Source organism: Demequina phytophila, assembly GCF_000971135.1.
Taxonomy (GTDB): domain Bacteria; phylum Actinomycetota; class Actinomycetes; order Actinomycetales; family Demequinaceae; genus Demequina; species Demequina phytophila.
This window is the reverse complement of the sequence record NZ_BBLW01000003.1, coordinates 282,277-394,740: the sequence shown is the minus strand read 5'-3', so window position 1 is coordinate 394,740 and position 112,464 is coordinate 282,277. Positions and strand designations below refer to the sequence as shown.

The following is a 112,464-nucleotide window of genomic DNA, read 5'->3' as shown; positions in this document are numbered from 1 at the left end:
AGCGTGGAAGCGAGCCCTCATCGTCTAGCGGCCTAGGACGCCGCCCTTTCACGGCGGTAGCACGGGTTCGAATCCCGTTGGGGGTACGGAGTCGGGTTCCAGATGGTCTAAACTTCATACGTCTTGCTCGCGGCAACGCGAGAATCAAGGCCCTGTAGCGCAGTTGGTTAGCGCGCCGCCCTGTCACGGCGGAGGTCGCGGGTTCAAGTCCCGTCAGGGTCGCGGTACGCGAGCCCCTTCTCACGGAGGGGCTTTCGTCTCAAGTAGGGGGACGCCCCTGCGCCAAGGCTCTGTAGCTCAGTTGGTAGAGCGCACGACTGAAAATCGTGAGGTCACGGGATCGACGCCCGTCGGAGCCACCATCAAGCCCCCGGAGGATCGCCTCCGGGGGCTTCCTCGTGCCCGGGGACGGGCTCACCCGTTTGCGCTCGCCTGCCGATACAGGATTGACTAGGGATCATCCTGCCTGGAGGTGACGCATGTCCGACAACTTTGGCCGCTACTTCGTCAACGCGATCGTCGCCGGCCTGCTCGGCCGCATCACCGCCGTCATCAAGACGGAGATCGAGCGCGCCAAGAAGGAGATCGCCGCCAAGCTCAAGGGCATCGGCGTCGGCATCGGGCTGATCGTCGCCGCGGGCGTGTTCGCGTTCTTCCTCGCCGGCGTGCTGGTCGCCGCCGCGATCCTGGGCCTCGCCACCGTGTGGCCCGCATGGCTGGCGGCGCTGACCGTCGCGGGCGGCCTGCTGCTGATCGTGCTCATCCTGGTGCTCATCGGGTCGAGCCTGATCAAGAAGAACAAGGACCTCACTCCGCAGGAGTCGATCGACAACGTGAAGTCCGTGGTGGGCCTCAGCTGACGGGTTCGCCCGTCCCCACGCGCGGCGCATCCGTGCGCACCCGTGGCTTGCGCTGTGCGAGCCACACGCCCGCCAGCACCACCACGGCGCCCACGGGCTCGTACCAGTGCATCGCCTCGCGCAGCACGGTGATGCCCAGCACCGTGGCCACCACGGGCACCACGTAGGTCACGGAGGCCGCGGTGGTCGCCCCCGCGAGCTTCACGACCCTCCAGAACAGGACGTACGTGAAGCTGGTGCCCAGCACCCCCAGCGCCAGCAGGCCCCACAGCACGTCGGAGGAGGGCGCGAACGTCCCCGCCCCGGGTGCGGGTGCCGCGACCGCGAACGGCAGCAGCAGCACGGCCGAGATCGCGATCTGGACGGCGGAGAGCTGGGTGGGTCCCTGGTCGACGCGCGTCAGGAGCATGCGCGACATGGTGGAGCCGATGCCGTAGCAGGCGGTGGCGGCGAGCATGAGCGCGGCGCCGAGCAGCGGGATGCCGTCGATGTTCCACGCGCCCAGGAGCACGGCGATGCCGGCGGTGCCCAGCACCAGCCCGGCCACCTGGGTGCGGGTCGCGCGCTCGTGCGGGATGAGCAGCGCGACGAACAGGGCGGTCCAGAGCGGCGTGGTCGCGTTGAGCAGGCTCGCCAGGATGGAGGTGATGTGCTGCTGCGCGAGCGGGATCAGCACGAACGGGACGGTCGACAGCCCGAGCGCCACCACGCCGATCCGGGCGACGTCGCCGCGGCTCATGCGAGGACGGCTGCGGGTGACCAGCAGCATCCCCCACAGCACCGCCGCGCCGATGAGCACGCGCCCGAACCCCACCTGGACGGGCGTGAGCCCGCGCAGCGCGATCGAGATGAAGAGGAAGCTGGAGCCCCAGGACACCGCGGCGATCACGAAGGCCGGCACCCACGCCCGGGCCGGCGCCTGCGTCATGACGCGACCCCGGCATCGTCCCCCGGCCGCTCCCCCTCGAGCACCAGCATGGCGGCCTTCATCGCCACCCCGCCGTAGCCGTAGCTGCCGAGCTCGCCTCCCGACCTCACCACCCGGTGGCAGGGGATGAACGGGGCGATGTTGTTGCGCGCGCACGCGGTGCCCGCCGCACGCATCGCGCGCGGGCGGCCGGCCATCGCGGCGAGCTCCTGGTAGCTGACCGAGGATCCCGAGGGGACGGTGCGCAGCTGCGCCCACAGCTCCTGGAAGAACGGCCCACCCTCCTGGTGGACCGGCACGCGTGTGATCGCGTCGCCGTCGCCGTCGAGCCACGCCTCCACGGCGGCCTCCACCCGGGGCAGGTCCCCCTCGACCCAGCCGCGCGCCTGCAGGCGGGAGGGCAGCGCGGCGACGGTGTCGCGCATGGGGCGGAAGCCAGACGAGCGCACCACGCCGTCCTCGGGCGTGACCAGCACGGTGAGCACGCCGAAGGGCGTGTCGTACGACGATGCGACGAGCGGGGTCTCGGTCATAGCGGCAGGCTACGGCCTCGGACCGACACCGGGCTCGCGGCGAGCGGACATCGCTCGGTCGCGACGGGTCGCGGTACGCAGACGGCGCCCTCGGGCGAGAGCGCTCTCCTCAGCGGCGAGGAGAAGGGACCTCAGCGGCCTTCCTGGGCGGCTGCGAGCAGCGCCTGGACCTCGGCCTCACGGAAGCGGCGGTGACCGCCCAGCGTGCGGATCGAGCTCAGCTTGCCGACCTTCGCCCAGCGGGTGACGGTCTTCGGGTCCACGCGGAAGATCGCCGCCACCTCGGAAGGCGTGAGCAGCTTCTCGGGCTCCTGGATGGTTTCAGTCATCAGTTTTCATCCCTCAGTCATCTGTCGATGCGCCTCGGGGGAGGCTGTGTGCGGTATGAGACGCCCGACGTAAGCGATTATGACGGCCGAACGTCAAGTTTTCCGGTATATGCGATATGTGTCACATCTGGGCGTGTCGCGCCGCCGGCGTGTCGCGGCCGGTCCTGGGGCTTCGCGACGGGCCTCCTGAACGGGACCGTCGACCCCGACCCGGGACCCCGGAGGGGAGGTCGCAACGTACTGGACACGCGTTGTAAAGTAGGGCAGGAATGATGAGGCAGCGCCCGCTGAGAGGCGCGCGAGACCGGGAGGGACGGCGGACATGGGGCGAGGCCGTCAGAAGGCTAAGGACGCGAAGATCGCTCGTCAGCTCAAGTACACCAACCACGGTGGGGACCTCCGTGAACTGGAGCGCGAGCTGATGAACCGCGACGGGAGCGCGTCCGTTCCTGCTGCAGCACCCTCCGACGACTCCGACGAGTACTACGACCGCTGGGCGGACGACGAGGACTGATCCTCGGGTCCCCACCCGGGACCGTCGTCCGCGGCCCCCACACGTCGCCCTCAGGCGACGCGGTACTCCCCGCTGAGCAGCACCGATCCGCCGTCGACGCCCTTGGCACCGCGCACCACGTCCGGCCCCACCGGCAGGGACGGGTCGGTCACCACGGCGCCCAGCTCCCACGCGGGCACTCCTGCGGCGGCGGACGCGGCGATGAGCGCGGGTGCGTCGGCGGCCGAGACCACGGCCACCATGCCCACACCCATGTTGAGCGTCGACTCCAGGTCGTTCCACGGCACGTTGCCCGCGGCCTGCACCACCGAGAAGACGGCGGGCAGGTCCCATGCGCCGCGGGCGACCGTCGCGGCCAGGCCGCGGGGCAGCACTCGCGCGAGGTTCGCCGCGAGCCCGCCGCCCGTCACGTGCGAGAAGGCGCGCAGCCCGGGCGTCGACTCCGCGAGCGCCACGCACAGCTTCGCGTAGATGCGGGTGGGCTCGAGGAGCTCCTCGCCCACGGTGCGACCCAGCTCGGGGATCGACGTGGACAGCTGCCATCCGGCGTGCGCCACCACGGAGCGCACCAGCGAGTAGCCGTTCGAGTGCAGGCCCGAGGACGCCATCGCGACCACCACGTCGCCGGCCTCGACCCGGTCGGGTCCGAGCAGCGCGGATGCCTCGACCACGCCGATCGCGGCGCCCGCGACGTCGTAGTCGTCGGGCTCCATCACGCCCGGGTGCTCGGCGGTCTCGCCGCCCACCAGCGCGACGCCGGCCATCTCGCAGCCCTCGGCGATGCCGCGCACGATGTCCGCGATGCGCTCCGGCACCACGCGACCGCACGCGATGTAGTCCGTCATGACGAGGGGCTTCGCGCCGCACACCACGATGTCGTCGACCACCATGGCGACCAGGTCCTGGCCGATGGTGTCGTGCACGTCGAGCGCGCGCGCGATGACGATCTTGGTGCCCACGCCGTCGGTCGAGGATGCGAGCAGGGGCCGCTCGTAGGACAGCAGCGCGGATGCGTCGAAGAGCCCCGCGAAGGCCCCCACTCCCCCGAGCACCTCGGGGCCGTGGGTCTTCGCGACGGCGGCCTTCATCAGCTCGACGGCCTTGTCGCCCGCCTCCGTGTCGACGCCGGCGGCGGCGTAGGTGATGCCATCGGTCATGGTCAGGCCTCCACGGGCTGCGACACCAGCAGGTGCCTGGCGTTCACGGGCGGGTCCACCGGGTATGTGCCGGTGAAGCACGCGGTGCACAGGCGGGACTCCGCCTGCTCCGTCGCGGCGAGCATGCCCTCGAGCGAGATGTAGCCGAGCGAGTCCGCGCCGATCTCGTCGCGGATCTCCTCGACCGCGTGACCCACCGCGGCGAGCTCGTCGCGGGTGGGGAAGTCGATGCCGTAGAAGCACGGCCACTGCACCGGAGGCGAGGAGATGCGCACGTGCACCGCGGCGGCGCCCGCCTCGCGCAGCATCGCGACCAGCGCGCGCTGGGTGTTGCCGCGCACGATCGAGTCGTCGACCACCACGAGACGCTGGCCGGCGATGACCTCGCGCAGCGGGTTGAGCTTGAGTCGGATGCCCAGCTGGCGCAGCGTCTGTGACGGCTGGATGAACGTGCGGCCCACGTAGGAGTTCTTCACCAGGCCCTGCGCGAAGGGGATGCCGGACGCCTGCGCGTAGCCGACGGCGGCGGGGGTGCCGGACTCGGGCACCGGGATCACCAGGTCCGCCTCGACGGGGTGCTCGCCCGCCAGCGTGCGCCCCATCGCCAGGCGCGCGGCCTGCACGGAACGCCCCGCGATGGTCGTGTCAGGTCGCGCGAGGTACACGTACTCGAAGATGCAGCCCTTGGGGTCGGCGTCGGCGAAGCGCCGCGAGCGCACGCCCGACTCGTCGATCACCAGGAGCTCGCCGGGCTCCACCTCGCGCACCAGCTGCGCGCCCACGATGTCGAGCGCGGCGGTCTCCGACGCGAGCACCCAGCCGCCGCTCTTGAGCTGGCCCAGCACCAGGGGCCGGAAGCCCTGAGGGTCGCGCGCTGCGTACATGCGGTGCTCGTCCATCCAGACGAAGCAGAAGGCGCCCTCGACCTGCGGCAGCAGGTCCATCGCGACGTCCTCGAGCGAGTCGAAGCCCTCGGCGCCCAGCAGCGCGGTCACGATCGCCGTATCCGTGCACTTGCCGCCCTTGAGGTCGAGGCGCTTCGCCATGCCCTCGCGCGCGATGAGCAGGTCGAGCAGCTCCTGCACGTTGGTGAGGTTGCCGTTGTGACCGAGCGCGATGGTGCCGTGCGCGGTGGGGCCCAGCGTGGGCTGCGCGTTCGCCCACACGGACGCGCCGGTGGTCGAGTAGCGGGTGTGACCCACGGCCATGTGGCCCTGGAGCGCCTCGAGGGCGCCCTCGTCGAACACCTGCGACACCAGGCCCATGTCCTTGAACACCAGGATGTTGTCGCCGTTGGAGGTCGCGATGCCCGCGGACTCCTGGCCGCGGTGCTGGAGCGCGTAGAGCCCGAAGTAGGCGAGCTTGGCGACCTCCTCGCCGGGGCCGAACACTCCGAACACGCCGCATTCGTCCTGCGCGGGACGCTCCCCCGGGAGGAGATCGTGGCCCAGGCGGCCGTCGCCGCGCCGGGCGGTCTGCGGGGTGCCGTCGAGGCGTCGCTCTCTCATCGGCCGGTCTCCGTTCGGGGGGACGATGCGCGGTCGAGGCTCGTGGCCACCGCGCCTCCGACCACGGCGCCGAGCAGGCACAGCCCGAGCGCCAGGACGAGGAACACCAGGAAGCGTCCCACGCCGGTCGAGTTGGGAAGGAAGGTCGCGAGGATCGCCGCGAGCAGGATGCCGCCGCCCACGCCGGTGCCGATGAAGCTGCCGAACCGCGGCGACCGCCTCACGGTCGCGGGTACGGCAATGCCGGCGAGGTCCGCCGGAAGCGGCTCGGGGACATCGGATGCGCTCTCGTGCGGGGGGAGGTCGCTCACGCGTCGATTCTAGGCGCTGGGCGTCCGGGCCAGGAACGGGAGGCGTGCACGCGGACCCGGCCGCCGCATCGTCCCTCGCCACGAGACGAGGCCGGGGGCCTCGCGACCCCCGACCTCTCCCCGGTCCCCCCTCCTGCCCGCCGACCCAGGGTCACCCCTTGGTCGAGCCGGCAAGCAGACCGCGGACGAAGTACCTCTGCAGCGAGAAGAACACGATGAGAGGCACGATGATCGACACGAACGCCGCGGCCGTGAGCAGCTGCCAGTCGGAGCCGCGGTCGCCCGCGAACTCGGCCAGGCGTTGCGTGAGCGGCGCCGTCTTGACGGTGCCGCCCGAGAACACGAGCGCGACCAGCAGGTCGTTCCATACCCACAGGAACTGGAAGATCGCGAGCGACGCGATCGCCGGCACGGACAGCGGCAGCACGATGCGGGTGAACGTCTGCGTGTGGCTCGAGCCGTCGACCTTGGCCGCCTCCATGACGTCCCGCGGGATCTCCGAGATGAAGTTGTGCAGCAAGAAGATCGCGAGCGGCAGTCCGAAGATCGTGTGCGCGACCCACACCGCGGCGAACGTGCCCGAGATGTCGATCCAGTCGTAGTTGAAGATCTTCAGCAGCGGGATGAGCGCCATCTGGAGCGGCACGATCTGCAGCGCGAACACCATCACGAACAGCCACGACGCGCCCTTGAACGGGATCCACGCGAACGCGTAGGCCGCCATGAGCGCGAGCGCGAGCACGAAGATCGTGGTCGGGATGGTGATGACGAACGAGTTGACGAAGTACGACCCGAGGCTCGCGGACGAGGCTCCGGACTCGAACAGGATGGTGTTGTAGTTGTCGAGCGTCCATCCCCAGTTCTCGAAGATGGTCCACCAGCCGGTGGTCTTGACCTCGCGCTCCGGGCGGAAGGACGAGATCGCGAGGCCGAATGTCGGGATGGTCCACAGGATCGCGATGACGATCGCGGCGGCGGTGGCGCCTCGCGAGGTGAGGCGCTGCTTGACGCGCTTGGCCTTGGGCTCCTCGGCGGCCGCGATGCCGCCGAGGTCCGCGTCGACCTCGGTGCGGGGCGGGGTGGGCGTGGACATCAGCGGACCTCCCTGTGCTGGCGCAGCGTCCGGACGTTGTAGACGATGATCGGGATCACCATGATGAAGAGCACCACCGCGAGCGCGGCACCGATCGCCGGCTGACCCAGCCGGAACGCTCTCGAGTACATCTCGTTGGCGATCACCGACGTCTCGAACTGGCCGCCGGTCATGGTGCGCACGATGTCGAAGACCTTGAGCGTCGCGATGGTGATGGTGGTCAGCACGACGACGAGCGCGCCACGGATCCACGGCACCGTGACCGACCAGAAGCGCTGCCAGCCGCTCGCGCCGTCGAGCGACGCGGCCTCGTGCAGCTCGGTCGGCACGCCCTTGATCGCGGCTGACAGGACCACCATCGCGAAGCCCGTCTGGATCCAGACGAACACGAGGATGAGGAAGAACGTGTTCCACGGCGGCACGTTGAGGAACTGATGCGGTGTCCCGCCCAGCCACACGAGCACCTGGTTGAGGAATCCGATCTGGTCGAAGCCCTCGGCGCGGTAGGTGTACATGAAGCCCCAGATGATGGACGCGCCCACCATCGAGATGGCCATCGGCATGAACACCAGCGACTTCAGGACCTTCTCGCCCTTCGAGCGGTCGATGAACACCGCGTACGCGAGGCCGATCGCGGTCGACGCGACCGGCACGATCAGCACCCAGATGACGGTGTTGCGCAGGACCGTGAGCATGGTCGGGTCGGTGAAGACCACCTGGAAGTTGTCGAGGCCCACGAACGTGCCCTCGCGGTCCGTGACCGACTGCCACATGGTCTGGATCGCGGGCCAGATGAGGCCCGTCGCCAGCAGCACCAGCGCGGGCGCCACGAACAGCGCGAGCTGGATGAAGTCGCGCCCCTTCTTCGGGGCGCGGTCGGCGAAGAACATGAGCAGGCCGACCACGGCGAGGAAGACGACGATCGCGATCAACGCGCCGCCCAGCTTGCTCCCCGCGTCGGCCCAGAAGTTGTCGCTGCTTCCGGCGAGCGACAGAGCCGGGACCGCCAGCGTCGACATCATCGTCGACTCCTCTCTCAGCAGGATGAGAGGGTGCCGGCCGGCAGCGCCGACCGGCACCCTCCCTTCACCTTACGGCCACGTGCTGTCGATGAACGAGGTCACATCGTCAGTGTCACGGGTGCCGTTGACCCAGTCGGTGATGCCGGTCCAGAAGGACGCGGCGCCCACGGCGGCCGGCATGAGGTCGGAGGCGTCGAACTTGAAGACGGTCTCCGGGTTCTGCAGGATCTCGATGGCCGCCTGGCCGATCGGCGAGCTGGCGTTCGCCGGGTCGAGACCGGTGTTGGCGGAGATGACGCCGCCGAGAGAGACGCGCTCGTTGGCCCACGTGTCCGAGGACATGAAGGTCTGCAGCGCGACGGTCGCGGGGTCGGAGTCGAACGCGGCGACGAACTCGCCACCACCGGTGACGCCCGCCGGGTCACCCTCGGCCATCGGCGGGGTGAGGAACGCCCACACGTCGCCGTCCTCGGCCACCACGGTGCCCTCGGGCCACTGAGCCTCGTAGAAGGAGGCCTGGTGGTGCATCGAGCAGTTGCCGTCGAGGATCGGCAGGCCGCCGTCGTTGAACGACGTCGAGATGATCGACTCGGGACCGCCGAAGCCGCCGTTGACGTAGTCGGGGTTGAGCGCGATCTCGCCGAACGTGTCGAACGCCTGCTTGATCTCGTCGGAGGAGAACTTCACCTCACCCGCGACCCACTGGTCGTAGACCTCGGCGCCCGACTGGCGCAGGACGATGTCCTCGATCCAGTCCGTGCCCGGCCAGCCCGTCGCGTCGCCCGACTCGAAGCCGATGCACCACGGACGGTACTGCGGGTTGTCGGCGGAGCGTGCCGACATCTCGTCGGTGAGCGCCATCATCTCGTCCCACGTGGTGGGGACCTCGTAGCCGTTGTCGGCGAAGTCGGTGGGCGAGTACCAGACCCAGCCCTTGACGGAGGCCATGAGCGGGGCGGCGTAGAACGTCCCGTCGAACGTGCCGTACTCCTTCCAGCTCTCCGACCAGAACTCGTCGACGTTGGCCTCGACGGCCTCGGGAGCCGCCATGACGGCGCCGCCCTCGACCAGTCGCTGGAGCAGACCGGGCTGCGGGATGATCGCGAGGTTCGGCGGGTCGCCGGCCTCGACGCGGACGTTGATCTGGGTCTCGAACTCCTGGGTGCCCACGTAGTCGACGGAGATGCCGGTGCACTCCTCGAACTTCGCGAACGAGGTGACCAGATCGTCAGCCTCCTGCTCCTGGATGGTCGAGTAGACCTGGACGGTCTCGCCGTCGTGCGTGCCGTAGGCCGCGTAGTCCTCGCAGCCCTCCGCCATGGCGCCGCCCGAGCCGCCGTCCGAGGGCTCGTCGTCGGATCCGCCGGAACAGCCGGCGAGAACGAGGCCGCTCACCGCGAGCGCGGTGATCGGCAGTGCGAATCGTCGATTCATGGGTACTGCGCCTCCTCTTCGTTGAGTTGCGCCCGTGCGCACCGCTGACGACGGCACCCACGGAGCCGCGCCCGAGTCGAAGAAGAGACCGCATCCGCATCGACGCAAGCGCTTGCATCGAACGTAGCCCGCGGGCGGGTCACCCGCAACCGGTGTCGCCGGAGCGCCTCACAATCGTTACCGGGGCGTGACCTGGGACGATGCGCGGGGCACCCCGTGCCGCCTGTCGCGGGAGAGCGCTCTCCCTGGCATCGTGCCGGAGGGCCGTACAGTGAGCGCCATGACGTGGGTGGCGTGGGGGCTCGCGGCCGTCGCGACGGCGGTCGCCATCGCGCTTGCCGTGCGCCTCGCGATGCAGCGGCGCCGCTTCGCGGCGCTCGCGGAGTCGAGCGCGTCGGAGGGCGCCGCGGCCCTCGCGCTCGCCGCCTCGAACGAGCGCGCCCGCATCGCGCGCGAGATGCACGACGTGGTCGCCCACACGCTCTCCGTGGTGGTCGCGCAGGCGGACGGCGGACGCTTCGCCGGCCGCACGGATCCCGCCGCCGCGTTGTCCAGCCTCGACACCATCGCGGACGTCAGCCGCTCCGCGCTCGCGGAGATGCGGGCGCTGCTCGGCGTGCTGCGCGACGGCGACGGCGACGCCGCGCTGGGCCCGCAGCCCTCCCTCACCGACATCCCCGCCCTGGTCGCACAGATGCGCGAGGGCGGCCTCGAGGTCTCGTACGTCACCACCGGGACCCCACGCCCGCTGCCGATCGGAGCGGGCCTGGCGGCCTACCGCATCGTCCAGGAGGCCCTCACGAACGTGCTCAAGCACGCCGGCCCGCGCGTCACCGCGTTCGTGCAGCTGCGGTGGGAGGACGATGCGCTGACCGCGGCCGTCTCCGACGACGGCCGGGGCGCGGCCGCCCGCGGCGACGGCGCCGGGCTGGGCATCGCGGGGATGGCCGAGCGGGCGACCGTGTTCGGCGGGACGCTGACGGCGGGGCCGCGCGCCGGCGGCGGCTTCCTGGTGCGCGCGCGGCTGCCGCTCACCCCCCGCGCGCTTCCCGTGAAGGAGGACGCATGATCAGGGTCGCGCTGGTCGACGACCAGCAGCTCATCCGCGCCGGCTTCCGCATGGTGGTCGACTCGCAGGAGGACATGACCGTCGTGACGGAGGCGGGCGACGGTGCCGCGGCCGTGTCCGCGCTCGCCGCGCTCGACCCGCCCGCGGACGTCGCGCTCGTCGACGTGCGGATGCCCGGCATGGACGGGATCGCCGCGTGCGAGGCCATCACCGGGTCCTCCGCGACCCGGGTCATCATCCTCACCACGTTCGACCTCGACGAGTACGTCATGGCCGCCATCCGGGCGGGCGCCTCCGGGTTCCTGCTCAAGGACGCGCCGCCCGAGGACCTGCTCGCGGCCGTGCGGACCGTGCACGCGGGCGACGCGGTGATCGCGCCGTCCTCGACGCGGCGGCTGCTCGAGCGCGTCGCGGCGCTGCCCGAGCCGGTCGACGACGCGCGGCTCGCGTCGCTGACGGAACGGGAGCGCGAGGTGCTCGCCCTGATGGCGCGCGGGCTGTCGAACCAGGAGATCTGCGCGGCGCTGTTCCTCGCGGAGCCGACCGTGAAGACGCACGTGGGTCGGGTGCTCGCGAAGCTGGGCGCGCGCGACCGGGTGCAGGCGGTGGTGATCGCCCACCAGGCCGGCCTCGCCGGACGCCCCTCCACACAGTCGTGACACTGATCCACCCGATGCCCTCGATGTGTGCGTCAACATGTTCGGATCAGCCAGGTTCTGGTGAGTCGTGTGTGGATGAGTGCACGCGGGGAACCCAACGTTCGGAGGCTCGGATGCGTCCTTCCCGTATGAGAGCCGCGCTGGGGGTCGCTGTCGGAGGCCTGCTGTTGGCTGGGTGCATGATCGCGCCCTCCACCGTGCCCGTGCCCGACCCGGCGCCCACGTTCGACCGCCCGGAGCCCACGCCCGCCGCCGCCGTACCGCTCGCGGAGTCGCTCAACGACGCCGGCCTCAGCATCTTCCGCGCCGCCGCGGGTGACGAGAACCTCGCGATCTCGCCCGTGTCGATCGGTGTGGCGTTCGCGATGGTCGACGCCGGCGCGTCGGGACCCGTGGACGCCGCCCTCGATCAGCTGTTCGCCTACCCCGCCGAGGGCGAGGAGTTGCTGAGCGCGTTCAACTCGCTCGACCAGGAGGTGTCGAGCGAGGCGGGCGAGGGCGGACCCACGGTCGATGGCGAGACGGTCGACCTGCCCATCGTGCGGATCGGCAACTCGGCCTGGTTCGAGGAGACGTTCACGCCCGACCCCGGGTACGTCGACACGGTCCAGACCTGGTTCGGGGCCGAGACCCAGGGCCTCCCGCTGCTCGAGGACCCCGCAGGCTCGCGCGAGGCCATCGACGGGTGGGTGAAGGAGCGCACCGCGGGCCTCATCCCGCGAGTGATGCCGGAGAGCCTCCCGGACCAGTACACGCGATTCATCCTGGTCACCACCGTCTATCTCAAGGCGCAGTGGTGGGCGCCGTTCTTCGAGGCCGGCACCCACCCGGAGCGCTTCACGACCCTCGATGGCCGCAGCGGCGGCACCGTGGACCTCATGACGGTGGGCGCGGACGTCGACTACGTCCTCGCCGAGGACTACGACGCCGCCGTGCTCCCCTATGTGGGCGACCTCGAGATGGCGCTCATCGTCCCGCACGAGGGCGAGTTCGAGGCCGTCCGCGACGGCCTCGACGCCGCGGCGCTGGCCGCGCTCGACGCCGCACGCGCCCCCGGCCACGTCTACGTGCGCATGCCGCGCTTCGAGTCCGAGTCGAGCGTCGACCTGCGCGACGTCATCGGCGACCGGATGGGGGTCGACGGGCTGTTCGGCACCATCGGGCTCGACGGCATCGGCCGCGATCTCGAGGTGGGTGCCGCCGTCCACGCCACCAAGGTGATCGTCGACGAGGACGGCACCGAGGCCGCCGCCGCGACCGTGGTCGAGGGCGCCGCGGGCGCGGCACCGCCGGAGTTCGACGCGGAGATCATCGCCGACCGCCCGTTCCTCTACGTCATCCGCGACACCGCCACCGGCGCGATCCTGTTCGTGGGCCAGTACCTAGATCCCGCCGGTGAGTGACGCGTCATACCTGGGTATCACCCCAGAACGGTGCGGGAGGACGATGCGCGGGCCGGCCCTGCGCCGATAGTTTCGCTGGCATGGACATCCGGGGGGACGTCCCGCTCGCCCTGAGGGCGCGCGGGCTGACCAAGACCTACGGCCGCGGCGATGCGGCCGTCACCGCCGTCGATCACGTGGATCTCGACGTCCCTGCGGGGGTGCTCACCGCCGTCATGGGGCCGTCCGGCTCGGGCAAGACCACGCTGGTGCACCTGCTCGCAGGGCTCGACCGTCCCGACGGCGGCCAGGTGTGGGTGGGCGAGGACGAGATCACCGCGATGCGCGACAAGCAGCTCGCGAAGGTGCGCGGGCGCATCGTCGGCTTCGTGTTCCAGGGCTTCAACCTCCTGCAGACCATGACGGCGCGCGAGAACATCGTGCTGCCGCTGCGGCTCAACGCGCTCCCGGCCGACGACGCGTGGCTCGACTCGCTCATCGAGATGCTCGGCATCGGGCGCGAGCTCGACCGCCGGCCCTACGAGATGTCGGGCGGACAGCAGCAGCGCGTGGCCATCGCCCGTGCGCTCATCACCCGCCCGAGGATCGTGCTCGCCGACGAGCCCACCGGCAACCTCGACACCCACGCGAGCGCGGAGATCCTCGCGCACCTGCGGCAGTCGTGCCGCGAGCTCGGGCAATCGGTGGTGATGGTCACCCACGACCCCACCGCGGCGTCCTATGCAGGCCGCGTGCTGCTGTTCGCGGACGGCAAGGTCGCCGGCCACGTCACCGATCCGACGCCGGAGGCCGTGCTGGCCGGGCTCGACGCGCTGGCGGGGGTGGAGCGATGAGGGGCGTCGCCGCGTTCGTCACGGGCGTGGCGATGGCCGCCGTGATGGCGCTGTCGCTGCCGTGGCAGCTCGAGGAGTGCGCGGACGTCTGCGGGATGGCGCAGGAGCGGCTCAACTGGATCTCCGTGGGCGCGATCCTCATCTACGCGGCTATCCCCCTCGCACTGCTCACCGCGATCCTCACGTGGACGCTCGGGGTCCGGTCCGCGTCCCCGCACGAGGCGGCCGTGCGTGCAGCCCTGGGCGAGGCGGCGCACGCGGGGACGATGCGCGCGGGCCTCACCGGCCTGCGCGACGGCCTCGCGGTGGGCGCGGCCGCCTACGCGATCGCCGGTGCCATCCACGTCGCGCTCGAGACCACCCGCGGCTGGGAGCCGTTCTCGACCGACCATCTGTTCTGGGCGCTGCGCGCCATCGAGGCGCTGCTGATCGCGCTGTCGCTCGCGCTCGCCCACGTGCTCTCCGCGTGGCGGCCCGCGAAGACGCCGGTCGAGCGTCTCCGCGAGGACGTCGCGGCGATGCGCCCGGTGCGCGTCGGGCGCCGTGCCGCGTGGATCGGCGGTGCGGGCGCGATCGCCGCGGGCGTGGTCGTGGGCCTCGCGTGGGGCGGTGGCACCGAGCCGGCCTTCATCGCCACCAACGCCGCGGGCATCGCGTGGGCCGTCGCCTGGGTCGCCTGCATCGCGTTCGGGCTCGCGGTGATCCTGCCGTGGGCGCGCGGCACCGCTCCGCGGTTCGTGGCGCTCGCCGCCGCCCTTGCGGAAGGTGCGGGGGCACCCAGGTTGGCGGCGGTGCTGGCCGCCCGCGCATCGTCCCCCACCCAGGCGACCGGACGCACGGTCCTAGCGGTCGGCGGCATCGCGTTCGCGCTCGCCGCGCTGCTGACCGCACCGACCGGTGTGGTGCAGTCCGACCGGATCGTGCTCACCATGAGCGTGGCGCCCGACGCGGGCGACCTGCGCGACCGCATCGCGGCCGTCGACGGGGTGGAGCGTGTGGTCGTGGGCGACGCGCTCACCACAGTCGACGACGCGCGCACGATCGTCGCGGTCGACCCGACGGACCTGCGCGGCATCGACGACGCGCTCGCCGACGCGCTCGAAGCCCACCCCGACGCGGTGGTCGCGAACACGACCAACGTGCTCGACGTCACCACCGCAAGCTTCCGGCCCGACGGCGTGGTGCCGCTCGCGGACGGCTGGTACGCGTACGCCGCGGCCGGGGCGAGCGAGTCGCCGCCGCTCGGCACGGCCTACGTGGTCTACGCGGAGGAGGGTGCGGACAAGGTCGCGATCGACCGCGCCGTGGGCGGGATCCCCTCGGACGCGTCATGGAGCTCGTCGACCTCGACCGCGGGGGCGCAGGAGGTGCCCGCCGGCTACGTGTGGGCCGGCATCGTGCTCGCCCTCATCCTGACCCCGGTCGCCGCGGGCGCGGTCAAGGCCGGGTCGCGCGAGGCGGCGACGCTCGCCGCGCTCGGTGTCGAGCCCCGCATCCTGCGGTGGGCGCTGGTGGTCGAGGGCGCCGTGGTCGGGTCGGTCGCGGTCGCGGCCGGGATGTCCGCCGGCGTGCTCACCCGCATGACCATGAGCATGGTCGGCGCGGCGCGCCACTCGCTCACCGGGGTCATCACGGACTCCTACCCGGGTCTCGCGCTGAGCTCCGTGCCCTGGGGCTACGCGGTGTGGTGGGGCGCGCTGATCCTGGGCGTCTTCACCGCGGTGACCGCGATCGCGGCCGCCGCGGCACACCTCGATACCCCGGCCGAGGCCCTCAGGGAAGGGGCGGCACGATGAGGAACGCGGCATCCTGGGCGATCGCGGTGGCGGGCGTCACGCTCGGGCTCCTCGCGCCCCCGGTGTGGCAGCCGCTCCTCGGCGATGGCGCCTTCATCCCGATGGCGACCGCGGTCACGGTGCCGCTGCTGATCGCACTCATCGCGACGGTCACCGGCACCCTGCGCGCCGGCTTCCTGGCGACCCGGCGCGCGGAGCTCGCGTCCCGCCGCGCGCTCGGGCAGGCACGCGGTGCGCTGATCGCCGCCGCGGCGGGTCGCGGCGCGCTCGCCGGGGCCGTGTGGGGCCTGGGCTCGCTGCTCGCCGGCTCGGTGACGCGGCAGCTCATCACCGGGTTCGGCGCGGGCGGCCCCGACTGGTACGCGCTGCAGGTGCTGGCCTGGTTCTGGGTGGCGCTCGCGGCGGGCGCCTCGCTCGGCTGGGCCGTCGCGGCCCGCTGGGCCACGCGACCGTCGCGTGGGGACGATGCGCCCGTCGCCTCCCGCCGCCGCCTCCGGTGGTCGTGGGTCGCAGTCGCGCTGGCGGTGCTCCCGCTCGCGAGCCTCGCGCTCGGCTGGCCCGCGTACCCGTACACGCCCGTCGAGACCGCCGTCGGGATCGTGCTCGCGATCGGCACGTACCTGGCCATCCCCGCGCTCCTGGTGACGTGGGGCGCGGCGCTGGGCGTGCGCATCGTCGCTCGTGTCGCCGGGTGGCTCGGACGTGGCGCGTCGCCCGCTCACGCCCGGGCCCTCGCCGCGGACGCGCTGACCCGGCCGGCGCCGCTGCGTGCCGCCGCCGTCGGCGCCATCGGGCTCGTGGTCGCGGTCGCGACCGGGGCAAGCGTGATGGTCAACGGGCTCGCGGAGCGCAACGCGATCGCCGAGGCCCTGGTCCCCGACGCCGTGGTGGCGACGGTACCCACGCTGGTGATCGACCCGGAGGTCGCGCCCGGCGCGGCCGAGGCGGGGTGGGCGCCTGCCCTGGACCCGCGCATCGTCGCGTCTCTCGAGGCCGACCCACGGCTCACGGTGGTGCGGGCGGCGGCTCTGTCCACCGACGGCACGACCGTGCCGGGCGCGGAGATCGACGAGTTCATCCCCGCGGACACGCTGCTGGCGGTCGAGCTCGCGGCGCTGGACGGCGTCGACCCGGTCGGGCTGCGTCCGACGTTCCTCGACGCCGGCGTCGCCATCGGGTACGGGCCCGCGGTGATGCGGGTCGGGGACGTCACCGCCGCGGTTGCGTCCCCGTCGCAGCCCGCGCCGTTCGCGGGGGTCGAGCTCGGGTGGGCCGAGGAGACGTTCGGGCCCGCGGAGACCTCGGCCGTGCTGGTCTACGGGCACGACGTCGAGGCGGTGCTCGCGGAGCACGACCTCGGGGATGCGATGGTCTCCGAGCGCAACGGCGACAACTGGGGCGGCACCACGCGCATCGACGCGCGCGGGCTCCTGACCGTCGCGGGCCCGTTCCTGCTGGGCGCCGTCGCGATCGTCGTGGTGCTCGCCGGGGCGACGCAGCGGCTGCGGTGGCGCGAGCACGCGACGCTCGTCGCGCTGGGCGCCCTGCGAGGGACGATGCGCGGGGCGGCGGCGCTCGAGGCCGCCGTGGTCACCGGCGTGGGAGCGGCGCTCGGGCTGGTCGCGGGCGCCGTGATCGGGCTCGGGCTCTCCGCCGCGGGCGGTGCCGGTGGGTTCGCGATCCGGGCGTGGAACGTGGGCTTCGACGTCGCGCAGGCGCCGTGGGCGGCGCTCGTGGCGCTCGCCGTGGTCACCACGGGGCTCGCGGCCGGGCTCGCGGCGCTCGTGCGGGTGCGGGCCGACCGCTCCTCCCCGGCGGAGCAGCTGCGCGAGGCGGAGAAGGAGGGCGTCGCGTGATCGGCAAGCTGATGCGCGAACAGGCGCGGGCGCATCGCGCCTACCTGGCCTGGACGGCGGCGCTGCTGACGCTCGCGGTCACGCTGGTCGCGTGGGCCACGCTCGACGCGCTGCAGCAGCGCGCCATCCTGGACCATGCCGCGGCAGCCTACGGCGGGACGGGCGCCTCGACGGCGTCGGTCACCGTGGGCACGGCGACCGACGCCGACCTCACCCGCGAGGAGCTGGAATCGCTGCTCGAGGGGGCCGCGGCGCGCGGCTCCGAACCGGCCGCCGTCCACCAGGCATGGGACCTCGCGATCGAGACGGAGGACCACGCGGTGTCCACCACCTGGGAGAACCTCAACTCGATCGTGGGGCTCACGGGCGCGATCGATGAGGACGCGATCCTGCTCGACGGGGCACTGCCGTCAGACGGGGAGATCGCCGTCGACGCGGGCTGGGCGGCGCACGCGCTCGTCGGCATCGGGGACACCGTGGTCGTGACCGGCGCGCGGTGGTCGGAGGACTACGAGGTCCTCGGCAGGCGCACGGTGTCGGGGCTCCTCCGCACCGGCGTCGACGGACGCTACTCGCTGGTGCCGTACGCGGCGGTCCTCGCCTGGGACGACTCGTTCGCGATCGAGGCGGCCGGCGACGCCGAGCTCTACGGCGACGATGCTCCAGCGCTCGACATGGCCGCGATCGAGGTGACGACCCGGCACCCGGACCCCGCTGTCGACGCGGCGGGCTGGCGATTCTCGCCGTGGATGGGAGATATCGAGCCCGGGGCGCTGCTGTTGGCCTCGCTGACGGCCGTGGTGCTCGTGCTCGGCATGGTAGGACTCGCGTTCGCGGCGGGACGTGCCCAGGCGGCGTCGCGGGCGCAGTGGCTCGCGACGGCCCGGGTGCTCGGCGCGCGGCGTGCGCAGGTGGTGCTCGCCTCGCTCGCCGAGCTCGGCGTCGTCGGACTCGTCGCCGGCGTGGCGGGCACCGCGCTGGGGCTCGGCGTCCACGCCGCGATGTACGCCGCGCTGGTCGCGGCGAATCCGGCGGCGCTGATGCCCGACTCGATCGCGGTGCCCGGGTGGTTCATCCCCGCCAGCGTGGGGCTCGGGGTGCTGCTCTCGCTCGTGCTCGGCGCGATCCCCGCGTTCTGGGCGACGCGCGTGGCACCGGTGGCGGCGCTCAAGCCCGTGACGCCCGTGACCGAGGCCGAGGTCTCCCGGCGCATCTCAGCCGCATGGATCTACGGGCTCTGGATCCTCCTCTCTGTCGCGCTGGTGCTCTCGGCTCAGACGGGCGAGGGCCCGGGGGGCCAATCGTCGTGGCTGTGGATCGTGTGGGGCGTGGGTGTCGCATGGGCGATCGCGACGGTGGCGATGCTCGTCGAGCTGTGCCGAGCGGTCGTGGGCGTCCTGGGGAGGCGGCTGTCACGGTCGCGGCGGCCGTGGCTGCTCGCTGCCGGGGATGCCTTGCGCGGGCGGCCACGTCAGGCGGCGGTACCCGCGGCCGTCCTGGCGGTGGCGACCCTCGCGCTGAGCGTGGCCGCGACGTGGATGGCGCTCACCGCATGGACGGACGCGATCGACCTGGGGCGCGAGGACTCGCCGTGGTGGCGCATGTCGCCGACCCTGTACCCGAGCCAGTCCGACGGAGGCATCCTCCTCGTCGGCTCCGCGTCGACCCTCGCGGTGCTGGTGCTCGCCTCCTTCGCGACGTTCGCCGCGTCGCGGCAGGCTGCATCCGCGGATCACGAGGCGCGCGAGGCGCTCGGGCTCTCGGCGCTCGACGCGCGGCTCGCGTCCGCCGTGCAGTTCGCGGCGCCTCTGCTCGCCGGCCTGGGGGTCGGACTGGTGCTCGGAGCCGCCGCGGCGGTGGGCACCTTCCGCTACCAGGTTCCCGTCGGCGGCTGGCAGGACGGCGTGGTCGAGACGACGCTCGGCGACTGGGCGTGGGCGCTGACGCATCTCGGCCATGCCTTGGTCCCGCTGGGCATGGTGGCCCTGTTGGGCGTGGTGCCGATCCTGCTGGGCGCCGCTGGCGCCGCGGCACTGGTCCGCGCGAGCACTCTGGCGATGGCGGACGCGCGGTGATCGGCCGGCTCATGCGCGAGCAGGCGCGGGCGCATCGGGGCTACCTGGCGTGGACGGCCCTGTTCACCGCCATCACCGTGGCGCTCGCCGGGTTCGTGGCGATCACCGCGACGCAGCAGATGCGGCTTGAACGGCACGCCATCGATACGTTCGGGCTGGGGGGCGAATGGAGCCGCACCCTGGTCGTCGGCGCGGACTACGACGGCCTCGACAACGCGGTGAGCTGGGAGGAGCTCGGCTCGACCCTCGACGCCGCGGATGCCGAGGGTGCGCAGACCGCCGCGATGCAGACGCTCGACCTGCTTGCGCTGCGCGCGGTCGACGTCGACGCGACGCCGGACGAGGCGCTCAGCACGTGGTGGGGCGAACGCGGGCTCGTGGGCGTGCGCGGCGTCGTCGACTGGGAGGCGGTCCTGCTGTCGGGCGCGGCGCCGCGCCCGGGCGGAGTGGCGGTGGACGCGGACTGGGCCGCGTCGCTGGGCTTGGGGATCGGCGACCGCGTCGACGTGGTCGTCGACGTCTGGGACGGCGACGTGCAGACGACGACCGACCTCACGCGCCTCACGGTGGCGGGACTGCTGCGCCCGTCCGGCCATGGCCGCTACGACCTCTCCCTCCCGGTCGCCGTTCTCGACTGGGATGACGCGCTCGCCTCGCGTGCCGGCGCCGCAGACCTCCTCGACGTCGGGGCCGACGACGGCCTCGCGGATATCGGCGCCGTGCACGCGACCGCCGCGCTCGACGCGATCCCGGGCTGGCCCGGCCGGCCCTGGTTCGGCGCCACCAACGAGGTCGTGCTCCCCTCCGTGCTGCTGCTCGCCGCGATGCTGCTCGCGACCGGCATGATCGGGATGGCCTTCGCCGCGGGCCGCGCGCAGGCGCAGTCGCGCTCGCATTGGGTCGCGACCGCGCGGGCGCTCGGCGCACGCCGTTCGACCCTCGCGTGGGCCGCCGTCGCGGAGGCTGCGGCCGTGGGCATGGTCGCCGGGCTCGCCGGGCTGGGCGCCGCGTGGGCGCTCGCCGCGCTCGACTGGAGCGCGTTCGCCGCGGCGAACGCCGACGCGCTGCTTCCGGCCGGTCCGGTGCCGGCTCGATGGGTTCTCTGCGGCGCGCTCGCGCTGGCGACCGCCCTCTCCACCATCGTCGGAGCGATCCCCGCCTTCTGGGCGATGCGCATCACGCCCGCCTCGGCCCTCAAGCCCGTCGCACCCCTCACCACCTCACCACCGCGGAGGCGGCTGCGTCTCGGGTGGCTCATCCTCGTGTGGGTGCCCGCGCTCGGGTACTCCGCGTATCAGGGACGGCTGTACTACGAGCTGCCGCTCGAGGGCTTCCGATGGCCGTGGTTGGTCTTCCCTCTCACCGGGGCGCTGACCCTGGCGGTGGCGGCGACGTACGCGCGACGCGTGGTCGACCGCGCTTCCCGCAGGCTGGCGGCGTCGGCCCGTCCCTGGGCGCTCAGCGCCGCGCACGCGCTGGTGTCGCGTCCGCGCCAGGCCGCAGGGCCCGCGACGGTCTTCGCCCTGGTCGCGAGCGCGTTCGGCTGGTTCATCACCCAACAGGCGCTGATCAACTGGGCTCAGTACGGCTCGGGCATCCCGTCCTGGCTACCCGAGCCGCTGCGGTCCGACGCGATGGTGGCACCGACGGGCTGGGACGGCCGACCGTTGTACGCGCTCGCGGCCCTCGTCTTCGCGCTGCTCACCGCGGTCGCGTTCGGCACCGCCATCGCCGGCTCGGCCGCCCACCGGGGCGACCGGCAGGCACGGACGGCGATGGGCCTCTCGCACGGCGCCGCGCGGCTCGCCGGTGCCGTCGAGTTCGCATTGCCGCTCGCGGTGGGCACGCTCGCGGGGATCACGGTGGGCTTCGTCGCCGCGGTCGGAGCGTTCGGCGGGAGCACGCCCGACACGAGCTTCGGCCTCTCCCAAGCCTCCGGCGCCTTCACGGACGTCGGCCCGCTCTGGGCGCTCGTGCATGCCTCGCACGCGCTGCTGCCCGCGGTGATGATGACCGGCATCGCGATCGGATGGATCTCGCTGGGCGCAGCGGCGCTCGCCGCGACTGTCCGCGCGCGAGCGACGGTCACGGCCTGAGCCGTCGGCGCCCGCGGGTCGACCACCGGGACCGACGGGCGGCGCAAGCGGCCTACAGCGCGAGCGGCAGCAGCGCCGACAGGTCCGACCGCTCCCCCGACGCGTCGACGCGGCCCTCGGCCACCGCATCGTCCCATCGCAGGCGACCCGTCACGAGGCCCAGCCAGACCTCGGGGGCCATCTCCACCACGGCCGGCGGCGTGCCGCGGCGGTGGACGGAGCCCTCGACGGCCTGGACCGCGCCGAACGGCGGCACGCGCACCTCGAGCGAGCGGCCCGGCGCGACGGCGGCGAGCTCCTCGAGGCTGAACCGCACGGCCATCGCCGTCACGCCCGGCTCGACGGTGCCGACGTCGCTGAGGAGCGCCCACTGACGGACGGATTCGCGGCCGGCGGCGACGGGGATGCGGCGGCGGGGAGGCATGGGTCCAGGGTGGCACAGCGCACCGAGCCCGCCGGCCCGAGCAACGCGAAACGCCCGGCCTGTCACCGGGCCGGGCGTCGCATCGTCCCTGCTCAGGGACGGGATGACTCAGGCGAAGCGCGCGACGAGCGGCGCCTCCCAGGCCTCGGTGAGCTCGGCGACGGGGACCTCGAACTGGCCCTGGACGTCGATGACGTCGCCGCCGGTGACGCCCACGCGGGCGAACGGCACGCCGCGCGCCTCGAGCATCGCGACCAGGCGCGGCTCCTCGGTGCGGGGCACGGTGAGCAGCGCACGGCCCTGCGACTCGGAGAACAGCGCCTGCGCGGGCGTGAGGCCGTCGCGCTCGCAGATCTCGTCGAGGACGATGCGCGCGCCGACGCCGTAGCGCAGCGAGCCGTACGCGGCCGCGGCGGCGAGGCCGCCCTCGGACACGTCGCGGGCGGCGTCGACCAGGCCGTCGCGCGAGCACGCGATGAGGATCTCGGCGAGCTCCTTCTCCCACGCGAGGTCGAGCACCGGCGGGAGGCCGCCGAGGTGGCCGTGCGTGGAGGCGAGCTCGGAGCCGTCGAGCTCCGGCTTGGTGGTGCCGATCAGGAACAGCAGCTGGCCGTCCTCGCGCCAGCCCGACGGGGTCGCGCGGGCGACGTCGTCGAGGATGCCGAGGATGCCGACGATCGCGGTGGGGTTGATCGAGCTGTCGATGCGGCCCGGCTCGCCGGTGCCGTTGTACAGCGACACATTGCCTCCGGTGACCGGGACGCCGAGCTCCTGGCAGGCGTCCGCGAGGCCGCGGATGGCCTCGGCGAACTGCCACATCGAGTCGGGGTCCTCGGGGGAGCCGAAGTTGAGACCGTCGGTGACGGCGGTCGGCTCGGCGCCGGTGATGGCGACGCCGCGGAACGCGGCCGCGACGGACTGGCGCGCGCCCTCGTAGGGGTCGAGCTTGGTGAAGCGGTCGTTGGAGCGGGTCGCGATGGCGACGCCGCGACCGGTCTCCTCGTCGATGCGGATCACGCCGGCGGTGTCGGGGCGCGACGCGGCGGTGTTGCCCTGGACGTAGCGGTCGTACTGGCGGGTGATCCACTCGCGCGAGGCCATGTTATCGCTGGTGAGGAGGGTGACGAACGCGTCGCGCAGGTCCTCGCCGGTGGCGGGGAGCTCCGCCGCGAAGCGGTCTGCCTGCAGGCCGTCCATCCACGCGGGGCGGTGGAACGGGCGGTCGTAGACGGGGCCGTCGTGCGCGACCGTGCGCGGGTCGACGTCGACGATGCGCTGGCCGTGGTGGTCGATGGTGAGGCGGCCCGAGTCGTTGACCTCGCCGACCACCGAGGACTCGATGTCCCACTTGCCGGTGATCGCCATGAACTGGTCGAGCTTCTCCGGCGTGACGACCGCCATCATGCGCTCCTGCGACTCCGACATGAGGATCTCGCCGGCATTGAGGGTGGGGTCGCGCAGCAGGACGTCGTCGAGCCACACGTGCATGCCGCCCGAGCCGTTGGACGCGAGCTCGGAGGTCGCGCAGGAGATGCCGGCCGCGCCGAGGTCCTGGATGCCCTGGACCACGTCCGCCGCGAACAGCTCGAGGCAGCACTCGATGAGCACCTTCTCCATGAACGGGTCGCCCACCTGTACGGACGGGCGCTTCGCGGGCACGCCGTCCTCGAACGTCTCCGACGCGAGGATCGAGGCGCCGCCGATGCCGTCGCCGCCGGTACGGGCGCCGAACAGGACCACCTTGTTGCCCACGCCCTCGGCGGACGCGAGGTGGATGTCCTCGTGCTTCATCTTGCCCACGCAGAGCGCGTTGACCAGGGGGTTGCCCTGGTAGCAGGAGTCGAAGCGGGCGCCACCGCCGATGTTGGGCAGGCCCAGCGAGTTGCCGTAGCCGCCGACGCCGGCGACCACGCCGTGCACGACGCGGGCGGTGTCGGGGTGGTCGATCGCGCCGAAGCGGAGCTCGTCCATGCCGGCGACCGGGCGTGCGCCCATCGCAAGGATGTCGCGGACGATGCCCCCGACGCCGGTCGCGGCACCCTGGTACGGCTCGACGTAGGACGGGTGGTTGTGCGACTCGACCTTGAAGGTCACGGCCCAGCCGTCGCCGATGTCCACGACGCCGGCGTTCTCGCCGATGCCGACCATGAGGCGCTGCTTCATCTCCGGCGTGGTCTTCTCGCCGAACTGGCGCAGGTGCACCTTGGAGGACTTGTACGAGCAGTGCTCCGACCACATGACGGAGTACATCGCGAGCTCCGCGTTGGTGGGGCGGCGGCCCAGGAGGTCGCGGATGCGCTGATACTCGTCGTGCTTGAGACCCAGCTCTCCCCAGGGCTGCTCCTGGTCGGGGGTGTTCTCCGCGTAGCCGACGGTGTCGAGCTGGGCGGCGGTGGGCTGAAGCGCGTCGGTCATGAAGTCCTCATGGGTGGAGCCGGCGGGTATGCGGCAATCCTACCGGCGGGCGCATCGCCCGGCGCCCGCACGGGACGCGGTACGACGGCCCCTGGTAACGGGACGATGCGGGAGTTGCGTCGTGCGAGTGGGCGCGGGTCCGCGCGGGTCAGGGGGCGAAGTCGATCTCCTCGATCACCGCGTCGGGCGCGACGAGGATCACCGCCGCGACGTCCCCGCACATCCCCGTCCACGTGTCCGCGAGCGCGGCGTCCTCCGCAACCGCCGGATCGAGGAACCTGCCGACCACCGGCGGGTAGTACGAATCGGCACGCTCAGCGGAGGTCAGCTCGACGGGGCCGCCGTGCAGGTGCGCCAACGCACCCTCGGCCCCGAGGCGCGGCACCGTCGCGCTCCACGTGTCCGCGAGCAGAAGGCCCACCACGCCGTCTGCCTCGGTGGCGCTGGTCGGGCAGACAGTCCACAGGCCCTTGGCGTCCGCGCGCACGCCCTGCGCGACCTCGGTCGCCTCGCCGGTCCACTCGCTCGCGGCGTAGGTGGGAAGCCTCGCCGGGCGCTCCCAGAACGCGAACGCCCCGAGCACCACGAGCGCGAGGCCCGCCACGATGATCCCCGCGAGCGCCGCGCGCCTGGTGGGCGCCTGCTTGCGCGTCTCCGCTGTGTCCCCCATGAGGGGATTGTGCACCCTCGACGGGTGCCGCACCAGGACCTTTGCTGATTCGCGAGCGGAGTGCACGACCGCTGACGTGCGACGTTCACTTCCCCGTAGGAAGGCGAGACCTGCAGAAAGCGACGCTGGCCACCCCATAGCGCGCGGGGGTGGGGCGAGCTAGGAGGCGAGCGCGTCCGCGACCGCGTCCGCGAGCGCGTCCGCCGCGAGGTCCGGCCCATGGACGTGGACGCCCTCGGCGTCCTCCCACAGCACGCGATCGACGCCGGGCAGCAGCCCGAGCGCGTCCGCGACCGCCTGCATGCGCGCCTCCGTCAGAGACTCGACCACGCGGGGGTGCAGCGCAACGGTGTACGTGTAGTCGTCGAGCCAGGGCGACTGCACGGTGACGGTCGCGTCCCAGCCGTCGACCTCGATGGTGCGCACCGCGAGGTCCTCATGCCTGCCCAGTCGCTCCAGGAACGGCGCGCGCAGGAGAAGTCCGCGCCGGTCGTCCTCGGTGAGCGGCGCATCGTCCGGTCGCGACGGCAGCTCCGCGCGCGCGGCGGCGCGCAGCGACGCCAGCACCTCCACCGTGAGCAGCCCGGGCGCCCACACCTCGAGGAGGTGGTGGCTGCGGAACGCCACGCGCGCGATGCCGGGCGCCGCGTCGCAGCCGCGCAGGAAGCGCAACAGGGCGGGCTCGTCGATCGCGCCGGCGGCGAGCATCACGATCGCGTGGTGCGTCGCGTCGGACGGGGTGCCGGGCGCGTGGCCGGGACCGGCATCGTTCACCACCAGGCCCGGGTCGCCCTCCTGCACCGGGCCGAGCGACTCGGACGGCGGCACGCTTGGCAGCTCGGTGGGGCGCACCGGCTTCTTGAAGAGGCCGCCCTTCGGGATGAACGACTCGCGCACGTCCGCCGGGGTGTCGAACGCCTCGTAGGTCAGCTGACCCGGCGACGCGAACCAGCGCAGCACGTCCTCGACGGAGTCCCACGCGGCGCGGCCGTGTCCCATCGCGGCGACCGCGTGCGGCAGCAGCGCGAGCGGCGGGCCGCCGGGGCCGAGCATCGGGTCGAGATACGTGGGCGAGCCCTCGCGACGGTCGAGACCCCAGGACAGCGGCTGGTGGTCGTCCGCGATCCCACCCAGGTAGACCAGCAGCCCGTCGATGAGCGCGGCGCCGTGCATGGTGAGCTCGCGCCCCAGCTCCGAGCGGTACGCCCAGTCCGGCTTGACCGCCGAGCGGTCGCGACGCAGGTCGCGCGTCACCCAGTCGATGGTGGGACGCAGCTCCGCCGGCGTGAACTGAAGGTCATGCCCGGTGGACTTGCGCACCTGGGTCGCGAGGTACTCGGCGCTTTTGGGGCTCGCCGCGAGCCACGCCTGGAACCAGCCGTCCGCCTCGTAGAAACGGCGCGCGTCGCCCTCGGAGGTGAAGAAGCCCATCGGTCAAGGTTACGGGGGACGATGCGGCGGTCGCGCCGGTACGCTCGCCTCACCGGACGTGGTTGGAGACGAGATGACCGACACCCCCGAGCGCGAGGTCCTCACCTGGCAGGGATACGGCGACGCGTCGCGCGAGCTCGCGCAGATGGTCGTCGACTCGGGCTACGAGCCCGACGTGGTGGTCGCCGTCGCGCGCGGCGGGCTGCCCGTGGGAGGCGCGATCTCCTACGCACTGGGGACCAAGGGCGTCGGCACGCTCAACGTCGAGTTCTACACCGGCATCGACGAGCGCCTGCCCGCCCCGGTGCTGCTGCCGCCGCTGCTCGACACGGACGCGATGAAGGGCCTCAAGGTGCTGGTCGCCGACGACGTCGCGGACACCGGCGAGACCCTCGCGCTCGTGAAGAAGCTGATGGAGCAGCACGCCGGCGAGGTGCGCACCGTGGTGCTCTACGCGAAGTCTCACTCGATCATCGACCCCGACTACGTGTGGAAGCGCACCGACCTGTGGATCACGTTCCCGTGGTCGGCGCTGCCGCCGGTCACGCCGGGCAAGCCGCACCCCGAGGAGGGGTAGCCGCGTCATACCTGGTTATCACCGGAGAACGGTGCGCGGGGACGATGCGGCTGGCGCCTTCGCGTCGCTAGCGTGGCAGCCATGCTGGGGATGACTTCCGTGGGGGGCGCGCTGCTGCGCGAGCAGTGGCGCGCGCAGCGCCGGTACACGGTGACGGCAGGGGTGCTGGTCGCGATGGCGACCGGGCTCGCGACGTTCGCCGCGACCTCCCTGGGGACGCAGGCGGCCATCGACCGCGAGTTCGCCGACGAGTCCGGCTACTCGGGCGAGCACGTCGCGACGCTGCGCGGATGGAGCGACGGCATGGGCTATCGCAACGGGCGGGCGATGGACGACTGGCATACCGCGACGCCCGACCAGGTCGCCGCGATCGTCGACGACGCCGCGTCGCAAGGCATCGACCTCGACGCGCGCGCCACCGTGTACGCCCGGTTCGCGGAGGACGCGGACGGCGGCGCCTACCTTGAGGCGCTCTCGCCCGAGGCCGCCACGGATCGGCTCTACGCGGGCGCCGTCCCGGGCCCAGGCGAGATCGCGCTCGCCTCCGCGTACGCCCAGCGGCTCGGCATCGAGGTCGGCGACTCCGTCACCGTGACCGGGCGTGAGGACGCGGATGTACCCTCGGCGACGCCGCTGCGGCTCACGGTGGTCGGCCTCATCCGCTCCGGGGTCATCGACGGAGAGCTGTACGGCGCGACCGGGCTCATCGCACCCGAGGGCGTCGCCGCGGTCGCCAGGGTCGGAGGGCCGTTCCCCGTGGTCAACGACGCGGGTGACCGCACGGGCATGTACGACGTGACATTCACGTGGGACGGGCCGCTTCTCGCCGGCCTCGAGGACGTGACCCAGACGATCCCGTACGAGGACGACCACGCGACCTTCGCCGGCGCGGTATTGCTGTCGCTGGTCGGCGCAGGCCTCCTCGCGGTCATCGCGGTGGGCGCGGCCATCGCCGCGGGCCGGGGCCAGGGTGAGGCGCGCACGCAGTGGGTCGCGACCGCGCGGGCGCTCGGCGCGACACGCGCCGACATCGTCAAGGCCGGTGCAGTCGAGGGCACGGTGATCGGCCTCGTCGCGGGCACCGTCGGGCTCGCGTGCGGCTGGGCGGCAGCCGAGTGGGTCTACTCCTTGTCGGACGCCGCACGGCCGGACGTGTACGGTCCCGCGATCGCGACGCTGCCGCCCGGGTACGCGGCCACCATTCTGGCGTTCGCGGTGGCGCTTGCGCTCGTGATCGGTCTGGTCCCGGCCCTGTGGGCGGCGAACGTGGAGCCGAGCGCGGCCCTCAAGCCCACCGGCCCCGGCGACCTGCGCGTCGCCGAGCCGGCCCGGCGCCTCGTCTCTCCCGCCTGGCTCGCCCTCCCGGCGGTCGCGGCGGTGGTCGTCATCCTCGCGGAGGCTGCGGGCTGGCTGCCCGACGGCCGCTGGTGGGGGATTGCGGACGACTTCGGCTGGGTGGTCCTCACGGTCACCGCTGGCGGGCTCGCCGGGCTCGGGCTGCGCGCGGCGATGCCGCGCCTGGGCGCGTCGCTCGCACGGACCGGGAAACCGTCGCTCGTGCTCGCTGCGGACTCGCTCCAGCACCGCACGGGAGCGCTCGTCCCCGCCGGGACCGGGATGCTGCTCGCGGCTTTCCCCGTCTTCATGGCGGTACGCAGCATGGGTCTGCCCGTGGATGGACCCGCTCCGACGTGGGACGGCGTGGAGGATGGGATGCTGCCGTGGTGGCTCGGCGGTGCGCTGCTCATGGTCATCGGGGGCCTGGTCATCGGGCTCGCCGAATGGATGGGCCGCGGCGCAGCGCTGCGGGAGGCCGCGACCGCGGGAGCACTCGGTCTCGACCGCCACGCGCGACAGGTCGCGGCGATCGTGCGGGTCGCGGCGCCGATGGCGCTCGGGGTGCTCGTGGGCGCCGCGCTCGGCATGGCGATGGCCACCATCCTCGCCGCGTCCGAGGCGATCGAAGCGGCGACCGACCCCACGTGGGGCACCGTCGCGATCATGGGAGCCGAGGCGCTCCTGGGCACGGTGATCATGGTCGCCGCCAGCGCGGCCGGCATCGGCGTGGTGGCGCTGTTCGCGGCGCGGTCGGTGGACGCTCGCTCACCGCAGGAGGCGGCGCGGCTGGCCCGCTGAGTCAGCCCATCTGCGCAAGCTGGATGAGGTTGCCGCACGTGTCGTCGAGCACCGCGACGGTGACCGGGCCCATGTCCGTGGGCGGCATGGTGAACTCGACACCCAGCGCGACCAGGCGCTCGTGCTCGGCGCGCACGTCGTCCGAGGCGAACTGCGCGGCCGGGATGCCGTCCTCGCGCAGAGCGTCCCGGTAGGGCCCGACCGCGCGATGACCGGACGGCTCCAGCAGGAGCTGCACCGCATCGTCCCCCGGGGCCCCCACGGTGAGCCAGCGGTTCCCGTCGCCGAGCGGGATGTCGGTGCGCGTCTCGAAGCCGAGCACGCGGGTGTAGAAGTCGTGGGCCTTCGCCTGATCGTCGACGAAGACGCTGGTGAGGTGGATGCGGATCATGAACCCACCCTAGGCACGCGGACCTACACTCGTGCTGACCACGACCCGAGAGGACCGTCATGACGTACGCCGGAGACCTGACCCCGCACGAGGCCTGGGAGCTGCTCGAGAACGAGCCCGGCGCGATCCTGGTCGACGTGCGCACCGAGGCGGAGTGGCGCTATGTGGGCGTCCCGGACGCGTCCTCGCTGGGGAAGCAGGCGGCGCTGATCGAGTGGGTGTCCTACCCGGCGATGGCGCGCAACGAGGGCTTCCTCGCGCAGCTCGAGGCGACCGGCGTGCAGCCGGGACAGCCCATCGTCTTCCTGTGCCGCTCGGGCCAGCGGTCGATCGGCGCGGCTCAGGTGGCGACCGCGGCAGGCCTCGGCCCGGCGTACAACATCCTCGAGGGCTTCGAGGGCGCGACCGACGAGCAGGGCCACCGCGGCTGGCAGGGCTGGAAGGGTGCAGGCCTGCCCTGGCAGCAGGGCTGACCTGCCGCTCGTGATCCACCCCGCGCACCCCCGCGCGCCATGGGGAACCCAGCGACGATCTCGCCACATCGCGTGGAGCTGCGGGGAACTGAGCGACGCTTGACCCCAACTCGGCACGCGTGAGTGCCGGAACGAGGTCTCGCGACGGGACACGTCGCTCACTTCCCCACAGCTATCGAGGACCTCGAGAAACCGTCGGCCAGTTCCCCATAGGGGGACGGGGGAGGCGCGCGCGAGCGTGGCACCCCCGGCAAATGTCACGATTCGGTAACCCGGCTTGCTTTGTTGCGGCGACCAACATAACGTCATGCAGGCAAGCCCAGTCGAAGCGCTTCGAAACCCAAGCGCCGGCACGGGAACCGATGAGGACGATGGAGTCGACATGGCGACGATCGCGGACGTGGCGCAGGCCGCCGGCGTGTCGATCAGCACCGTCTCCTACGCCCTGAGCGGCAAGCGCTCCATCAAGTCAGACACCCGCGACCGCGTCCTCGCCGTCGCGAGCGAGCTCGGCTACCTCCCCCACGCGAGCGCCCGGATGCTCGCCGCGCACCGCTCGCACATCATCGCGGTGAGCGAGCCCGTCCACCCCGACACCGACGACGCCGCGCACATGGCGTTCGCCATGCAGACCACGCGGGTCGCCCGCGCGCACAACTACGACACGCTCCTCCTGGTCCACGACGACGCGCTCGAGGGCATGCGCCGCTCCGCCGCGACCCAGCTCGCGGACGGGATCGTGGTGCTGGATGTCGACGAGGACGATGCGCGGGTCCCCCTCGCACGCACGCTCGCCTGCCCCACGGTGTTCGTCGGACTCCCGGCCGACACCGAGGGCCTGGTGTGCGTCGACCTCGACTTCGAGGCCGCCGCCCGGGAGGCCGTCGACCGCCTGGTCGACGCGGGCCACCGCCAGATCGGCCTGATCTCCCACCGCCTCGAGACCATCGAGCGCGGCTCCAACTTCCCCCGCCGCGTCCTGCGCGCCTTCACCGAGCGCTGCGAAGAGCGCGGCATCCGCCACGCCATCACGCACCCGAACGGCCACACGGCCGACGGCAGCGTGCGCCGCCTCCTCGAGCAGCTCCCCGGGCTCGACGGGATCGTGCTCAACACCACCGCAGATGTGGCCTCGTCGCTGTCCGCGATCCTCGCGACCCGCGGCCTCGAGGTCCCCCGCGACGTCTCGGTCATCGCGGCCGGCGTCAGCTTCACCACGGCACGGTTCGCCGTGCCGTTCGACACCATGCCGCTCGATGCCCAGGCATCCTGCACCGCCGCCATGGACCTCCTGGTCAAGGCGATCGACGGCGGGGACCGCACCCCCCGCATCGTCCTCATCCCCCCGACCTACATCGACCACGGCTCGGTGATCGCCCGCGCGGCCGCCGACCCGGACCCCGGGGTCTGACCTCACCAGGGCATCCCCCACGCACGCGCATCGTCGAAGCGCTTCGAAAGTTGCGAACGGCACCGCGCACCACCCCGGCCCCCGGGCCACGACAAGGAAGCAGGAACGGACAATGAAGTACCGCATCACAGCAGCCACGGCCGTGCTCGCGGCCGGCGCGCTCAGCCTCACCGCATGCTCGTCCGGAGACGGCGGCGAGGGCGGGGCGTCCGGCGCCCCGGCGGACGGCGACTACACCGGCGAGACCCTCACCGTCATGCACTACGAGGGCGAGGAGTCCGCGATGGGCAAGGCGTGGAACCTCGCCATCGAGATGTTCGAGGAGGAGACGGGCGCGACCGTCGACCTGCAGACCACCGCGTTCGAGGACCTCAACGCCTCTGCACAGCAGCTGTTCGACTCCTCCGACGCACCCGACGTGTCCGAGTACAACAAGGGCAACGGCACCGCGGGCCAGCTCGCCGCGACCGGCGTCATCCTTCCCCTCGACGACGCGTACGAGACCTACGGCTGGGCGGACAAGCTCAGCGCCGGCATCGACACCATCGCGAAGTACGACGAGAACGGCGTGATGGGCTCGGGCAGCTGGTACGGCGTGCCGAACTACGGCGAGTTCGTGTTCCTCTACTTCAACCAGGACATGTTCGACGAGTACGGCATCGAGGTGCCCACGGACGAGGCGAGCCTCGAGACCGCCATGCAGGCGTTCGTCGACGAGGGCGTCACCCCGCTCACCACCTCCGCGCAGGAGTACCCGATGGGCCAGCTCTGGTACCAGCTCGCGCTGAGCCAGGCCGACCGCTCCTGGGTCGACGCGTACCAGCTCTACACCGAGGCCGTCGACTGGGCCGGCCCCGAGGTCAGCTACGCCTCCGGCACCCTCGAGGACTGGGTGAACGCCGGCTACATCAGCAAGGACGCCTCCGGCATGACCGCCGAGGACGCGGGCCTCGCGTTCATCAACGGCGACGCCCCGATGTTCTACTCCGGCTCCTGGTGGTACGGCCGCATGCTCGAGGACGTCACCGACTTCGAGTTCGGGATCACCAACTGGCCCGACACCACGCTGACCCCGGGGTCCGGCGGCAACATCTGGGTGGTCCCGGTCGAGTCGAAGCAGCCCGAGCTCGCGGAGATCTTCATCGACATCACCATGCGTCCCGAGGTCCAGGCGCTGCTGGGCGAGTCGGGCGGCCTGCCGGTCGCAGCCGACACCGCGGACATCACCGACCCCGACGCGCAGAAGCTCATCGAGCTGTTCAACGAGGTCAACGACCGCGACGGCCTGTCCTTCTACCCCGACTGGCCGACGCCCACCTTCTACGGCGACCTCAACTCCGTGATGCAGGGCATCGTCAACGGCGACGTCACCGCCGACGAGGCGAACACGCAGCTCATGGACTACTACGAGAGCTACGTGGCGGACCTCCGCTAGTCGCCATCCCTCATCAAGGCGGGGGTCCGGGTCCACGCGGCCCGGACCCCCGCCGGAGACGGAACCCCTCATGACCTCCACCCCGCAGCGCGTCCGCCCGCGCCGAACCGACGAGCCCGCCCGCATCCCGCAGCGCGACCGCGGCAAGCTCGGCTACTGGCTGTACCTCATCCCCGGCACGCTGCTGGTCGGGCTCGTGATCTTCTACCCGATCGTCCGCAACGTCCGCCTGAGCTTCTTCCACTGGCGCGGCGGCCGCGCACCCGAGTACTTCGCGGGCCTCGAGAACTGGGTCGCCCTGTTCTCGGACCAGGAGTTCCTGCAGTCGTTCAAGAACATCATCCTGGTGATCGTCGCCATGGTGATCGTGCCCACCCTGCTCGGCCTCGTCATCGCCGCACTGCTGTTCGACGTGGTGGGCCGCCGGTTCGGCGCCCGCCTCTCCAGCTTCCTGCGCGCGACCTACTACCTCCCCCAGATCCTCCCCATCGCCGTCGCCGGCGTGATGTTCAGCTGGATCCTCAAGCCCAACTCCGACGGCGTCCTCAACCAGTTCCTGACGGTCCTCACGGGCAGCGAGGTCGAGATCAACTGGCTCGGCGGCCAGTACTCGACCGCGATGGCCTCCGTCATGGTGCTGATGATCTGGATCCAGATCGGCTACCCCGTGGTGATCTTCATGGCGGCGCTCCAGCGCGTCGACCCGCAGCTGTACGAGGCCGCGGAGCTCGACGGCGCCAACTGGTTCCAGCGCTTCCGCGCGATCACGCTGCCGATGATCCGGCCCGAGGTGTTCGTGGTGGCGCTCACCACCACCATCGCGGCGCTCAAGGTCTTCGCCCCGGTGTTCATCCTCACCAACGGCGGACCGTCGAAGTCCACGTACGTGCCCAGCTTCTACGCCTATCAGGAGTTCATCCGCGGCACGGACAAGGGCTACGCCGCGACCATCGCCTCCGCCATCACGATCCTCGTGGTCGTGGTCGCCATCATCTTCATCCGCGTGCAGAACCGCGCCGAGCGAAAGGACGCCTGACATGACCGCCGTCGCCCAGGCCCCCGCGCCCGCCCCCTCCACGGACGGCAAGGACCGCCGCAACAAGGCTCGCCCCCGCACCGTCGCCGAGTGGGTCATGCTCACGCTCGCCGTCCTCGGCGCGCTCGCGATCGTCTTCCCGATGCTCCTGCTGCTGCTCAACGCGTTCAAGTCCCCGCAGGACTACGCGAACTCCGGCCCGCTCGAGCTGCCCCAGGCGCTCAGCTTCGAGGGCATCAGGACGTTCTGGGAGACGCAGAACTTCCCGCGAGCGCTGTGGAACTCGATCTTCATCTCGACCATGGTGTCGATCATCGCGGTGGTCGTCTCGGTGCTGAACTCGTTCGCGATCGGCATCGGACGCGTGCGGGGCCGCACCTGGATCGTCCTGGTGTTCCTCATGGCCAACCTGGTCCCCCAGGAGATGCTCTTCGACCCGCTGTTCCAGCTGTACGACGACATGGGCCTGCTGTCGAACCCGTGGTCCGTGATCCTCACGTTCGTGGTGATCCAGTCCGCGTTCGGCACCTACCTGCTGTCGAGCCTGCTGGGCACCTTCCCCAAGGAGATCCTCGAGGCGGCCTCCGTCGACGGCGCGACGCGCTGGCGCACGCTGCGCTCGGTCATCGTCCCGATCGTCCGTCCGACGCTGTCGGTCCTCATGGTGTTCTTCTTCATCTGGACGTGGAACGAGTTCCTGCTGCCGCTGGCCTTCCTCAACACGTCCGACTCGCTCACCGTCCCCCTGCTGCTCGAGCAGCTCAACGGCGAGCGTCAGACGGACACCACGACCCTGATCGCCGGAACGCTCATCAGCATCATCCCGACGATCATCTTCTTCCTCATCTTCCAGCGCACCCTCACGCGCGGCATCACGGCAGGAGCAGTGAAGTGAAGTTCACCGACGGTTTCTGGCAGCGCCGGCCCGGCGTCGACGCCCTCTACGCGGAGGAGGCCTACGACGTGTGGGCGGAGGGCGACACGCTGACGGTGCACGCACCCACGCGCGTGATCCGCTCCCGGGGCGACGTGCTCAACCGCGCGATGCTCACGGTCACCCTCACGTCGCCGCTCGAGGGCGTGGTCAAGGTGCGGATCGACCACCACCAGGGCGCGCACCGCTCCCCCGGCTTCCGCATGCCGGGCGCCGTCGAGGGCGCGGGGACCGCGCAGGTGGACGATGCGGGGGGCACCCTGACCTCCGGGCGTCTCACCGCGCGGATCGCCAAGGGTGCGCCGTGGAGCCTCGACTTCGAGGTGGACGGCGAGCGCATCACCGGATCGGGCCACCATTCGGTGGGCTACATGACGCTGGCGGACCACGCGTCCGTGTCGGCCGAGCCCACCGGTGCCACCGGATACAGCGCGAACGGGCTCGCCCCGCATCGTGCCTACGTCCACGAGCAGCTGGATCTGGGCGTCGGGGAGACCATCTACGGTCTCGGCGAGCGGTTCGGGCCGTTCGTGAAGAACGGTCAGAGCGTCGACATCTGGAACGCCGACGGCGGCACCAGCTCCGAGCAGGCGTACAAGTCGATCCCGTTCTACCTGTCCTCCCGGGGGTACGGCGTGCTGGTCAACCACCCGGAGCACGTGAGCTTCGAGGTGGGCTCGGAGGCGGTCGAGCGCGTGCAGTTCTCCACCGCCGGAGAGTCGCTCGAGTACCTGGTGTTCGCCGGCCCGACCCCGGCCGAGGCCGTCGAGCGCTACACCGCGCTGCTGGGCCGGCCGCCGCGCGTGCCGGACTGGTCGTTCGGGCTGTGGCTGTCGACGTCCTTCACCACGGACTACGACGAGGCGACCGTGACGCAGTTCGTGGACGGCATGCGCGAGCGCGACCTCCCGCTGTCCGTGTTCCACTACGACTGCTTCTGGATGCGCGAGTTCAACTGGACCGACGGCGTCTGGGACGAGCGCGTGTTCCCCGATCCCGACGGCATGCTGCGCCGCATGCACGAGGACAAGGACCTCCGCGTGTCCGCGTGGATCAACCCGTACATCGCGCAGCGCGGCCGCATGTTCCGCGAGGGCATGGAGAAGGGCTACCTGGTCAAGCGACCCGACGGCTCGGTGTGGCAGTGGGACCAGTGGCAGGCCGGCATGGGGCTGGTCGACTTCACCAACCCCGACGCGCGGGCCTGGTTCCAGGACTTCATCCGGACCCTGGTGCGCCAGGGTGTGGACGCGATCAAGACCGACTTCGGCGAGCGCATCCCCACCGACGTGGTGTGGCACGACGGGTCACGCCCCGAGACCATGCACAACCTCTACACACAGCTCTACAACGAGGCCGTGTGGGAGGCGCTGGTCGGCGAGAAGGGCGAGGGCGGGGCGGTGCTGTTCGCGCGGTCGGCGACCGCCGGCGGCCAGACGATGCCGGTGCACTGGGGCGGCGACAACACCTCGTCCTACGTGTCGATGGCCGAGACCCTGCGCGGCGGACTGTCGCTCATGAGCTCCGGCTTCGGCTACTGGAGCCACGACATCGGCGGCTTCGAGGGCACCCCGGACGCCGGCGTGTTCAAGCGCTGGCTCGCGTTCGGGCTCATGTCCACGCACTCCCGCCTGCACGGCAGCGGCTCCTACCGCGTGCCGTGGGCCTTCGACGAGGAGGCCGTGGACGTCGCACGGCTGTTCACCAAGCTCAAGCTGTCGCTCATGCCGTACCTCTACGCAGCCTCCGTGCAGACCGCGGAGACCGGCGTCCCGATGATGCGGCCGATGTTCCTCGCGTTCCCCGGCGACCCCGCGACCCAGCATCTCGACCGGCAGTACATGCTGGGCGACTCGCTGCTGGTCGCGCCGGTGATGTCCGCGTCGGGCGAGGTGGACCTCTACCTGCCCGACGGCGAGTGGACGTCGCTGCTCACGGGAGAGCGCGTCGCCGGCGGTCGGTGGGTGCGCGAGACGCACGGCTACGAGTCGATGCCGCTGTACGTCCGCCCCGGCACCGTGCTCCCGCGCGGCACCCGCGACGACCGCCCCGACTACGACTACCTGTCCGACGTCGAGCTCGTCGTCTACCCGGGCGGCGAGGAGACCCGCACCGTCGAGCTTCACGCGTCCGATGGCTCGAGCGACACCGTCACCGTCGTGTCCCGCGACGGCTCGCTCACGGCCACCGGCGCCTCCGGCCGCGCCTACGCGGTCCGGGAGGCCTGAGGGCGGGACGATGCTCCGGCCGGGTAGACCTACCCGGCCGGAGCATCGTCCCTCGGGTCCTCCGCCCACGCCCACCCCGCCGCACGCCCTATGGGGAACCCAGCGACGGTTTCGCGACATCGCGTGCTCCGGCGGGGAACTGAACGACGCCCGTTCAGAAACTCTCGACCACTTCCCCGTACGAGGATCTCGAGGGGAGCGGGGCTGGGTAGCCTGAGCCCATGACCTCGGAAGACGCCCCGCAGCTCCGTCCCGACACCCTCGCCGTCCGCGCCGGCCACGTGCGCAGCCCGTTCGACGAGATGTCCGAGGCGATCTTCATGACGCAGGGCTACGTCTACCCGACGGCGCGCGAGGCGGAGGCGGCGTTCGCCGGCGAGATCGACCGCTACCAGTACTCGCGCTACGCGAACCCGACGGTCTCCATGTTCGAGACCCGGCTCGCCGCGATCGAGGGCGCCGAGGACTGCTTCGCCACCGCGACCGGCATGGCCGCCGTGTTCGTGAGCCTCGCCGCGATCCTGCGTCAGGGCGACCGCCTGGTCGCGTCGCGCGCGCTCTTCGGCACGTCGATCGCGACGTTCGACGAGTACTTCGCCGGCTGGGGCATCACCGTCGACTACGTCGACGGCCACGTGAACGAGGATTGGGACCGCGCGCTCGCCACGCCCGCGACCGCGGTGTTCTGCGAGTCCCCCACCAACCCCATGCAGGACGTGGTGGACCTCCGCCACGTCGCGGCCCGCGCCAAGGAGGCCGGCGCGCTGTTCATCGTCGACAACGTGTTCGCGACCCCGCTCGGACAGAAGCCGCTCGAGCTCGGCGCGGACGCCGTGGTCTACTCCGCGACCAAGCACATCGACGGTCAGGGCCGCGTGCTCGGCGGCGCGGTGCTCGGCCAGAAGGAGTACGTCGACAAGGTCCGCCAGATGGTGCGCACCATGGGCGCGACCATGTCGCCGTTCACCGCCTGGGTGCTCGGCAAGTCCCTCGAGACCCTCGCCGTCCGCGTGAAGGCGCAGGCCGCATCGGCCCTGGACCTCGCCGCGTGGCTCGAGGCGCACCCGAAGGTCGCGATCGCCCGGTACCCGCTGCTGCCGTCCCACCCCCAGTACGAGCGCGCGACGGCGCAGATGACCATGGGCGGCACGCTCGTGACCATCGACATCGCGCTGCCCGACGGCGTCGACCCGCACGGCCCCGAGGCGAAGGCGGCGACTTTCCGCTTCCTCGACGCGCTCCGGGTGATCGACATCTCGAACAACCTTGGCGACGCGAAGTCGATCGCGACGCACCCCGCGACCACCACGCACCGCAAGCTCGGACCCGAGCGACGCGCGGCCGTGGGGATGTGCGAGGCGACGGTGCGGCTCAGCATCGGCCTCGAGGACGTCGAGGACCTGCGCGAGGACCTCGCGCGGGCGCTCGACGCGATCTGACCCGCGCCGGCGTGGCGCCGCGGGCGGACGGGCGGTCACGCCCAGAGGCGGCGCCGGCCCGCGTGCTAGCGTCGCAAGCATGAGCAGCGGCGCCACGTCCGCCGCTGGGGCGGACCCCTCGGGCCAGGCCCAGCCGCTCTCCGTGCGGCTCATCGGGCGAGGCTCCCTCGCGGGCGCGCTCGTCATCCTCGCCGTCGCGCTGGCCTACGCGGTCGCGCTCCCCGCGGTCGCCCGCGAGATGTCCGCACCGGCGCCGCCGCGCGTGATCGACCTGGGCGGCGGCGCGACCGTCACCACCTCCGAGGACTGGTCCGTCTCCGCCTCGCACCCCGGCATCACCACCCTCACCCAGGCGGGCGCCCCGCTGTCGATCACGGCGCCGCACCCTTCCGAGCTGCACCCGGCGCAGGCCATCGAGACGGTGACCGATCAGTGGGTGGCGCACGCGCAGGAGGAGGGCCAGGGCATCGTCGCGCCCCAGCCGCGTGCCTTCACCACCGACGCGGGGGACGATGCCGCCACGGTCACCCTGCAGGAGCCGCTCCAGACCCGGCAGGCCTGGGTCGTGTCGAACGGCAGCGAGCAGGTGCTCGTGCTGCTCACGGCGCCGCCCGCCGCGTGGGAGAGCACCAACGCGTCCGCGCAGACGATCGTGCGATCGCTCACCTTCGGCGAGACGTCGTGACCGCTACGCCGCGCACGCGCGGGGGTCTCCCCCGCCCTCGCACCGCCACCTTCGTCGACGCGCGGTCGTGGGTCTTCTGGTGCTCGATCGCCCTCGCGATCGGCGCGTTCGCCCAGGTCGCACCGCTGATCCTCGAGTCCTTCGTGGCGAACCCCGCCTCGGGCGCGCTGTCGGCCGCGCTGTGGATCGCCTACGGCCTGGTCTTCGCCACCTCGGTGTACCTGCTCGAGCTGTACGAGCGCCGGCCTGTCGTCAACGTGCTCGGCGCGCTCGCGTGGGGCGCGGTCGTCGCCGTCGGGGTGTCGCGCATCGGCGGTCCCGCGATGCACACGATCGTGGGCGATTGGCTGGGGGAAGACTCGCCCTGGATCTCCGCGATCGCCGCGCCGCTCGTCGAGGAGCCGCTCAAGGCGCTCGGCATCGTGGCCCTCGCGCTGATCCCCGGTGCCCGGATCCGCACGGTCGCGGACGGCGCGTTCTACGGCGCCATGGTGGGGCTGGGGTTCCAGGTGGTCGAGGGGTTCCTCTACACCGCCCGCACCGCGGCACTCTCGGGCGACGCGATGGACATCGTGTGGCAGATGTTCGTGCTGCGCGGGATCGTGGCGGGGCTGTGGAGCCACGCCGCGTTCTCCGCGATCGCCGGCGCCGGGATCGCATTCTTCTTCGTGTCCACCGCAGCGACCTGGCGACGGTGGGGCGTGGCGATCGGCTCGCTGGCCGCGGCGATGATCCTCCACGGCTTCCTCAACTCACCGCTGATCCACGGCTCGCAGTTCACCGCGGCCCTCATCAAGGGCGTCCCGATCGTGATCGTGCTCGCGACCACGGTCCATGTGGGCCGTCTGCGCGAACGCGCCGTGTTCGCGCGCATGGCTCGCGTCACGGTGCCCGACTACCTGGTGAGCCCCGCGGACTTCGAGGGCCTCTCGACCCGCGGCCGTCGCCGCCACGCCCGCCACGACATGAACGACCGGCACGGCCCGCAAGCCGCCCGCGACCTCCACCGGCTTCAGCGGGCGCAGCTCGCGCTGCTGGTCGCGGCGCACACCGACGGGATGATCTCGGCGCGCGCCGCGGACGCTGCCGGACGTGTCACGCGCGCCCGGTCTGCGCTCGCGTGGTCGGTGGCGGGGCGCTGAGGCGCGCGCACCGCCCACCGCCACCGGCCGTCACCGCCTCTGGAAGCCCCGCAGCCGCAGCGAGTTCCCCACCACGAACAGGCTCGACGCGCCCATCGCCGCGGCGGCGATCATCGGGTCGAGCACGCCCATCGCCGCGAGCGGGATCGCCGCGACGTTGTACGCGAACGCCCACACGAGGTTGCCGCGGATGGTCGCGTAGGTGCGCCGCGACAGCGCGATCGCATCCGCCGCGGCGCGCGGGTCGCCGCCCACGACCGTGAGGTCGGAGGCCTCGCGTGCCACGTCCGCGCCGGTCCCGATCGCGATGCCCAGGTTGGCGCGCGCCAGCGCCGGGGCGTCGTTCACGCCGTCGCCGACCATCGCGACGCGATGCCCGCCCTCCTGCAGACCGACGATCACGTCCTCCTTGTCGCCCGGCAGCACCTCCGCGATGACGCGGTCGATCCCGAGCTCCGCGCCCACGGCCTCCGCGGCCCGCCGGTTGTCACCGGTGAGCAGCACCACCTCGACGCCGAGCGAGCGCAGCGCCTCGACGGCCTCCGGGGCGGTGTCCTTGATCCGGTCGCGCACCGCGATGGCGGCCTCCGCGACCAGCGCGGTCCGGGTGAGGGTGGACGATGCGCCGGCCGGGTCTCCCAGCAGGCCTCCACCGAGCGGGGCGGCACGTCCCGCGAACACCACGGTCTCGCCGCGCGACTCACGCGTGACGGCCCACTCCGACAGCTCGTCGGGCAGCGCGTCGAACAGCCGCCGCGAGCCCACGGTGACGTCCGCATTGGCACCGTCCGGGCCGGCGCCGCGCACGGTCGCGGTGACGCCCTGGCCGGGGGTGGACCGGAAGCCCTTGAGCGGGATCCGGCCCTCGCGCGCAGCCGCGATGGCGGCGGCCACGGGATGCTCGGACCGCGCCTCGACCGAGGCGACGGCGTCGAGCAGGGTGCCCGCCGCATCGTCCCCCAGACCGGGAGCGAAGGTGGACGTGACCTCCATGCGCCCCTCGGTCACGGTGCCGGTCTTGTCGAGCACCACGGTCTCGAGCGAGCGTGCGTCCTCGAGCGCCTGCGCGCCGCGGACCAGGATGCCCAGCTGCGCGCCGCGGCCGGTACCCACCATGATCGCGAGCGGCGTCGCGAGACCCATCGCGCACGGGCAGCTGATGATGAGGACCGCGACGGCGGCGGTGATCGCGGCGGCGACGTCGCCGGTCACGGCCACCCACGCCAGCGCCGTCACGAGCGCCACGCCGATCACCGCGGGCACGAAGATCGCCGAGACCCGGTCCGCGAGCCGCTGGATGCGGGCCTTGCCGGCCTGCGCCTCATCGACCATGCGGGCGATCTGCGCGAGCATGGTCTCCTCGCCCACGCGGGTCGCCTCGACGGTGAGCGCGCCGTCGGCGGCGATGGTCCCGCCCACCACCTCGGTGCCGGGGCGGGCCGCGACGGGCACGGGCTCGCCGGTGACCAGGCTGGCGTCGACTGCGGCGGAGCCCTCGACCACCAGGCCGTCGGTCGCGATCGCGTCGCCCGGACGTACCAGGAAGCGCATGCCGACGCCCAGGTCCTCTCGCGGGATCTCGGTGCCGTCCGCGAGGGTCACCGTCGGGCTCTGGCGCGCGCCGAGCGCCCGGATCGCGTCGCCCGCGCGTGCGGTCGAGCGCACCTCGAGCCACTTGCCCAGCAGGATGAGGCTCACGATCACGGCGCCGGTCTCGAAGTACACGTGGGCGTGGTCGGGGCCGGCGATCAGCGTCCACATCGACCACAGCCATGCCACGGACGTCCCCAGGCTCACCAAGGTGTCCATGGTGGTGGTGCGGTGCCGCGCGCCCTTCCACGCGGAGACGTGGAACGGCCACGCGGACCACCAGATCACGGGCGTCGCGAGGAGCGCCGCCCACCACTCCCAGCCCTCGAACTGCAGGGCCGGGACCATCGACACCAGCGCCACCGGGACGGCGAGAACGGCGGCGACCAGGAAGCGGCGACGGTAGTCGGCGATGCGGCGCTCGTCGTTGGCGGCCTGCGCGGCGGCCTCCTCCTCGCGGGTGGAGGGACGATGCTCGGGCTGGGGGCCGTCTGCGTCGCCCCCGGGGGTCGACGGCCGGGTGAGGACCTGGTAGCCGAGGCCGGTGATCGCGGCGCGCATGGCGGCCTCGAGGTCCTCGCGGTCGAGGGTGCCGTCGGGCAGCACGGTGGCGCGCCGGGTCGCGATGTTGACGGCCGCGGAACCCACGCCGGGCAGGATCGCGAGGCCCTTCTGGATGCCGGTGGCGCAGCCGGCGCAGGTCATGCCGCCCACGGCGAGGTCGATCGTGGGCTCGGCGGGTGTCTCGGGGGCCGTGTCGGTGCTCATGCGGGCAGGCTAGACCTTGCCCTCGGCGGGAAGGTCAAGCGCGAGCACCTGGCAGCGGTGCGGGTCCGTGCACTCCGCCGGGTCGAGCGCCTCCGCGCGGCGCGACAGCGCCGTGAGCTCCGCCTTCGCGGCGAGCAGGCTCGCGATCTGCGCGTCGATGTCCTTGAGGTGGCGCGCGACGGTGGCGCGGGAGTGCTCGCAGGTGCTCTCGCCGCGGTCCTTCATGTCGAGGATGTCGCCCGCCTCGGCGAGCGTGAGGCCCGAGGCCTGGGCGTCGCGCACGAACCTCAGGCGGTCGAGCGCCTCGTCGCCGTACTCGCGGTAGCCGTTGGTGCGGCGCTGCGGCTCGGGCAGCAGCCCGATGCTCTCGTAGTAGCGGACGGTCTTGGCGGTGACGCCCCCGAGGGAGGCGAGCTCTCCGATCTTCATCGTTACAGCGTAAGGGAAGGTTCGCCGGGTCGCCTAGGGGCCAAGGGCCCGCCCCGTGGCACCGATCGCCATGGCTAGGGTCGAGGCATGCGCACCTCTCCTCGACGCATCGGCCTGCTGGGCGGCATCACGTGGCACTCGACGCTGGTCTACGAGACGCTGCTGCACGAGGGCGTCGCGGAGACGCTGCCGGGCCGCACCGCGGACCTGGTGATCCGCCACTACGACTTCGGCGCCATCGCCGCAGCCCAGGAGGCGGGCGAGTGGGACGGTCTCGCGGCCACCTTCGGGCGCGACGCGCGCTGGCTGGTCGACGGCGGCGCGGAGGCGATCCTCATCTGCGCCAACACGATGCACGTCATCGCGGACGAGGTGGAGGCCGCCGCGCAGGTCCCGGTCATCAACGTGATCGACGAGACGGCCGCCGCGATCCGCGCGGCCGGGCTGTCGACGGTCGCGCTGCTCGGCACGGGCTTCACCATGCGGATGCCGTTCTACCGCGAGCGGCTCGCGGCGGGCGGCGTCGAGGCGCTCGTGCCCGACGAGCCCCGCCTCGCCGAGGTCCACTCCCTCATCTACGACAAGCTCGCGCGCGGCGTGGTGGAGGACGAGGGCCGCGCCCTCACGCGCAAGGCGACCGCGGAGCTGGTGGCGCGCGGCGCCGGCGGCGTGATCGCCGGCTGCACCGAGATCCCCATGGTGATGACCGCCGAGGACGTGGACGTGCCGTACTTCGACGCGCTCGCGCTGCACGCTCAGGCGGCCGTGCGGTTCGCGCTCGAGGACTGAGCGCGCGTCGCCGCGGTCACGCGCGCGCGACCACCTCGCCGCCCAGCACCGTCACCACGGTGCGCGTGGTCCAGATCTCCTCGGGATCGCCCGCGAACGGGTCGCGCGAGGCGACGCACAGGTCGGCCCGCGCGCCCACCTCGAGCACGCCCGAGCCGTCGAGCCCGAGCAATCGGTGGGAACCGGCGGTGTACGCGCGCAGCGCCTCCGCGAGCGTGAGAGCCTCGCCCGGGTTGAGCGGCGGCGCATCCGAGCGGGGCTCCCTGCGCGTCACCGCGGTGTGGATCGCCTGCCACGGGTCCGGGGTGGACACCGGCCAATCGGAGCCCATCGCGAGCGCCGCGCCCGCGCGCAGGAACGACCCGAACGGGTACTGCCACGCGGCGCGCCGCTCGCCCAGGATCGGCACGGTGAGCTCGGTCATCTGGGCCTCGTTGCGCGCCCACAGGGCCTGCGCGTTGACCGTGACCCCGAGCGTGGCGAGGCGCGGGATGTCCGCCGGGTCGACCACCTGGACGTGGGCGATGTGGTGGCGGCGTCGGCTGCGGTCGGCGGCGGGGATCGCCTCGACGGCGTCGAGCGCCTCGGTGACCGCCCGGTCGCCGATCGCATGGAAGTGCAGCGCGAATCCCGCGGCCGCGAGCGCGGCCGTCACGGCGGCGAGGACATCCCGGCCGAAGTACGCGATGCCGCGCCCGGTCGCGCCGTCGCGCGCGCAGTCGCAGCCGTCCTCCAGGTAGGGCTCGTGCATCGCGGCCGTGCGGTTCTCGGCCACGCCGTCGACCATGATCTTGGCGCTCGAGGTGTCGAAGCCGCGCGCGGCGTTCGCGTCGCGCCGCCTCACGAAGTCCTCGACGAGCGCCGGCACGCCCTCGACCGTGACGTCCCGCGGCACCCACAGCGCGCCCGACACCCGCGCCGCGAACGCGCCGGCCTCCAGCAGGTCGCCGTAGGCGTCCGAGGCGTCCCGGTGGCCGCCGTACTCCCCCACGATCGCCTCCTGCCACGCCGTCACCCCGTATCCCAGGAGGGACGATGCGGCGGCGGCCAATCCCGCCCGCGCGGCCTCCGCGGTCACGGGAGGGAGGGAGGGCTCGACCAGCGCCATGGCGCCCTCGTGGAGCGTGCCGGTCGGGTTCCCTGCCGCATCGCGTTCGATGCGGCCGTCCTCGGGATCCGGCGTCGAGGCGTCGATGCCCGCCGCACGCAGCGCCGCGGTATTGACCCAGGCACCGTGGTGGTCGGCGTTGACCAGGAACGCGGGCACGTCGCCGGTGGCGGCGTCGAGCGCCCGCGCGGTGGGCGTGCCGCCGACGTAGTCGGACATGTGCCAGCCGCCGCCGACGATCCACGGACCCTCGTGGCTCGCCGCATGCGCGGCCACCAGCGCGAGGCACGCCTCGGCCCCGTGCGCGCCGCTCACGTCGAGGCCGAGCATCTCGATGCCCGCCATCGCCGCATGGACGTGCGCATCGGCGAAGCCCGGGTGCACCAGGCCGCCGCGAGCGTCCACGACCAGGGCTCCCGCCGCATCGTCCCGCGCCGCCAGGCCGTCGCCCTCGCCCACCGCGGCGACGCGGCCGTTCACGGCGAGGACCGCATCCCCGGCAAGGAACATGCCGTCGGACCACGGCCGGCCGTTGCGGATCAGCACCGCGCCCACGCTCACCAGCCCACCACGTCCAGTGCCTCGGCGGCGGACTCGTCGGGGGACCGTCCGCTGTTGTCCACCACGGCGTCGTCGATCCCGAGGTCCTCGAGCTCGTCGCCCTGCTCGGCGGTGCGGGGCACGGCCCAGTCGAGCCAGCGTTCGGACGTCTCGCGTCGGCGCAGGCGGGCGACGCGTTCCTCGAGCGGCGCGGTCACGCGGACCACGGTGACGTCCGCGGGGCCGCCCGGCCCGGCGAGCGCGTGCGCGATGGCGTCGCGGTCGGCGGAGTCCTCGAGGATGCGCGGCATCACCAGCAGCCCGAAGCCGTGGCGCCGGTGCACCGGGGCGAGCGCCATCAGGCATTCGAGGAGCAGCGCCTGGTTAACCATGTCGTTCGGCGGGGACGGATACGCCTCGCACAGCGTGTCCGCGTCGACGAACACGGTGCGGGCGCCGCGCAGCGCGAGGGCGGTGTGAGCGGACTCCGCCACGGACGTCTTGCCCGCACCCATCGCGCCCGTGAGCACCAGGACGCGGAGGGGCAGGTCGAGCCCGTAGCAGATGGAGTCGGGCTCATCCTTGTACTCGCCGTAGCCCGGGATGCGGGTGTAGCCCAGGCGGTCGTAGAGAGCGAGCGCCTCGGGCTGCTCCGTGCCGGTCTCGAGCACGATGCGCGTGGCGCCGGCGCGTCGAGCGATCGCCTCGGCGGCGCCCATCATCACCTTGGAGTGGCCGTTGCCCCGGTGGCCCGGGCGCACGAACAGGCGCTTGAGCTCGATCGATCCGGCGCCGGTCGGGTAGGGCGACCAGCGCATGACGGCGCTCGCCACGGGCTCCCCGTCCTCGGCGTACCCCACCAGCGACGCGACGAGCGTCGGGAAGCGGGTCTCGAGCACCAGGTCGGGGCTGTCGTAGCGGCGTGCGAGGTCGGCCTGCTGCTCCGCCCACAGGGCGTGGGCGTCGGGGTCGTCGGCATCCACGCGGCGGACGGTGATCATGGGCTCAGGCTAGCGACCCGCACCCACTCCGTTCCGCACGGTCGCCGCCGCGACACGCGGAGGGTCCCGCGCGAGAATGGGCTGGATGGCGGCGTGTCGCGGGTGAGACCGTGCGGACCGAACCGCGGGCGGCGCGCAGTATTGTTGACACGTCAACATGAGGAGGCGTGGCGTGCGCAAAGTCGGGTTCCTGTCATTCGGATGGTGGTCGGCCGCGCCCGGCTCGAAGGTCCGCACCGCGTCCGACGCCATGCTCGACACCATCCGCCTCGCGGAGGCCGCCGAGGACGCGGGCATCGACGGCGCGTGGATCCGGGTCCACCACTTCGAGCAGTGCCTCGCGTCGCCGTTCCCGCTGCTGTCCGCGATGGGCGCGCGCACCGAGCGCATCGAGCTGGGCACCGGCGTCATCAACATGCGCTACGAGAACCCGCTGTACATGGCGGAGGCGGCCGCGACCGCCGACCTGGTCGCGGGCGGGAGGCTCCAGCTGGGCGTGTCCCGCGGCAGCCCGGAGCCCGCCGCGGACGGCCCCGCCACGTTCGGCTACCCGCTCGGCTTCGGCGACACCCCCGTGGAGGACGCCGCCCGCCGGATCGCGCGCTTCCGCGAGGCGATCGCCGGCGACGGGGTCGCCGAGCCCGGCCCCCGCGCGCACATCCGCGAGGGCGAGCTGCTCCCGATCCAGCCTCTCTCCCCCGGCCTCGCCGATCGCATCTGGTACGGCGCGGGCGGCATCGACTCGGCGCGCCGCACCGGCGAGCTGGGCATGCACCTCATGTCCTCGACGCTGGTGCTCGAGGCTACGGGCGAGCCGCTCGGGGTGGTCCAGGCGCGTCAGATCGAGGCGTTCCGCGACGGCTGGAGCGCGGGCGACCACCCTGGCACGCCCCGGGTATCCGTGTCGCGCAGCATCATGCCGATCGTCGACGACGCGTCCCACACCTACTTCCACCCGTACCTCGAGCGCGACCGCATGGGCGGCAACCGCGACCAGATCGGCGAGATCGACAACACGATCTCGACGTTCGGCAAGACGTACGTGGGCGACCTCGACAAGCTCGAGCGCGAGCTGCGCGAGGACCAGGCGGTGATGGAGTCCGACACGCTGCTGGTCACCGTGCCGAACCAGTTGGGCGCGGACTTCAACCACACGACGTTCCGCGCGCTCGCCGAGCTGCGCGACCGCCTCGCGCGCGTGGCGCTGTAGCCCGCCGGAGGGGCCGCCCCCGCGGCCATGGACCCAGGGACGACGCGCCGGTACAGTCGCCGCATGACCGCCTCGCTCGCGCGCTCATCACGGGTGCTCGCCGTGCTGAGCACCGTCATGCTCGCGGGCGGCGCGGCCTGGTTCACGATCGCGGCGTGGCCCACGGCTGACGCGGGAGCTCACCTGGTCATCGGGGCGTGCCTCGCGGCGGGGCTGGCCTGCTCGTTCGCGGCAGCCTTGCTGGTCCGCGACGGCCGTTGGACCTGGGCCGCCGTCGCGGCGCTCGTCGCGGTGGTGACCCCGACAGGCTTCGCGTACGTAGGCAACGCCGCGACGTTCGCGCTCGCGCTGTGCGCCGCGGTGATCGCGGTCCGGCTGCGCGACCGCCGCAGGGTCGCGCAGCCCGCCTGACCGTTGGAGACCGCGGCGTTCGGTGCCGCCGTCAGTCCACAGGGTGACCGGCCGCGAACATCCCGGCCGGGTCGTAGACGGCCTTGAGCTCGCGCAGGCGCGCGATCGCGCCGCGGAAGCCCCGCTTCCGGCTCACGCCACCGTCGATGAACGTCAGCGCGAGCGACGGCGCGTGCCAGTCGGCCATGGCCGCCACGAGCGCGTGCACCGCCCCGTGGGCGACGGGCGCGAGATCCGGGAACGGCACCATGGCGATGCCCGCGAGCAGGTAGTCGCCGGCGATCGAGCCGACCGCCCCGGCGCCGTCGGGCCTGCGCGCGGCGGCGCCTCCCACGTGACGCACCTCCGCGAAGGACAGGCCCGCGGTCGACATGGCCGCGGCGAGCCACGCGTCCACCGCGCTGCCGGCGAACGCCTCGAGCATCGCGCCCGCCGACATCGCCGGCGACGGCTCCGGCGGATCCATGTGCATGTGGACCAGATCGGCCGCCGGGATCCGCGCGAAGGTATCCATCTCGGGCGAAAGCGCGCGCAACGGCGCGATGATCCCGGCCGCGGCATCGTCCCCCTCGAGGACCACGCCGTCGATCACCACCACGCTGCGACCGGACAGGAAGGGCGGTAGCTCGGGCAGAGGCGGGAAGTGCATGATCCGTAGCGACGTCGAGACGCTCTCGGGCGCGGTGCCGGTCCACGCCGACCATGCGTGCGCCACCTCGACAGCGCGTGAGGCGTCCCACAGGAGCATGCCGGCGAACAGGTCGCCGTACGGCAGGAGCTCGATCTCGATCGACACGACGATGCCGAACGCGCCCGAGCCTCCGCGCACGGCCCAGAAGAGCTCCGAGTTCTCGCCGGCGCTGGCGCGCAACAGCCGCCCGTCGGCGGTGACGATCTGCACCGCGCGGACGGAGTTGACCGCGAGCCCGTGGGTCCGTGCGAAGAACGACAGCCCGCCGCTCAGGGAGTAGCCGACCACGCCGACGTCCCCGGCGCTGCCGTGCATCGCGGTGAGGCCGTGCGGCGCGGCCTGTGCGACCACGTCGTTCCACTGCGAGCCGCCGAGGACCCGCGCGGTACGCGCCTCGGGGTCGACGGTGACGCCCCGCAGGCCGGCGAGGCTGAGCAGGATCGCGTCGGACAGGTCGGAGTCCGCGAGCGCGCCGGCACCGTGGCCGGTGGACTGGGGCGCGACGCGGAGGCCCACCGATGCGGCGGCGCGCACGATGTCGACCACGTCCTCGGCGGACTCGGGCCGCGCGACCGCGAAGGGCCGCTGGTCGATCGCGCGGTTCCAGGGGAGCCTTGCGGACTCGTAGGCGGCGTCTCCCGGAAGGACGATGCGGTCACCGAGCAGGTCGGACAGCCGCGCGGTCGTGGCGAGGGATTGCTGGATGGTCATGATGGTTCCTTGGTGTGGGTGAAGCCGGTGGACGGCGACCAGCGTGCGCCGCCTCGCCGCCCCGGGGCTATCCCGCGGTCCAGGGATTTCCCACACCCCCAGAAATGTGGGATAGCGTGACGAATCGGACAGGCGCACACTCGTCTCATGCCGAGCCCCACGTCCGCCCAGCTCGCGCTGGGACGCGCACGCAGCGACATCGATGTCCTGTCACGCGCCGGCCTCCCGCTTCACCACTTCCTCGATGAGACCGCCGACGTCATCGAGCGCGCCCTCCCGATCGTCGGCGGATGCGTCGCGACGCTCGACCCGGCGACCGCGATGGTGTCCAACAGCTGGAAGTTCTCCGCCCTCGCGGGTCGCAACGAGGCCGACGTCCAGTGGGCGCAGATCGAGTACGGCGGCGGTGACCCCACCGCGATCCAGGCGATGGTGAGGCAGGGCACCGCGACGGTCGGCATGCACCACCTCACGCATGGCGCGGTCGAGTCCTCCGCCCGCATGGCCGAGGTGATGCTCCCTTACTACGACTTCCATGACGAGGCGCGGACCGTGCTTCGCGACCGCCACGGCGCCTGGGGTGCCGTGGCGGTGTTCCGCGGCAGCGATGACAGGCCGTTCGCCCCGGACGAGCTCGCGTTCCTCGCCGAGATGGCGCCGGCGTTCACCCGCGGCATCCGCGTGGGGATGCTCGCCCAGGTCGGGGCAATCAGGAGCGACTGCCCCACGGGTCCGGCCGTCATGATCGTGGACGGCCACGATCGCGTGGTCCAGGCGAGCGCGGGCGCGGCGACCCACCTCGAGCAGCTGGCGACCTCACCGACCGCGGGCGACCCGCTCTCGATGGTGCACGCGCTGGTCGGCGCCGCCCGGCGCCTCGCGCGAGGCGAGACGGATCAGACGCCGCGGGCGCGCGTGCGCACCAGCGAGGGCATCTGGCTGCTGCTGCACGCCTCGCCGCTCGGGGGAGCGGGCGACCGTGCCGGTGACGTGGTCATCACCATCGAGGAGGCACGCCCGCAGGAGGTGATCGACCTGGTGGCCGACGCGTTCGGCCTCTCGGCGCGCGAGAGGGACGTCACCGCCCACGTGCTCCGCGGCGCCGACACCAAGGAGATCGCCGCCGCGATGCACGTGTCGCCGTACACGGTGCAGGACCACCTCAAGTCGGTCTTCGACAAGGCGGGGGTGGCGAGCAGGCGCGAGCTGGTGTCGCGCGTCTACTTCGACCAGTACATGCCGGCCCGCCTCGTCGGCGGCACGGGCACGGTGGGATCCGCGGGCACGGTCGGCTCCGCGGCCTGAAGGCGCCCTAAGGCCGCGGGTCCGCCTCCGTGCGGACAAGCCTGAACCGCTCGCACACCACGGGCATGTTCGCGCTGAACCCCCGTGCGGAGTACCGGCGCCAGACGTCCTCGTGGACCGTGCGCCAGTACGCGAGCGTGCGGTCGCCCTCGCCCTCCGACGCGGCATGCTCCGCCGTGACCTGGTCGAAGGGCACCACCTCGACGCGGACGGCCTCGATCAGGGCCCGCGGCTGGCCCCGACCGTCGAGCACGATGCTCAGCGATCCGGCCTCGGGGACGGTCTCGCCCTCGTCCTCGTAGTCCTGGAGCGAGGACGCCGTACCCGTCTTCACCCCGGCGAGCACGAGTTCGAGCAGGCCGTCCGCCATGCCCGCGGTCCAGCCGAAGCACCACGCCTCGGGTTCCGCCTCCGGCAGCCCCGGCACCTGTTCGCGGCACCGCGCCCAGAACGCCGCGACCGCCTCGCGGTCCGCGTCGCTCGCCGTCTCGCCCCGGGCTCCGCCGTCGCCGGCCAGGTCATCGCCGTAGTGCAGCACGCTCGGCACGGGCGCGTAGAACGGGTGGAGCAGCGCACGCCACTCCTGATAGTCGGCCGAGCCGCGGAAGCCGACCTCGTGGTCCTCGAGGGTCTCCCACTCGACCGTCAGCAGGTACGTCGAGGGCTCCTCGACGCCGCGCCGCAGCGAGTGGGACAGGTAGCCCTGCTGGCGAGCGATGATGCGCTCCGCCGAGCGGAAGGCGCGCTCGAAGGCCCTCTCGAAGCCCTGCTTCACGGGCAGGACGACGGACTCGGTGATCACGCGTGCGCGAGCAGGCCCTTGATGGCCGAGGTGAAGAACGCGAGCCCGTCGACGCCGTTGCGGCCCGACTCGCGCGAGTCGGGGCCGAAGCCGGCCTCGACCGCGTGCTCCGGGTGCGGCATGAGGCCCACCACGTTGCCGCGCTCGTTGGTGATGCCGGCGATGTCGCGGCGCGAGCCGTTGGGGTTCCAGCCCACGTAGCGGAACGCGACGCGCCCCTCCGCCTCGAGGGCGTCGAGCGTGCGGTCGTCGGCGACGTACTGGCCGTCCTGGTTCTTGAGCGGGATGACGATCTCCTCGCCGTCCCGGTACTCCGTGGTCCAGGCGGTGTCCGCGTTCTCGACGCGCAGCGTCTGGTCGCGGCAGATGAACGCGCGGTGGTCGTTCTTGATCATCGAGCCGGGTAGCAGGTGCACCTCGGTGAGGACCTGGAAGCCGTTGCAGATGCCCAGCACCGGCATGCCGCCGCGGGCGGCGTCCACGACCTTCTCCATGATGGGCGCGAAGCGTGCGATGGCGCCGGCGCGGAGGTAGTCGCCGTAGCTGAAGCCGCCGGGCAGGACCACGGCATCCACGTCCTTGAGGTCGGCCTCGGAATGGAACAGCGACACGGCCTCGCCGCCGGCCAGGCGGACGGCGCGAGCGGCGTCGCGGTCGTCGAGCGTGCCGGGGAAGGTGACGACGCCGACCCGCGCGGTCACGCGGACTCCTGCGCGACCGTCACCTCGACGACGTCCTCGATGACGGGGTTGCTCAGCAGCGTCTCCGCGGCCTCGCGGACCTTGGCGAGGACCTCGTCGGTCACCTCGCCGTCCACGGTGAGCTCGAAGCGCTTGCCCTGACGGACCTGCGCGATGCCGTCGAATCCCAGACGGGGCAGGGCGGCGCCGACGGCCTTGCCCTGCGGGTCGAGGATCTCGGGCTTGGGCATGACGTGGACGAGGATCGTGGCCATGCCGTGGATTCTACCGGCGCGCGGAGGCCCGAGTACCCTTGAGCGCCGTCCGAACGGAGTCCGCCATGTCCAGCCTCATCGCCGCCGTCGATCCCGACGCGATCCTGGTGCACGCGCTCGGCACCCTGCGCGTGGTCCTCGAGTACCTGGGGACGGTCGCGTTCGCCATCTCGGGCGCCGTCGCGGCGAGCCGCCGGCGCATGGACCTGGTGGGCGCGGTGGTCCTGGCGAGCCTTGTCGCCGTGGGCGGGGGGACGATGCGCGACCTCCTTCTCCGCCAGCCCGTCTTCTGGATCGAGAACCCCACGCTGGTCCTGGTCGCCATCGCGACGGCACTCGCCATCGCGCCGTTCGCGCGCAGACGCGACCTGGGCGCTCTCGCCCGCCACCGCATCGTCGAGTACTCGGACGCCGCGGGCCTCGCGATCTTCGTGGTCATCGGCACCGGCATCGCGCTCGATGCGGGCGCGAACCCCGTCGCGGCCATGATCGTGGGCGTCGCCAACGGCGTGGGCGGCGGCATCCTGCGCGACCTGTTCTCCGCGCAGGTGCCGGAGGTGTTCTGGAACGGCCAGCTCTACGCCACCGCGGCGCTCGGTGGGGCGTTCACCCTGTGGGCGCTGTGGGCTCTCGGCATGGCACCGCTGGTGGTGTTCTGGGTGCCGCTGCTGGTCATCCTGGCGTTGCGCGCGCTGTCGCTCACGCGCGGCTGGGGCGTACCCACCGTCGCGGTGGTGCAGAAGCGCGAGCTGCAGACCGAGAGCCACGCCTAGAGGCTCAGCACACCCACGAGTAGCGGATCTCCGTGGTCGTGAGCCACGTGGCGAGGTCTCCGCTGTCGGACACCCAGTACGCGAACCCGCCCTCGAAGACCGTGAGCGTCCCCACGTCGTCGCCCGGCCCGGGTGCCGCCACCGCGGGAAGGACCAGGCGCATCGTCCCCCCGCCCATCCCGCCGGACGATGCGACGGCCGGGACCTCCGGGAGGTCGCCTTCGTTGGTGGGCCGGAAGGGATACCAGGTGATCCCCTCGTGCTCGATGGGCTCGGTGCCGCACGCCGGGTAGCCCGGCACGTCCGCATAGCTCGCGACGTACGCGCCGGGGATGCCGAGGTCGAGCCCCTCGCCGTGGTCCTCGATCACGAGGACCTGACTTGGGGTCGGGCTCGGCGAGGCGGTGGCGCCCGTCGTGGGAGTGCGAGACGACGCACCGACCGACCCCGGCGCCGCGCAGCCCGCCAGCGCCAGAAGCGCGGCCAAGACCACCGCCGCGCGCGTCACGCGCAGCCCTCGATGATCCATGCCGCGTCGGCCTCGAGCGTGGTCAGCTCGATGGTCCAGCGTCCGCCGTACACGTGGAACACGGCGGAGTCGTCATCCACCTGCTCGAAGGTGCCGCGCGTCACGAGCATGTGCTCGTTGGTGAAGGTCGGTCCCGGCTGCGGAATCCCCCACTGGCTCTCGTCCAGCACCCACGGGGTCGGGCCCGCGTAGTCGTCACCTGCGAGCTCGGTGTCACCCTCGTACACGCCGGTCGGGTACCAGACGACCCCGTCGAACTCCTGCTGACCGACGCCGCAGTGGGTGGAGTAGAGGTCCTCGCCGCCAGTCCACGTGAGCGACGCCGAGGGGGAGGCCGAGACCGCCGGCGTCTCACCACCGGACCTCGGCGAGGCGCAGGCGCTCAGCAGCGTGCCGAGCACCAACGCACCCACCACGGCCACGGCCGCGACCACAGGTATCCGTCCCATGCTGGTAGGACGCATGCCGTCGGGGTTTCGTTGGGTCGGTTCCTGGTGCCGCGCCGTCAGTGCTTCGCCAACCGGTCGAACGCCTCGACATAGCGGGCGCGCGTGCGCTCCACCACGTCGGCGGGAAGCGCGGGCGGCGGGACGTCCGCCTGCTTGTCCCATCCCGACTCGGCCGAGGTCAGCCAGTCGCGCACGAACTGCTTGTCGTAGCTGGGCTGCGCGTGGCCAGGCTCCCACTCGTCGGCGGGCCAGAAGCGGCTCGAGTCGGGGGTGAGGACCTCGTCGCCGAGGATGATCGCGCCCGAGCCGTCGCGGCCGAACTCGAACTTGGTGTCCGCGAGGATGATGCCCTTCGCGGCGGCGATCTCGTGTGCCCGCACGTAGAGCGCGATCGTGAGGTCGCGCAGCGCCTCCGCGTCCTCGCGTCCGATCAGCGCGACCACGGCGTCGAAGTCGACGTTCTCGTCGTGCTCGCCCACCTCGGCCTTGGTGGCCGGGGTGAAGATCGGTTCGGGCAGGCGCGAGCCGTCGACCAGGCCGGCCGGCAGCGGGATGCCGCAGACGGTGCCGCTCGTGTTGTACTCCACCAGGCCGGAGCCGGTGAGGTAGCCGCGGGCGACGCACTCGACGGGGAACATGTTCAGGCGCTTGCACACCATCGCGCGACCCTCGACCTCGGCCGGCACGGGCGCCTCGACGGTGTGGTTCGCGACGATGTCGAGCACCTGGTCGAACCACCAGAGGCTGAGCCCGGTGAGGATGCCGCCCTTGCCGGGGATCTCGGTGGGAAGCACCCAGTCGTAGGCGCTGATGCGGTCCGACGCGACCACGAGGACCACGTCGCCGCGCGGGTGCGGCGTGGCGGGTTCGTAGAGGTCGCGAACCTTGCCGGAGTAGACGTGCCGCCAGCCCTCGAGCTCGAGGTGCGCGGGCGGGGTGGCGTGGCCGGGCATCAGGCCTCCTCGGCGGCCTTCGCCGCGATGTCGCGTCGGTGGTGGCTTCCCGGGAGAACGATGCGGTCCACCCCCGCGTACGCACGCTCGCGCGCCTCGGTGAGGGTCGCGCCGAGCGCCGTCACGGACAGGACGCGGCCGCCGTTGCTCAGCAGGGTGCCGTCCGCGTCGAGCGCGGTGCCGGCGTGGAGCACGTGAACCGTCTCGACCTGCTCGGCCTCGTCGATGCCGGTGATGGGATCGCCCTTCCGAGGGTCCGCCGGGTAGTTCTCCGCCGCGACGACCACGGTGACCGCGGCATCGTCCCTCCACTCGAGCGGGTCGATCTCCGCGAGGCGGCCCTGCGCGGCGGCCATGAGGACGCCGGCGAGCGGGGTCGCGAGGCGCGCGAGGACCACCTGGGTCTCCGGGTCGCCGAAGCGGGCGTTGAACTCGACCACGCGCGTGCCCTTGGAGGTCAGCGCGAGGCCGCAGTAGAGGACGCCGATGAACGGCGTGCCGCGGCGGGCCATCTCGTCGACGGTGGGCTGGGCGACGTCGCGGACCACCTCCGCCACGAGGCCCTCGGGGGCCCACGGGAGCGGGCTGTAGGCGCCCATGCCGCCGGTGTTGGGGCCGGCGTCGGCGTCGTAGGCGCGCTTGAAGTCCTGCGCGGGCTGGAGCGGGACCACGGTGGTGCCGTCGCACAGGCAGAACAGGCTGACCTCGGGGCCGTCGAGGAAGTCCTCGACCACCACGACGCCGCCCGCGGCGAGGATGGCCTCGCCGTGCGCGAGCGCCTCGGCGCGGTCGCTCGTGACCACCACGCCCTTGCCGGCGGCGAGGCCGTCGTCCTTGACCACGTGCGGCGCGCCGAACGCGTCGAACGCTTCCTCGAGCTGCGCGGTGGTGGTGCAGACGCGCGGCTCGGCGGTCGGGACGTTCGCGGCGGCCATGACCTCCTTCGCGAAGGCCTTGGAGCCTTCGAGCATCGCGGCCTGGCCGCTGGGCCCGAACACGGGGATGCCGGTGGCGCGGACCGCGTCGGCGACGCCGGCGACCAGTGGCGCCTCGGGGCCGACCACCACGAGGTCGGCCTTGAGCTGGCTCGCGAGCGAGGCGACGGCGACGGGGTTGGTCGCGTCGACGCCGTGCAGCGTCGCGACGTCCGCGATGCCCGGGTTGCCCGGGGCGGCGTGCAGCTGCGTGACGGCGGGGTCGAGGGACAGGGCGCGGGCGAGGGCGTGCTCGCGCGCGCCGGTGCCGACGAGAAGGATGATCACGCGAGCGAGTCTAGGCGGTGCGCGAGCGGGGGCGGGGTCCGCGCGAGGTTGAGGGCCGCGTCCGGGGAAGGACGCGGCCCTCGGTTGGGGGAACCTCAGGAGCTCGGGCTGAGGATCTGCATGTCCAGGTGGATGGCGTAGTAGTTCGAGCACTTCGGGTCGTACGGAACGGTCACGCCGACGTAGCGGTTGTTGATGGCCGTGCCCTTGTAGGCGAACTTGCCGGGCGGCGGATTCTTGATCGCGCCCGGGTCCTGCGTCCAGTAGCCGACCTTCACCGACTCGCCGCCGACGATGTAGGCGCCGTCACCGTACGGTCCGTCGAGGATCACCCAGATGGTGATCTTCCCCTTGATGCCACTCGGCGCGAAGTACGCGTGACCCACCAGGTAGTGCTGGCCGGCGTAGATCGGCGTGGACTCCCACGGTTCGGAACCGGGCTTGGCCTGCAACTTGTAGTACATCGCCCAGTTGTTGCCCGCGAAGTCCGCACCTGACGCCCAGGCGCTCTCGCCTTGCCAGGTGCAGGTGTAGCTGCAGGTCGAGGCGGTCGGACCTTCGTCCGCGGATGCCGCCGTCGCGGGGACCCCGATCGCCAGTGCAGCGGCAAAAAGGGTCGCAAGAATCTTCCTCATCGAAGTACCCCCCAGAGATGTCGCGTGGCCCCCCTCTGAAGCCCGCGGGGATCCTGTCCCGTTTCGGACGCTATATCCCTTTTGTCGCGAATGCAATCGCAACGTTGCGACTTTGTTTCGCTTGGCTCACTGCAAGTTGCATGGAACCTGCGCGGTGGCGCGCCGCGACCAGGTTCCACACGTGAGGCGGGGTGGGAGCGGTCTTGCCATGCAACCGGCGGCGCGTTCCTCGAGGAACGCGCCGCCAATCGCAGAAAGCGTGTGGAACGTGGTCGGCGGACCGCCGCCTCGCAGACCGTTCCGCCAGGGACCTCAGCGCGCGTGGAGCAGGTCGTTGATCTGGATGATCTCGTCGCGGCCGGGGCCCACGCCGATGGTCGAGATGCGGCAGCCCGAGAGCTCCTCGACCGCCTTGACGTAGTCCTGCGCGGCACCCGGGAGGTCGGAGAACTCGCGGGCGCCCGAGATGTCCTCGTCCCAACCGGGGAAGGTCTCGTAGACCGGCTCGGCCGCGGAGAAGGCCGCCTGGTCCAAGGGCAGATCCTGGTGGCGGACCCCGTTGACGTCGTAGCTCACGCACACCGGGATCTCCTCGATGCCGGTGAGCACGTCGAGCTTGGTCAGCACGATGTCGGTGAGGCCGTTGATGCGCGATGCGTAGCGCGTGATGACCGAGTCGTACCAGCCGCACCGGCGCGGGCGGCCGGTGGTGGTGCCGAACTCGTGGCCCACGTCGCGCAGGCGGTCGCCCCACTTGTCGAGCAGCTCGGTGGGCATCGGGCCCTCGCCCACGCGGGTGGTGTAGGCCTTCGCGATGCCGATCACGGAGTCGATGCGGGTGGGACCCACGCCGGAGCCGGTGCAGGCACCGCCGGCGGTCGCCGAGGACGAGGTGACGAACGGGTACGTGCCGTGGTCCACGTCGAGCATGGTCGCCTGGCCGCCCTCGAACAGGACGTTCTGGCCCTCGTCGAGCGCGCCGTTGAGCACCAGCGAGGTGTCCGTGACGTGCGGCGCGAGGCGGTCACGGTACGCGAGCAGCTCGTCGGCGACCTCGTCGACGGTGATCGCGCGACGGTTGTAGACCTTCACGAGCATGTGGTTCTTGGCGACCAGCGAGCCCTCGATCTTGTCGCGCAGCACCGTCTCGTCGAACAGGTCGCCCACGCGGATGCCCAGGCGGTTGATCTTGTCGGCGTACGCGGGGCCGATGCCGCGGCCGGTGGTGCCGATCTTGCGCTTGCCCAGGAACCGCTCGGTGACGTTGTCGAGGGTGCGCGCGTACGGCGCGATGATGTGGGCGGCGTTCGACACGAGCAGGTCGGACGTGTCGACCCCGCGCTCGTTGAGCGCGTCGAGCTCCTGGAACAGCACGCGCAGGTCGATGACCACGCCGTTGCCGATCACGGGCGTGCAGCCCGGCGTGAGGATGCCCGACGGCAGCAGGTGCAGCGCGAACTTCTGGTCGCCGATCACCACCGTGTGGCCGGCGTTGTTGCCGCCGTTGAACTTCACCACATAGTCGACTCGCGACCCGAGAAGATCGGTCGCCTTCCCCTTGCCCTCGTCGCCCCACTGGGCGCCGACGATCACTGCTCCGGGCATCGTTCCCCCTCCCTCACCCCGGTGCATGCCGGGGGCTTGGATCCGCGCCCCTAGGGCCCGGACGTACGCGAGCCCCGATCAGTCGGTCCGACCGATCGGGGCTCGCGCCTGCCGAATCTCGGACTTAGATCTTGCGGCCGGCCGAACCGAGCTGCTGGCACGCCTCGACCACACGGGCGGCCATGCCGGCCTCGGCGAGCTTGCCCCAGGCGCGCGGGTCGTAGGCCTTCTTGTTGCCCCACTCGCCGTCGACCTTGAGGACGCCGTCGTAGTTCTTCATCATGTGGTCGACCACGGGACGCGTGTACGCGTACTGGGTGTCGGTGTCGATGTTCATCTTGATGACGCCGTGCGAGACCGCCGTCGCGATCTCCTCGGCGGTCGAGCCGGAACCACCGTGGAACACGAGGTCGAACGGCTTGTCCTTGCCGAACTTGGCGGCGGCGGCGGACTGGATGTCGCCGAGGATCTCGGGACGCAGCTTGACGGCGCCCGGCTTGTACGCGCCGTGCACGTTGCCGAACGTCATGGCCGTCATGTAGCGGCCCTTCTCACCGAGGCCGAGGCGCTCGATGGTGGCGATGCCGTCCTCGGGGGTCGAGTAGAGCTTGTCGTTGACCTCGGCCGAGTGGCCGTCCTCCTCGCCGCCCACGACGCCGATCTCGATCTCGAGGATCGTGTCGGCAGCCTGCGACAGCTCGAGGAGCTCCTCGGCGATCTGGAGGTTCTCCTCCATCGGCACGGACGAGCCGTCCCACATGTGCGAGTTGAAGATCGGGCCCTTGCCCGCGGCGATCGACTCGGCCTCGAGCTTGAGCAGCGGCTTCAGCCACTCCTCGAGGTAGACCTTGTGGCAGTGGTCGGTGTGGAGCGCGATGGTGACGCCGTACTTCTCCGCGACCACGCGGGCGTAGGCGGCGAGCGCGAGCGAACCGACGACCGCGTCCTTGATGGTCGAGCCGGAGGCGTACTGGCCACCGCCCACCGACACCTGGATGATGCCGTCGGACTCGGCCTCCGCGAAGCCCTGGATGGCGGCGGTGACGGACGACGACGACGTGATGTTGATCGCGGGGAACGCGTAGCCGCCGGCCTTGGCGGCGTCCAGCATCGCGGCGTAGGACTCGGTGGTGGCGATAGCCATGGGTAACTCCTGAGCTTGTGCGGATGGAACCGCGGTCCATTCTGTCAGATAACGCAGGTACCTGTGCGGCTAAGGTCCCGGCAGTCCGGGGCCGTCCGGGCAGGTAGGGACGATGCGGCGGCCGGGTTCGTGCCGACGCCGCGGAGTGCACGGCTCACCCCTCGTGGCCGGCCGCGATATCGCCGTGCTGCGCGACCCACGCATGCATGGCGATCGCGGCCGCGGCGCCGGCGTTGATCGAGCGCGTCGACCCGTACTGCGCGATCGCGAGCGTGTCCGTCGCGACCTCGCGCACCGCGTCGGAGAGCCCCACGGACTCCTGCCCGAACACCAGCACGCACGCCCGTGGCAGCGCGTACGTCTCGAGCGGCACGGAGCCCGGCAGGTTGTCGATCCCGATCACGGGCAGGCCCTCCGCGACGGCCCAGCCAGCGAGGTCCTCGACGGTCGGGTGGTGGCGGATGTGCTGGTACCGGTCCGTCACCATCGCGCCGCGGCGGTTCCAGCGGCGGTTGCCCACGATGTGCACCTCGCGCGCGAGGAAGGCGTTGGCGGTCCGCACCACGGAGCCGATGTTGAGGTCGTGCTGCCAGTTCTCGATAGCGACGTGGAAGGGATGACGCCGCGCGTCGAGGTCCGCGACGATCGCCTCGTGACGCCAGTAGCGGTAGCGGTCGACGACGTTGCGGCGGTCGCCGTGCGCGAGCAGCTCCGGGTCGAGCCGCGGGTCCTCTGGCCACACGCCCTCCCACGGACCGAGCCCGCGCAGCGGCTCCTGGTCGCCCGTCTCAGCGGTGCCGCTCACGCGCGCCCGCCGGCCGCCCACGCGCCGCCCAGCCTGGTGCGCGCGGAGGTGTTGAGCACCGATCCCGCGTAGAGCCGCGCCCCCACTGCGACGAGCGCGACGGCGGTGGCGGCGACGATGCCCATCGCGACCCACGGCTCCCACGCCGCGGCATCGCCGGTCGCGAGTCGCGCGGGCATCATGAGCGGCGCGGTGAGCGGGAAGTACGAGAGGGCGACGCGACCCGGCCCCTCGTCCCGGATGAGGATCGCCGCGAAGAACGGCGCCATGACGGCAAGCTGCATGTACAGGGTGGTCGACTGCAGGTCCTCGACGCGCGCGGCGAGCGATCCGGCGACGGCCCACAGGCACGCGAGCATGAGGAAGCCGAGCACGAAGAACGCGAGGAACCACCCGCTCACCGACAGCACCTGCGCGACGATCTCCCCCTGCCCCATGGCGCTCGCGCCCAACAGGCCCGCGCCGACGATGAGCAGCACCTGCGCGAAGGCCATGACCGTGTTGCCGAGGACCTTGCCCGCGAGGAGCCAGCGGATCGGCACCGCGGCGACCAGGATCTCGACCACGCGCGAGGACTTCTCCTCGACCACGGACTGCGCGATCGCGATACCGAAGGTGAGCACCGTGAAGTAGAAGAGGAAGCCGAAGATTACGATCACCAGCTCGGGAGGCACGGGCTGCTCCGGCTTGGGCTCCAGCAGGTCGACGCGCGGCGGTGTGGGCGCGGTCAGATCGGCCAGCTGCTCGGCGGACAGACCCGCCGCCGACGCGACGGCCTGGGTGGTCACCAGCGACGATGCGGCGGCGAGGAGCTCCTCGAGGTCGCCGGGCACGTCCTCGAGCGCGGTGATGATGACGGTCCCGTCCGCGTCGACGCTCAGCGCGACGTCGACGTCCCGCGCGAGCGCCTCCTCGACGGCGCTGACGCTCGGATCGGACGGGGCACCGGCGGCCGGGTCCTCGATCGGTCCGACCGTGATGTCCGCGGAGGGCAGGCCGGGCACGCCGGCGGCGCCCAGCGTCGCGGCCGTCTCGGCGACCGGCCGCGCCGCGTCGTCGGCGGCCACGGTGTACTCCGGGGTGTCGCCCTCGATCAGGGCGGGCACCGCGACGGCGAGCACGATCACCGCGATGAAGACGGCGGTCGACGCGAGGAAGCCCTTGTCGCGGAGCTTGACAGCGATCTCGCGGCCGGCGACCAGCCGGACCAGGGCGGTGCGGGACGTGGTCATCGGACCACCTCCGCGAAGAGGTCGGCGAGCGAGGGCAGCGTGCGGGAGAAGTGCGCGACGGGTCCCGCCGCCTGGGCGGCGGCGAGCAGCGCCTGCGGGTCCGCCGTCTCGTCGAGGTCGACGAGCGTGCCGGCAGCTCCGGCATCGATCACCGTCATGCCCGCGAGCGCGGGCCGCCACGCGGGCGCGCCGCCCACCTCGACCCGGTAGCGGCGACCGGCCCGCTCCTCGCGCAACGCGCGCGCGGCGCCCGCGGCGACCACCCGGCCCTGATGGATGAGGACGAGGTCGTCGCACAGGCGCTCGACCAGGTCGAGCTGGTGGCTCGAGAACAGCACGGGCACACCGGCGTCCGCACGCTCGCGCAGCCGCTCCGCCATCGCGTCCATCGCGATCGGGTCGAGGCCCGAGAACGGCTCGTCGAGGATCAGCAGGTCGGGCTCGTGGATGAGAGCGGCAGCGACCTGGACGCGCTGCTGGTTGCCCAGCGACAGCGTGTGCAGCATGTCGTCGCGTCGGTCGGTCAGGCCGAGCGCCTCGAGCAGCCCGTCCGCCCGGTCCTGCGCCTGGTCCTTCGCGACACCCAGGATGCGCGCGAGGTAGACGAGCTGCTCGGCGACCTTCATCTTGGGGTACAGCCCGCGTTCCTCGGGCATGTAGCCGATGCGGCGACGCACTTCGAGCGTCATGGGCCGTCCGCCGAACGCGATCTCGCCGGCATCGGGCGCGAGCACCCCGACGATCGCGCGCATGGTGGTGGTCTTGCCCGCACCGTTCGCGCCCACGAAGCCCGTGAGCCGACCGGGCCGCACCTCGAATCCGACCTGATCGAGCGCGGTGCGGTCGCCGAACGCATGGGTGAGACCGGTGATCTGGAGAGAGGGCGAGGTCACCCGCCCGACGCTATCAACCTGCCGCCCCGGGCAGCTCGCGCCGCCCCGCCTCGTCCACCTTGCGCCCCAGCGAGATATCGGCGCGCTTGCCCGCCTCCGCACCTGCGGACCACCCTTCCCAGGAGTTCAGCACGCGGCGCCGAGCCGACCGGAGGTGCGGGAACATCTGCGAGTACGCCTCCTGCACCCGGGTTGAGCGGTCCGCGAGCACCAGCGCGGAGCCGGTCCCCTCCTCCTCAGCCTCGCGCAGCGCGCCGGCGTAGAAGTCCGCGAGGCGCTCCGTCACAGTGCCGGTGAACGACCACGCGAACGCCTTCTTGCGCGACTGCGATCCGCCGTACAGATCCATCTCGAGCCGCATCGCCGGCAGCAGCGTCTCGACCAGGGCCGCCACCATGGCGAGGTCGGACGCGAACCCCACGGATGTGACGCGCCGCCCGCCGTGGACCACGGACCGGCAGGAGAACACCTGCGCAATGCCGCAGACGAGGATGATCTGGTCCTTGACGTAGGGCGCCTCGAACTCGAACTTCCGGGTGGTCGGCTTCTCCGCCTCCTCGCGGGTCATCCGCACCCCGGCCTCGTCGATCGCGTAGCGGACCATCAGCTTCTCGGCACGCTTGCGGGCGAGGTCGCGCTCGGCCGGATAGGGCGAGCCGCCGTCCGCGACGCGCAGCAGTGTCTGGATCTGCTCGAGGAGGCTGGCGCGATCTTTCACCCGACCAGGGTCGCATCGCCGTCAGACAGCGGAGGGGTTCTCCACAAGCTCGATCCGCAGCGCCGCAGCCGCCTCCCGCGCCGCGGCGCGCGCCTCGTCCACCGTGGCGCCGCGCGCGACGGTGACCGCGACGCGGCGGCTCCCCTCGACGCGGGGCTTGCCGAACAGGCGCACGTCGACGCCCGTCCCGGCCAGCGCATCGTCCACCCCCGAGAACACGGGGACGCCCGCGCCCGTCGCGAGGACCGCGCACGACGCCGCGGGGCCCAGCGACAGGACGCCCGGCACGGGCAGGCCCAGGACGGCGCGCGCGTGAAGCGCGAACTCGGACAGGTCCTGCGAGGCGAGGGTGACCAGGCCCGTGTCGTGGGGGCGGGGCGAGACCTCGGAGAACAGCACCTCGTCGCCGCGGACGAACAGCTCCACCCCGAACACGCCCTGTCCGCCGAGCGCCTCCGTGACCGCGCCCGCGATGCGTCGCGACTCGGCGAGCGCGGCGTCCGACATGGGCTGCGGCTGCCACGACTCCCGGTAGTCGCCGTCGACCTGGGTGTGCCCCACCGGGTCGAGGAACGTGACGCCTCCCGCGTGGCGGACGGTGAGCTGCGTGATCTCGTAGTCGAAGTCGACGAATCCCTCGACGATCACCCGCGTCCCCCCGGCGCGCCCGCCCTCGACCGCGTACGTCCACGCGGCGTCCACGTCGGCCTCCGAGCGCACCACGGACTGGCCTTTGCCCGAGGACGACATCACGGGCTTCACCACGCACGGCGTGCCCAGCTCGGCAACCGCGGCGGCGAGCCCGTCGCGCGTGTCGACGAACCGGTAGGGCGACGTGGGCAGGCCCAACTCCTCCGCGGCGAGCCGGCGGATGCCCTCCCGGTCCATCGTGAGGATGGTGGCCCGGGCGGTGGGGATCACCGTCGCGAGCCCGGCCTCCTCGACCTCCGCAAGCACGGCCGTGGCGATCGCCTCGATCTCGGGGATCACCAGGTGCGGGCGCTCGGCGGCCAGCAGCGTGCGCAGCGCCTCCGGGTCGAGCATGTCGATCACGTGTGCACGGTGCGCAACCTGCATCGCGGGCGCGTCGGGGTACCGGTCGACGGCGATCACCTCGACCCCGAGGCGCGTGAGCTCGATCGCGACCTCCTTGCCGAGCTCGCCGGCGCCCAGCAGGAGCGCGCGGGTGGCGGTGGGCGTGAGCGGGGTGCCGAGCGTGACGGTCATGCCGCCATCCTCCCAGCCGACTCCCAGGACCGTGCGCCTACAGTGTCCCCGTGACCCTGACCGCTCTCGCCGCGACGCTCCCCGCCACCGTGCACACGCTCGGCCCCGACTGGCTCGACCCCGAGACCATGATCGAGGGCTTCATCTCCCGCTGGGGCGTGTGGGCCGTCGCCGCCGTGTGCGTGGTCGTGATCGTCGAGACCGGGTTGCTGTTCCCCATCCTCCCCGGCGACTCGCTCCTGTTCACGGTGGGGCTGTTCGTGGGTACCGGAGCGCTCGACATCCCGCTGTGGGCCGCCTGCCTGGTGCTGTTCCTCGCGGCCTTCGCGGGCGACCAGCTCGGCTACGCGATCGGGCGCAAAGCGGGACCCGCGATCTTCAACCGGCCCGACTCGCGCTGGTTCAAGCAGGAGCACATCACCAAGACGCACGCGTTCTTCGAACGGTACGGCGGCCGCGCGCTGGTGCTCGGGAGGTTCGTGCCCTTCGTGCGCACCTACATCCCGGTCGCCGCCGGGATCGGCCGGATGCCGTACTCGCACTTCGTCCGCTACAACGCGATCGGCGCGTTCGCGTGGGGCGTCGGCTTCACCCTGCTGGGCTACTGGCTCGGCAGCTTCGACGTCATCAAGGACAACCTCGAGCTCGCGGCCATCGTGATCGTGGGCATCTCGGTGCTGCCGATCGTGATCGAGTGGTGGAGGCACCGGCGCGACGGGCGCGCCGCGGGCGCGCAGGGGGACGATGCGGTGGTCGCCGAGGCGTGCGACCCTCAGCTGCCGTAGTCGGCCAGCACGAACGGCGGGATGTCCCCGACGAACGTCTCGAGACGGTCGAGCTCCGCATCGAGCCGCGACAGGTCCGGGCGTCCACGCCTCACCACGGCGGCGAGGCTCCCCTCGATGACGAGCGTCGCTCCAGTCCACCCGGGCCGTAGCAGCTGCTCGATCACGTGGGGCGCGAGCACGGCGTGCGCGTACGCGTCGTCACGCGCGCTCACGCGCCACCGCTGGTTGAACTCGTGCGACTCGGTGTCGACGTCGCCCCATCCGAGCCGCGTGAGGACCCGCTGGACGGCATCGTCGGGCGCGAAGCGCAGCGGCGGAAGGCTCGCCGCTAAGGGGATCCAGACCACCTGGTAGTCGTCGCGGGTGGTGCGCCGGTTGCCCTTGGAATCGCGCGAGTGCTCGACGACGACGTAGCGGAACGCCTGGAACGGCCGCCCGTCACGCGCACCCGTGATGATCTCGCGAGCCTCCCGCTGGTCCCCCATGCCGAACGGGCGCGTCGAGAGCCGCTCCGCCAGCGCATCGTCCCGCTCGACCCAGGTCCATCCGCGGGACGCGATCCAGGCACGTAGCTGCGCGAGCCGCCTCTGCTCGGCCTGGTAGTACCTGATCCCGCCCCACACGACCGCCGCGATGAACGCCGCACCGCACAGGAAGGTCAGCAGCGTCGAGACGGGCCCGTCGCCGTAGAAGAACACGAGGTCAGAACTGGACGTTCGGCGCCTGGCGCGCCGCGTCCTCCGTCTCGAAGTACTCCTCGCGGTGGAAGCCGAACATGTTCGCGATGATCACCGTGGGGAACGTCTCGATGCGCGTGTTGAGGCTGCGCACGTTCGCGTTGTAGAAGCGGCGGCCCGCGGCGATGCGGTCCTCGGTGTTGGTGAGCTCCTGCTGGAGCTGCATGAAGTTCTGGTTCGCCTTGAGGTCGGGGTACGCCTCCGCCACCGCGAACAGGCGTCCGAGCGCCTGCGTGAGGACGTTCTCCTGCGCGGCCTGCTCCGCGGGCGAGGATCCGGGCGCGGCGGCGATGGTGCGCGCCTGCGTCACGGCCTCGAGCGTGCTCGCCTCATGCTTCGCGTAACCCTTGACGGTCTCGACGAGGTTGGGGATGAGGTCGTGCCGACGCTGCAGCTCGACGTCGATCTGGCGCCATGCCTCCTGGACCAGGTTGCGCAGCCGAACCAGGCCGTTGTAGGCCGCGATCGCCCAGATGACGATGATGACGAGCACCACCGCGAGCGCGATGAAGAACCATTCCATGTGTCTCTCCTGACGTCTGTGGCGACTCTAGCGGGGCGGGACGCGGGCGGACAGGGTCACGCGCGGGGCACCTCCGGGTCGGCCGGCGGCTCCTGAGGCGACCATTGCTGCGCCTCGTCCGCGCCGATCCCGGTGTAGCGGCGCGAGTTGAGCACGCCCGGCGTGGTGGCCCACGCGGGACCCACGAGCGGTGCGTCGGGATCGGCCACGGCGGCCCCGGCGTCCTGGAAGCGGCGGATCACATGGGCGGGGATGCGCCGCGCGACGCCCGCGACCACGTCGAGGCGCCTGCTGAGCGTGTCGACGCCCTCCCGGCCAGGCGACCACAGGAGGACGGCGCCGCCGTCGATGCGCAGCGACCGCCCCTGCACGTCGGGGGCGAGCAGGCGCTCGATCATGCGCGGGTCGATCACGTCGTGCCCGTACTTGAGGTCGCGGGTGATCACGCGCCAGCGCGCGTTGAACGCGTGCGACTCGACCTCGATGTCCGTGCCGCCGAGCGCCTGAGCGAGATGGTGGCCCACATGCTCGGGCACGATGTCGAGACGCGGCAGCCGCACCGGCAGCTCCGCGAGGGTGACCTGGAACACCTGGGCGGAGGACCGCTGCCCGTCGGACTGCTGCTCGACCACGTGGGTGAACGTGGCGCAGCGCATGCCGCCGTACGTGCCGCGCAGCACGTCCTCCTGCCGCACGCTCGAGCCGTTCAGGTCGAACGGCTGACCCGAGAACCGCATCGAGTACGCGGCCGTGCGCGGCAGGAGCTCCCAGCCGTGCTCGAGCGCGAAGCGGGCGGCGGCGTCGCGATGCCGGAACGTGTCGTACGCCTCCCACGCAACGAGCGCGAGAACAGCGACGCCGGCGAAGGCCAGCACCACGAAGGCGGCGCGACCGCCCACCACGTAGGCGATCACGCCCAGGCCCGCGAGCGCGCCGGTGCCCACGCGCATCGCGGTGATCCCTCGCATGGCGGCCACCCTAGCGAGGGCCGCCGCTCGCGTGAAGGGTCCGGGCTCAGCCCAGGCCGAGGTCCTCGAGGCCGTAGAGGTAGAGGTAGGGCAGGCCCTCCTCCTCGATGACCTCGCGCGCGCCCGTGTTGCGGTCGACGATCACCGCGACCGCGACCACGTCCGCGCCGGCCTCCTTGAGCGCGCTCACCGCGGTGAGCACCGAGCCGCCCGTGGTGGACGTGTCCTCGACGGCGACGACCTTGCGGCCGGCGACATCGGGGCCCTCGATGCGGCGCTGCAGCCCGTGCGCCTTGTTCTCCTTGCGCACCACGAACGCGTCGAGGTCCAGCCCGCGCGACGCCGCGGCGTGCATGAGCGCGGTCGCGACGGGGTCCGCGCCGAGCGTGAGCCCGCCGACCGCGTCGACGTCGGCGGGACCGAAGCCCGCCTCCTCGAGCGCGTCGAGCAGCACGTGGCCCACGAGCGGGGCCGCACGGTGGTGCAGCGTGATGCGGCGAAGGTCGACGTAGTAGTCCGCCTCCTTGCCCGACGCGAGGGTGATGCGGCCGTGCACGACGGCGAGGTCCTTGATGAGGTCGCGCAGCTGCTCGCGCGGGGTGCCGGTGGTCATGGCGCCCAGCCTATCGGGGGACGATGCGCCGGTTCAGTCGGCCTGCTGGCTGCGGCGGCCGCGCGTGAGGCGCTTGGGAACGGCACGCAACGCAGCGCCGGCGAGCGCGTAGCCGAGCGACGGGGTCACCACCGTCTGCCCGCGCCTCACCGCCGCGAGCGCGGAGGCGACCACCGGCTCGGGGTCGAGCCACACCGGCTCGGGGAACTCGCGCCGCATGTGGGACAGCGCGTCCGAGTCGTGGAAACGGGTGCGCACCAGGCCGGGGAGGACCGCGGTGGCGGTGACGCCCGTCCCCGCGAGCTGGCCCGCGAGCGCCTGAGTGAACTCGACGGCCCAGCGCTTGTGCGCGGCATACGTGGTGTTGCCCAGGTGCGCCGCCACGGACGCGACGTTGAGGATCGCGCCGTGCCCGCGCGCCACCATGCCGGGGACGGCGGCGTGGGTCAGCCGCAGCGGCGCGGTGACGTGGATGTCGAGCAGCGCCTTCTCATGCCGCCAGCTCGACTCCGCGAAGCGCTCGCCGATGCCGAAGCCCGCGTTGTTGACCAGCAGGCTGACCGGGTGCTCGTGCGCCTGGAGGCGCGCCGCGACCGCGGTGCGGCCCTTCTCCGTGGTGAGGTCGGCGGGCAGGATCTCGGCGGTGCGGCCGGTGGCCCCTTCGAGGAGGTGGGCGACCTCGCTGAGGCGGTCGCGCGAGCGCGCCACCAGCACCACGTCGTGGCCCGCGGTGGCGAGCTGCCACGCGAACTCCTCGCCGAGCCCCGCGGAGGCTCCCGTCACCAAAGCGATGGCCATGCGACGAGGCTACCCGGGCATCGTCCCCCGGTAGTTTGGTGACCATGCGCCTCGCCACCTGGAACGTGAACTCCATCCGCGCCCGCGTCGACCGCGTGGTCGACTGGCTCGAGCGGTCCCAGACGGACGTGCTCGCGATGCAGGAGATCAAGTGCAAGCCCGAGCAGTTCCCGCGCGAGGCGTTCGAGGCGGCGGGCTACGACCTCGCGATCCACGGCCTGAACCAGTGGAACGGCGTCGCGATCGCGTCGCGCGTGGGGCTGACGGATGTCGAGACGTCCTTCCCCGCGCAGCCCGGTTTCGCGAAGACGGGCGACCCGGTGGTCGAGGCGCGCGCGATCGGCGCGACCGCGGGCGGCGTGCGCGTGTGGAGCCTCTACGTGCCCAACGGCCGTGGCCTCGAGGACCCGCACTACGCGTACAAGCTCGACTTCCTGGCCCGCCTCCGCGACGCGGCCGCGACGTGGGCCGACGCGCCGACGGCGCTGGTGGGCGACTTCAACGTCGCGCCGCTCCCCACCGACATCTGGTCGGAGGAGGACTCCGAGGCCGTCACCCACGTGACGCCCGAGGCACGCGCCGCGTTCCACGCGTTCGAGGACGCCGGATACGCCGAGCTGTCGCGGAGGTTCATCCCCGCCGAGCGCACCTACACGTTCTGGGACTACAAGGCCCTGAGGTTCCCCAAGGGCGAGGGCATGCGCATCGACTTCGTGTACGCGTCCCAGCCGCTGGCGGATCGCGTGACCGGCGCGACGATCGTGCGCGACGAGCGCAAGGGCAAGGGCGCCTCCGACCACGTGCCCGTGGTGGTCGAGATCGCGGACTGAACCGCTCCTACCCGGCCAGCGTCCCCTCGAACACCACCGGGACCCCGGACTCCGGATCGGGCGCGAACGCCGCGCACACGGCCCCGCGGCCACCGTCCGCCCACACGTCCTCGAGCGGGTACGTGTAGAAGATGTCGAGCGAGGACGTGCGATACGGCTCGCCCACGTAGGCGTCGAAGCGGTCCACGCACTCGGCCTCGACGTCGGCGATGATCGCGTCCTCGTCGAACTGGTCGGCGGTGACGTCGAAGGTCGCATACACCTCCGCCTCGTGGGGACCGTCGCACGCGACCACAGGGACATCGCGCACGGAGTCGCCGACTCCGGAGATGGTGAGGCAGTCGCCCACCGCGAGGGGTCGCGAGTCACCCGCGGCGCACCCGGCCAGGAGGAGCGCGGCGGCGGACAGCGCGAGCAGGCGGGACATGGCTGCGACGGTACCGCGTCGCGCGACGGCGCCGGTACGGCGGGACCGGTGCGGCGGGACGCGACCGCGCGCGTCCCGGGGTTCAGCCGAGGAGGCGGCCGCGGGCGGAGATCGCGGCGAGCACCGCGGGCTCGCCCTGCTCGATCAGCCACTGGAGCAGGCTCGACGGCGCGGAAGGGTTCGCGGCGATCGCGGGCCGCAGCTCGGGGTGCGTGTACGCGAGCTCGGACAGCTCGTTCGCGGTCGCGTAGGGGCTCGCCGCGAGCAGGCGCTCCGCGCCCTCGCCGCCGACGGTGAACGGCGCCGGGATCCGCGTCACGGTCGCCGCGGGGAGCGGACGGGACTCGACGGCGGGCTCATGGGAATCGCGGATGAGGCGACGGACGATCACGACGATGATCGCGATCGGCACCAGCGGAAGGATGAGCACCACGGGCGGCACGGTCATGTCCAGCGCGTACTCGGCCAGGAAGGCGAAGGCGATGAAGGTGACGGCGCCGACGAGGAAGATGATCCTCGAGCCGGCGCTCAGGGCCACGCGAGAGTGGAGAGAGGCGATGACGACGAGTGCGAGCATTCCCCCCGTGACGACGAGAGCCAAGGACTCGGTCGACCAGCTCACTACTCGAACCCCTCTCCACCTCCCGCGTGAACCTCGAGATGAGCCTCCCGTGACCCGTGCATGCCAGCAAGCCCCCATTTATGGGGGCACCCCCGCCCATGTCGTTCAATGCCAGGCCATTCACCCTCGTGTGGACTACGATTCGGTCTGATGGAAGGGGGGACGCCATGACCGCCGCGAAGGAGCACCGGGTCATCGCCCTGGTCGAGGATCACGCTCTCATCTCGCTCGGCTTCCGCGACCTCATCGAGGGCGCGCAGGATCTCGAGCTCGCCGGGCTCGTCGAGAGCGTGGACGCGCTGCCCGGGCTCGGGCGCACGCTGGACCTGGTGGTCCTGGATCTGCGGCTCGCCGACGGCTCCACGCCCGAGGCGAACATCGCCGCCGTGCACGAGATGGGTTCGCACGTGCTCATCTACACCGGCGGCGAGGACCGCCGGCTCATCCAGTCCGCCGCGCGGGCCGGGGCGCTCGGGCTCATCCGCAAGTCCTCGGAGCCCGACGTGCTGCTCGAGGCGATCCGCACCGCGGCCGCCGGGCAGGAGGTCTTCGGCACCGACTGGGCGGCTGCGATCGACTCGGATGACGCGCTCGCGGATGCACGGCTGAGCGCGCGCGAGCGCGAGATCCTCTCGCTCTACGCCTCGGGCCTCACCGCGTACTCGGTGGCCCGCCACCTCGGGGTGTCCCGCGAGACGGTGGCGGACTACGTGAGCCGCATCCGTCGCAAGTACGCGGACGCGGGAAGGCCCGCGCAGTCCCGGGTCGACCTGTACAAGCGTGCGCTCGAGGACGGGCTGCTCGAGGGACCGCAGTGACCGTGGACGCTCGGTGAACGCAGCGGCGCGGCCCGCGCGCGAGCGCATCCAGCGCACCCTGCTGCTCGCCGTCGGCATCGGCGCCCTCGTGTTCGGCACGCTGCTCGCGGGCGGTGCGAGCGGGTTCCTCGTGCAGATCGACCAGCTGTACCCGCCGCTCGGCGTCGTGACGGTGGTGGTGGGCGTGGTGATCCCCGCGTTGTACACGGTGCTGTCCCGTGTGCTCCCGATCCGCCCCCTGCTGCTCATCGCGGGCGTCACCTCGCTGGTGTTCATGGCGATCCAGGTCGCGTGGCCGCTCATGATGAAGGAACCGTTGCTCGCGGACGACGGCACGCCGTGGACGCAGGGCATCAACGCGATCCACGCCACCGCGGCGGCCATCGCGTGGCCGCGGATCATGGGCTGGGTCTACCCCCTGGTGCAGGGCCCCGTGGTCGCGGTCACCCAGATGCAGGTCCGCGACGACGCGGCCCTCGAGGCGACGCTCGACGGCCTGGGCGCGATCATCTACTGCCTGATCCTGTGCGGTGTGTCCATCGCGATGATCGCGGCCGGCGACCGTCAGGACACCGCCGCGGCCCACGCTCGCGAGCAGGCCGCCCTCGAGGCGAGCCGGCGCACGCGCGAGGCGGAGCAGTCGCGCATCAACGCGATCGTCCACGACGACGTGATGTCTGTGCTGCTCGCGGCGTCGCGCCCGTCGCCGCCCGACTCGCTCGCGGACCAGGCCCGCCACGCGATCGGCAGCGTCGAGTCGCTGGTGAGCGGCCGGACCGAGACCCGCGACTACGACCCCGAGGAGTTCGTCGCCGTGGTCCGTTCCACCGCCGCCACCGTCGATGCCGCGATCCCCGTCCGCTACGCCGTCGACGGCGAGGCGCCGCTGCCCGCCGGGGTGGTGGCGGCATTCGCGGAGGCGACCGCGGAGGCGCTCCGCAACGCGCTCGGCCACGGCGGTCCCGACAGCGACCCCCGCGTCGAGTGCGACGTCGACGACGACTCGGCCCGCGTGGTGGTCGCCGACCAAGGCCAGGGCTTCTCCGCGAGCCGCGTGTCGCAGCGCAGGCTCGGCATCCGGGTGTCGATCCTCGAGCGGATGCGCACGGTCGCGGGCGGCGATGCAGAGGTCTCCTCGACGCCCGGCGTCGGCACCACCGTCGTGCTGTCGTGGAGCCGCGCATGAGCCTCGGTCATCCGTCCCCGCCGCAGGCGTCGCGCACCGTGGACGTGAGCCGTCTGCTCGCGCTCAGCTCCGAGGGCGCGAGCCTGATCCTGGGCGTGTTCATCGTCACGAACGTGGTCTTCACCATCTCGACCATCCACACGCTGAGCTTGCGATGGCCCGCCTACGTCGCCGCCGTGATCGTGAGCGCGGCCGGCATCCTGCTCGCGCGTCCTCACCCGGATCCCTTCCCCATGCGCGACTCGCTGCTGGTGGTCGGCGCGGTGGTCGCGTCGACGCTGCTGATCACGTGGACCCTGCCCACGGAGGGCTCGCCGGGACGCGCCTCGTGGCACCTGGGCTCCAACACGTGGCTGCTGTGGTTCCTCATCCTGCGCGGGCGGACGGGCCTCGCCTGGGCGGCGGCGGGCGCGATGGCCGCGATCACGATGGTGTGGACCGCGACCACGGATCGCTCCGCGCTCACCGGCCTCATGATGGTCGACACGCAGCTCGGGCTCCTGGTGGTCGCCACGTTGTTCGTCACCAGCCTGCGCCGCACGGCGCACCGGATCAACGAGCTGACGGAACGCTCCGTCGACGCCGCCGCCGCGGCAGCCACGGCCGAGGCCGGGCGTCAGGTGCGCCTGCAGCGTGCCGCGGAGGTGGCGACCGCGACCATGCCGTTCCTGCGCCGGATCTCGGACGGCGGGCCTCTCGACGACACCGAGCGCGCACGCATCCGCGAGGCGGAGGCGAGGCTGCGCGACAGCGTGCGGGGCCGCGCGCTCGCGACTCCCGCCGTGCTGGACGCGGCCGCCGAGGCTCGCGCACGCGGCGTCGACGTGACGCTCCTCGACGACCGTGGCGCCGGGCTGGACTCGGGCGACGCCATGGCACGGGTGGACGATGCGGTGGCGACCGCGCTGGCCACGGCGTCGGGCACCGTGACGGTGCGGCTGCTCCCGCCCGACCGCGACGAGGCCGTGACCATCGTCGCGATCGACGGGGACAACGTCAGCCGCACCGTGCTGGATCAGGCCGGACACACGACGGCGGCCTGACCCCGAAGGGCCAGGCCGCCGCGAGAGGTTTCGATCAGGCGAGCGCCTTGGCCTTGATGGCCTCGTACTCCTCGGCCGTGATCGCGCCCGAGTCGAGCAGGTCCTTGGCGGCCTTGATCTCGCCGGCCGGGCCGGCCTCGCTCATGAGGCCCTTGGTGTACTCGACCTGCGCGGCGCGCATCGCCTCGGCGTCCGCCACGTCGCGCTCCGCCATGCCCTTGCCGCGGGCGAAGATGTAGATGAGCGCGCCCAGGACGGGCAGCAGCACGAGCAGCAGGGTCCACAGGATCTTGGCGAAGACGCCGATGCTCTTGTCGCGGAACACGTCGATCACGAACCGGATGACAAGGAAGATGAACGAGATCCAGATGAAGAACCACAGGGACCACAGCAGGATGTTGAGGAAGTTGGCGAAGAAGTCCATCGCGGGGCCTTTCTGCAGCCGGACCGTCTGCCCGGACTGATACTCAGAACGCTAGCGCAATTTAGGGCGCTAGCGGGGGTGTTGGCCATCGGGTGACGTCGGGCTCGCGCCCCGCCGCGCGCGCCAACGACGCACCTCGCCCTCGACGTCCCGCGTCGGGGTGATGAGGGGCGGCCCGTCGCTCGGACGGGCACGCGCGGTGATCCCGCGCGAGTTGAACTCCGCGAGCGCCTCACGCACCTCCGCCTCGGCCCACAGCGCGTCGAGGCGGGCGTCCAGCGCGGCGTCGTCGCGCCGCAGGAGCACCGATTCGGGCGCGAGCCCAGACAGCTGCTCGCGCTCCACCAGCGCCTTGGTCCACCAGTCCGGGTCGCCGCTGGTGAGACCTGGGATGGGCTTGCCGGCGAGCGGCAGGTCGTCGAAGTCGCCGCGGCGCTGGGCGTCGAGGATCTGGCGCTCGACCCACAGGTGCTGGGTGTCCGCGCGATCGCGCCGACGCCGCTCCGCGAGCAGCTTCTCGCGCTCCCGTCGCTCGTGATCCGCGGCGAGGCCCGCGACGTCGACGGTGTCCGGCTCGCCCTCGCGGCCCGCGCGCTCGGCCTCGTACCGCGACGCCGCGAGCTGCGGGTCGGACGGCTGCGGGTCGCGCATCGGTCCATGGTGACACGCGCGCTCCGGATACGACGAAGGCCGGACCATGGGGTCCGGCCTTGATGTCTGGCGCGCCCGGAGGGATTCGAACCCCCAACCTTCTGATCCGTAGTCAGATGCTCTATCCGTTGAGCTACGGGCGCGTGACCCTCGCGGGCCGAGACACAACTATACAGGGTTCACAGGGTGCCGCTGACCACGCGGGCGCACCGGCATCTACGCACGGTCGAAACCCCTGATCGATGGCACAAATATACGCAAACCACTTCACAAGGGACGGGGTCGCGCGGCATGATCAGGGTGTCGAGGGGGCGGCACCGCCCTCCCGATGTCTGGTCGCTGGGGATCTCGAGGGGGGCTGGAGATGACCGACATGTGGCAGGGGCGTACGTGCCTGGTGACGGGCGGCGCAGGATTCGGCGGCAGCCATCTGGTGGCGGAGCTGGTCGAACGAGGGTCGCGGGTCACGGTGATCGACCGCGAACCGATCGAGAGCAAACCTCTCGAGGACATGGGCGTCGAGGACGCGATCACCTTCATCCAGGGTGATCTCCGCGAGCCCGAGACTCTGGCTGAGGCATTCGCGCACGACCGGTTCGACGTGGTGTTCCACCTCGCCGCCGACCCGATCATCATGAACAGCCTGAGCAAGCCCGCCTCGGTGGTCGACGACAACGTCCGCGCCACCACGCAGGTGCTCGAGGCGTGTCGCACCGCCGAGAACCAGCCCGTCTTCGTCTTCGCGTCCAGCGGCGCCTACTACGGCGACAGCTTCGAGCCCGAGCCCATCCCCGAGACGCGCGAACCGCGCCCCGCCACCAACCTCTACGGGCCGTCGAAGATGGCGGCGGAGATGATCGTGCGCGGGTACGGCAACACCTTCAAGATCCCGCACGCCTCGTGCCGGTTCATGAACACGTACGGACCGGGAGACCGCCACGCGTCACGGCTGGTGCCTCGCGCGCTGTCGCAGCTCGCGGCCGGCGACGGCTACGACTTCGGCGACCGCGATGACGGATCGACGCGGCTCGACTTCCTCTACGTGGGCGACATGGCCCGCGCGTACATGAGTGCCGCCGATCACCTCGCGTCCGGCGGCGAGCCCGGCGCCTTCAACTTCGGCAACTCGACCCTCAACTCGATCCGCGATGTTGCCGAGCGCGCCAGCCTCGCCTACGACGGCGTCGCTCGGGAGCCGCAGTTCCGCGGCGTCCGCACCGGTCCGCCGCGCCAGCGCCGCCTCGACGTCACCAAGGCGCGGACCGTGCTGGGCTGGAGCGCGTCCACCGGGCTGGACGAGGGGCTCGAGAAGACGGTCGCCTGGTTCCGCGCGGGCGTCCCCGCCTCCTGACCTGCCTCGCCGGGGGACGATGCCCTCCCCGCCCCGCGCGCGGCGTCCGTCCGCGCGGGGCTACAGTCGAAGGACTGGACGACGGCGTTCGGGAGGCGACGATGACGCACGACATGGGCATCCAAGGACCGGCCGGGGGGCGCCTCCGGCTCGAGCTCGACGAGCGCGCGCTCGCGGCCGCGGCCCTCGACGAGATCCGCGACAGCGGCTGGCGCGACGGCTCGGCCGCCCGCGTCGCAGATGCGGCGGGACTCACGCTCGAGGACCTGCGTGCGACCTACCCGGACGAACGCGAGCTGCTGATCGACGCCCTGCGCCTGCGGGACGACCTGGGCATCGACCTCCTGCCCGACACGCCGCGCGACGGGCGCGGACTGCTCCAGGCGTTCATCGACATCGCGCGCTTCGGCACCGAGACGCCCGGCACCCTCGAGCTGTTCTCGACGCTCGCGACGGCGGCGACCTCCCCCGATCACCCCGGCCACGAGTACTTCCGCGCCCGCTACGCGTGGCTGCGCGGGCTCCTGGTCGACGCGCTGCGCGAGCTCGAGGAGGAGGGCGAGCTCAAGCGCCGGTGCGACCCCATGGACGTCGCGGCGCAGGCGATCGCGCTGCTCGACGGGCTGCAGATCCAATGGCTCCTCGAGCGCGACATCATCGACGTCGAGGGCCTCCTGCGCGGCTTCCTCGACCGCTACCTCCACGAGCCGCTGGAACCCGCCCGACCCATCCGGGTGCCGCAGGCCGCGACGCCCGCGTAGCCGCCGCATCGTCCCCAGCAGAAAGGCCCCGACGCGTGAGCGCCGGGGCCTTCGCGAGAGCGGAGACGGTGGGATTTGAACCCACGGAGGGGGTATAAGCCCCTCACGGTCTTAGCAGGACCGCGCACTAGACCTGACTATGCGACGTCTCCAAGGGTGCCCAGGATAGCGGGCGCACGGCGACGGGAGCAAAATCCGCCACGCGGCGGAGAGTGTGGGATTCGAACCCACGGAGACGGGTTACGCCTCAACGGTTTTCAAGACCGTCACCTTCGGCCGCTCGGTCAACTCTCCTTGACGCGATCGGGCCGGAGCCGGTCACGCGCCGGTTGTATTGTGCCAGCCCGGAGCGAGGCCGGGGCTCAGCACCTGCAGCTCGTAGAGCTCGGCGGCACGTGCGAGCTCGATGTCGTAGGTGAGGATCGCGTGGATCTGCGGGTGCGCGACGGCGGCACCCAGGTGCAGCGCGGCGAACGGCTTCAGCACCGCGACCGCATGCGTCGACACGGACATGTTGTGCTCGGAGAACCGGATGACCGGGATCGAGCCGCGCACCATCTCCACCACGTCGAAGGCCTTGGCCTTCTGCTCGCGGGGGTACAGCTCCGCCGCCTGACGCAGCTCGGTGAACCCGAGCTGCGTGGTCGCGAGCTCGTGGATGCGGGGCACGGCGAAGTCGTTGAACTCGTCGAAGTAGCGCACGCCGGGCAGGAACCGGCACAGCCCGGTGCCGTCGACGTAGATCACGGTAGAAGGGTAGCCCGCCCTCGGGCGGGCGCCCCGCACCGGACGGGGGACGATGCTCGGGTCGCCCCGGACATGGCAGAGCCCCCGCGCACGGGGGCTCTGCCTGCCTCAGCTGGGTTCAGCGGTTGCGGATGCGACGCATCGCGAGCTGGACGACGGAGATGAGCGCCTGCTTGGTGGCGGCCTTCTCGCGGGCGTCCGTGTACATGATCGGGGTGTCGTCCGACAGGCCCAGGGCCTCGCGGACGTCCTCGAGGGTGTGGCGGGCGACGCCGTCGAAGCAGTTGACGCACACCACGAACGGGATGCCGCGGCCCTCGAAGTAGTCGACCGCGGGGAAGCACTGGTCGAGGCGCTCGGTGTCGACGAGGACGACGGCGCCGATCGCGCCGCGGACCAGGTCGTCCCACATGAACAGGAAGCGGTCCTGGCCGGGGGTGCCGAACAGGTAGAGCCACAGCGAGCCCGGCAGCGCGATGCGGCCGAAGTCCATGGCGACGGTGGTGGTGGTCTTGCGGTCCGTGACGCCACCCGCGTCATCGACGCCGACCGAGTGCTCGGTCATCGCGGCCTCGGTGTTGAGCGGGTCGATGTCGGAGATCGAGCCGATGAAGGTCGTCTTGCCGACGGCGAAGCCGCCCGCGATGACGATCTTGACGACGGTGGGCGCCGTGGTGGCCGCCGGCGCGGCGACGGCCGCGTTAGAGGGCTGCGATGCCATCGAGGACACTCTCCAGGAGACTGAGGGACAGGCCGCCGGACGCATCGTGCGTGGTCGCGTCGTCGGCCGTGCCGCCTACGTGGATCTTCAGATAGTTGACTTCGGCAAGGTCCGTCACCAGCACCCGGACCACACCCAGCGGAAGCCGGGTGTGGGCAGAGAGCTCGGCCACGGACTGGAACTGACCCGCAGCGAGCTGCAGGATCTTCTTCTTCTCGGGCGTGAGGCCCGAGGAAGCCTGGGGGTCGACCGTCGACTCGACCAGCGCCTCCATGGGCAGGTCGGAGCTCGCGGCGCTCACGCGTCCACCGGTCAGCGCATAGGGCCTGACGGTGTACGCCTCCTCCTCGCCGTCGTGCGGCATCGTGGCATCGGACATGTCAGACCCGCGTCTGGCCGTCCGTGGGGAGGTTCTGACGCATCTCGGTGATGAGCTGCGGCGTGAGGGCGTTCTCGAAGCGCGAGACGAGCAGCGTCATCTCGTAGCCCACGAGGCCCACGTCGCAGGTCGAGTCCGCGGCGACCGCGAGCACCGAGCCGTTGGACACGCTCATGAGGAACAGGAACAGCTCGTCCATCTCGACGATGGACTGGCGCACCTCGCCCGCCTGCAGCTGGCGTGCCGCGCCGCGCGTGAGGCTCGACATGCCGGCGACGATCGCGGCCAGGGTGTCACCCTCGGTGCGGTCGAGGTTCTTCGACATCGCCATGAGCAGGCCGTCCGCGCTCACCACGAGGGTGTGGCGCGTGCCGGGCACGGACTCGACGAAGTTGTCCAGGAGCCACCCGAAATTGGTGGCCTCGGTGCTGAGGGCGGTCACTTGTGCTCCTTGAGGGTGGTGCGGGGCCCGAGGGCCTGAGGGGTTGCAGAGGCGGTCATGGTGGTCACTCGTTCGCGTGCTGCGGCGCCGAATGGAGGTCGAGCTCGGCGGCGTCCGTCCGGGCACGCTGGGTGCCCGAGTAGAAGCTGCTGAAGCGGCTGCGCACGGCCTCGGCATCACGCTCCTTGGGCGCGAGGGTGACCTCGTCCTCGAGAGGCGTGGTCTCCACCGGGGCGGCCTCCGTGCGGCGACGCTTCTGGAGCCCGGCCTTCGTCTTCTCGACGCGGGGACGGGACTCCGACAGCGAGCTGAGCTCGGAGAACGCGGCACGCGTGAGGTCGACGTCGTCCTCCCAGGCGCGACCCGACGAGTTCTCGGTGTCGAGCACGGGCTGGTAGGACTGCGCGACGGACTCGGCCCCGGCGGCTGCCAGCGCGGACGCTCCCGCGCTCTCCCAGCCGTGCGCCTCCGCGAGCTGCTCGGGCGTGAGCGCCGCCGCGGGTGCGGGCTCGGGCTCGGCCGCCGGCGCGGGGGTCGGCCACTCGGGCTGGAACGACGCCGCGTTCCAGGGGGTGTACGGCTCCGCCGGTGCCGCGGCGGCGTCCACCGACGAGGCCTCCGGCTCGAACGAGGCCGTCCATGCGCGAGCAGGCTCGGGCTCGGGTGCGGGCTCCGCGACGGGCTCGGGCTCGGCGACGGCCGCGGGCTCCGATGCGACCGGGAACGGCTCGGGCTGGGTCTCGGGCTCGAACGCCGCCGGCTGGAACGCCTGCGGCGGGGTCTCGGGCTCGATCGCGGCGGCCGCGGCCGCCGGGGCGAACGCGGGGGCCTCCTCCTGCGTGAACGGCTTCGCCGCGGGCTCAACATCGCGACGGCCACGGCCGAACAGGCGACCGAAGAAGCCCTCGCGTCCGGACTCGTGTCCCGACGCCTCCGCGATGATGTCGTCGATGCTCGGTCCGCCCATCGGCGCAGTCTCGGCGGGTGCCGGCGCCTGCGCCTCGGCCGTGAGCGCCGCCTCGCGGGCGTGCTCGTGCTCGGCGGCGGCCGCGGCGAACGCGGCCGCGTCGAGCCACGGCGCATCGGCGACAGGTGCGGCGACCGGCTCGGGCTCGGGTGCCGTCTCGAGCTCCCGGACGGTCTCGACCGCGGGAGTCGCGACGGGCATCGCGGGCTCGTCGAGCTCCGCGAGCGAGACCGCCTCGACGGGCTCGATCTCCTCGATGGCCGGCAGGGGCCACGACGCCGGCGCCTCGATCTGCGGCTCGGAGACGCTCGCCCACGGCATCACCGGGGCGGGGGCGGCGGCCGTGGCGGGCTCCTGCTCCGCGGCCGGAGCGGACTCCTCGACGATGGCGCCGTCATCGGGCTCGAGCATCGGGATCGACAGCGCGTCGATCTCCACCTCGATCTGCGGCTCAGGCTGCGGCGCGGTCTCCGGCTCCGGCGCCCGGGCGGCGCGCTCACGGCGTGCCAGCGGTGCCGGCGTCAGCGCAGGAGACTCCGCGCCGGCGAACGCGGCGCCGTACGGCGACCGCGCGAACGGCGAGGTGGGCGCCGGCTCCTCGACGGCGACCGCGGGGGTCTCACCGGTCGCGAGCTTGGGCATGGAGAACGTCGGGAGCGCAGGCTCCGGCTCGGTGACCGCTTCGGGCTCGGGCTCGGGCTCGGGCTCTACGACGGCCTCGGCCATCGCGGGCGCGAACGCGGGCACGACCTCGACCAGGGGCTCGAGCACGGGCTCGACCACCGGCGCCGACTGCTCGGACGGCGCCGGCTGCTCGGCGGCGGCCTCGGTGGCGCGGCGGAACGCGTCGAACGCCGCGAACGCCCCTCCGGCGGCACGTGCCGGGAGCGCGGGGGCCTCGGGCTCGTCCGCGAGAGCCTCGGCCATCACCGGGGGCTCGACGGTGGGCAGCGGCTCGAACTCGGCGGGCTGCTCGTTGTCGCGGCGGGAACGGAATCCGCGGAACACGGAGGCACGCTCCTCGGGCGTCTGCGGCGCGATCTCCGCCGGAGACACCGCGGGGGTGAAGGCCGATGCCTCCGCGTCGAGCGCGTCGAGCTGGTCGGCGGTGGCGCGCACCGGGAGACCCACGCCCGTCTGCTCCGGCTGGGCCGGGGCATCGGCCGGCGTCTCGGCGGCGCGACGGCGACGCGTGGGCAGGCCGGCCGTGGTGGTGCCGGACGTGAGCTCGGGTCCGGAGACCTCCTCGACCACGGGCGCGGCCGCGGCGTCCGCCGCGATGAGGGCCTCGAGGCCCACGGGCATCGGGATCGAGTCGTCGTCGGCATCGAGCGCGGGGACGGCGACCGGAGGCTCCGCCGCCGCGACCGGGGCGGGAGCCGCCTCGGGCTCCTCGGCGGCGCGGCCGCTCAGGCTGGCGCCCTCGACCACCGTGGTCGGGGCGTACGCCTCGCCGATCGGCGCGACGGCCGCGGGGGCCGCCGCCTCGGGGGCCTCGAAGAGCGCCGCGGGCAGCAGCACGGTCGCCACGGTGCCGCGGCCCTCGAGCGAGGACAGCGCCACCTGCGCACCGAGGCGCCGGGCGATGCGCCCGACCACGAACAGGCCCAGGCGCTGCGCGCCCAGGATCTCGGACGCGGCGGACGACTGGACACGGCTGTTCGCCTCGGCGAGCTCCGCGTCGGTCATGCCGATGCCGGTGTCGATCACCTCGACGGTGAAGCCCTCCTCGGTGCGCCCGGTGCGAACCACCACGCGCGAGCCGGGGTCCGAGAACACGGTCGCGTTCTCGAGCAGCTCCGCGAACAGGTGCGCGGCGGTGAGGGCCTGGTGGCCGAGCATCGCGGGGTCGACCACGAGGTCGAGATCGACGCGCTCGTAGAGCTCGATCTCGGACGATGCGGTGCGCACCACGTCCGACAGCGGCATGGGGCGGCGCAGGCGACGTCCGGTGTCGATGCCCGCGAGCACGAGCAGCGACTCCGAGTTGCGGCGCATCCGGGTGGCCAGGTGGTCCAGCGCGAACAGGCGGGTGAGGCGGTCCGGGTCGTCCTCGCTGCGCTCCATCTCGTCGATGCTGGAGAGCTGGCGGTTGAGGAGCACCTGGTCGCGGCGGGCGACGTTGACGAACATCTCGGAGATCGATCCACGCAGGGCGGCCTGCTCGCGGGCGATCTCGATGGTGGCCGCGTTGACGCCGTTGAACGCCTCCGCGAGGCGGCCCACCTCGTCCTGCGACTCGACGGTGATCTGCACCTCGGACACGTCCACGTCCTCGCCGGGCTGCGCGACGCGCTCCACGAGGCGGGGCAGCTCCTCCCGCACCGCGGCGGCGGTGGTGGTGAGGCGGCGGAGCGGGTTGACGATCCGGCGGGAGATGGCGAACGCGATGAGCAGCGAGCCGATGACGGCGCCGATGCCGATCGCGAGGGTGAGGTACGTCGCGGAGAGCGCGTTGCGCGTGTTCGCGGAGATCGCGCTGGTGGTGCGGTCCCACGCCTGCTCGCGCAGCGGGATGTACTGGTCGAGCTCCATCTGGACCTTGGCGGGCCAGTCGGCCGTGCGCGCCGTCACCAGCGCGGAGTCGAGGCCGGTGAGCACGGAGCCCTGGATGGTCGTGAAGGACGTTCCGGTGGAGGTCGCGGACGCTCCGAAGTCGGGGACCTCGATGGCCGGGTTGAGGCCGGCGCCGCGCGCCTGGGCGTCCTCGAGCGCGATGCGGGTGCGCTCGACGAGCGTACGGGTGCTCGCCACCTCGGCGGTGACGAACGAGCCCTGGCGGATCAGGCGGTCGAACGCGTCGCCCTCGTACTTCACGCGCTCGATGAGGCGGTCGATGGCACCGTACGCCTGGAGCGTCGCGACGACGTTGCGGTCGGGCACCGCGAGGGCGACCGCGTCGGTGGCGTCGACGAACGTGTCGACGACCGAGGTGTAGTACTTGAGGATCGCGGAGGGCGACAGGGCGGCGGAGCGGACCCCCGCGCGGATCTCGGGGAGCGAGTCGCGCAGCTCGCTGCCGGCCGCCACGGAGGCGAGCGCGGCTGCGTTGTCCTCGGTCGCCTCGACGGTGGCGGCCTCGGCGGCGATGTCGTCCAGCCCCGTGTCGACCGCCGGGAAGGTGGCCTCCAGGGTCGCGCGGGAGTCGGCGGTGTCCGAGTACAGGGCGTGCGCGAAGTCCGCCTCCTGCTGGATCGCGTAGGAGAGGGCGGCGAACTCGAGCGCGAGGTCGAGCTCCTCGGGCGCCTGGTTCGACATGGTGTCGAGCGAACGCGACGCGTCGCTGTACTCCTTGTCCATGGCCGCGACCTCGTCCGCGGTCGGCATGACCACCCAGTCGCCCGCGGTCTCGGGCGCCGCCATCTGCACGGCACGCGCGTCGGGCAGCATCGCGGCACCCGCGCCGCCGAGCTGGTCAGCGGTGAAGTCCAGGAGCGAGTCGGCGGAGGGCGAGTCGAGGCGGTCGACCTTGTCGGCGAGCGTGGTCCAGCGCCTCGTGACCTCCTCCTGCGCGGCCGCGAGCTTGGCGCTCGTGTCCTGGATCAGGTGCACGTAGGTGAGCGCGGCGGAGCGCTCCGTCTGGAGGTCGGCCTCCGTCTCGCGCGCCTGTCCCAGCGTGTCCACGAGCCGCTCCGCGTTGGAGCTGCTGGTGTAGGACCGGGACGCGGTGACGCTGATGTACGCGACCGCGGCCGCGAGCACGAGAACGGGCACCATGACGACGGCGAGGAGCTTTCCTCGAATGCCGAGCCTCTGAAGCATGGACCTTCCCCTCCCGAGCCGCCGCATAGGCGTGACGCCTGTGTGCGTGGATTCAAGCGGCCGCTCCCCCGGGTTATCGGCCACACCTGGGGGAACATGAGCCATCATCCGTGGGCGTCGTGTGTTGAGAGGATAGGGGCGGCCCACTATGACGGGGGAAATCGGAGAAAGTGATGAAAGCCACTCTTGTCACCTCACCGGGCGGTCCGGAGGTATTACACCTGGCAGATGTGGCATTACCGGCGGTCGGTGCGCATGACGCTGTGATGCGGATCACAGCGGCCGGGGTCAACCGGGCCGACATCCTGCAGCGTCAGGGCCGCTATCCGGCCCCCGCGGGCGCGCCGGCCTGGCCCGGGCTCGAGGCAGCCGGCGTGCTCGAGGCGACCCCCGCATCGTCCCCCTGGCACCCCGGCGACCGCGTGTGCGCCCTGCTCCCGGGCGGCGGGTACGCCGAGCGTGCCGTGGTCGACGCGTCGCTGCTGCTGCCGGTGCCGGACGGCGTCTTCGACGTCGAGGCGGCGTCGCTCGTCGAGGCGTGCTGCACCGTGGTCTCCAACCTCGACGCCGCCGGCGCACGCGCGGGCGAGACGCTGCTGGTCCACGGCGGCTCGGGCGGGGTGGGCACCGCCGCGATCCAGATCGCGAAGGCGCGCGGGATGCGGGTCATCGCGACGGCGGGCGGCGCGGAGCGCGCGGCACGATGCGCGGCGTTGGGCGCCGACGTCGCGCTCGACCATCGCAGCGGCTGGCAGGACGAGGTCGCGGCGCTCGGCGGCGCCGACGTCATCCTGGACGTGGTGGGCGCCGCGTATCTGGGCGCGAACGTGGCAGCGTTGCGCACGGGCGGGCGCCTCGTGGTGATCGGCATGCAGAAGGGCGCGCGGGGCGAGCTCGACCTGGGCGCGCTGGTCGCGAAGCGGGCGACCGTGATGGGCACCACGCTGCGGGCGCGGCCGCTGGTCGAGCGCGCCGCGATCGTCGCACGCGTGCACGAGGAGGTGTGGCCGCTGATCCCGCGTCGGGTCCGGCCGGTGATCCACGCGACGTTCCCGCTCGCGCGGGCGAGCGACGCGCACCGGGCCCTCGAGTCGGGCGAGGTGTTCGGGAAGGTCGTGCTGACGGTCTAGAGGACCGCGAGCCGGTCGGGATCGATGAGGCGGTCGAGCACGGTGAGGATGCCGTCCTCCTCGACCGAGCCGACCACCTCGGTCGCGGCCTCCTTCACCCGGGCGGGCGCGGTGCCCATCGCCGCGGAGTGGCCGGCCCACTCGAGCATGTCGATGTCGTTGTTGCCATCGCCCACCGCCACGGTGTGATCGGGGTAGACGCCCAGCTGACGGCGCAACGTCTCGAGCGCGGAGGCCTTCGACACGCCCGGCGGGGTGAGGTCGAGCCACGCCGACCAGCCGACCGCGTAGGTGACGTCGTTGAGGCCGATGCGGTGGACCAGCCCGTCGAAATGGCTCACGTCGACGCCGGGCGCGCGGATGACCACCCGGGTCGCCTCGTCGTGGCACAGCTCGTCGAAGTCGGTGACGACGCGCTGGCGCCCCACCAGCTCCCCCTCGGGGAACTCGCGGTTGACCAGGAACCCGACGCCGAGGTCCTCGACCGCGTAGAAGGCGTCGGGGAGCTCGTCACGCACCAGCTCCAGCGCCGCGCGGGGGTTGAACGTCACCTTCTCGACGATGTCGTACCCGCCGGGAGAGGCCGGGTTGAGCCTCACGGTCACCGCGCCGTTGGAGCACACGGCCCACCCGCGGCGGATGCCCAGGCGCTGCGCGACGGGCATCATGCCGAGGATATTGCGTCCCGTGGCGAGGATGACGTGGTTGCGGCACATGCGCGCGCGCTCGACCGCGTCGACCACGGCGGGCGAGATCTCGCCGCCCCAGTGCATGAGCGTGCCGTCGATGTCGAGACCCACGAGCCGCCACAGGTCCGGGGACAGCGGCGGGCGGAGCTCGCGATCGTTCATGGCTCGACCCTACGACGGCGCGGCGCCGCCGCCGTCCACGCGCAGGTGACGGTCGGGTGAACGGGCACGGGGGTTGTCAGCGCACCGGCTCCAGCACCTCGAGGCCGCCCAGGTACGGGCGCAGGAGCTCGGGCACGCGCACCGAGCCGTCCGCCTGCTGGTGGTTCTCGAGCAGCGCGACCAGCCAACGCGTGGTGCCGATGGTGCCGTTGACGGTCGCGACCGGTTCCGTGCCGGACTCGCCGCGCTCGCGGATCGCGAGACGACGCGCCTGGTAGGTAGTGCAGTTCGAGGTGGAGGTGACCTCCATCCAGCGCTCCTGCGACGGCAGCCACGCCTCGCAGTCGAACTTGCGGGCCGCGCTCGAGCCGAGGTCGCCCGCCGCGGTGTCGATCACGCGGTAGGGAAGCTCGAGGGCCTGCAGCATCCGCTCCTCGATCTCGAGGAAGCGGGCGTGCTCGGCCGCGGCGTCCGCGGGACGGCAGTACGCGAACATCTCGACCTTGTGGAACTGGTGGACGCGGATGATGCCGCGGGTGTCGCGACCCGCGGACCCCGCCTCGCGCCGATAGCAGGCGCTCCACCCCGCGTAGCGGAGCGGTCCGTCCTCGAGGTCGAGGATCTCGTCGGTGTGATAGCCGGCGAGAGCGACCTCGGAGGTGCCGGTGAGGTAGAGGTCGTCCCGCTCGAGACGGTAGATCTCGTCCGCGTGCTTGCCGAGGAAGCCGGTGCCGGCCATGACCTCGGGGCGCACCAGGGTGGGCGTGATCATGGGCGAGAAGCCCGCGTCGATAGCGGTCTGCATCGCGGCGTTGAGCACCGCGAGCTCGAGCCGGGCGCCGATCCCGGTGAGGAAGTAGAAGCGCGCGCCCGACACCTTGGCTCCGCGCTCCATGTCGATCGCCTTGAGCCCCTCGCCGATCTCGAGGTGGTCCTTGACGGCGATGCCCTCGGCGGCGAGGTCGCGCACCGTGCCCTCGTGACGCAGCACCACGAAGTCGTCGGCGCCGCCGGCGGGGACGCCGGGCTCGGGGAGGTTCCCCAGCGACCGGGCGAGCTCGACCGCGCGGGCGGACGCGGCATCGGCCGTCGCCTGCAGCTCCTTGACGCGCGACGAGAGGTCCTTGGTGCGGGCCAGCAGCGCCTGCTTCTCCTCGCCCTGCGCGCGCGCCACGTCCTTGCCGATCGCCTTCTGCTCGGCGCGCGCCACCTCGAAGTCCTTGAGGGCGGCGCGGTTGGCGGCGTCCGCCTCGAGCACCTGGTCCACCACGGAAGGGTCGTCGCCGCGGGAGCGCTGGCTCTCCCTCACCACGTCGGGCTGGGCACGCAGGAGCTTCAGGTCGATCATGCCCGCCAGTCTATCGACGGCGGACGTACGCTCTCCTCATGACCCCCGCGCTCGTGATCTCCCTGATAGCGCTCGTGGTCGCGGTCGCCGGGCTCGCGTTGGTGGTGAGCGTCACGCGGCACATCGGCAAGCGCGACCCGGTCGCGGTGCCGCGCCGCTGGCGGCGGCTGCTGCTCATCAAGCCGATGCCCACCATGGAGCTCGGGGCGGCGACCGCCCGCTCCGACGCCCGCGAGCGTGTCGCGTTCATCGCGAACCCCACCAAGGACGGCGTCGCGGAGCTGCGCGAGCAGGCGCTGCGCGCGTGCGCGATCCGCTACCTCCCGCAGCCCATGTGGCTGTACACCACACCCGACGACCCAGGCCGCGACATCACCCGCGAGGCGATCGACGCGGGCGCGGATCTGGTGGTGGCGGTCGGCGGGGACGGCACGGTGCGCGCCGTCGCCGAGGCGGTGGCGGGCACCGGTGTGCCGATGGCGATCATGCCGATGGGCACCGGCAACCTCTTCGCGCGCAACCTCGACCTGCCGCTGGGCGACACCGCGGCGCTGCTGCGCACCGCGCTCGACGGCGCCGAGCGGACCGCGGACGTCGGCTGGCTCCAGCTGGTGCGCACCCCCGACGGCGAGGGCGAGGGCGAGCGCCACATCTTCCTGGTGATCGCCGGTGCCGGCCTCGACGCGGAGATGGTCGCGGGCGCGGACGACAACCTCAAGCGCAAGCTCGGCTGGGTCGCCTACTTCTTCGCCGCCGTGCGACACCTGGGCAAGCGCATGGAGGCGCGCATCACCGTCGACGACGGCGAACCGCAGACCAGCCGCATGCGCACGGTGCTCATCGCGAACGTCGGGCGCCTCCCCGCCGGCATCCAGCTGATCCCCGACGCGAACCTCGACGACGGCCGCATCGACATCGCGACGCTCGACGCGCGCGGAGGGATCGTGGGCTGGACGGAGCTGTTCGGCACCGTGGTCGCGCAGGGGGCCGGGATCCGCGAGCCCTGGCACCAGCGGGTGTGGCGGACGTCGCGCATCGACCACGTCCGCGGCACCACCGTGGAGATCAAGGTCGCCGAGCCGCAGAAGGTGCAGGTCGACGGCGAGGCGCTCGGGCGTGCGACCCGCATCCTCGCCGAGGTTCAGCCGGGAGCGCTGGTGCTGCGGGTGCCCGCGACGGGCGGGACCGGTGCGACGGGCAAGGACGCGGCGAACCCGGCCGACGCTGCCGGCCCCGACACGGAGGCGACGCCGGAGGCCTGAGCCGGCCGCCGCATCGTCCCCCGCGACCGTCCCCCGCGCTCCACTGATACGCGCGAGCAGATCGGCGGCGACTTCTCTGCACCGGGCGATCACCGGGGCGTCGGCGCACTCAGAAGAGGGGCAGCCCCGTCCTAGTGGCGCCCGGAGCGCAGCCCCTGCACCCAGGAGCGCGCCTCGGCGAAGTCCTCCTCCGACGTGCCGGGGGTGACGGGCGTCGGGTAGCCGGACGCCGCGGGGTACGAGCCGAGGAACACCACCACCGGGTTGGTGCGCTTGAGGCCCAGCAGCGCCTCGGCGACGCGCGGCTCCGCGATGTGGCCGAGCGCGTCGATGGAGAACGAGTACTCGCCGGGACGGTCCGAGCGGGGACGGCTCTCGATGCGCGACAGGTTCACCCCGCGGGCCGCGAACTGCTCGAGCATCGCGAGGAGCGCGCCCGCGCGGTCGTCGGGCAGGTGCACCACGAGCGTGGTCTTGTCCGCGCCCGTGGGCGCGGGCACCGCGGCGGGACGGCCCACCTTCACGAACCGCGTGGCCGCGTGCGCGTTGTCCGCGACGCCGGAGGCGAGCACCTGGAGACCCAGGCGCGCGGCCAGGCCGGGCGGCGCGAGGGCGGCCTCGAAGGCGGCCTCGCCCGCGGCCAGCTCCCCCGCGGCCGCGGCGTTCGAGGAGGCGGAGACCTGGGCGGCGCCCGGCAGGTGCGCGGCCAGCCAGCGGCGGCACTGGTTGAGACCATGAGAGTGCGCGGACACGGCGCGGATGTCCGCGATGGCCGTGCCGGGGCGCGCGACCAGCTCGAACGAGACCGGCAGCACCACCTCGCCCAGGATGACCAGCGGGTCGCCGGTCGCGAGGGTGTCGAGCGTCGCGGTGACGCCGCCCTCGACGGTGTTCTCGATCGCCACCACCGCGAAGTCGACGTCGCCCGCGCGGACGGCCGCGAGCGCGGACAGGACGTCCACCGCGGGGACCGGCTCGACCTCCGCGGGATCGACCATCGCGAAGAGGGCCGCCTCGGTGAAGGTGCCGGACGGTCCCAGGTAGGCGTACCGCGGCAGCGTCACGCGTCCTCCCCGATCTCCGGGGCGTCGTCCCGCTCCGGCCGCAGGCGGTTCCCCACGGCGGTGCGGGCGGTGGCGACCCGGCCCTTGATGCGCCTCGCGCTGGTCGCGAGCAGCACCTCACGGTACCGGTTGGCCCGTCCCACGGGCGTGCGATCCTCGATCGACGGGCCCTTGTGCCGGATGTCGCACTCGACCTCGGTGATGGTGAGGCCCGCGTGGAGCACGTCGAGCGTCATGGCGGGCTCGAGCCCGTTGCCGCGCGCGAGGGGCATCGCCGCCTCGAGCGCCTCACGCGTGAGGCACCGGATGCGACCCAGCGGCTGCCGCGGCGACCAGCCGGTCGCGTGCTCGACCGCGGTGCGGGCAATCTTCGACGGCACGCCCGGAGCGACGGCCTGCGCGTCCGTCAGCGCCACCGCGAGGTCGCACACGCCCTCGAGCACGGCGGGGACCAGCGGCGCCGCGCCGATCGCGTAGTGGCCAAGGTTGGGGTCGAGCAGAAGGATCGCGCGAGGCGTGCGACCGGGTTCGTCGCGCATGGCGATCACGGAGGCGCCGGTCTCCACCGCCGCGGAGCGGCCGCGCACGTGCGAGTGGCGGACCACCACCGCGCCCGCCCGGCGCGCGAGCTCCTGGGTGTTGTCGGTCGAACCGTCGTCGACCACGAGCACCAGGTCCACGCCCGGGATCGCGAGCGCCGCCCGCACGGTCGCCGCGATGCGGCGCGCCTGGTCATGGGCGACGATGAGCGCGGCCACCGACGGCCCCGGCAGGGGGGCGTTGCCCCGCCCGCGAGCGCGACGGGCCCGTGCGCGCGCGAGCGCGTCCGCCGGAACCTTCCTCGGTTCGCTTCCCTCGGCTCGTGACACGCCCACCAGCCTAGCGACACGTGACCCGCCCTGGTACCACCCCTTGCCATTCCTTTACCCTCCTCTGACCGGGCCAAGAGGCCTGGCACCGGCCCGAGGGCCATGGAAGAGTAGGCCTCATGCACGAGCGCGCGGGCACACGAGCCCTTCCCGAGGACCTCATCGACGTCGACGCCCTGCTGGGGGCGTACTACGACCTGGTGCCGGACCCCACCGTCGCGTCGCAGCGCGTGGCGTTCGGCACGTCCGGCCACCGCGGCAGCGCCTTCGACACCGCCTTCAACGAGGCGCACATCGTCGCGATCACCGCCGCGATCGTCGAGTACCGCCGCGACCAGGGAGTCGACGGACCGCTGTTCATGGGCAAGGACACGCACGCGCTGTCCGGCCCCGCCCAGGAGACCGCGCTCGAGGTCCTGGCGGCGGCCGGGGTCGAGGTCCGCGTCGACGCGCGCGACGGCTTCACCCCCACCCCCGCGATCTCCCTGGCCATCCTGGTCGCGAACGGCGCCGTCTCGGAGACGGGCCTGCGCACCACCGGAAAGGGTCTCGCCGACGGCATCGTCATCACGCCCTCCCACAACCCTCCCCGCGACGGGGGCTTCAAGTACAACCCGCCCCACGGCGGCCCCGCGGACACGGACGCGACCAGCTGGATCGCGGGCCGCGCCAACGAGCTCCTCGCGGGCGGCTGGAGGCAGGTGCCCCGCTTCCAGCTCAAGAAGGCGCAGACCGCGGACACCACGCAGGGCTTCGACTTCCTCGACCTGTACCTCGACCACCTCCCGAGCGTGATCGACCTCGACGCGATCGCCCGCGCGGGCGTGCGGATCGGCGCGGACCCGCTGGGCGGCGCCGCGGTCGACTACTGGGGGGCGATCGGCGAGGAGTTCAAGCTCGACCTCACCGTGGTCAACCCCAAGGTCGACCCCGCGTGGGGCTTCATGACCCTCGATTGGGACGGCAAGATCCGCATGGACTGCTCGTCCCCGTACGCGATGGCGAGCCTGCGTCACCTCATGGAGGGCGCGGACGCCCCCTACGACGTCGCCACGGGCAACGACGCGGACTCCGACCGCCACGGCATCGTCACCCGCGACGGCGGGCTGATGAACCCCAACCACTATCTGGCGGCCGCGATCGCCTACCTCTACGGCGGCGCACGCCCCGAGTGGCCGGCGAACGCGCGCATCGGCAAGACCCTGGTGTCCTCGAGCCTCATCGACAGGGTCGGCAGGGACATCGGCCGCCCCGTGGTCGAGGTGCCCGTGGGCTTCAAGTGGTTCGTGCCCGGCCTGCTCAGCGGCGACATCGCGTTCGGCGGCGAGGAGTCCGCCGGCGCCTCGTTCCTCCGCCGCGACGGCCGCGTCTGGTCCACCGACAAGGACGGCCTCATCCTGTCGCTGCTGGCCTCCGAGATCATCGCCACCACCGGCGCATCGCCGTCGGCGCTCCACGCGGGGCTCGTGGACCGGCTGGGCGAGAGCTGGTACGCGCGCGTCGACGCCGCCGCCAGCAAGGAGGAGAAGGCCAAGCTGGGCGCCCTGTCGCCCGAGAAGGTGCCCGCGACCACGCTCGCCGGCCAGACCATCACCGCGAAGCTCACGGCGGCACCCGGGAACGGCGCGAAGATCGGCGGCCTCAAGGTCACCACCGACGACGCCTGGTTCGCCGCGCGTCCGTCCGGCACCGAGGACGTCTACAAGATCTACGCGGAGTCCTTCGTGTCGCAGGCCCACCTGGGCGAGGTGCAGGCGGCGGCACGCGAGGTGGTCGCGGAGGCCCTCGAGGGGTAGGGACGATGCGCGGGCTGGGGGCCGCCTTCGCGGTCGCGGCGGTCGCCCTCACCGGATGCGTGAGGGTCTCGACCGACACGACGCTCGGCGAGGACGACACCCTGACCCAGCACGCCGTCATCGCGATGACCCCGCAGGCGCGCACGGCGCTCGAGCAGCAGCTGGCGAGCATGGGGGACGAGCTGCCCGAGGGAGTCGACCCCGATGCGCTCGACGTCGAGGAGCTGCTCGACCCCGACGCGGTGCGCGAGCGGCTGAAGCCGCTCGAGGACGCGCGCCCCGGCTCCGTCGAGGTCATCCCCTACGCGGACGAGGACGGCCGGGAGGGCGTCGAGGTCACCGTCGCGGACGTCCCCCTGGGCGCGGTGGACGATGCTGCGGGCGCCTCGCCGCTCACCGGCGGCACCACGGTGACGCGCGAGGGCGACGAGTACGTGGTCGAGATCGAGACCGGCGCGGCGAGCGGCCTCGCCGGCGCGGGCGTGCCCGTGGACCAGCTGGCGCTGGTCGAGGGAGCGGTCGACGTCGGGGTGACGTTCACCTTCCCGGGCCTGGTGCGCGAGGCGACCGGCGGCGAGATCACGGGCCACACCGTGGCCCTGGGGCTGAGCGACCTGCTCGGATCCGACTCGATCCGGATCGTCGGCGGAGCGACCACCGAGCGCGACTGGGGCCCGCTGCTGCGCTGGGGCCTGGTGATCCTTGCCGCGGTCGTGCTGATCGGCGGCGCCACGGCGCTCGTGCTGCAGGACCGCCGGCGCCGTCATCGATCCACGCTGCCGCCGCCCCGGGCCGCCGGCACGGGCGGCCCGGGAACGTTGGAGGCGTCAGCCCCGCCGGCGGACCAGCAGGAGCACTCCCCCGGCGACCACGAGGACCCCGGCGGCCGCTAGCGCGGCCCAGCCGCCGAAGCCCGTCTCGCCGAGCACGCCGGTCGACGGCGGGGCGGCGAACCAGTTGCGCGCCGTCACGGTGACCTGGGCCCCCGCGTCGACGGTGACCGTCGCGCTCTCAGGGTCGTCGCGGCCCGGCAGGACCAGGACGTCGTCCGCGCCTCCGGAGTCCGTCTCCGTCACCACGCACTCGGAGCCCGCCGCGATCGTGTCGATCGTCGCGGTGAGCGGCAGGTCGCCGCCGAGCACCACGTCGCCGTCCCAGGTGACGAGCTCGCCGCCGGGCTGCTCGAGGGTGCACAGGACGGAGAAGGTGAAGGGTCCGCCGCCCAGATCGTCCGCGCCCGGACCCGTGACCGTCTTCTCGATCACGAGCGTGCCCGCCTCGAAGCGGTTGGTGAACGTCACGGAGTTCTCGTCACCCGGCACCAGGTCCACCTGACCCGTGGTGCTGTAGGTGGTCGCGGACAGGTCCCCCGCGGTGGCGACCACGAGCGTGTCGGCGGCGCCCGCATCGTCCACCTCGGTGACCACGCACTCGGCGCCGGCCGGCAGCCCGTCGATGGTCCAGGTCTCGCCCGCCGACACCTGGCCGATCATCGGCTGACCCGGACCGTAGCCCGCACCGTAGACCGCCTCGTCGAGGAACGTGCACTCGACGGTCACGGTGAATGGGCCGTAGTCGGGCACGTCGCCATCCGCGTCGAGCGCATCGCTGTCGACGGCCTTGGTGACGTCGAGGCTCGCGAGCTCGTAGACGTTGGTGACGAACACCTCGGGGTCCTCGCCGATGACCGCGGTGCCGGGCACGATGGTGGACGAGGTCTGGCCGGCGTCCTCCTCCGTGACCACGCACTCGGCGCCGTACGGGATCTCGTCGGTGATCGACACCGAGTAGCCGTTGCCCTGGTCGAGCGTGTACTCGCCCTCGAACACCACCTCGTCGTCCACAGTGCAGACCACCGCGACGTCGAACGCGTCGGGCGCGAAGTCGTGACCTGCGCCGGTGATGCGCTTGCGGATCGCGAGCGTGCCCACGTCGAAGCCGTTGGTCGCGGTCACCGTGACCTCGTCGTCGACGCCGATGGTCACGGTCGCGGAGCCGTCCTCGCCGTTGGCGGGCTGGACGTCGACCGTGTCGGCGTTGCCGTCGTCGGTCTCCGTCACCACGCACACGGACCCCGAGGCGATGTTCTCGATGGTCACCGAGTCCTCGGCGGGGTAGTCGATGGTGACGTCGCCGTTCCACGTCACCACCTGACGCCCGTTGACGGTGAGCGTGCACTCGACGGAGAACTCGAAGGTCTCCTCGATGATGTCCGCGCCTGCACCCGTCACCACCTTGTCGATGGCGAGGCTGCCGACGTCGTAGCGGTTGGTGACCAGCACGCTGTTGCCGTCGCCCACGCCGTCGGGCGCGAGCTCGATGGTGCCGACGTTGCCGTCCACGACGGTCGTGGCGGCGCCGCCGGGGGTGATGTCCAGGGTGACGTCGGCCGCGCCGGAGCGCAGCAGCTCGGTCACCGTGCACTCGGCTCCGGCGGGGAGGCCGTCGACGGAGAACGTGTCGCCGTCGTCGAGGATGCCGACCATGGGCATGAGCGGGCCGTAGCCGGAGCCCCACACCTGCTCGCCCAGGAACTCGCATCGCACGTAGACGAAGTAGCGGCCGTAGACGATGGGCTCGCCGTCCTGGTCGACCGCCTCGGAGTCGACGGACTTGGTCACGTCGAGGCCCGCGAGGTCGTAGATGTTCGTGACCGTGACCCGCCCGATCGGGGTCTCGTCGGGGCGGCCGACCACGGCCGAGCCGATCGGGAGCTGCGACGTCTGGCCGGCATCGGTCTCCGTCACCGTGCACTCGGAGCCGTACGGCAGGTCCTCGATGGTGACCACCTCGCCGACGGGGAGCGTCACCTCCTCGTCGTAGACCAGCTCCCCGACGGAGGTGCACTGGACGGTGACGGTGACCTCGTCGGGGGCGAAGGCCGCGCCGTCGCCGTCGACCAGCTTGAGCAGCTCCAACGGTCCGGTGGCGAGCGCGACGCCGACCTTGTTGCCCTCGATCGGGAGCAGCTCGTTGCCGTCCGACGTCACCGCGCCGGTGGCCACGGTGTTCCAGGCGATCGTGTCCGGACCCGCGGTCTCGGACTGCGCGGGGGTGCGGGTCCGGAAGTCCACGGTGACCGTCTCGCCGGGCTCGAGCGCGAAGCCCTCGTCGAACGTGACGTCGTACTTGAGCGCGGTCACGGTGCTGAGGTCGGCGATCTCGTCGATCGGGGTCCACGCGCCCGCGGGGCACGGGGTCGATGGCGTGAGGTCGTCCGTGCACGGTGCCGCGTCGGTGGTGCCGTAGACGGTCAGGGTCCCGGGCGGGCCGTCGGCGCCCACCACGGCGTCCTCGAGGATCGGGGTCCACTCGGACAGGCGGTCCACGGGGTTGATCGCGCCGGTGTCTCCCGGCGTCGGCAGCAGGTCGATCGCGATCAGGCGGTCGAGCGGGACGGTGCCGGTGTTCTGGAGCTGGAGGCGCCACGTCTCGGTCTCGCCGGGTGCGGTGATGGGCACGCAACCGACGGGGTAGAAGCCGTCCTCTCCCGGCGTGCAGTCGATGTCGTCGGAGACGGGCTCGACACCCAGCGAGCCCTCGTCGGCCTTCACCACCTTGCCGGAGCGGATGGCGCCCGCGATCGCGAGGTCGACCGTGGTGTCGGCGATGCACTCGCCGGTGTCCTCGTCGAGCGTGCCATCGCACTCGTCGAAGGGCCGCTCGCCGACCACGCCGAAGCTGTTGGTCATGTCGACGCCGGCCGCGACACCCGGGCGGGGGTAGAGCGAGACCGTGATCGTGTAGGTCTGGCCTGGCTCGAGCACGGTGCCGGGCGGGAATGTGAAGACGATCTCGGATCCGTCGCCCGAGACGGTCTCCGTGACGTCCGCAGAGTCCTCGGGCATGGGCAGGCCGTTCGCCGGATCGGGGGCGCCGCCCGCGAGGTCGTAGGCGTACGGGTCGTCGTTGCCGGGCTCGAGCTGAAGCATCGGCCCGTCGGCGTCCGTGGGGAGGCGGTCCGTGATGACCGGGTCGATGATCGGCCAGTCACCGGTGTTGGTGATGGTCAGCGTGAAGTCCGTGACGGCGCCCGGCGGGATGGTGCCGGACGGGTTCTTCTCGACCGCGACCGCCGTGGTGGCGTGCTCGTACAGAACGGAGGCGGTGTCGTCCTCGGCCTGCACCGTAAACAGCGGGTTCCCGCCGCTCGAGTCCGTGAGGTAGGACCGGGCGATGCCATCGATGGTGTTGGTGGACCGGCCGGGGTCGACCTCGCCGGGCGCGGGCTCGTTCCCGGCCATGTCCGTGGGCACCTCGCCGCCGGTGAGGAGCTCGTCGCGACGCTGCACCACGATCGGGATCTCCTGCGTGGGCATCTCCGAGTTCTCCCACTGGTCGCCGTCCGCGCGCGAGTAGGTGATCCTGAGGCCCTGGATCTCGGACGGGTCGGTGATCTCCGCGGGCAGCGTCGGGAAGTCGCTCGGCTCGCCGGGGATCCACACCTGGGTGCCGGGGTCGACGTCGCTGCCGGTGTCGGTGAAGTCGCCGCCCACGAGCACGTCGACCTGCACCTGGTCGATCGGGTCGGTGAAGGTGAAGGACTCGTCGAAGCGCACGAACTCGTAGGCGTTCCAGAACGTGGGATCGATGTCGCGCACCTCGATCTCGCCGGTGCGCGCCGAGCCGCTCGGGGTGACGGACAGCAGCATGCCGAACTCGCTCTGGTCGGGCTCGGTCTGCGAGAAGCCGTCGGTGGTCCACTCGCTGCCGGCCGGCAGCGGACCGAACTGCTTGTCGACCGTGAGATCGAGGTCGAGGTCGACGATCTGGATGACCGCGCCGTCGTCGTCCGTGATCGGGTCCGGCTGGAGCTCGGGATCGCGGCCCGCGTCGTCGATGGTGACGTCGGCGCCGTTGGCGACGTCGATCTCCCCTCCGAACGGAGGCTCGATGTCCGTACCGTCGGAGCGGTTCAGCTCGCGGAGCTGGAGGTCGAACACGATCACCGCGCTCGCGTTGGGATCGATGCGCCCCTCGTAGTCGACGGTGATGCCGACCACGTCCTCGAGCTCGCCGGCCGTGAGCGAGGTCAGCGGGCCGGGGTCCTGCGGGTCGCCCGGGGTGGACGTCACCACGGTGGTGGTGTCCGCGACGCCGTCGCCGTCGCTGTCGACGTCGAGCGTGGCGGTCCACGACTCGGTGCCGGAGGGCACCTGCATGCTCACGATGTCGGTGAGCGTGAAGTAGTCGTAGGGGTTGAGTCCGGTGTCGCCCGGGTCCGCCACGACCATGCTGTCGATGCGGGCCTGGGTCTGGTTGAGCGCCGTCAGGGTCACGCGACCCGAGGGGTAGTCGTCAGGGTCGGTGCCGAGCGGAGGGTCGCCCAGGGGTCCGCCCGTCCAGTCCTTGGTGATGTCCGTCACCAGCGGCACGTCGAGGATGTCGATGACGTCCGAGCCGTCGTCGACGAACGTCTCGTCGCCCACCTCCGCGGTGGCGCTCACGTCGTCCCGGATGAGGCCCTCGTCCGGGGGCTCGTTGTAGAGGGAGTGTCCCGTGACGGGCGACCCGTCGGAGCGACGCTCGTCGCGGATCCGGAACGTGAGGTCGACGGGTCGCTCGTCGTCGATGGAGCGCGCGACGCCGCTGCCGACGGGCGGCGCGGTCGGGTCCGTCGAGTCGGCGCGCGCGGACCCCTCGACGAACTGGATCCGCACGCCGATGGTGTCCGCCTGCTCCTCGGGGGTGAGCGGGATGCGCGGCAGCTGGCCGTCGCAGCCGCCGGGGCACGGCGAGTTCTCCGCCTCGACCCAGCCCACCCCCACGCGGTACAGCTCGACCGACGCCACGGCGTCCCACTGGATGAGGGGGTCCGTCGCGGGCGTGATGGCCTCGATGGCGACCAGGTCGAACGCGTCGAAGAAGGACTGCGCGAGGTCCGCGGGCGCCGCGCTGGGCGCGGGGACGTCGGAGAGGGTCAACGAGTCCATGCCGGACACGCCGCCCGTGGACCACAGCAGCCGCGCGGTGACCTCGTCCTCGGTGCGGGCGTTGATGGTGGGTTCGAGGATGTCCTTGTCGACGTACTCCCCCGTGCCGCCCGCACCATCCCCGCCGCCGTCGGGGTCGATCGGGAGGATGGTGATGCTGTCGCAGCCGGGCTCGGACAGGTCGGGATCCGCGTTGTCCGCCGTGGCGGCGGTGTTCGCGCAGTTGTCGACCGTGATGGGGTCGGTGCCGATCACGTCCTCGTCGAGCTCGAGCACGATGTTCGGCTGCAGCGTGGTGCCCGGCGGGAAGCCCTGCTCGGACTCGAAGATGAACTGGAAGCCCCCCACGTCGTCCGGGAACGGCCCCGGCCACGACCACGTGGTGGGTCCCTCGATCGGGAAGTCCGGTCCGGGCAGCTGGACCCACTCCTCGGCGACGGGGTCCCAGTAGTTGACGGTGAGCGTCGCGCCGGCCGGGATCGCGATGTCCGCGAGCTCGGTGGGCGAGAACGTGTCCCAGAAGTCGCTGTCGAGCGGGGTGTCGTCGTCGAGGCTCGTCGCGGGCGGGTCCTGGATGACGATCTCGTGGGACGGGACGGTCGAGTAGTCGTCGGGAAGCGGCAGGCCTCCCGGCGCGGGCGCGGTGCCGCCGGGCAGGGTCGCGACGATCCACTCGCCCGCGTTGCCGATGATGGTGCCGGGGACGATGTCCTTGCTCTGCAGCGCGTCGATCACCGCGAGGTAGGTGTAGAAGGTGTCGTCGGCCTCGTCGTCGCCGGTGGCCCCGCTGGGCGACGTGCCGGTGACGCCCACGGTGTTGTCGTGCTGCGTCGCCTGCGCCGGGTCGTCGGGGTCGGTGCCGAGCGTGACGTTGAAGGTGGCCGTGGCGCCGGGGGGGATGGTGCCCGTGAAGTCGATGGTGAACCGCGTGACGTCGCAGCCGGCCGGCGGGCCGGGCGGCAGCGCGGGCGCCGCGTCGAGGTCCTGAGGCGCCGCGTCGGTGCCGGAGCACTCGTACGTGATGGTGCCGCCCGTCGCGCCCGCGGGCCAGTCGAACGGCTCGGCGAAGCCCTCGAACGACATCGAGTCGTCGAAGCCGGGCGTGCCGTCCGCGGGCTCCGTGAGCGACAGCGAGGCGAGGTCGTCGGTCCAGGTGTTCTCGCCCACGAGCTCGGCGTTGAACTCGCTGCCGTGCGGACCGTAGAGAGGGGTGACGTCCTTGTCGGCGCTCACATCGGGGATGTTGCCCAAGATCGTGTACGCGGCGTCGTCGTCCGACGGGCCCACCACGTCGTCCCGCTCGACCTCGTTCGTCACGGTGTTGTCGACGACCACGTCCTGGTCGAGCGCGCCGAGGTCCCGCTGCTCGAAGCCGAGGTCGATGTCGGCCTCGGCGCCGGGCTCGATGAGCTCCCCTGTCGAGCTGGTGAAGGTGAGCCGGATGCCGGTGATGCCGGACGTGTCGGCGGGGAGGTCGTCGACGGTGGTCCACGCGCCGTCCTCGTAGATCTCGATCTGCACCTGGTCGGCATTGGGCGGGAAGGAGTTGATGTCGAGCGAGGTGAGCTGGAGAGAGTCGAAGGGGTTGGGCGACGCGGTCGGGTCCGCCGGGTCCTGGATGACCATCTGATCGGCACCCTCGTCGGACGTGTTCGTCGCGACGATCGAGGCGACCGTCTCCGTGCCGGGGACCGCGAGCGCCGACGCCGGGGTGAACGACTTCTCGACGTCGGACGTGAGGACCAGCGGGACCTCCGGGGTCACGGTGGCGGTGTCCGTCACGTCGTCGGTCTCGGGGTTGGTCGCCGAGAACTCCGCCTCGTTCACGAGCGGGATCCCGTCCGCCGCGTACGGCAGGTCGTCCACGGTGCAGGTGATCACGATCTCCGCGGTGGTGCCCTGCAGCATGCCGACCGACCCCGCGGGGTCCGCGAGCGGCGTGGTGAAGTCGACCGACACCTCCTGACCCGTGATGTCGCCGACGTACTGCTGCTGCGGCGGGTTGGAGCCCTGGTAGGTAGCCGTCACGGAGGTCGGGGTGAGCCCGTCCGGGATGACGTCGGTCATGGTCGCGTTGGTGCACCCGGCGGCGGGGTTGGCGCCCGAGTACGTGCACGAGACGTTGATGGTGAACTGGACGGTGTCGCCGGGCGAGACCACCTCCGGGCTCGTGGTCTTGGTGATCCCGAGCACGGCAGGGTCCTCCGCGGACGCGGCGGTGGCACCCACCACCACACCCACGCCCGCCAGGATCAGAGCAAGGAATCCCGCCAGAGCCTTCCGCACCCGCACGTGGCCTCCCCCGACGACGTGAACGGCGCACCCCGCCCCGAAGCGCGCCAGTACCTTTTGTCACGTTAACCGCATCCGTCACATCTGGCGAGGTTTGTGGCGGAATCGCGACGCCCCCTCGCAGGTGAGAGCATTCCCTGGTGCTCGACAACTACCGCGTGATCCTGGCCCACCCCGGCGCGAAGGCGTTCGCCGCCGCGGGCCTGCTGGCGCGCCTGCCCATCTCGATGTTCAACATCTCCGTCATCCTCATGGTCCAGCTGCAGTACGACAGCTACGCGATGGCCGGACGGGTGGCGGCGGTGGGCACCCTCGTGTGGGCCGCGCAGACCGTCCCCACGGCACGGCTCGTCGACCGGATCGGGCAGCGCAGGGCGATGATCCCGCTCACGCTCGTCTTCGTGCTCGGCGCCACCGCGGCGATCCTCATCGCGATGAACCAGGGCCCCGAGTGGGCGCTGTGGCTCGCCGTCGCGATCGCGTCGATCCAGGGGCCGCTGGGCTCGCTCACCCGCGCGCGCTGGTCGCATCTGCTGCACTCCGACAGGGACATCCACACCGCCTTCGCGCTGGAGGGAGCGCTCGACGAGGTGCTGTTCGTGTCGGGTCCCGCGCTCGCGACCATCCTCGCGACGCTCGTGTGGCCCCCGCTCGGCGTGGTGGTGTGCCTCGCGGGCCTGGTGATCGGCATGACCATCCTGCTCGCGCAGACCGGCACCGAGCCGGCGCCGCGCGAGGGAGGGACGGCCGGGTCGCTGGGCCTGCGCCTCCCCGGCGCGGTGATCGCGGTGGCATTCGTATCGCTCGGCATCGGCGCGATGTTCGGCGCGTTCGACATCTCCGTGGTCGCGTTCGCCGACGAGGCGGGACGCCAGACCCTGTCGGGGATCGTCATCGCGATCGTCTCGGGCGGATCGCTCATCGGCGGCCTGCTCTACGGCGCGCGCCACTGGCGCGCGCCGCTATGGAAGCGCACCGTCGGCATGGCCGCGCTCATGACCGTCGGCTTCGGCGCGCTCGCTCTCGCGCCGAACGTCTGGTGGCTGGCCGGACTGGGTCTGCTCGCGGGCCTCACCATCGCGCCCACGCTCACCAACGCGGACACCGTGGTGCAGCGCGTGGTCCGCCGCGACCAGATCACCGAGGGCATGGCCTGGCTGCGCATCGGCATGGGCGTCGGCGTGGCGTTCGGCGCCTGGGTCGCTGGCGGCCTCATCGAGTCGAGCGGGTCGCGCGCCGGACTGGGGATGTCCGCCGCGGGCGCCGGACTCGCACTGATCCTGGTGCTCGCGAGCGCGGGCGTGCTCAAGCGCAGCACCGAGCGCGGCGACGCCGCGCAGCTGGACGACGCCCCGCCGCCGTCCGAGCGCGAGGAGGCCGTCGAGCAGCCCCCGACGCCGCCCCACATGTAGGCACGCGCGCGGCAGGCGAAACGACAGGACCTAGGTCCCCTCGGATCGCCCCGCGGCCCGACTACCGTCGTAGACACAAGGTTTTCGGCACGGCATCGCAGCCGGCCGGTAGATCGTGGCTCGGGCGACCATCCGGGGACTTGGCCGCCCGAGCCGCACCCCTTTCCGCGCGTCGGCGTCCCGCTCCCTCCCCCTGGGACGCCGACGCCGGATATCCCGCCCGACCAGGCGCATCGTCCCCCTACGCTGACCCCATGGGCCCCGACCTCCACGTCGATACGCTCATCACCGCCGTCCTCGTGGTCGCGCTCCTCCCCCTCGCGATGCTGCCGGCGCTGGGCGCCACCGTGCGCCGCTACGGCCGGCTGCCCGCCTGGCCGCTGCTCAGCGCGATCGGCCTGCTCGGGGCCGCCAGCGCGCTCGCGGCCTTCACCGTGTTCCCCCTGCCGCGCCCGGGTCAGGTCACGTGCACCGGCGAGCCGTTCGTGTCGACCTGGCAGCTGACGCCGTTCGCCTCGATCGCACCCATCGGCGACGCCCTCGCGCGATCCGGCCTGATCGGCGCCCTCACGGGCTTCGCGTTCCTGCAGGTGGCGCTCAACGTGGTGCTGTTCGTTCCCTACGGCTTCTTCCTGCACCAGGTGACGCGGTGGCGTGGACGTGTCGTGGTCCTCGCGAGCGCCGGGACGTCGCTGCTCGTCGAGATCACCCAGGGCAGCGCGGTGTTCGGGCTGTTCCCGTGCCCGTACCGCCAGTTCGACGTGGACGACCTCCTACTCAACACCGCGGGCGGCGCTGTGGGCCTCGCGCTGTCGCGCGTGGTGGCGCGGACGGCGTTCGCGAACCCGGCCGCCGCGGCCGACCTCGACGCTCCGGGGGTGACGAGGCGCGCGGCGGCGCTCCTGGTGGACCTTCTCCTGGTCGGCACCGCCACGTTCCTGACCTCGGCGGCGCTGCTCGCGGTGCTGACCGCCCGCGCCTCGATCGAGGACGCACGGGGCGCGCTCGAGAATCCGGTGACGGCGATCCTGCTCGGGCTCGCGAGCGGCGCCGCGATGGCGCTGCTGCCGTCGCTGCTCACGCGCGACCGCACCACGCCGGGTCAGCTGCTGCTCGACCTCGCGCCCGTCGCGGTCGACGACGGCGCGCGCCCGCCGGCGGCGAGGATCCTCGCGCGGTGGGCCGTGCGCTGGGCCACCTGGGGGATCGTGCCCTCGCTGCTCCCTCCGCTGCTCGTGGCCGAGCTGCTCACGGTCATCGCGCGCCGCGACCGCCGGTCGCTGAGCGACCTGGTGTCGGGCACCACGATGGTGACGCGGACCGCGCTGCGCGCCGAGCGCGCAGAGGAACCGGCGGATGGAGGGACGATGCCGCGGCCGGGGCGCCCCTAGGCCTCGCCGTCCGGACGGGCCGGCAGGGACACGCGCACGCTCAGCCCGCCCTGCTCGCCCGGCCATGCGTCGACGACGCCCCCGTGGACCTGCGCCACGCGCGCCACGATGGGCAGGCCGAGACCGTGGCCCGCGACCTCGGAGCGCTGGTCGCCGCGCGAGAACCGCTCGAACAGCGCGGGGATGTCCGCGGACGCCAGCCGCGGTCCGGAGTTCGACACCTCGACGAAGGCCCGACCCTGGGCGCTCCACACGCGGCATCGCACCCAGCCGTCGGCGCCGCTGTTGTAGCGCAGCGCGTTGTCGACCAGGTTCGCCACCAGCCGTTCCACGAGCACCGGGTCCCCCAGCACGGGCGCGTCCGCGAGGTCGAGGTCGATCGCGACGGACGCCTCGGTCGCACGGGGGGAGGCCTCCGACACCACCTCCGCGGCGACGTCCGCGAGGTCGAGCGGCTCCCGCGTGTGGATCACGTCGTCGGCGCGCGCGAGCGTGAGCAGGCTGGTCATGAGCGAGTCCGCGCGTCCCACCTGCTGTGCGACCTCGCGCGCGAGCTCCGTCGCCTGCCGCGACGGGCGCGCCGAGGACAGCACGTTGTCGGCGGAGGCGCGCAGCACGGCGAGAGGGGTGCGCAGCTCGTGCGACGCGTCCGCGGCGAAGCGCTGGCGCGCGTCGAACGCGGCCTCGAGGCGCGCGAGCATGCCGTTGAAGGCGCGGCGCAGCCGCATGAACTCGTCGTCCGGACCGTCCTCCGGGAGCCGCCGGTCGAGCGTGCGCTCCGACAGGGTGGAGGCGGCGTGCGAGATCTCGTCGATCGGGCGGAGCACGCGGCCGGCGAGCCACCACGCGAGACCCACGGCGACGAGCGCCGCGAACGCGAACGCGACCAGGGAGCGCGTGAGCAGGTCGTCCAGCACGTTCTGCCGCGCCTGCTCGGCGATGCGGTCGAGGACCTGGGCCACCGCATCGTCCGGCCGTCCGGAGGGCATCGGCCCGCCGTCGGGCGTCCCTGGCTCCGTGATCCCCTGCTCCTCGAGGGTCTCCTCGAGCAGCTGCTGCCGCTCGGCCTGCTGCGCCTCCGGTGTGGTGGCGCTCGCCACGAAGAGGTACGCCGTGGTGACCAGCACCCCGGCCAGCACCACGAACAGCAGCGCGAACAGCGCCGTCAGCTTGACGCGGATGGTCATCCCTCGCCCTCCCGGCGGAGCACGTAGCCGACGCCCTTGACCGTCTCGATGATGGCGGGCTCGCCGAGCTTGCGCCGCAGGGTCACCATGGTGACGCGCACCGCGTTGGTGAGCGGGTCCGCGTACTCGTCCCACACCTTCTCGAGCAGGGTCTCGGAGGAGACGACGCGCCCCGGCTGAGCAGCGAGCACCTCGAGCACGCCGAACTCCTTGGGCGACAGCGTGATCGCGCGATCCCCGCGCGTCACCACGTGCTCGTCCGGCCGGATCTCGAGGTCGCCGATCCGCACGTGCGGGCGTGGCGCGGCGCCCGCGCGGCGGCCGAGCGTGCGCACGCGCGCGGCGAGCTCGGCCATCGCGAACGGCTTCGCGAGGTAGTCGTCCGCGCCGAGGCCGAGACCCTCGACGATGTCCTCGAGCCTGCCCGCGGCCGTGAGCATGAGGATGCGCGGCGGCTCGGCGGACCCGGTGAGGGTGCGGCACACGTCGTCGCCCGACACGCGCGGCAGGTCGCGGTCGAGCACCACGACGTCGTACGCGCTCGCGGCCGCCTTCTCGAGGGCCTCCGCGCCGTCCCGCGCGACGTCGACGGCAAGGCCCACGCGCCGCAGCCCGGTCGCGACCTCGCGCGCGAGGACGGCGTGGTCCTCGACCACCAGCACCCTCACGCGGGCCTCCCTTCGACCATCGAGCCGGCCGGCGCGCCGCGGGCGCGGTCGGCCAGAACAGCCTAGGCGAGCACGGGTTCGGGCAACGTAAGGATCCTCACGGGCCGAAGTTGTCGACCCTCACCGGGTCCCCGCCCACGGCGAGCCTGAACACCGACTCCCGCTCGCCCTTGGCGCATACCGCCTGTAGCGAGCCCGGGTCGTCGAACGCGCCCGGCGCGTACGTGCCGGGCGCCGGGCGGCACAGCCACCGCGGCACGGTCGCGGTCTCGACGCGCCAGTCGTCGGCCGCCAGGTCCGCGACGATCCAGGTGCCGACGCCGGTCGAGCCTGTGTTCTTCGAGGCCTTGTCGAGCCGCTGCGCGAGGAACACCGCGAGGGTGCCGTCCTGGTTCAGCCACGTCTCGACGCCGGGGTCGCCGCGATGGTTCACCGCGCCGTCCTCGACGAGGTTGTCCAGGGGCTTCTGCGCAGAGAAGCCGTCGAACGTCGCGCCGTCCTCGCGCACGAAAAGCGACTGCAGGTCCCCGTCCGGCGTGTACCCGCCCCACAGCGTGCCCCCGCCGGCGAACGCGCCCAGGGGCGCGACGTCCCACACGGTGCCGTTCCTCGCGACCTGCGCGGCGGGGATCGCGTTGCCTCCCCACCCGTCCACGACCTCGCCGGTGTCGAGGCCCACCTGCACGACCTGGACCCGGGCACGGTCGCCGTGCCTCGCGGTCCACGCGAGCCGCGCGTCGAGGTCGGCCTCGAGCACCTCGACGGCCACGTCGGTGCGCAGGTCGAACAGGTGGAGGAGGTCGCCGTCCGGCGCGACCAGGTACAGGGCCTGGGCGCTGCCCGGGACCCAGGCATCGTCCCCCGCGGAGCGGACCTCGACCGTCCACCCGTCGCCCACGCACTCCCACGTCGCGTCGGTCATCTCGCGCGCCCGCGGCATCCCGTCCGCCCGGCCCTTGAGATACGGCGGCCGGTCGCGGCCCGCCAGGGCGGCCCAGTCGCAGCCGGTGGCCTGCGCGTCGGACGTCGCCGTGGGCTCGGGGCTGGCCGCCGGGGTGGACGATGCGGTGGGCGCCGCGGCGGCCTCGCTGTCCGCCACGAGCGGCGCGACGGTGAGGTAGGAGCCGTACAGCAGCCCGGCGCCCACGACCACGCCAGCGGTCGCGGCGAGCACAGAACCCCAGCGCGGCATCGCCACCTCCTGACCGCGAGGGTATCCGCGGATCGGGGCGCGCGGCGCCGTCCACGCCGGACGCTAGGTTGTCCGCATGACCGCCCGCATCGCCATCGTCACCACGCTCGAGCTGTCCGTCCCGGACGCCGACGAGGACCTGCTGCTGCCGCACCTGCCCGAGGCCGCCCTGGTCGCGTGGGACGACCCTTCCGTCGACTGGTCGGCGTACGACGTGGCGATCCTGCGCAGCACGTGGAACTACCACGACCGCCTGGGCGACTTCCTCGCGTGGGCGCGCGCCGCATCGTCCGTCACGCGCCTGCTCAACCCCGTCGCGACCGTCGAGTGGAACACGGACAAGCGCTACCTGGGCGACCTCGCCGCCGCGGGCTTCCCGACCGTGCCCACCACGTTCGTGGCGCCGGGCGACGGGGTGGACGATGCGGTGGTCGCCCTGGACGGGCACCTGGTGGTGAAGCCGTCGGTCGGGGCGGGATCCAACGGGGCACGCCTTTTCGACGGCGAGCCCGACGCGGCCCTCGCCCACGTCGCCGCGCTGCACGCGCAGGGCAAGGTGGCGATGATCCAGCCGTACCTCGCCGAGGTCGACACCGCCGGCGAGACCGCGCTGGTCTACCTGGGGGGACGCTTCTCGCACGCCGCGCGCAAGGCGGCGATCCTGTCACGGGACATGTCGTGGGAGACCGGCCTGTACGCGGACGAGAAGGTGGTGGCGACCTCCGCGACGGAGGCCGAGCGGGATCTCGCCGACAGGATCATCGCGGCGCTGCCGTCGCTGGGTCACCCCGACCTCGCGTACGTGCGCGTGGACCTGCTGCCCACGGCCGAGGGGCCCGTGGTGCTCGAGCTCGAGCTCACGGAGCCGAGCCTGTTCCTCGCGCTCGGCGAGGGAGCGCCGGAGCGCGCGGCGGAGGCGTTCCGCGCGCTGCTCTGACGACTCGCGGCGCGCACCTCTCCACACAAGAAATGCAACCCTCCGCCGAGAACCCGCCATTCGCGACGCGGGATGCACCGATGAACCGATTCACACACCGACCTGAGTGGAGAGGTGCGCGACGACCGGTCATCCCTTACTCTTGACCACCGAGGGGAGTACTTCTCAAGCCCCGTTCCGGTCAGTACGAGATCTTCGTGGATCCTCCCGGGCGGGCGCCGCACCAGCGGCGAAGGAGACCTCAGGACTTTCGTGTACCTGAGGAGCCCCATGTCCCCCCTCGTCCTCGAGGCAGCCGCGGCCGACGCCCCGCTGCACTCCATCGCCACCCCCGGCCTGTGGATCGGCACCATCGCCGCCGTCATCGGCCTGCTGATCTTCGACTTCATCGTCACCCGCAAGCCCCACGAGGTCTCCTTCAAGGAGGCTGTCGGCTGGTCGATCTTCTACATCGCGATCCCCCTCGCGTTCGGCGCGTGGGTGTGGGCGGCGCACGGTGGCGACATCGGTGTGAAGTACTACACGGGGTACATCGTCGAGAAGTCGCTGTCCGTCGACAACCTCTTCGTGTTCATCCTCATCCTCAGCGCGTTCGCGGTGCCGAGGATCCTGCAGCAGCGGGTGCTGCTCATCGGCGTGGCCGGCGCGATCGTGCTGCGCGGCGTGTTCATCGCGCTCGGCGCGGGCCTCATCGCGACGTTCGACTGGACCTTCCTCCTGTTCGGCGCGATCCTCTTCGCCACCGCGATCAAGGTGTTCCGGGACGCGCGCAGCGACCACGAGGAGGAGATCGACCCGTCCCAGATGCGGATCGTCAAGGTCCTCAGCCGGTTCTTCCCCGTCACCGGCGAGTACGAGGGCACCAAGGCCACCGTGATGCGCAACGGACGCCGCGCGCTCACCCCGCTGGCGCTGGTGATGGCCGCGATCATCGTCACCGACGTCGTGTTCGCCGTCGACTCGGTCCCGGCCGTCTACGGCATCACCGCGGACCCGTACCTGGTGTTCGCCACCAACGCGTTCGCGCTGCTGGGCCTGCGCGCCCTGTACTTCGTGCTCGAGGGCGCGCTGTCGAAGCTGGTCCACCTGGGCTACGGCCTGTCGATCATCCTGGGCTTCATCGGCGTCAAGCTGGTGCTCCACTGGGCCCACGGCGTCTGGCCCGGCGTCCCCACGGTCCCCACCACGTGGTCGCTGCTGGTGATCATCGGCGTGCTCGTCATCACCACCGTCACCAGCCTGCGCGCGTCGAAGCGGCTCGAGCGCGAGGAGGCGATCGCGCAGGCGGCCTCGCACCACGGGTTCGTCGACCCGACGCCCGAGCGCGCCACGGACCCGTCGCGCGACTGACACCTCGCTGTCCGCTCGATCGCGCGAGCCCCGCCGGGAAGGCCCGGCGGGGTTCGCGCGTTGGCCATCCACGGAGGTGCATTCATGAGACGCAGGTTCGGACGCTGGATGTTCATGGCGATCGCCATCCCCGTCGCCGCATGGGCGCTGGGCAAGGTCGCCGACAAGGTCGAGGAGCGCAACGGTCCCGACTCCAAGGCCGCCAAGGGGCTGAGGGTGGGCAAGCAGGTGCTCCGCCCCGGGTCCTGAGACCGCCCCCGCGCGGCGCCCGCGACGCTCCGGTTGACGTGCGACGCGCCTGCTACCAGGCTGAGGGCAGGACAGGCCGCCGGCCCGATCGACCCGGGGAGCGTGGGATGGACATCTCGTTCGAGGCGCCCGCCGAGCCTCCCGTGCTTGTGGCGACGGCGCGGCTCGCGTTTCCACTGTCGCGCGTGTGGACCGCGGTGACCGAGCCGCTCTACGTGCAGCAGTGGTGGGCCCCGCACGGGTACGTCAACCGCACGGTCGAGATGGATGTCGAGCCGGGCGGGTCATGGCGCGTGGTGCAGTCCGACCCGGAGGGCAACACGTTCTCCTTCTACGGCCGCTACGACAAGGTCGAGCCCCAGTCGCAGCTCACGTACACGTTCATCTCGGAGCTGTTCCCCGACGTGCTCACGTGGATGCGGATCGACATGGGCGCGACCCCGGCCGGCACCATGCTCGCCACCAGCCACCTGTTCCCCGACGACTACCACCGGACCGGGTACCTCAACCTGGGCGGGGTGGCCCGCATGCGGGAGTCGACGGAGCGCCTCGAGTCGCTGCTGCGGTCCATGTCCTGATCTGCACGGCTCGGCTAGTGTCGGGCACATGATCGCGGACCCTTTCTCCGTCCCCCTCGACCGCCTGCGCACCCGCACGTCGGCCAAGTGGCGCCACTACGAGCCCGACGTGCTCCCGCTGTGGGTGGCGGAGATGGACGTCGACCTCGCCGACCCGATCAGGGAGGCCCTCGAGGCCGCCGTCCGGGACGGCGACCTCGGCTACCCGGGCTCGACCCCGTACGTGCCGGCGTTCGTCGACTTCGCGCGCCGCGCCTGGGGCTGGGAGGTGGACGATGCGCGGGTCACCCCGGTCTCGAGCGTGATCGAGGGCTACGTGGACGCCCTGGTCGAGCTGACCGACGCGGGCGGCGAGGTCATCATCAACCCGCCTGTCTACCCGCCGTTCTTCCTCTACCTGCGCCAGGCGGGGCGCGCGATCCGCGAGGCGCCGCTGGGCAAGGACCTGCGGCTCGACCTCGAGTCGATCGAGCGGGCCATGGCGGAGGCGACCGCGGGCGGGCGTCGCGCCGCGTACCTGCTGTGCAACCCGCACAACCCCGGCGGCACGGTTCACACGCGCGAGGAGCTCGAGGCACTCGCGGCGCTCTCGCAGCGGTACGGCGTGCGGGTGGTCTCCGACGAGATCCACGCGCCGATCGTCTACCCCGACGCGACGTTCGTGCCCTATCTCGAGGTGGACCCGACAGGCATGGCGCTGCACGCCGCGTCGAAGGCGTGGAACCTCGCGGCGATCCCCGCGGCGCTGCTGGTCGGCGGTCCGGAGTCCGAGGGCTTCGAGTCGCACCGCGCCGGCAAGCATCACGGCCCCACCCACCTGGGCACCATCGCGCAGACGGCCGCCTACCAGCACGGCGGGGAGTGGCTCGAGGCGATGCTCGCAGGGCTCGACCGCAACCGGTTCCTGGTGCGCGACCTGGTCGCGGAGCACGCGCCGCAGGTGCGCTACACGGTGCCGGAGGGCACGTACCTCACGTGGCTCGACTTCGGGCAGCTGCTGGGCGACGAGCCGGCGAACGTGCTCATCGACCACGGCCGCGTCGCGCTCAACAACGGCCCGTACTTCGGCACCGGCGGCGCGGGCCACGCGCGCCTCAACATCGCGACGTCACCGGCGATCCTCGAGGAGGCCGCCCGCCGCATCGCGACCGGCATCGCGCGGGCTCAGGACGCGGGCCTGTCCCAGGTGAGCGTGTAGCGCCACAGCAGGTCGCGCGTATAGACGGACCCGGGGACGATGCGCGGGGCGGCGTCGCGCACGTCCGCGAACGAGTGCGGGGCGGGCCACGTGCAGTCGCAGCCGTGGTCCCAGTAGCCGCGGAACAGCCGGTGGAACTTGTCGACGAACGTCGCCCACACGTCGCGCGGCAGGTCCTGCGGCCAGTTCGACCTCGCCATGCCCACCACGAGCAGGCGACCGCCGGGCGCGACCAGGTCGCGCAGCCGCGCGAGGCCCTGCTCGAGGTCGAGGTGGTGCAGCACCGCGGAGGCGGTCACCACGTCGTAGGTGCCCAGATCCGCCGTCATCGCGTCGCCGACCTTGTACGTGATGGAGGGCGACTCGGCGGGCTCCTCCTCGGTGGAGGTGAGCAGCTCGACGGTGTGGCCCTGGGCGCGCGCCCGCGCGATCGCGGCGGGGTCCGCGTCGATGCCCGTCACCTCGAGCCCCCGCGCCGCGAGCCGGCGCGCGAGGTAGCCCTCGCCGCAGCCCACGTCGAGCGCGGTGCGGGCCGCGTCGGGGATGGTGCCCAGCAGGGGCGACATCGAGTGGATGTTGTAGTTCCAGCGCTGGTGGTCGGGCCGCTCCTTCGGGGCCTCGGCGGTCTGCTCGCTCATGACGCACCATCATCCCCCACGCGGAGCGGGACGCCCGTCCGCCCCGTGGGAGAATCGCGCACGTGAACGCGAACGTGACGAGGCTGGGGCGCGCGCTCGGCGCCTCGCTGCTGTCGACGTTCTCCGCGCTCGCCCTGCACGTGCTCGCCGGAGGCGAGAGCCCCACGCTGCTCGCCGTGGTGGCGCCGCTGCTCGCGGCCTTCGCGGTCGCGTTCCAGCTCTCCGGCCGGCCGCTCGGGCGGTGGCGGCTCGCCGCGATCGTCGCCGCGAGCCAGGCGGCGCTGCACACCACGTTCTCGATGGGCGCGCACGCGCCCGCGGCCGCGACCGACCACGCGCACCACGGTGCGCCCGTCCTGGACGGCGCCGTGACCGTCCACGCGACCATGCCCGTCGCGCACGGGGTCGCGGGCGCGCTCACGTACCTCGGCATCCGCCGCGCGAGCGCGCTGCTCGCCGCCCTCGGCCGCCTCGCCGCGATGGCCGCCCGGGCGTTCCTTCCCGGCCCCTCGCCGGCGCCCGCCGCCGCGCACGCGCCCGGCCCCCGCATCGTCCCCGCGCCGCGCGCTCCTCGCGCGGTCGCCGCGATCCTCCTCGCCTCCCTTCCGAGCCGCGCGCCTCCCGCGGCCGCCTGAGCACCGCATCCCCCGCGCGAGGCCTCGCGCACCCCTCAGGCATCCCCGCGCGCCCGCGCGCGACCCTTCATCTCAGGAGAGCTCATGC

General features: G+C 72.3%; 103 protein-coding genes and 6 tRNA genes (1 of these 109 only partly in view). 49 read left to right on the top strand and 60 right to left on the bottom strand.

Features of this window, described 5'->3' with window-relative positions:
* The first annotated feature begins 13 nt into the window (after window positions 1-13).
* The 4 genes from AOM01_RS06885 to AOM01_RS06870 all read left to right on the top strand — a co-directional run bounded on the left by AOM01_RS06885 (window position 14) and on the right by AOM01_RS06870 (window position 860).
* Window positions 14-86: transfer RNA gene (locus AOM01_RS06885), tRNA-Glu, on the top strand.
* 62 nt (window positions 87-148) lie between these two features.
* Window positions 149-222: transfer RNA gene (locus AOM01_RS06880), tRNA-Asp, on the top strand.
* Between the two features lie 64 nt (window positions 223-286).
* Window positions 287-362: transfer RNA gene (locus AOM01_RS06875), tRNA-Phe, on the top strand.
* Between the two features lie 117 nt (window positions 363-479).
* The gene (locus AOM01_RS06870; protein WP_062290911.1) at window positions 480-860 is read left to right on the top strand and encodes a phage holin family protein; all 381 of its coding nucleotides are present in this window, start codon (window positions 480-482) and stop codon (window positions 858-860) included.
* Here AOM01_RS06870 and AOM01_RS06865 read toward each other — a convergent pair.
* The 3 genes from AOM01_RS06865 to AOM01_RS06855 all read right to left on the bottom strand — a co-directional run bounded on the left by AOM01_RS06865 (window position 853) and on the right by AOM01_RS06855 (window position 2,650).
* A complete protein-coding gene (locus AOM01_RS06865; RefSeq protein WP_062290908.1) occupies window positions 853-1,788 on the bottom strand; it encodes a DMT family transporter in 936 nt (311 codons plus the stop codon). The two genes, AOM01_RS06870 and AOM01_RS06865, sit on opposite strands and share 8 nt — an antisense overlap.
* Complete coding sequence (locus AOM01_RS06860) at window positions 1,785-2,321, bottom strand: methylated-DNA--[protein]-cysteine S-methyltransferase (RefSeq protein WP_062290905.1); 537 nt, start codon at window positions 2,319-2,321, stop codon at window positions 1,785-1,787. Before AOM01_RS06860 ends, AOM01_RS06865 begins: the two co-directional genes overlap by 4 nt.
* 131 nt (window positions 2,322-2,452) lie before the next feature.
* The gene (locus AOM01_RS06855; RefSeq protein WP_062290902.1) at window positions 2,453-2,650 is read right to left on the bottom strand and encodes a BldC family transcriptional regulator; all 198 of its coding nucleotides are present in this window, start codon (window positions 2,648-2,650) and stop codon (window positions 2,453-2,455) included.
* A 322-nt stretch (window positions 2,651-2,972) separates the two neighbouring features.
* Between AOM01_RS06855 and AOM01_RS06850 the strand changes: the two genes are divergently transcribed.
* A complete protein-coding gene (locus AOM01_RS06850) occupies window positions 2,973-3,164 on the top strand; it encodes a DUF3073 family protein (protein ID WP_062290899.1) in 192 nt (63 codons plus the stop codon).
* A gap of 50 nt (window positions 3,165-3,214) precedes the next feature.
* Here AOM01_RS06850 and purM read toward each other — a convergent pair whose 3' ends face one another.
* From purM to AOM01_RS06820, 6 genes are all read right to left on the bottom strand, one after another.
* Complete coding sequence (gene purM, locus AOM01_RS06845; protein ID WP_062290896.1) at window positions 3,215-4,321, bottom strand: phosphoribosylformylglycinamidine cyclo-ligase; 1,107 nt, start codon at window positions 4,319-4,321, stop codon at window positions 3,215-3,217.
* Between the two features lie 2 nt (window positions 4,322-4,323).
* Window positions 4,324-5,829: an amidophosphoribosyltransferase gene (gene purF / locus AOM01_RS06840; RefSeq protein WP_062290893.1), complete on the bottom strand. Its 1,506-nt coding sequence runs from the start codon at window positions 5,827-5,829 to the stop codon at window positions 4,324-4,326.
* Entirely contained in the window at window positions 5,826-6,140 is a 315-nt protein-coding gene (locus tag AOM01_RS06835) for a hypothetical protein (protein ID WP_062290890.1), read from the bottom strand. Before AOM01_RS06835 ends, purF begins: the two co-directional genes overlap by 4 nt.
* 151 nt (window positions 6,141-6,291) lie before the next feature.
* Window positions 6,292-7,233 carry a carbohydrate ABC transporter permease gene (locus AOM01_RS06830; RefSeq protein WP_062290887.1) on the bottom strand — a complete coding sequence of 314 codons (942 nt, stop codon included), beginning with the start codon at window positions 7,231-7,233 and terminating at the stop codon, window positions 6,292-6,294.
* Window positions 7,233-8,252 carry a carbohydrate ABC transporter permease gene (locus AOM01_RS06825; RefSeq protein WP_062291017.1) on the bottom strand — a complete coding sequence of 340 codons (1,020 nt, stop codon included), beginning with the start codon at window positions 8,250-8,252 and terminating at the stop codon, window positions 7,233-7,235. The genes AOM01_RS06830 and AOM01_RS06825 overlap by 1 nt, the downstream gene beginning before the upstream one ends.
* 72 nt (window positions 8,253-8,324) lie before the next feature.
* The gene (locus AOM01_RS06820) at window positions 8,325-9,689 is read right to left on the bottom strand and encodes an ABC transporter substrate-binding protein (RefSeq protein ID WP_062290884.1); all 1,365 of its coding nucleotides are present in this window, start codon (window positions 9,687-9,689) and stop codon (window positions 8,325-8,327) included.
* Window positions 9,690-9,969: 280 nt separating this feature from the next.
* On the opposite strand from AOM01_RS06820, the gene AOM01_RS06815 reads away from it, so the two are divergent.
* The 8 genes from AOM01_RS06815 (at window position 9,970) to AOM01_RS06780 (ending at window position 21,476) form a co-directional block, all read left to right on the top strand.
* A complete protein-coding gene (locus AOM01_RS06815) occupies window positions 9,970-10,758 on the top strand; it encodes a sensor histidine kinase (protein ID WP_062290882.1) in 789 nt (262 codons plus the stop codon).
* Window positions 10,755-11,417 (top strand): response regulator, encoded by a 663-nt coding sequence (locus AOM01_RS06810; protein WP_062290879.1) that lies wholly within the window; start codon window positions 10,755-10,757, stop codon window positions 11,415-11,417. The genes AOM01_RS06815 and AOM01_RS06810 overlap by 4 nt, the downstream gene beginning before the upstream one ends.
* Window positions 11,418-11,596: 179 nt before the next feature.
* A complete protein-coding gene (locus AOM01_RS06805) occupies window positions 11,597-12,820 on the top strand; it encodes a serpin family protein (protein ID WP_062290877.1) in 1,224 nt (407 codons plus the stop codon).
* Between the two features lie 80 nt (window positions 12,821-12,900).
* Complete coding sequence (locus AOM01_RS06800) at window positions 12,901-13,653, top strand: ABC transporter ATP-binding protein (RefSeq protein WP_062290875.1); 753 nt, start codon at window positions 12,901-12,903, stop codon at window positions 13,651-13,653.
* On the top strand, window positions 13,650-15,449 hold the full coding sequence (locus tag AOM01_RS06795; protein WP_062290872.1) for a hypothetical protein: 1,800 nt from the start codon (window positions 13,650-13,652) through the stop codon (window positions 15,447-15,449). The genes AOM01_RS06800 and AOM01_RS06795 overlap by 4 nt, the downstream gene beginning before the upstream one ends.
* Window positions 15,446-17,305 carry an FtsX-like permease family protein gene (locus AOM01_RS06790; protein WP_062290869.1) on the top strand — a complete coding sequence of 620 codons (1,860 nt, stop codon included), beginning with the start codon at window positions 15,446-15,448 and terminating at the stop codon, window positions 17,303-17,305. The genes AOM01_RS06795 and AOM01_RS06790 overlap by 4 nt, the downstream gene beginning before the upstream one ends.
* Complete coding sequence (locus tag AOM01_RS06785) at window positions 17,302-19,380, top strand: FtsX-like permease family protein (protein WP_062290866.1); 2,079 nt, start codon at window positions 17,302-17,304, stop codon at window positions 19,378-19,380. Before AOM01_RS06790 ends, AOM01_RS06785 begins: the two co-directional genes overlap by 4 nt.
* On the top strand, window positions 19,377-21,476 hold the full coding sequence (locus tag AOM01_RS06780) for an FtsX-like permease family protein (RefSeq protein WP_062290863.1): 2,100 nt from the start codon (window positions 19,377-19,379) through the stop codon (window positions 21,474-21,476). Before AOM01_RS06785 ends, AOM01_RS06780 begins: the two co-directional genes overlap by 4 nt.
* Window positions 21,477-21,528: 52 nt before the next feature.
* On the opposite strand, the gene AOM01_RS06775 is transcribed toward AOM01_RS06780, so the two are convergent.
* From AOM01_RS06775 to AOM01_RS06760, 4 genes are all read right to left on the bottom strand, one after another.
* Window positions 21,529-21,900 (bottom strand): sterol carrier family protein, encoded by a 372-nt coding sequence (locus AOM01_RS06775; RefSeq protein ID WP_062290860.1) that lies wholly within the window; start codon window positions 21,898-21,900, stop codon window positions 21,529-21,531.
* A gap of 108 nt (window positions 21,901-22,008) precedes the next feature.
* Window positions 22,009-24,315, bottom strand: a complete 2,307-nt coding sequence (purL, locus tag AOM01_RS06770) for a phosphoribosylformylglycinamidine synthase subunit PurL (RefSeq protein WP_062290858.1) — start codon at window positions 24,313-24,315, stop codon at window positions 22,009-22,011.
* Between the two features lie 148 nt (window positions 24,316-24,463).
* Window positions 24,464-24,985 (bottom strand): hypothetical protein, encoded by a 522-nt coding sequence (locus tag AOM01_RS06765; RefSeq protein ID WP_062290855.1) that lies wholly within the window; start codon window positions 24,983-24,985, stop codon window positions 24,464-24,466.
* Window positions 24,986-25,144: 159 nt separating this feature from the next.
* A complete protein-coding gene (locus AOM01_RS06760) occupies window positions 25,145-26,416 on the bottom strand; it encodes a hypothetical protein (RefSeq protein ID WP_062290852.1) in 1,272 nt (423 codons plus the stop codon).
* Between the two features lie 73 nt (window positions 26,417-26,489).
* On the opposite strand from AOM01_RS06760, the gene AOM01_RS06755 reads away from it, so the two are divergent.
* Both AOM01_RS06755 and AOM01_RS06750 read left to right on the top strand, forming a co-directional pair.
* Window positions 26,490-26,993, top strand: coding sequence for a phosphoribosyltransferase (locus tag AOM01_RS06755; RefSeq protein ID WP_062290850.1), 504 nt, complete (start codon window positions 26,490-26,492; stop codon window positions 26,991-26,993).
* Window positions 26,994-27,074: 81 nt separating this feature from the next.
* Window positions 27,075-29,129: an ABC transporter permease gene (locus AOM01_RS06750; protein WP_156155869.1), complete on the top strand. Its 2,055-nt coding sequence runs from the start codon at window positions 27,075-27,077 to the stop codon at window positions 29,127-29,129.
* A gap of 1 nt (window position 29,130) precedes the next feature.
* Here the strand turns inward: AOM01_RS06750 and AOM01_RS06745 are convergent, their stop codons facing one another.
* Window positions 29,131-29,520: a VOC family protein gene (locus AOM01_RS06745; RefSeq protein WP_228374235.1), complete on the bottom strand. Its 390-nt coding sequence runs from the start codon at window positions 29,518-29,520 to the stop codon at window positions 29,131-29,133.
* Window positions 29,521-29,579: 59 nt separating this feature from the next.
* On the opposite strand from AOM01_RS06745, the gene AOM01_RS06740 reads away from it, so the two are divergent.
* From AOM01_RS06740 to AOM01_RS06700, 9 genes are all read left to right on the top strand, one after another.
* On the top strand, window positions 29,580-29,993 hold the full coding sequence (locus AOM01_RS06740; protein ID WP_062290843.1) for a rhodanese-like domain-containing protein: 414 nt from the start codon (window positions 29,580-29,582) through the stop codon (window positions 29,991-29,993).
* 382 nt (window positions 29,994-30,375) lie between these two features.
* Window positions 30,376-31,404, top strand: coding sequence for a LacI family DNA-binding transcriptional regulator (locus AOM01_RS06735; RefSeq protein WP_062290839.1), 1,029 nt, complete (start codon window positions 30,376-30,378; stop codon window positions 31,402-31,404).
* Window positions 31,405-31,516: 112 nt separating this feature from the next.
* Window positions 31,517-32,839, top strand: coding sequence for an ABC transporter substrate-binding protein (locus AOM01_RS06730; protein WP_062290837.1), 1,323 nt, complete (start codon window positions 31,517-31,519; stop codon window positions 32,837-32,839).
* Between the two features lie 70 nt (window positions 32,840-32,909).
* A complete protein-coding gene (locus AOM01_RS06725; RefSeq protein WP_062290835.1) occupies window positions 32,910-33,875 on the top strand; it encodes a carbohydrate ABC transporter permease in 966 nt (321 codons plus the stop codon).
* A 1-nt stretch (window position 33,876) separates the two neighbouring features.
* Window positions 33,877-34,770: a carbohydrate ABC transporter permease gene (locus tag AOM01_RS06720; protein ID WP_062290831.1), complete on the top strand. Its 894-nt coding sequence runs from the start codon at window positions 33,877-33,879 to the stop codon at window positions 34,768-34,770.
* On the top strand, window positions 34,767-37,037 hold the full coding sequence (yicI, locus tag AOM01_RS06715) for an alpha-xylosidase (RefSeq protein ID WP_062290829.1): 2,271 nt from the start codon (window positions 34,767-34,769) through the stop codon (window positions 37,035-37,037). The genes AOM01_RS06720 and yicI overlap by 4 nt, the downstream gene beginning before the upstream one ends.
* Window positions 37,038-37,258: 221 nt before the next feature.
* Window positions 37,259-38,476 carry an O-succinylhomoserine sulfhydrylase gene (metZ, locus tag AOM01_RS06710; RefSeq protein WP_062290826.1) on the top strand — a complete coding sequence of 406 codons (1,218 nt, stop codon included), beginning with the start codon at window positions 37,259-37,261 and terminating at the stop codon, window positions 38,474-38,476.
* A 79-nt stretch (window positions 38,477-38,555) separates the two neighbouring features.
* Complete coding sequence (locus AOM01_RS14355; RefSeq protein WP_062290824.1) at window positions 38,556-39,161, top strand: hypothetical protein; 606 nt, start codon at window positions 38,556-38,558, stop codon at window positions 39,159-39,161.
* A complete protein-coding gene (locus AOM01_RS06700) occupies window positions 39,158-40,303 on the top strand; it encodes a PrsW family intramembrane metalloprotease (RefSeq protein WP_062290821.1) in 1,146 nt (381 codons plus the stop codon). Before AOM01_RS14355 ends, AOM01_RS06700 begins: the two co-directional genes overlap by 4 nt.
* 30 nt (window positions 40,304-40,333) lie before the next feature.
* Here the strand turns inward: AOM01_RS06700 and AOM01_RS06695 are convergent, their stop codons facing one another.
* Together AOM01_RS06695 and AOM01_RS06690 are read right to left on the bottom strand one after the other, a co-directional pair.
* On the bottom strand, window positions 40,334-42,661 hold the full coding sequence (locus AOM01_RS06695) for a heavy metal translocating P-type ATPase (RefSeq protein ID WP_062290819.1): 2,328 nt from the start codon (window positions 42,659-42,661) through the stop codon (window positions 40,334-40,336).
* A gap of 9 nt (window positions 42,662-42,670) precedes the next feature.
* Window positions 42,671-43,090, bottom strand: a complete 420-nt coding sequence (locus AOM01_RS06690) for a heavy metal-responsive transcriptional regulator (RefSeq protein ID WP_062290817.1) — start codon at window positions 43,088-43,090, stop codon at window positions 42,671-42,673.
* 87 nt (window positions 43,091-43,177) lie between these two features.
* Between AOM01_RS06690 and AOM01_RS06685 the strand changes: the two genes are divergently transcribed.
* On the top strand, window positions 43,178-43,879 hold the full coding sequence (locus AOM01_RS06685) for an aspartate/glutamate racemase family protein (RefSeq protein WP_062290814.1): 702 nt from the start codon (window positions 43,178-43,180) through the stop codon (window positions 43,877-43,879).
* Between the two features lie 16 nt (window positions 43,880-43,895).
* On the opposite strand, the gene AOM01_RS06680 is transcribed toward AOM01_RS06685, so the two are convergent.
* Both AOM01_RS06680 and AOM01_RS06675 read right to left on the bottom strand, forming a co-directional pair.
* Window positions 43,896-45,548, bottom strand: coding sequence for an amidohydrolase (locus AOM01_RS06680; protein ID WP_228374234.1), 1,653 nt, complete (start codon window positions 45,546-45,548; stop codon window positions 43,896-43,898).
* Window positions 45,545-46,528: a GNAT family N-acetyltransferase gene (locus AOM01_RS06675; RefSeq protein WP_062290811.1), complete on the bottom strand. Its 984-nt coding sequence runs from the start codon at window positions 46,526-46,528 to the stop codon at window positions 45,545-45,547. The genes AOM01_RS06680 and AOM01_RS06675 overlap by 4 nt, the downstream gene beginning before the upstream one ends.
* Before the next feature lie 172 nt (window positions 46,529-46,700).
* On the opposite strand from AOM01_RS06675, the gene AOM01_RS06670 reads away from it, so the two are divergent.
* Window positions 46,701-47,738, top strand: coding sequence for an LLM class flavin-dependent oxidoreductase (locus AOM01_RS06670; protein ID WP_062290808.1), 1,038 nt, complete (start codon window positions 46,701-46,703; stop codon window positions 47,736-47,738).
* A 63-nt stretch (window positions 47,739-47,801) separates the two neighbouring features.
* Window positions 47,802-48,149, top strand: coding sequence for a hypothetical protein (locus AOM01_RS06665; RefSeq protein ID WP_062290805.1), 348 nt, complete (start codon window positions 47,802-47,804; stop codon window positions 48,147-48,149).
* A 31-nt stretch (window positions 48,150-48,180) separates the two neighbouring features.
* Here the strand turns inward: AOM01_RS06665 and AOM01_RS06660 are convergent, their stop codons facing one another.
* Window positions 48,181-49,551 carry an FAD-binding oxidoreductase gene (locus tag AOM01_RS06660; RefSeq protein WP_062290803.1) on the bottom strand — a complete coding sequence of 457 codons (1,371 nt, stop codon included), beginning with the start codon at window positions 49,549-49,551 and terminating at the stop codon, window positions 48,181-48,183.
* A 147-nt stretch (window positions 49,552-49,698) separates the two neighbouring features.
* Between AOM01_RS06660 and AOM01_RS06655 the strand changes: the two genes are divergently transcribed.
* Entirely contained in the window at window positions 49,699-50,856 is a 1,158-nt protein-coding gene (locus AOM01_RS06655; protein WP_082110049.1) for a helix-turn-helix transcriptional regulator, read from the top strand.
* Between the two features lie 7 nt (window positions 50,857-50,863).
* On the opposite strand, the gene AOM01_RS14820 is transcribed toward AOM01_RS06655, so the two are convergent.
* From AOM01_RS14820 to purS, 3 genes are read right to left on the bottom strand one after another with little or no spacing between them, the layout of a single operon-like run.
* Complete coding sequence (locus AOM01_RS14820) at window positions 50,864-51,658, bottom strand: antibiotic biosynthesis monooxygenase (protein ID WP_369401548.1); 795 nt, start codon at window positions 51,656-51,658, stop codon at window positions 50,864-50,866.
* Window positions 51,655-52,359 (bottom strand): phosphoribosylformylglycinamidine synthase subunit PurQ, encoded by a 705-nt coding sequence (gene purQ, locus AOM01_RS06645; protein ID WP_062290800.1) that lies wholly within the window; start codon window positions 52,357-52,359, stop codon window positions 51,655-51,657. Before purQ ends, AOM01_RS14820 begins: the two co-directional genes overlap by 4 nt.
* Entirely contained in the window at window positions 52,356-52,613 is a 258-nt protein-coding gene (gene purS / locus AOM01_RS06640) for a phosphoribosylformylglycinamidine synthase subunit PurS (protein ID WP_062290797.1), read from the bottom strand. Before purS ends, purQ begins: the two co-directional genes overlap by 4 nt.
* 65 nt (window positions 52,614-52,678) lie before the next feature.
* Between purS and AOM01_RS06635 the strand changes: the two genes are divergently transcribed.
* Window positions 52,679-53,386: a trimeric intracellular cation channel family protein gene (locus AOM01_RS06635; RefSeq protein ID WP_062290795.1), complete on the top strand. Its 708-nt coding sequence runs from the start codon at window positions 52,679-52,681 to the stop codon at window positions 53,384-53,386.
* Window positions 53,387-53,390: 4 nt separating this feature from the next.
* Here AOM01_RS06635 and AOM01_RS06630 read toward each other — a convergent pair whose 3' ends face one another.
* The 12 genes from AOM01_RS06630 to purT form a co-directional block, all read right to left on the bottom strand.
* Entirely contained in the window at window positions 53,391-53,756 is a 366-nt protein-coding gene (locus tag AOM01_RS06630; protein ID WP_156155868.1) for a hypothetical protein, read from the bottom strand.
* A 134-nt stretch (window positions 53,757-53,890) separates the two neighbouring features.
* Entirely contained in the window at window positions 53,891-54,364 is a 474-nt protein-coding gene (locus tag AOM01_RS06625; RefSeq protein ID WP_156155867.1) for a hypothetical protein, read from the bottom strand.
* A gap of 56 nt (window positions 54,365-54,420) precedes the next feature.
* Window positions 54,421-55,317, bottom strand: coding sequence for a phosphoribosylaminoimidazolesuccinocarboxamide synthase (locus AOM01_RS06620; protein ID WP_062290785.1), 897 nt, complete (start codon window positions 55,315-55,317; stop codon window positions 54,421-54,423).
* Window positions 55,317-56,579 (bottom strand): phosphoribosylamine--glycine ligase, encoded by a 1,263-nt coding sequence (gene purD / locus AOM01_RS06615; protein WP_062290782.1) that lies wholly within the window; start codon window positions 56,577-56,579, stop codon window positions 55,317-55,319. Before purD ends, AOM01_RS06620 begins: the two co-directional genes overlap by 1 nt.
* A gap of 95 nt (window positions 56,580-56,674) precedes the next feature.
* Window positions 56,675-57,214 (bottom strand): hypothetical protein, encoded by a 540-nt coding sequence (locus AOM01_RS06610; RefSeq protein WP_156155866.1) that lies wholly within the window; start codon window positions 57,212-57,214, stop codon window positions 56,675-56,677.
* Between the two features lie 312 nt (window positions 57,215-57,526).
* The gene (locus AOM01_RS06605; RefSeq protein WP_062290776.1) at window positions 57,527-58,819 is read right to left on the bottom strand and encodes an adenylosuccinate synthase; all 1,293 of its coding nucleotides are present in this window, start codon (window positions 58,817-58,819) and stop codon (window positions 57,527-57,529) included.
* A gap of 124 nt (window positions 58,820-58,943) precedes the next feature.
* Window positions 58,944-59,963 (bottom strand): class II fructose-bisphosphate aldolase, encoded by a 1,020-nt coding sequence (gene fbaA, locus AOM01_RS06600; protein ID WP_062290773.1) that lies wholly within the window; start codon window positions 59,961-59,963, stop codon window positions 58,944-58,946.
* Between the two features lie 154 nt (window positions 59,964-60,117).
* Window positions 60,118-60,768: a TrmH family RNA methyltransferase gene (locus tag AOM01_RS06595; protein ID WP_062291006.1), complete on the bottom strand. Its 651-nt coding sequence runs from the start codon at window positions 60,766-60,768 to the stop codon at window positions 60,118-60,120.
* The gene (locus AOM01_RS06590; protein ID WP_062290770.1) at window positions 60,765-62,000 is read right to left on the bottom strand and encodes an ABC transporter permease; all 1,236 of its coding nucleotides are present in this window, start codon (window positions 61,998-62,000) and stop codon (window positions 60,765-60,767) included. Before AOM01_RS06590 ends, AOM01_RS06595 begins: the two co-directional genes overlap by 4 nt.
* On the bottom strand, window positions 61,997-62,893 hold the full coding sequence (locus AOM01_RS06585; RefSeq protein ID WP_062290767.1) for an ABC transporter ATP-binding protein: 897 nt from the start codon (window positions 62,891-62,893) through the stop codon (window positions 61,997-61,999). Before AOM01_RS06585 ends, AOM01_RS06590 begins: the two co-directional genes overlap by 4 nt.
* Window positions 62,894-62,906: 13 nt before the next feature.
* Window positions 62,907-63,611: a DUF2786 domain-containing protein gene (locus tag AOM01_RS06580; RefSeq protein ID WP_062290763.1), complete on the bottom strand. Its 705-nt coding sequence runs from the start codon at window positions 63,609-63,611 to the stop codon at window positions 62,907-62,909.
* A 21-nt stretch (window positions 63,612-63,632) separates the two neighbouring features.
* A complete protein-coding gene (gene purT, locus AOM01_RS06575) occupies window positions 63,633-64,838 on the bottom strand; it encodes a formate-dependent phosphoribosylglycinamide formyltransferase (protein WP_062290760.1) in 1,206 nt (401 codons plus the stop codon).
* Between the two features lie 50 nt (window positions 64,839-64,888).
* Between purT and AOM01_RS06570 the strand changes: the two genes are divergently transcribed.
* The gene (locus AOM01_RS06570) at window positions 64,889-65,623 is read left to right on the top strand and encodes a DedA family protein (protein WP_228374233.1); all 735 of its coding nucleotides are present in this window, start codon (window positions 64,889-64,891) and stop codon (window positions 65,621-65,623) included.
* Here the strand turns inward: AOM01_RS06570 and AOM01_RS06565 are convergent.
* From AOM01_RS06565 to AOM01_RS06545, 5 genes are read right to left on the bottom strand one after another with little or no spacing between them, the layout of a single operon-like run.
* Window positions 65,611-66,324, bottom strand: coding sequence for a type III secretion system chaperone family protein (locus AOM01_RS06565; RefSeq protein ID WP_062290758.1), 714 nt, complete (start codon window positions 66,322-66,324; stop codon window positions 65,611-65,613). The two genes, AOM01_RS06570 and AOM01_RS06565, sit on opposite strands and share 13 nt — an antisense overlap.
* A gap of 4 nt (window positions 66,325-66,328) precedes the next feature.
* Window positions 66,329-66,886: a LemA family protein gene (locus AOM01_RS06560; protein ID WP_062290755.1), complete on the bottom strand. Its 558-nt coding sequence runs from the start codon at window positions 66,884-66,886 to the stop codon at window positions 66,329-66,331.
* A 56-nt stretch (window positions 66,887-66,942) separates the two neighbouring features.
* Window positions 66,943-67,854: a hypothetical protein gene (locus AOM01_RS06555; protein WP_062290752.1), complete on the bottom strand. Its 912-nt coding sequence runs from the start codon at window positions 67,852-67,854 to the stop codon at window positions 66,943-66,945.
* 46 nt (window positions 67,855-67,900) lie between these two features.
* Complete coding sequence (gene pyrE, locus AOM01_RS06550) at window positions 67,901-68,467, bottom strand: orotate phosphoribosyltransferase (RefSeq protein ID WP_062290750.1); 567 nt, start codon at window positions 68,465-68,467, stop codon at window positions 67,901-67,903.
* A 33-nt stretch (window positions 68,468-68,500) separates the two neighbouring features.
* The gene (locus AOM01_RS06545; protein WP_062290747.1) at window positions 68,501-69,265 is read right to left on the bottom strand and encodes an SDR family NAD(P)-dependent oxidoreductase; all 765 of its coding nucleotides are present in this window, start codon (window positions 69,263-69,265) and stop codon (window positions 68,501-68,503) included.
* 44 nt (window positions 69,266-69,309) lie between these two features.
* On the opposite strand from AOM01_RS06545, the gene AOM01_RS06540 reads away from it, so the two are divergent.
* The gene (locus tag AOM01_RS06540; RefSeq protein WP_062291001.1) at window positions 69,310-70,095 is read left to right on the top strand and encodes an exodeoxyribonuclease III; all 786 of its coding nucleotides are present in this window, start codon (window positions 69,310-69,312) and stop codon (window positions 70,093-70,095) included.
* A gap of 7 nt (window positions 70,096-70,102) precedes the next feature.
* On the opposite strand, the gene AOM01_RS06535 is transcribed toward AOM01_RS06540, so the two are convergent.
* A complete protein-coding gene (locus AOM01_RS06535; RefSeq protein ID WP_062290744.1) occupies window positions 70,103-70,522 on the bottom strand; it encodes a septum formation family protein in 420 nt (139 codons plus the stop codon).
* Window positions 70,523-70,604: 82 nt separating this feature from the next.
* Entirely contained in the window at window positions 70,605-71,144 is a 540-nt protein-coding gene (locus AOM01_RS06530) for a variant leucine-rich repeat-containing protein (RefSeq protein ID WP_156155865.1), read from the bottom strand.
* A gap of 167 nt (window positions 71,145-71,311) precedes the next feature.
* Between AOM01_RS06530 and AOM01_RS06525 the strand changes: the two genes are divergently transcribed.
* The 3 genes from AOM01_RS06525 to AOM01_RS06515 are packed head-to-tail and all read left to right on the top strand — an operon-like array spanning window position 71,312 to window position 74,191.
* Window positions 71,312-71,962, top strand: coding sequence for a response regulator transcription factor (locus AOM01_RS06525; RefSeq protein WP_062290739.1), 651 nt, complete (start codon window positions 71,312-71,314; stop codon window positions 71,960-71,962).
* Window positions 71,963-71,975: 13 nt separating this feature from the next.
* Entirely contained in the window at window positions 71,976-73,148 is a 1,173-nt protein-coding gene (locus AOM01_RS06520) for a sensor histidine kinase (protein ID WP_062290736.1), read from the top strand.
* On the top strand, window positions 73,145-74,191 hold the full coding sequence (locus tag AOM01_RS06515) for a DUF8320 family protein (RefSeq protein ID WP_062290733.1): 1,047 nt from the start codon (window positions 73,145-73,147) through the stop codon (window positions 74,189-74,191). Before AOM01_RS06520 ends, AOM01_RS06515 begins: the two co-directional genes overlap by 4 nt.
* A gap of 34 nt (window positions 74,192-74,225) precedes the next feature.
* Here AOM01_RS06515 and AOM01_RS06510 read toward each other — a convergent pair whose 3' ends face one another.
* The 3 genes from AOM01_RS06510 to AOM01_RS06500 form a co-directional block, all read right to left on the bottom strand.
* Complete coding sequence (locus AOM01_RS06510; RefSeq protein ID WP_062290730.1) at window positions 74,226-74,615, bottom strand: SHOCT domain-containing protein; 390 nt, start codon at window positions 74,613-74,615, stop codon at window positions 74,226-74,228.
* Window positions 74,616-74,684: 69 nt separating this feature from the next.
* Window positions 74,685-75,266 (bottom strand): DnaJ family domain-containing protein, encoded by a 582-nt coding sequence (locus AOM01_RS06505; protein WP_062290727.1) that lies wholly within the window; start codon window positions 75,264-75,266, stop codon window positions 74,685-74,687.
* Window positions 75,267-75,333: 67 nt separating this feature from the next.
* Window positions 75,334-75,409, bottom strand: a tRNA-Arg gene (locus AOM01_RS06500).
* A gap of 221 nt (window positions 75,410-75,630) precedes the next feature.
* Between AOM01_RS06500 and AOM01_RS06495 the strand changes: the two genes are divergently transcribed.
* Complete coding sequence (locus AOM01_RS06495; protein ID WP_062290724.1) at window positions 75,631-76,617, top strand: NAD-dependent epimerase/dehydratase family protein; 987 nt, start codon at window positions 75,631-75,633, stop codon at window positions 76,615-76,617.
* A gap of 101 nt (window positions 76,618-76,718) precedes the next feature.
* Window positions 76,719-77,378 (top strand): TetR family transcriptional regulator C-terminal domain-containing protein, encoded by a 660-nt coding sequence (locus tag AOM01_RS06490; RefSeq protein ID WP_062290721.1) that lies wholly within the window; start codon window positions 76,719-76,721, stop codon window positions 77,376-77,378.
* A gap of 60 nt (window positions 77,379-77,438) precedes the next feature.
* Here the strand turns inward: AOM01_RS06490 and AOM01_RS06485 are convergent.
* The 7 genes from AOM01_RS06485 to AOM01_RS06455 all read right to left on the bottom strand — a co-directional run bounded on the left by AOM01_RS06485 (window position 77,439) and on the right by AOM01_RS06455 (window position 84,396).
* Window positions 77,439-77,530 (bottom strand) — tRNA-Ser (locus AOM01_RS06485).
* A gap of 54 nt (window positions 77,531-77,584) precedes the next feature.
* A tRNA-Ser gene (locus AOM01_RS06480) sits at window positions 77,585-77,672 on the bottom strand.
* A gap of 24 nt (window positions 77,673-77,696) precedes the next feature.
* Complete coding sequence (locus AOM01_RS06475; protein WP_062290718.1) at window positions 77,697-78,125, bottom strand: hypothetical protein; 429 nt, start codon at window positions 78,123-78,125, stop codon at window positions 77,697-77,699.
* A 118-nt stretch (window positions 78,126-78,243) separates the two neighbouring features.
* Window positions 78,244-78,846, bottom strand: a complete 603-nt coding sequence (locus tag AOM01_RS06470; RefSeq protein ID WP_062290715.1) for a GTP-binding protein — start codon at window positions 78,844-78,846, stop codon at window positions 78,244-78,246.
* Window positions 78,827-79,225 carry a DUF742 domain-containing protein gene (locus AOM01_RS06465; protein ID WP_228374232.1) on the bottom strand — a complete coding sequence of 133 codons (399 nt, stop codon included), beginning with the start codon at window positions 79,223-79,225 and terminating at the stop codon, window positions 78,827-78,829. The genes AOM01_RS06470 and AOM01_RS06465 overlap by 20 nt, the downstream gene beginning before the upstream one ends.
* Before the next feature lies 1 nt (window position 79,226).
* Window positions 79,227-79,667 (bottom strand): roadblock/LC7 domain-containing protein, encoded by a 441-nt coding sequence (locus AOM01_RS06460; RefSeq protein ID WP_062290712.1) that lies wholly within the window; start codon window positions 79,665-79,667, stop codon window positions 79,227-79,229.
* 64 nt (window positions 79,668-79,731) lie between these two features.
* A complete protein-coding gene (locus AOM01_RS06455; protein WP_169746528.1) occupies window positions 79,732-84,396 on the bottom strand; it encodes an ATP-binding protein in 4,665 nt (1,554 codons plus the stop codon).
* 173 nt (window positions 84,397-84,569) lie between these two features.
* On the opposite strand from AOM01_RS06455, the gene AOM01_RS06450 reads away from it, so the two are divergent.
* The gene (locus tag AOM01_RS06450) at window positions 84,570-85,526 is read left to right on the top strand and encodes an NAD(P)H-quinone oxidoreductase (RefSeq protein WP_062290706.1); all 957 of its coding nucleotides are present in this window, start codon (window positions 84,570-84,572) and stop codon (window positions 85,524-85,526) included.
* Here the strand turns inward: AOM01_RS06450 and AOM01_RS06445 are convergent.
* Window positions 85,523-86,377, bottom strand: coding sequence for an HAD family hydrolase (locus AOM01_RS06445; RefSeq protein WP_062290703.1), 855 nt, complete (start codon window positions 86,375-86,377; stop codon window positions 85,523-85,525). The genes AOM01_RS06450 and AOM01_RS06445 overlap by 4 nt on opposite strands.
* A gap of 76 nt (window positions 86,378-86,453) precedes the next feature.
* A complete protein-coding gene (gene serS / locus AOM01_RS06440; protein ID WP_062290700.1) occupies window positions 86,454-87,725 on the bottom strand; it encodes a serine--tRNA ligase in 1,272 nt (423 codons plus the stop codon).
* 38 nt (window positions 87,726-87,763) lie between these two features.
* Here serS and AOM01_RS06435 point away from each other — a divergent pair, with 38 nt between their 5' ends.
* A complete protein-coding gene (locus AOM01_RS06435) occupies window positions 87,764-88,987 on the top strand; it encodes a diacylglycerol/lipid kinase family protein (protein ID WP_062290697.1) in 1,224 nt (407 codons plus the stop codon).
* Window positions 88,988-89,118: 131 nt separating this feature from the next.
* Here AOM01_RS06435 and pheA read toward each other — a convergent pair whose 3' ends face one another.
* Entirely contained in the window at window positions 89,119-90,051 is a 933-nt protein-coding gene (pheA, locus tag AOM01_RS06430) for a prephenate dehydratase (protein WP_062290694.1), read from the bottom strand.
* The gene (locus AOM01_RS06425) at window positions 90,048-90,809 is read right to left on the bottom strand and encodes a glycosyltransferase (RefSeq protein ID WP_062290691.1); all 762 of its coding nucleotides are present in this window, start codon (window positions 90,807-90,809) and stop codon (window positions 90,048-90,050) included. The genes pheA and AOM01_RS06425 overlap by 4 nt, the downstream gene beginning before the upstream one ends.
* A 230-nt stretch (window positions 90,810-91,039) precedes the next feature.
* Here AOM01_RS06425 and pgm point away from each other — a divergent pair, with 230 nt between their 5' ends.
* Window positions 91,040-92,716, top strand: a complete 1,677-nt coding sequence (gene pgm / locus AOM01_RS06420; protein ID WP_062290689.1) for a phosphoglucomutase (alpha-D-glucose-1,6-bisphosphate-dependent) — start codon at window positions 91,040-91,042, stop codon at window positions 92,714-92,716.
* A gap of 5 nt (window positions 92,717-92,721) precedes the next feature.
* Entirely contained in the window at window positions 92,722-93,609 is an 888-nt protein-coding gene (locus tag AOM01_RS06415) for an LppM family (lipo)protein (RefSeq protein WP_062290686.1), read from the top strand.
* Here AOM01_RS06415 and AOM01_RS06410 read toward each other — a convergent pair.
* Window positions 93,544-100,941, bottom strand: coding sequence for a DUF5979 domain-containing protein (locus AOM01_RS06410; protein ID WP_062290683.1), 7,398 nt, complete (start codon window positions 100,939-100,941; stop codon window positions 93,544-93,546). The two genes, AOM01_RS06415 and AOM01_RS06410, sit on opposite strands and share 66 nt — an antisense overlap.
* 140 nt (window positions 100,942-101,081) lie before the next feature.
* On the opposite strand from AOM01_RS06410, the gene AOM01_RS06405 reads away from it, so the two are divergent.
* Window positions 101,082-102,353 (top strand): MFS transporter, encoded by a 1,272-nt coding sequence (locus tag AOM01_RS06405; protein ID WP_062290679.1) that lies wholly within the window; start codon window positions 101,082-101,084, stop codon window positions 102,351-102,353.
* A gap of 254 nt (window positions 102,354-102,607) precedes the next feature.
* The gene (locus tag AOM01_RS06400; RefSeq protein ID WP_062290676.1) at window positions 102,608-103,744 is read left to right on the top strand and encodes a VanZ family protein; all 1,137 of its coding nucleotides are present in this window, start codon (window positions 102,608-102,610) and stop codon (window positions 103,742-103,744) included.
* Here AOM01_RS06400 and AOM01_RS06395 read toward each other — a convergent pair.
* The 3 genes from AOM01_RS06395 to AOM01_RS06385 all read right to left on the bottom strand — a co-directional run bounded on the left by AOM01_RS06395 (window position 103,741) and on the right by AOM01_RS06385 (window position 106,797).
* Window positions 103,741-104,931, bottom strand: coding sequence for a sensor histidine kinase (locus AOM01_RS06395; protein WP_062290673.1), 1,191 nt, complete (start codon window positions 104,929-104,931; stop codon window positions 103,741-103,743). The two genes, AOM01_RS06400 and AOM01_RS06395, sit on opposite strands and share 4 nt — an antisense overlap.
* Window positions 104,928-105,599, bottom strand: coding sequence for a response regulator transcription factor (locus AOM01_RS06390; RefSeq protein WP_062290670.1), 672 nt, complete (start codon window positions 105,597-105,599; stop codon window positions 104,928-104,930). Before AOM01_RS06390 ends, AOM01_RS06395 begins: the two co-directional genes overlap by 4 nt.
* Before the next feature lie 97 nt (window positions 105,600-105,696).
* Window positions 105,697-106,797, bottom strand: a complete 1,101-nt coding sequence (locus AOM01_RS06385; RefSeq protein ID WP_169746527.1) for a hypothetical protein — start codon at window positions 106,795-106,797, stop codon at window positions 105,697-105,699.
* A gap of 70 nt (window positions 106,798-106,867) precedes the next feature.
* On the opposite strand from AOM01_RS06385, the gene AOM01_RS06380 reads away from it, so the two are divergent.
* The 5 genes from AOM01_RS06380 to AOM01_RS06365 all read left to right on the top strand — a co-directional run bounded on the left by AOM01_RS06380 (window position 106,868) and on the right by AOM01_RS06365 (window position 111,103).
* Window positions 106,868-107,728: an ATP-grasp domain-containing protein gene (locus AOM01_RS06380; RefSeq protein WP_062290664.1), complete on the top strand. Its 861-nt coding sequence runs from the start codon at window positions 106,868-106,870 to the stop codon at window positions 107,726-107,728.
* A gap of 270 nt (window positions 107,729-107,998) precedes the next feature.
* Window positions 107,999-109,078 (top strand): TerC family protein, encoded by a 1,080-nt coding sequence (locus AOM01_RS06375; protein ID WP_062290661.1) that lies wholly within the window; start codon window positions 107,999-108,001, stop codon window positions 109,076-109,078.
* Window positions 109,079-109,162: 84 nt separating this feature from the next.
* Complete coding sequence (locus AOM01_RS14590; RefSeq protein WP_169746526.1) at window positions 109,163-109,327, top strand: hypothetical protein; 165 nt, start codon at window positions 109,163-109,165, stop codon at window positions 109,325-109,327.
* Between the two features lie 107 nt (window positions 109,328-109,434).
* On the top strand, window positions 109,435-109,905 hold the full coding sequence (locus AOM01_RS06370) for an SRPBCC family protein (protein WP_062290658.1): 471 nt from the start codon (window positions 109,435-109,437) through the stop codon (window positions 109,903-109,905).
* A 28-nt stretch (window positions 109,906-109,933) separates the two neighbouring features.
* On the top strand, window positions 109,934-111,103 hold the full coding sequence (locus AOM01_RS06365) for a MalY/PatB family protein (RefSeq protein WP_062290655.1): 1,170 nt from the start codon (window positions 109,934-109,936) through the stop codon (window positions 111,101-111,103).
* Here AOM01_RS06365 and AOM01_RS06360 read toward each other — a convergent pair.
* Window positions 111,070-111,741 carry a class I SAM-dependent methyltransferase gene (locus AOM01_RS06360; RefSeq protein WP_062290652.1) on the bottom strand — a complete coding sequence of 224 codons (672 nt, stop codon included), beginning with the start codon at window positions 111,739-111,741 and terminating at the stop codon, window positions 111,070-111,072. The genes AOM01_RS06365 and AOM01_RS06360 overlap by 34 nt on opposite strands.
* Window positions 111,742-111,803: 62 nt before the next feature.
* Here AOM01_RS06360 and AOM01_RS06355 point away from each other — a divergent pair, with 62 nt between their 5' ends.
* The gene (locus AOM01_RS06355) at window positions 111,804-112,376 is read left to right on the top strand and encodes a hypothetical protein (protein ID WP_062290649.1); all 573 of its coding nucleotides are present in this window, start codon (window positions 111,804-111,806) and stop codon (window positions 112,374-112,376) included.
* 84 nt (window positions 112,377-112,460) lie between these two features.
* Window positions 112,461-112,464 carry the start of a copper chaperone PCu(A)C gene (locus AOM01_RS06350; protein ID WP_062290647.1) on the top strand. The gene runs 491 nt beyond the window's last position, so 4 of the gene's 495 nt are visible here — the first part of the coding sequence; the start codon lies at window positions 112,461-112,463; its stop codon lies beyond the right edge, outside the window.

Excerpts from the sequence above, each read along its gene's own strand:
- AOM01_RS06870 (WP_062290911.1), top strand. The coding sequence starts at position 480 with ATGTCCGACAACTTTGGCCGCTACTTCGTCAACGCGATCGTCGCCGGC.
- AOM01_RS06865 (WP_062290908.1), bottom strand. The coding sequence starts at position 1,788 with ATGACGCAGGCGCCGGCCCGGGCGTGGGTGCCGGCCTTCGTGATCGCC.
- AOM01_RS06860 (WP_062290905.1), bottom strand. The coding sequence starts at position 2,321 with ATGACCGAGACCCCGCTCGTCGCATCGTCGTACGACACGCCCTTCGGC.
- AOM01_RS06855 (WP_062290902.1), bottom strand. The coding sequence starts at position 2,650 with ATGACTGAAACCATCCAGGAGCCCGAGAAGCTGCTCACGCCTTCCGAG.
- AOM01_RS06850 (WP_062290899.1), top strand. The coding sequence starts at position 2,973 with ATGGGGCGAGGCCGTCAGAAGGCTAAGGACGCGAAGATCGCTCGTCAG.
- purM (WP_062290896.1), bottom strand. The coding sequence starts at position 4,321 with ATGACCGATGGCATCACCTACGCCGCCGCCGGCGTCGACACGGAGGCG.
- purF (WP_062290893.1), bottom strand. The coding sequence starts at position 5,829 with ATGAGAGAGCGACGCCTCGACGGCACCCCGCAGACCGCCCGGCGCGGC.
- AOM01_RS06830 (WP_062290887.1), bottom strand. The coding sequence starts at position 7,233 with ATGTCCACGCCCACCCCGCCCCGCACCGAGGTCGACGCGGACCTCGGC.
- AOM01_RS06825 (WP_062291017.1), bottom strand. The coding sequence starts at position 8,252 with ATGTCGACGCTGGCGGTCCCGGCTCTGTCGCTCGCCGGAAGCAGCGAC.
- AOM01_RS06820 (WP_062290884.1), bottom strand. The coding sequence starts at position 9,689 with ATGAATCGACGATTCGCACTGCCGATCACCGCGCTCGCGGTGAGCGGC.
- AOM01_RS06815 (WP_062290882.1), top strand. The coding sequence starts at position 9,970 with ATGACGTGGGTGGCGTGGGGGCTCGCGGCCGTCGCGACGGCGGTCGCC.
- AOM01_RS06810 (WP_062290879.1), top strand. The coding sequence starts at position 10,755 with ATGATCAGGGTCGCGCTGGTCGACGACCAGCAGCTCATCCGCGCCGGC.
- AOM01_RS06805 (WP_062290877.1), top strand. The coding sequence starts at position 11,597 with ATGATCGCGCCCTCCACCGTGCCCGTGCCCGACCCGGCGCCCACGTTC.
- AOM01_RS06800 (WP_062290875.1), top strand. The coding sequence starts at position 12,901 with ATGGACATCCGGGGGGACGTCCCGCTCGCCCTGAGGGCGCGCGGGCTG.
- AOM01_RS06795 (WP_062290872.1), top strand. The coding sequence starts at position 13,650 with ATGAGGGGCGTCGCCGCGTTCGTCACGGGCGTGGCGATGGCCGCCGTG.
- AOM01_RS06790 (WP_062290869.1), top strand. The coding sequence starts at position 15,446 with ATGAGGAACGCGGCATCCTGGGCGATCGCGGTGGCGGGCGTCACGCTC.
- AOM01_RS06775 (WP_062290860.1), bottom strand. The coding sequence starts at position 21,900 with ATGCCTCCCCGCCGCCGCATCCCCGTCGCCGCCGGCCGCGAATCCGTC.
- purL (WP_062290858.1), bottom strand. The coding sequence starts at position 24,315 with ATGACCGACGCGCTTCAGCCCACCGCCGCCCAGCTCGACACCGTCGGC.
- AOM01_RS06765 (WP_062290855.1), bottom strand. The coding sequence starts at position 24,985 with ATGGGGGACACAGCGGAGACGCGCAAGCAGGCGCCCACCAGGCGCGCG.
- AOM01_RS06760 (WP_062290852.1), bottom strand. The coding sequence starts at position 26,416 with ATGGGCTTCTTCACCTCCGAGGGCGACGCGCGCCGTTTCTACGAGGCG.
- AOM01_RS06755 (WP_062290850.1), top strand. The coding sequence starts at position 26,490 with ATGACCGACACCCCCGAGCGCGAGGTCCTCACCTGGCAGGGATACGGC.
- AOM01_RS06750 (WP_156155869.1), top strand. The coding sequence starts at position 27,075 with ATGCTGGGGATGACTTCCGTGGGGGGCGCGCTGCTGCGCGAGCAGTGG.
- AOM01_RS06745 (WP_228374235.1), bottom strand. The coding sequence starts at position 29,520 with ATGATCCGCATCCACCTCACCAGCGTCTTCGTCGACGATCAGGCGAAG.
- AOM01_RS06740 (WP_062290843.1), top strand. The coding sequence starts at position 29,580 with ATGACGTACGCCGGAGACCTGACCCCGCACGAGGCCTGGGAGCTGCTC.
- AOM01_RS06735 (WP_062290839.1), top strand. The coding sequence starts at position 30,376 with ATGGCGACGATCGCGGACGTGGCGCAGGCCGCCGGCGTGTCGATCAGC.
- AOM01_RS06730 (WP_062290837.1), top strand. The coding sequence starts at position 31,517 with ATGAAGTACCGCATCACAGCAGCCACGGCCGTGCTCGCGGCCGGCGCG.
- AOM01_RS06725 (WP_062290835.1), top strand. The coding sequence starts at position 32,910 with ATGACCTCCACCCCGCAGCGCGTCCGCCCGCGCCGAACCGACGAGCCC.
- AOM01_RS06720 (WP_062290831.1), top strand. The coding sequence starts at position 33,877 with ATGACCGCCGTCGCCCAGGCCCCCGCGCCCGCCCCCTCCACGGACGGC.
- metZ (WP_062290826.1), top strand. The coding sequence starts at position 37,259 with ATGACCTCGGAAGACGCCCCGCAGCTCCGTCCCGACACCCTCGCCGTC.
- AOM01_RS14355 (WP_062290824.1), top strand. The coding sequence starts at position 38,556 with ATGAGCAGCGGCGCCACGTCCGCCGCTGGGGCGGACCCCTCGGGCCAG.
- AOM01_RS06695 (WP_062290819.1), bottom strand. The coding sequence starts at position 42,661 with ATGAGCACCGACACGGCCCCCGAGACACCCGCCGAGCCCACGATCGAC.
- AOM01_RS06690 (WP_062290817.1), bottom strand. The coding sequence starts at position 43,090 with ATGAAGATCGGAGAGCTCGCCTCCCTCGGGGGCGTCACCGCCAAGACC.
- AOM01_RS06685 (WP_062290814.1), top strand. The coding sequence starts at position 43,178 with ATGCGCACCTCTCCTCGACGCATCGGCCTGCTGGGCGGCATCACGTGG.
- AOM01_RS06675 (WP_062290811.1), bottom strand. The coding sequence starts at position 46,528 with ATGATCACCGTCCGCCGCGTGGATGCCGACGACCCCGACGCCCACGCC.
- AOM01_RS06665 (WP_062290805.1), top strand. The coding sequence starts at position 47,802 with ATGACCGCCTCGCTCGCGCGCTCATCACGGGTGCTCGCCGTGCTGAGC.
- AOM01_RS06660 (WP_062290803.1), bottom strand. The coding sequence starts at position 49,551 with ATGACCATCCAGCAATCCCTCGCCACGACCGCGCGGCTGTCCGACCTG.
- AOM01_RS06655 (WP_082110049.1), top strand. The coding sequence starts at position 49,699 with ATGCCGAGCCCCACGTCCGCCCAGCTCGCGCTGGGACGCGCACGCAGC.
- purS (WP_062290797.1), bottom strand. The coding sequence starts at position 52,613 with ATGGCCACGATCCTCGTCCACGTCATGCCCAAGCCCGAGATCCTCGAC.
- AOM01_RS06635 (WP_062290795.1), top strand. The coding sequence starts at position 52,679 with ATGTCCAGCCTCATCGCCGCCGTCGATCCCGACGCGATCCTGGTGCAC.
- AOM01_RS06625 (WP_156155867.1), bottom strand. The coding sequence starts at position 54,364 with ATGGGACGGATACCTGTGGTCGCGGCCGTGGCCGTGGTGGGTGCGTTG.
- AOM01_RS06620 (WP_062290785.1), bottom strand. The coding sequence starts at position 55,317 with ATGCCCGGCCACGCCACCCCGCCCGCGCACCTCGAGCTCGAGGGCTGG.
- AOM01_RS06610 (WP_156155866.1), bottom strand. The coding sequence starts at position 57,214 with ATGAGGAAGATTCTTGCGACCCTTTTTGCCGCTGCACTGGCGATCGGG.
- AOM01_RS06605 (WP_062290776.1), bottom strand. The coding sequence starts at position 58,819 with ATGCCCGGAGCAGTGATCGTCGGCGCCCAGTGGGGCGACGAGGGCAAG.
- fbaA (WP_062290773.1), bottom strand. The coding sequence starts at position 59,963 with ATGGCTATCGCCACCACCGAGTCCTACGCCGCGATGCTGGACGCCGCC.
- AOM01_RS06590 (WP_062290770.1), bottom strand. The coding sequence starts at position 62,000 with ATGACCACGTCCCGCACCGCCCTGGTCCGGCTGGTCGCCGGCCGCGAG.
- purT (WP_062290760.1), bottom strand. The coding sequence starts at position 64,838 with ATGACCGTCACGCTCGGCACCCCGCTCACGCCCACCGCCACCCGCGCG.
- AOM01_RS06560 (WP_062290755.1), bottom strand. The coding sequence starts at position 66,886 with ATGGAATGGTTCTTCATCGCGCTCGCGGTGGTGCTCGTCATCATCGTC.
- AOM01_RS06555 (WP_062290752.1), bottom strand. The coding sequence starts at position 67,854 with ATGCGAGGGATCACCGCGATGCGCGTGGGCACCGGCGCGCTCGCGGGC.
- pyrE (WP_062290750.1), bottom strand. The coding sequence starts at position 68,467 with ATGACCACCGGCACCCCGCGCGAGCAGCTGCGCGACCTCATCAAGGAC.
- AOM01_RS06545 (WP_062290747.1), bottom strand. The coding sequence starts at position 69,265 with ATGGCCATCGCTTTGGTGACGGGAGCCTCCGCGGGGCTCGGCGAGGAG.
- AOM01_RS06540 (WP_062291001.1), top strand. The coding sequence starts at position 69,310 with ATGCGCCTCGCCACCTGGAACGTGAACTCCATCCGCGCCCGCGTCGAC.
- AOM01_RS06535 (WP_062290744.1), bottom strand. The coding sequence starts at position 70,522 with ATGTCCCGCCTGCTCGCGCTGTCCGCCGCCGCGCTCCTCCTGGCCGGG.
- AOM01_RS06525 (WP_062290739.1), top strand. The coding sequence starts at position 71,312 with ATGACCGCCGCGAAGGAGCACCGGGTCATCGCCCTGGTCGAGGATCAC.
- AOM01_RS06515 (WP_062290733.1), top strand. The coding sequence starts at position 73,145 with ATGAGCCTCGGTCATCCGTCCCCGCCGCAGGCGTCGCGCACCGTGGAC.
- AOM01_RS06510 (WP_062290730.1), bottom strand. The coding sequence starts at position 74,615 with ATGGACTTCTTCGCCAACTTCCTCAACATCCTGCTGTGGTCCCTGTGG.
- AOM01_RS06505 (WP_062290727.1), bottom strand. The coding sequence starts at position 75,266 with ATGCGCGACCCGCAGCCGTCCGACCCGCAGCTCGCGGCGTCGCGGTAC.
- AOM01_RS06495 (WP_062290724.1), top strand. The coding sequence starts at position 75,631 with ATGACCGACATGTGGCAGGGGCGTACGTGCCTGGTGACGGGCGGCGCA.
- AOM01_RS06490 (WP_062290721.1), top strand. The coding sequence starts at position 76,719 with ATGACGCACGACATGGGCATCCAAGGACCGGCCGGGGGGCGCCTCCGG.
- AOM01_RS06470 (WP_062290715.1), bottom strand. The coding sequence starts at position 78,846 with ATGGCATCGCAGCCCTCTAACGCGGCCGTCGCCGCGCCGGCGGCCACC.
- AOM01_RS06465 (WP_228374232.1), bottom strand. The coding sequence starts at position 79,225 with ATGTCCGATGCCACGATGCCGCACGACGGCGAGGAGGAGGCGTACACC.
- AOM01_RS06455 (WP_169746528.1), bottom strand. The coding sequence starts at position 84,396 with ATGCTTCAGAGGCTCGGCATTCGAGGAAAGCTCCTCGCCGTCGTCATG.
- AOM01_RS06450 (WP_062290706.1), top strand. The coding sequence starts at position 84,570 with ATGAAAGCCACTCTTGTCACCTCACCGGGCGGTCCGGAGGTATTACAC.
- AOM01_RS06445 (WP_062290703.1), bottom strand. The coding sequence starts at position 86,377 with ATGAACGATCGCGAGCTCCGCCCGCCGCTGTCCCCGGACCTGTGGCGG.
- serS (WP_062290700.1), bottom strand. The coding sequence starts at position 87,725 with ATGATCGACCTGAAGCTCCTGCGTGCCCAGCCCGACGTGGTGAGGGAG.
- AOM01_RS06435 (WP_062290697.1), top strand. The coding sequence starts at position 87,764 with ATGACCCCCGCGCTCGTGATCTCCCTGATAGCGCTCGTGGTCGCGGTC.
- pgm (WP_062290689.1), top strand. The coding sequence starts at position 91,040 with ATGCACGAGCGCGCGGGCACACGAGCCCTTCCCGAGGACCTCATCGAC.
- AOM01_RS06415 (WP_062290686.1), top strand. The coding sequence starts at position 92,722 with ATGCGCGGGCTGGGGGCCGCCTTCGCGGTCGCGGCGGTCGCCCTCACC.
- AOM01_RS06400 (WP_062290676.1), top strand. The coding sequence starts at position 102,608 with ATGGGCCCCGACCTCCACGTCGATACGCTCATCACCGCCGTCCTCGTG.
- AOM01_RS06395 (WP_062290673.1), bottom strand. The coding sequence starts at position 104,931 with ATGACCATCCGCGTCAAGCTGACGGCGCTGTTCGCGCTGCTGTTCGTG.
- AOM01_RS06380 (WP_062290664.1), top strand. The coding sequence starts at position 106,868 with ATGACCGCCCGCATCGCCATCGTCACCACGCTCGAGCTGTCCGTCCCG.
- AOM01_RS06375 (WP_062290661.1), top strand. The coding sequence starts at position 107,999 with ATGTCCCCCCTCGTCCTCGAGGCAGCCGCGGCCGACGCCCCGCTGCAC.
- AOM01_RS14590 (WP_169746526.1), top strand. The coding sequence starts at position 109,163 with ATGAGACGCAGGTTCGGACGCTGGATGTTCATGGCGATCGCCATCCCC.
- AOM01_RS06370 (WP_062290658.1), top strand. The coding sequence starts at position 109,435 with ATGGACATCTCGTTCGAGGCGCCCGCCGAGCCTCCCGTGCTTGTGGCG.
- AOM01_RS06365 (WP_062290655.1), top strand. The coding sequence starts at position 109,934 with ATGATCGCGGACCCTTTCTCCGTCCCCCTCGACCGCCTGCGCACCCGC.
- AOM01_RS06360 (WP_062290652.1), bottom strand. The coding sequence starts at position 111,741 with ATGAGCGAGCAGACCGCCGAGGCCCCGAAGGAGCGGCCCGACCACCAG.